Below are 95,094 nucleotides of genomic sequence, written 5' to 3' on the forward strand. Positions count from 1 at the left end.
CTGGTAGAGAGTTTACTCACTTAGTCGCGTGTCCACTAATGCTGGGTAAGATCAATGATCCCTAAAACGCGGGATAAAAATCATGCCCGCAGACTGACAGCCATGCTGATGCTTCATCGGGGGGAACTGGTCAGCGATGTTGTCAGAACACTCTGTTGTGCTCGTTCATCCGTTGGTCGCTGGATTAACTGGTTTACGCACTCAGGTATTGATGATCTTCCCCGCAGAATGCTCCCGACGCTGGCCTTTTGAGCATATCTGCACCCTGTTACGTGAACTAATAAAACATTCTCCCGGTGATTTTGGTTATCAACGTTAACGCTGGAACAGCGAATTAGTGGTAATAAAAATCAATGAGGTAACCGGGTGCTAGTTGCATGCCGGGACTGTGCATCGCTGGCTGCCCTCTGCCGGACTGGTATGGCGCAGGGCAGCACTAACCCTGCGTATCCGCGATCCTCATGAGGATGAAAAAATGGCTACAATCCATAAAGCACTGGGCGAATGCAGCGCAGAACACCTGGTCTTTTATGAGGATGAAGTGGATATCCATCCCAACCTCAAAATCGGCGCAGACTGGCAACTACGCGGACAGCAAAAACGAGTGGTCACACCGAGTCAGAATGAGAAATACTATCTTGCCGGAGCCTTACACAGCGACACAGGAAAGGTCAGTTACGTTGGTGGCAACAGCAAAAGTTCGGCGCTGTTCATCAGGCTGCAGAAACACCTTAAAGCCACATATCGACGGGCAAAAACCATCACGCTCATCGTAGATAACTACATTATCCATAAAAGCCGTGAAACACAGCGCTGGTTGAAAGCAAATCCCAAGTTCAGGGTAATTTACCAGTCAGTTTACTCGCTGTGGCAGTTGTTGAAAAAGGTCCGCCATTTTATGGAAGCCGCCAGCCCATTCCCCGGAGGAAAACATGGTCAGGAAAAAGTGTAGCGGTATTAGGCGCAGCTATTTAGGAAAAGGAGAATAGGCTGTGTCCCGTAATTATTTTTTGTACAGTCCAGCATATATTGGAGCGGAAGAAGGCTTTTGCGTGGTCCGTTACGATTTCCTCGATGATGCATGGACGCTGGTTTATCCTCTGCTACCGCCTGAACGAGAAGCTTCCAGAACAGGCCGCCCCTATCTTGAGCACCGGCAGGTGATGAATGGTATTTTCTGGGGGGCTGTGTTCAGGTGCTCCCTAGCGGGATCTGTCCGCGCGCTATGGTAACTGGAAAACGATTTACAACCAGTTTAATCGATGGTCTAAAGCTGGGGTCATAAACTGTATTTTCAACAAATTACTTCAGATGTTGGATGAAAAGGAACTCCTTGACTGGGATGCCATCGCGCTGGATGGCAGTAATGTCCGTGCACTGAAAGCCGCTGCGGGGGCTAAAAAGAGTACCACGATGAACTCTACTGTCGTGGGTTGGGGCGCTCTAGAGGCGGCTTTGGCACCAAAATCCATCTGGCGACGGATCGCACAGCATTACCGCTGAGTTTTTGTCTGAGCGGTGGACTGGCCCACGAGAGCCGATATGCGGAAACCTTGCTTAACCGGATTGGGATTATCAGAAAAAGCGGGTACTTGAAATAGCGTCCGAGCGCGGTGCTGGATGATAAAGGGTACAAAAGCCATTCACTACGTTATTATTTGAAAATAAAAGGAATAAAAGCTGTAATTCCATTCAAGTCGAATGAAAAGGCCAGCCGGGAGAAGTGCCGAAAACTTGATATCAGAGGTACGAAAAACGTAATGTAGTTGAACGCTGTTTTGCTCGGCTGAAGGAACATCGCCGAATTGCAATCCGCTCGGGAAAAACAGCCAGAAACTACCTGAGTATGCTTAAGCTGGGCGCTATCCGTTTATTTTTAACGCGGTTTTAAAATTAATGGACACACCCTAGATGCAGGGCTGAAGATTGCCCTCAGCGGCGCATTCGTCATTGGTGGCGTACTGCTTGAAGAGTACCTCAGCAAAACTCTCGGCGCGATGTTTACCGTTCTTCCCGGTGGGCTGATCACTACCCTAGTGGCTGCGCTGACGGGGTGCGTCACCGGCCTTGGTTCTGTATTAACAGTCTATATGCTCGATCGATTAGATCTGTTTGGTGCACAGCTCCAGCAGGAAGACAATGCAGTATTAACGATGTTACAGGACGGCAGGGCGCAGGCCGATGCGCGTTTACAGGCTTTGTTGGGGGCGGACCCGGAACCTATCTAAATACATCAAAGGCACCGAGGAGATATACGCAGAGAATTGGTGTTTGAAACATACACTACAAAAGAGTTCCATTTGTACCAAATTGAATTTTTTTCGAAAATATGGCGGAATATTATATATGGATTTACATGGTCATTTGCTTTATGTAGATATTACCCAGATCTGTGGCATCGGCTGTGCGTTCTGCATGTATGCGGATAAGCACGTAACGGGTAAGAGTATGGTACTGTCAACGCAGGCACGTGACAACCTGTCGGCGCTCATTAATGATCCATCTGTAAAGCGTATTTCCGTGAGTGGCGAAGGTGAACCGCTCAATAACATTCATACCTTTTATGAGTTACTGGCGTTGTCCCGAGGGGGCAACAGCTTTGAGTTTATTACCAGCGGTTTTTTTCGCCATGAGAAGATGGAAAAGATCTTTGATGAGATCAATCGTCTTGTCTCCGCCAATGGTGATACCTGTAATATTCGCTTGAGTTCAGATAGCCACCATATTGAAAAAGTAAAATGGCGTGCACATGGATTTAGCCTGGATTATGTTCAGCGCAAAAAACCGTCATCGCTCAGTTTTTCATTTCGCTCAATTGATACCGATCGGGCCTTCACTCGCGAATATCTGGTGAGTGAACTGGCCTCATGGGGAATTAACGCCAGCATAAAGCCAGTCAGCGTACTGGAAGACAAATTATTAATAGGTGTGGACACGTTTAACATCGACTACAAAAATCTGGTTCATCCTGCAAGAGATACGCCGAAGGGGTATCTGGACTTGCAGGGATATATTGCCGCGATTGAGTCGAAAGTGGATAAACCTTTTACCTTTGGTAGCCTGAACCGTGCACCCCAGCCCAATGGCATGGACGTGACAATTAAACCCAACGGCGATGTGTTTCTGTACGGTATTGAGACCGAGCGTGTTGCAAATATCCATTCTGATGCGATCGACTGGCATCATCTGGCGAGTCATGTGCGGGATAATCCCTTGTCGCGCGCATTATATACCCAGCCGTTAACCGAATTGCTGGCGCGGCTGGAAGACACCCCGCAGCTTCGCGCGATCATCGCGACCGCCAATAATCCTTACTGGCTGGTCAAAGAGATGGGGAAGCATTCCGGGTTGCTTGAACAATGGAAGGCCGCATGATTGATTCGCACTGCCACTCGTTCTACTCGAAACATGCTGTAGGTACCATCGACGAACTTGTTTGTGCCTCGATTGCTGCGGGGGTGACGGTACTCACCATCACTGATCATGCTCCGTTCCCGGTGGATGCGCAGAACCGTTTGCTGGAATCGGAACTGGAGAGCTATTTCGCCGATATTGATAAGGCGCAGCAGACTTATAAAGGCGAGATCACGTTGCTACGCGGTCTGGAACTTGATTATATGCCAGGTACTGAGCGTTATAATCGGCGATTACTTGCACACTATCCGATGGATTTTGTCATCGGTTCAATTCACTACGTCACTGTTGCCGAAGAGCCGATGGTGAAGGTCTGGGAACTGCCCCGATTAGCGGCAGCCTCCTTTCTGGACAAGTACTTTGCTCAGCTTGAAGCATTGCTGGAAAGCCAGTTGTTTGATGCGGTTGGGCATGCTGACACGCTACTGCGCGCAATCCCAGAGGATGTGTTTTTGCGTCGCTTTGAACCGCTGATTGCGTCGCTCGTACGCAGCGGTATCGCATATGAGCTGAATGCTTCGGGCCTACGTAAATCCAGCCTTGATCCTACGACGGGTAAAGAAATAACAGGAAGATGGTCCTATCCTTCCCGTGCTTTGCTTGAGAAATTACTGGGGAACAATGTGCCGTTGACCATCGGCTCCGATGCGCATGATCCGCGCGATGCCGGAGCGGGGATCGCCGAGTTGGTGGAGGCACTGAAGCCATTAGGGCTTCAATCCCTCAGCTATTATCAGCAGCGTAAACGCATTGATGTTCTGCTGGATGACCTTCAATTTCACACTGTGCCAGCGTCTCGCTAAGGATCTTCACCATGAATGGACTAAAAACCCTGCATTCACTTGAGTGGAACACGTTGCACAACGAACCGCTCGCAACCCAGTTGGCAATGTTTCGCCGGGCCAGTGCACAGATCAATGCGCAGGATGTTAAATCCGGTTTTCGCGCGTTCGCGACCGACTTGCTGGCACGCGGTTTGATCGACATGTCCGATTACGTCGCTATTTTTGGTGGTAAGGCGCTGCATTATCTGACGCCGAATGTGACTGGATCATTTTGCGATATGCGTACCGGTGCTGATGCGACAACATTGGCGGGCATTTATAGCCGTGCGAAATATGGTGGAGTGAGCGAGATACGCTATCTGGCGCGGTGCGTTATCGACTATCTTGCCGCAGAACTGGATGACACCTCCTCCTCATGGTCAGGGTTGTTTTACCAGGCCAAAGAGGAGAGGGAGAGTGTTGTGATGATGACCACGGGTTGGCGTAATGTGCCTTCCACGGCCAATGTGCTCTACGATATCGTAGTTGAGGAAATTAATCTCACGTTGGCGCATAAAGGATTGCCCACCATTATCAACGTTAAACTTCCCAGGATTGCGCCTCCATGTGAAAATTACGCCAGCCTTAGCCAGGCCGAGCGCGATCGGGTCAATCTCGTGCAGGATCATGTGATCCCAGCGGAGAATTTTTACCGCTGGAGCGGCGTGCATGTCATTTTCGGAGATGACGTGCTGGTGACTGGGGCAACGGCGGACAAAGTGTTGTATGAATCGCTGTGTAACGGTGCCCGGTCATTTCGTGCCATTTACCCTGTGGCGCTAGATCCCCGGGTGGCATTAACTGATGCGTCGGTGGAGGATCGGCTGAACAGTGTGAGCGTAAAGCAGCATTTGGATGAAAACGTCGCGCAACTGTTTTCTGCTCCGGGCTATCAGCCCATTTTGCGTGCGTTGCGTCTGTTATTTGGCGAAGACAACCGGGATAGTTTACCGGCTTTCCTGCCAAATGTGCCGGTGCTGACCTGGCTTAATCTGTACAAGTCTGCATTAAATAATGAGTTTTTGGCTCAGCCCGCATGCGCGCCATCACTGGTGATGCTCAGAACATATCTGATGCAAAATGGGCTGTTGTGTGAGAAAGGTAAGGTGCTGGTGAAATGACGTCCGACACTATCCATTACGTCAGTTACTGGGAAAACGCACCGGGTCAGATCATGCCGGCTTATGTTGCCCTAGCACTGGTTTCTATGCGCAGAGCTCTGGGCGATCGTTTTCTTCTGCTTACGCCGCGAACGGTAAGCGAGCACATCAATGCTGACATCATGAATAAAGCTTGGGCTTTTGAACCGCTGAGCTTTACGCTGGCGAACGGCATTGAAGCTATTGTGGCGAAGAGCGATTTCATTCGCATGGCGTTTGTGCATCGCTGGGGCGGGGCATGGTTGGATGCGGATACGTTGCTGTTTAGAGATCCGAGTATTGAGTTATTTCCGACAGGGCTGAGCCATAAATTGCACTGGCATAGCGAGTGTATTTTCGCGTCCCTGCCGGGGAACCCCATACTTGCGCAAGCCTTAGCTATAGGGCTTGAGAGCGAGAATCACGCTTGGGGTAATCCTGGGAGAATCAAAAATATCATTGCCCAGGCTGCCGATGCTGCCATCCCGATTGGCGGGGAGGTCATCGATCCCGGATACTGTCCTCTTTACAACTTTGCTGGTTGCGAGGTGATGCGTCGCACCGATATTGCCGTCGGGGCGTTTTTGATTAACGACGTGGCCATTCTCAAACTTTACAACACCTATTTCCGGCGTACCGAAGCCCGGAGAGAAACCGTGGCTGAATTCCTAGCTGGTGGTTCGCTGCTGGCAAAACTGTTTTTGCATATTGAGGCTAATGCGGATTACTGGGTTGATGAAAGTGACAAATTGATAGCTTCCGTTGCCTGAGTACCGCTTTCGCCCAGTACGATAGCCTCAGCGGGTAAGTGGAGTCGACAGTGCGTGGCGCCATTGAGGTTAATGCGTGGCGCGATTGCTTCGTGAATGGTCGGCGTCCGGCGGTGTGGCGAGCTATGGGCAATATACAGCCATGCGGGGATGCGTTCAGTTAAATGGCTGAATTCAAGTTCAATGCGCAGTAGATCGAATATCTCGGTAGTGCGTCCACTGGGAGTCCAGGCCAGCGGCGCGGTACGGTGATCAGGGCGCACGACTGCGACAGGAACGCTGAATTCAAGGTTGATCGTGCCGGCATAACAGCCTGAAACTTCAGGAAATTTTTCACAGATTAAGGGCAGTTGTCGCGCCAGCGTACCCGTTGCTACCCCTAGCCCGGGGATGACTCTGGCGTTAAGCGACATGCTGTTTTTCGCTTCTGCTGGCAGCGTTAAGAGAGTCTGCAACGCGTTTATTAATGACGTTAGCGAAAAAGCATCCATATTTTTTTTGCCCGTACGACGGAGTGTGTCTGGCTGTTGCTCGCTGTAGATCACTTGTGTAAAAGGTGAGCGAGGCGGCAACCATGGGTTGTGTTGACCTGCAATCAACGGGTAGATCGCCACCAGCTTCGCTTTCAGGCCAACAGCCATATGCACAATGGCAGTATCCACACTAACAACTGCCTGCGCGCGGCGAATATATCCTGCAACCTTTTCGGGCGTTAGCCCATCGCACAACAATGCTACATTATCGCGTGCAACTGCGTTTTCCAGATGCTGTGCGCTGTGCAGCGTTGAAGGGCTGCAAAGAATGCCCACGGAATGGCTGGGAAATTCGTTGGCGATAGCTTGTAGAGCTGCGGTTGCCCGGGAAGGGGATAGCCCCTTGTCTCTTCGGCTGGCATAAGGATTAAAAAGTATTTGGGGGGAAAGTGCCGCAGGCGGGAGCTCGGCAGGCAACGGCACAATGTACTGGGTGTCGATCACTTTCGCGCCCAGATCCTGCAGAATATATTTGTACTGCTCCACGATATTGAGCGTGTTTGCAGCAAAACCCATTTTACGATTCACACAGCGCAGTGAATCATCAAGGGAATAGATACTCGCCGGGCGGAGTAACCGCATAAAAACGATTTCGGCAGGTTGCAGTCGTCCAACCAGATGAACAACGACATCGACATTACTTAGTTGGTTCACCAATCTGCGTAGTTCACCAAGCCCTGGATGCGGATTCGTAACGATGACGTCATCCACACCGAAGGTGTTGGTATGCATTTCAGCTAACTCGTTAACCGTAAGTACAGTCAATCGGGCATTGAGCTTACGTGATTCGCGAAAAAAGAAAGAAGATACGATGGAGTCGCCCAATTTTGCGTCCCAGCGAAGCAGAAGAATATGCAGTTTTTCGCCGGGGCTTTTCGTGGGCAGAGGCTTGTCCGCCAGCAGGCGAAATATCAACCTGGAAACCGCTTTGCGTAAAATCTGAAAACTTATCAATATGCTCACCAGTCTTTTGCTCAGGGGGCCGATCCCGGCCACACGGTTTTTTCAGGGTGATGCGGCGTATTCTAATTAGCCTCAAACTCCATCTTGCTGCCAATTGGGAAGCGCAATAGCAAGCGAGGTGAGCTAAGATTCGGTCAAAGCCATTATTAACAGGACGGTAAGCAACTAACGGTTTATACCGACCAAGGAACACAAATGCACCTAAATCAATGCTGTTCAATGCCGAGCGCGCGCCTGATGAACGACTGATCCACATACCCAATCGATCGACTCCAAACGTCCTGAGCATCCCGAAGATACTGGCACAACTCATCTACATCAGCCTGGTCGGAAAATTCCAGCAAGTCTACCAGTCGGTGTAACGTCTGAATGGGAATGCCGATTTCTTCCAAGGCATTGACACCTGGTGGTAGATGGAAACTCTCGAATGCCAATTTGACATGCGTATAATCGACTTTGCTGCGAATACCTCGCTTCAACGCGTGGTATTTGACTACATCCTCCATCAAGCTGAGCACCTTAGGTAGGGTGTAACCGAAAGTATTGGTGATGAGCTTCAAATCATTGTTGAGGGCGATGGAAAGAGTGCGCTTCTCCCCTTCAGACACCCACTGTCGTGCGTGAACGATCTGATTTTTCAGATATTCCGAATAGCTTTCAGCGTTTAAATAGCCAGCAAGTTTGGCGACCACGACATCCGTAGGCTTAACAGGGACTCCATTGCGACTGAACGTATGGGGAACCAGTCTGGCAATGATATTTGCAAAGGTCTTGAGGAAGTTTGTCGCGGGGGTCCAGTGAAACACCAGCGAGGAAAATTCGGTGTCATCCATCATCTCGAACATGCTTTGCAGAACTTCGAGCTGCTCGACACGGAAGTATGAGTGCTTTTTCACAAGGTCGATAGAAACACGATCGCTTATAAAGATCTCATTAAAACGATCCTGTGAAAATTCAGACAAGTGGTCTGGTTGAACACTGGCCAAGAGGTTGATTGGGGTATCATTGTCCTGAATTCCGAGTGGAATATCTACCTCTTGATTGAGGTTGTCTTCCGGGATTTCCTCCAGGCAAAAGATTTTGCCGACAAAGTGAACGCCCATGCGCCCGGCGCGCCCCTTAATGTTCCCATGGGTGAATTTGTCAATGCTGCGTGTTCCATCGCGATTGTCGTAGATCACGACGTTCTTAGCGATAGTGTTGACACCTTCAATGATCGTGGAGGTGCAGAGTAAGAAACGTAGTTTTCCAGCATTGAATTGGTCAGCGGTGTATTGCTGCAGCGCTCTAGGTAGCGCGCCAAAATGCAAGCCGATACCGTTTCTTAGTGCGACCGCATAATCCCAGTCGGCATCGAACTCTTCGCTGACCCAGTCGATATGAGGACTCTTAGTTAGAGTGCCATGCCCAATCCTGATCAGCTCGCGCGCCACCTGGCCGGCAACAGTTGGTGACTTGCAATAAATGATCGTAGCGTCGACGCATGCGTGTGCGATCTCCCCCAGGGCTTTGAGCTTGGCTTCGTCGTCATTCGCTTTAATGCCGAACGTCTGAACATCTAGCGCGACCGTATTGAAGTCGGTGGAAACGAAAGTATGCGGATATCCAAGTCTTTCGAGACCGCGAATACTGTTAACGAACGGTCCAGTCAGGTAAAACTGCTTGGAGACCTTAAGCAGTTTGCTCAACGCAATGTTGAGCTCGATGACTCGCTCGTCTTGATGATCAATGGCCCCGCTTTTCAGTTGCCGGAACGCCAACTTGTAAAACTCGTCAATGACGAAGAGGTCAATGTCGACGATGTCGTCACGCTCGTTCACTCGCTCCTGTGTTAATACATAGACAGCCTGATCGGAATGGCACACTTGGGAACTGTGGTGGATAATCTGATATCGGTCACCGAATCGCTCTTTCAGTCGGCGACGGGTTTCGTCGGCAAGAGCCACGGTTGGAACAACCAGAACGAGCCGCTTCAACGTTCCCATGCCTAGCAACGAATCGACGATTGCGCTTTTGCCCATGCTTGTAGGAGCACTCAGTACCACGTTTTGACCGGACTTGAGCAGATCGAATATGTGGAACTGCATTGAGTGGAAAACGTAACCATCCGAGAATGGCGTCCGGTATAGCTCAAGTACCCTCAGGTCGTCCGGTGTCAGGCCAGTGAACTCTTTTTTGAGGTACGGGAACAAACCTGATTTTCTCACCATATTTTTCAAAATTGTGGTGTGTTCGGAAAACCGCTCGCGCGAATCGAGAGCACGTACGATTAAGTCCCTTCCCAAGTCATACGAAACAGGATTGGACAACAGCTTGTTAACCACAAACAGGTAATCGAAAGATGAGAAGTCCTCACCCTGCAGACTATTTTTCGCCTGTTCATAGAGCTCTGTCATACGACCTCTCTCACCTTCTCATCAACCAATTGGGTTAACCGCTCAAGACTCGGAGCTGGATAAATGAACACGTGGATGCAAAGATTCGCGAACGGCGAATCCTCGATAAGGTCAGCCGCGAATTTTTCGAATAGCACCGTCGTTTCCTTCTCCAGGTCATCCTCGAACCCGGGCGTTTCAGGCTCGGTTAGCAGGTTCGAGTTGTAGCCCACGAACAGAACAAACGTGAAACGATCTAGGTGAGCATCGAAAGGTTGGCTTCCATCAAGAATTTCGTCAATGTCGTGGCGAAGCAAGTAGTTATCGTCTTTAATGTCGAGGATCTTTCTCCGCGCTGTATCGATGCAATCCGAAATGTCCTCGTACAACCGATCCCGTATCTCCGGCAATCTGACTGCAATGTCAATATCAGTCACCAACTCGCTGAAGCCAATCCAAAGCTGATCACCTTCTGGATCGCGGCGAACGATATGCACGTTTTCAAGAATTTTTTCGGCTCCTGCTTTTTCCACGTATAGCATGCAAGGGATAGGCTGGCTTTCGTGGTGCTGCCGGATCGTTGCATGCAACAACACTCGTCCCAAGAATTCGCTGACGTCATGAAGCGATTTGAAGACGGAATTCTTTAGTCGTTCTCGCTTTTCAATGAGTGTCAGTTTATGAATATCAGACATTTCTTTTGGTCGGAGAAAGACCTCATCCAACCATTGGCAGACGTTATCCGCGATGTGCTTGTAGCGGTATTTCTTAAGCGAGTATTGTTGATGTAGAACTTGGCCTTTACGCTTAGCGCAGACCGAAGCCATAGGCGCTCTAAATGGAATGAGGATGTGGGGCAAGTCCCGTTTTACGTAGATTTTGCGGCCTGACCGAGACTGGTCATCTTCGACACGTTGTTTGAACCACTTAAGTAAGTCTGGTCGTAAGTAGGACTTGTCATCCGCACTGTGAATGCGTCGAGAATGCTCGCCCTTGCGCGTCACAGTATCAAGGATGCGGCACCAAATGTCTTCGGCGACGGTCTCGGAGCTGAGAATGACCCCATGTAGATCATGGGAGGCCAGCCGTATGTTCTTGATCCCTAGAAGTTCAAGTTCTCGCAGGGATGAAAACACTTCCCATGTAGCCGCATCGATCCAATCTGGAACGCTTATACCTGAGTCTGTTAAAAAATTGTCTGTGCGTTTGTTGAGATCATCGATGAGTTCCTGTCGACCTGGCTTATCTAGTCGGGCGTTTGGGTTGATCGTCAAGTACTCCAGGGTTTTGTTGACCTTTTCCTCTGTGACGATGGAGTACCTACGTCCAAGGGACAGGTCAGACTCACACTGCATTGATTTGTGCAAAATTGAACTGCAGGGGATCGTCTTTTTATCAGCACCTTTTGAATTCTGAACGATGTCCGAAATGTTCCAACGTGTTTTGCCGGTGCTTTTTACCTGAACGAAGTCGATGTATCCATCAGATACAATGTCGATATCGTCTGTGACCTCGCAGCGCACACTGCGGATAGTCTTGTCACGAAGCATTCGGGTGACATGGTAAGCGGCTACGCAGTCCTGAAATAAGAAACCGTGCTTGGCGGCTACTCCGCCTGAATCGTTCGACTCCATTTAGACATCCGTGACAATTTTGCGAAAATTAAGGAGATGTTATGACACAGTCCAATCGGATCACTGTATCATCACCAGTGATCTAAATACTTCACAGCCATTCTCGGTCGCAGGTATCAAGCTTTTCAGGATTCCACAAATATTGGAACCCTGACGTCTAATTTGGTTATATAACATACTGTCCCAACTAACGTAAGGTAGGCACAGCCTTAATCAAGGTTTTGGTTTTCAAATAGTTCAGAGCTGAGACCGCCAACGGCACTATGGCATCGCCAGCGATTGTAATCACACTTGATATTATAAAACACAGTTGCACACATTATTTCCTGGTTGGTAGGGTCATATCTCGATGCTCTTTGAGCAATGTCAGCATCGCGTATTCATGGCTTGCTATGTTTTTAAAGCCTTGTCCCTCCGGTCCCCATTCCTCATAGCTCATCATGATTGCTTGTTTTAGGCTCTCTGCTCGTTCTGTTTCGACGTAGAATTTTTTCTTGTCTGCTGGCGAATAATTACTAAGTCTCGAGTTGCTGCTTGGTGAGATCAGGCAGAGGTTACCGAAACGATGGACATCATCCCCCATTTTGTTTGCGCCAGAGGGATCGGTTTGAGGAAAGTAGTGCTCAACCGATGTTCGGCTCGGCGAAAACTGGAAGCCATCAAAGTGTTTCTTAATATCTGGATTATTAAGCCCTTTACCATCGAATGATTGGCCCGTAGTAAGATCACGCCACAAACGATAGTCGAGCAGATTAAACACAAAGTTCTGTACGCTGGTACCGCGGTGCAGAGCCTCTGCATCGAATTGCTCCTTTTCACCACAAATCTCAGCCAAAAACTCATGGCTGAGTTGCTCAAGCTCTCTGAGGTAAGCCGCTCCGTCAACGTTCAGTTGACCCAAAGCCAGAGTATTCAAAATGGCCAGTGAGCGATTGAGCCATCGCTTATAAACATAGGCAGGGTGGGAGACATGGAACATCGACAAGATCATCGCTAGTTGTTTATTTACACCAGACAGTTCATCTTGATCGAAAGAGTTGTTATAGCTAAAGCTCGAATTCCTGTCTCTGGCATAGTACTCAAGCGTCAGCAGGCTCCACTTCTCAGCCTGATCGCGCTTAATGATATAGCGATCAAATAAGACTCTAAACTTCAGCAAGTTAAAAGCAAACTGGGTGATTTTTTTTCGGTCATTTTTTATGATTTCAAATGCCTGAAGTAGCTTTTTATCGTCCAATGACACGTCATTATCCACTGTCACTTTTAGCACATGCAGTAGGAAGTTGGAGAAATCGATAATCGAATCAAAACGCTGCTCTTTTGCTTTTTCATCGTTGTCATCAGTGTGATGAAAGCGTCGTCTTTCGATAATATCCCGTATAGTCAGCTTTTCGTCTGTATCACGATTAGTTTCTATCGCGCATTTTATCTCTTCAAAACTCGCCGGGAATCCTAACCACTGCTCACCAAATAATGCTTTGCGAGCCTCTGAGCTAAAGCCCAATTGCACATAGCGATTCATATCAGCGCAGGCATCCCATATGGCAGAAAAGCCGTTTCTTGCGGCAGTTTCACCGTTGTAAACTGACATCAAATTCGCTTTCAACACTTCGTGTTTTTCTAGCTGTTCACCTCGGTTATTCATGATCTCAAAGTAGTGGTTGAGATCAGTCTCTGTTGGCACAGGAACCCGTAAAATAGTGACGTGTTTGAGTAGATATCGGCAAAAGTTGTTGGTGTCTATGTCCTCTTTCTCAAAGTAGCGTTCAATAATAGTAAACGCCGCTCGGATTGAGGGTTCTTCAGGATCATTGCTCTGATCCTGTTGAAACAGCTTATGTAGCGTTCGGGCTGATTTAGGACGGCTGTCAAAGTCGAGATTAAGGTGAAGCGGGGATAAATCTTGTTCGCTGCAACAAGCAACTTTTTTTAAGTATGCGAGCAAAATCGACAGCGTTGTGTACCTTTGCTGTCCATCAATCGTTTCATAGACTATTACGCCTTGGTGTGCGCTATCAGCGCCATCTCTGACATATACCACCAAGCTGCCCAGATAGTATTTCGGGTCTTCCTGTTGCTCTGCATTTTTAAGGGCTTCAGCAGCATCTGCAATGTCCCGAATAAGCTGTTCAATCTCCTGCGCGCCCCAGGCGTAGTTACGCTGATAAATAGGGATAACATAATGGCTATTAGCGCTGAATAACTGTTCGATGGTCAGCAAGGCTAAATCATTACTCGTCGGCATCTACATCTCCCAGCATCTGAGCGATTGAATCTTCTACGGGTTTGGCATTTTGAAAACGAATGTTTATACAACGCTTTGGCTGAAAGCGTAGGACTTGTTGTGGGTGGATCGCTTTATCGAGCACTCTCAATAGTCCTCGGGGCTCACGCGCATGGCCATCAACACTGTCCATGCCGATTTTTTGATATTGCAAGCGCAAGTAGTAACTCCAACAAAAACAGATTGTTGCGGCTTGAATTAATTCTTTGTCGCCAAACTTATCGTAATAGGCCATCACTGCACACATAAAGAGATTTTTAATATACATATCCCCTTTACGTGAACTGCCAGCGTAACGGGTATGTTTTTTTAAGAAATTGCCAAGCAGCGCGTTGTCACCTTCAAATAGGGTGTGATGCAGGGATTTGTAGTGCTGGATATACTCAAAAAAGCGCTTTCCGTTAATTATTAACTGATTAACTTGAAACGGATAAGGTTTATTCTGCTTGTCCCACTTCCTGATAGGGTCGTTATTGTAATGCTCAACTGCAAAATCCAGGGCGAGCAGAGACTGCAGATAGTGGTAATCAGAGGTTGAGAGGTTGACACCTTTGAACACCTCAAGATTGTGGCGGCTGAACTGCACGCCATAATCGCCATCCAGCCATCGGCGCAGGCGGAACAAATACTCGCCCATAATGAGGTGAAGGTTAGCGGATTCATCATCCGGACTGACACCCTGCTCCCACAGGCTAACGTGATGTAGTCGTTCCGCTTGCTCTGTGGCATCCATCATTTCGCGCAAATGGTATGCCTTTAGCAAGTCATGGGGCGCGAGGGCCTTGCCCCTGGCATTTTGTGAGTCGAAAAACTGAAAGGCTTCGCTCAAATCATCGAGCGTCACTTCGATCAGTTCACACTTGTTACACACGAAGTGAAGTAGTGATTTGCGCTCGTTATCATTTAGTCCCACAAGGCGGTTCTCAATGACTTTGGCATTGTGCTCAAGGTTATTGATGCTAGTCCTTGAAGCAAAAGATTGTTCCAACAGAGGCGTTGAAAACTCACCACTCTGATCGAGCACTGAGCAAAGCAAGGTTAAGGTCAGAAGGCGCTGCTGACCATCAACGATATCGAGCTCACCTTCATAAGCGGGATTTAACTTATCCCGATGCAACACCACAGTCCCAAGGCGATAGCTCTGTTTATTTTGGTGGGTTAACACATCATCAATTAGTTGATTGACGTGTTTTTGTTGCCATTTGTAGGGGCGCTGGTATGACGGAATAGTGAGGCGCTGCTCTAGCAGCATCCTCGTTTTTTTTACCTGATAGGATACAGTTCCCATGGCTAAATTGCCTGCTCAACAATCGCATCTGCCGGTTGGAGTTGGATATTCTGGCTGGTTCCCTGACGAGTTTTTCGCATATCCCTGAGGATCATTAGCTCATTTCCTTTTTGTTGTAGTCGGATACAAGTCCGAAGATAAACGTTAAGCCGCCCTTTATCGTCATGCGAATATTGCCGATGACTACATGTTCCTCAGACACTGGTTCGGTCTGCTGCATCACGCGCACAGATAAGTTAATCGCAGCTAAAGTATCTTACTTCAAAGCATTGCTCGGCCGTTTTCAGATGGGAACTAACGCCGTAATACAAACGCAAACAAGAGATGCCGGACGAAAGCTCAGATGCGGCCATGTGCATAGGTGGCAATTTGTGTGCGCCATAATCTCACCACCACATGGCCAATCCTTTGTATCTTACTTGACCACTTCCATCAGCTTACCGAAGCTATCCACTACGTCATACTTCACGTTTTCTGGAGCAAACTTCTTGTTGATCTCATCGAAGAACTTACGGGCACATTTAATCTTGGTAGCTTCAATAGGCCGTAAATCCAGTGACGACATCGAGCCCTTGGTCTCAGCAACGAAATACACATGCTTGACCGAGCCTTCTTTGAAGGAAATGGCCCAGTCGGGGTTGTAATCGCCGACAGGGGTTGGGATCAGAAAACCACGTGGCAACTTGGCATATACCACCACATCCTTGCTAGTATCCAACTCTTCGACGAACTTGCGCTCAATCGCGGAGTCGGTAAGCACGTAATCATAGATGTGATTTTGCAATTTATTCCCGGCCTTACTGAGATCCTGTTTGCTCTGTCCCGTGGTAAAGATGTCCAAATCAAACTTATCTTCTAGCGTGTCATAGGCCAGATGCTCGATGATGACATTGGCCTTTTGTTCGTTGACCAAGCGAATGGCCTCGGCAATGAAGCTTTCTGGGTTACTCTTAAATTGTGCGAAGATATCAGCATTAAGGCCTTTTAGAATTTCGGCAACGGTGCGTCTTGTAAGCAAAGTCCCCTCTGATAACTTGCCAATCAGATCGTACTGCACAGAGGAGTGGATTGAGGCGTTGTCCGATTCTGTTTCGGTAACTTTCAGTTCGAAGGCATTACCCTTTTTGAGACCATCGTAAGTTGCCGTATCGGTCTGCTCACCACGGTGAATGGTGTATTGTAACGGCGTTACTCGCAACCCAGCATTCTTATCATTGAGCACCTTGATCGCATTGTTCACCAGCTCAACATCATCAAACAGTACGCTGTAGGTAGCTTTGCGATTAATTCGCCCCCACAGCGCCTTGAACTCCTGCTTTTCAAAGTTGGCATTGGGCTGCAGTCTTTTGGGCTTGCGACCATCTTCTACCCGCATGAGTTGGCTTTCGCTGAATACGCTATCAATCAGCTGGAATATCTGCTCTGCATAGGACAGCAGTTCATCCGGCAATGCCTCAAGCGTGCCGTCTTTCTTGTCTTGATGGTACTTCTCTGTGATATTGCGTTTTTTATCGACGTAGCCGTTCTGGATCAAATAAAACTCAATGTCCGTGGCCTGGTCGTCCGAAACCGTAACCGGGCCTTCGTTCGTGTTCAGCATCTTGCCCGTGAAGTAGGCCTTGTCCGCCACACGCGGACGAGCTGACAAGGACTCGCTAATGTCCTTCTGCAAGGCTGTTACGAAGTCCTTGTAACTTTCGCTGGCCACAACTGTCAGTACGTTAATGTCATGAACAATGGACGGGTGATCCATGCGATCACCATTCTGATTGACGGACAAACGCAGGCCACGCCCGACCTCCTGGCGACGTGAAATGGTGTTATCACTATGCTTGAGCGTGCAGATAACAAACACGTTCGGGTTATCCCAGCCCTCACGCAAGGCCGAGTGTGAGAAGATAAAACGTACCGGCTCAGCGAGTGATAATAACCGTTCCTTGTCTTTGAGGATCAGATCATAAGCATCTACATCATCCGACAAGCCAGCATTTTCACCGCGCGCAGCGACCTTGGGATCGGTGAGGCGCTTGCTCTTCTTGTCGATGGAAAAGTAGCCGCTGTGCGTCTTATCGGCCGCAATGCGGCGTAGATATTTAGCATAAGGGGCATCCCCCTCCATAAACCCATTATCAAAGGCCTCTTGAAGGTGCTTAGCGTACTCCTCTTCAAAGATTTTTGCGTACTCGCCTTTTTCATCGGCAGCAGAGTAGTCCCGGTATCTGGCTACTTCGTCGATAAAGAACAACGAGAGAACCTTCACCCCTTTATTGAAGAGCTCCATCTCCTTATCAAAGTGCGCCCTGATCGTCTCACGGATCTGAATGCGGCGCAGCGCTATCTCGGAAATATCACCAGTCGCATCACCCACCGTCAGCTCTACGCCATTGGTAAAGCTCAAGGTGTCCGTATTGGCATTTATGTCCGATACCACAAACCCATCGCGGTATTGATCCAGCTCGTTCGATAGCACAAACAGATTGTCACCTTTGCCCAGCTTGCGGGTGACGCGCTTGATGTTGCCACCGCTGAGTTTCTGTTCGAACTCCACAACCGCGACTGGTGGTTTTTTGTTTGAGATTTCGATGGCTTGTAAATAGAGATAGGCATTGGTTCCCGCCAGTCCCTTCACCGAGATCCCGCGCACCTCAATCTTCTTCACCAGCTTCTGGTTGTAGGCATCAAGCGCATCCAGGCGGTGGATCTTGTTGTGTGTGGTCTTGTGGGTAGCGGAATAGCGCAACACCATCAGAGGTTTGAAATTTGCGAGGGAATCCAGCGTCTTGCTCCCCTCCATCCGCTGCGGCTCATCGAGGATCAAGATGGGCCGGTTTGCGCTGATCACATCGATCGGGCGACGTGACTGAAAATCATCGAGCGCTTCGTAGATGCGGCGATTATCTTTGCCGGTGGCGTTAAACGCTTGTACGTTGATCACCATGACATTGATACCGGCATCGGAAGAAAAACTCTCAAGATGGTGTAGCTGCTTAGAGTTGTAAATAAAGAAGCGCGCCTTCTTGTGGTAGGTCTCCTGAAAGTGCTCGGCCGTGATTTCCAACGACTTCGCCACACCCTCGCGGATTGCAATGCTCGGTACCACTATGACAAACTTGCTCCAGCCGTACTGTTTGTTGAGCTCGAAGATCGCCTTAATGTAGCAATAGGTCTTGCCAGTACCCGTTTCCATCTCGATATCAAGATTTAGCCTGGCGACCTTGGTCTTGACCAGGCTCTCCGACAACGGCAGGTTTTGCTGGCGCTGCGCCTGTTGGATGTTATCAAGCAAGGTAACCTCACTGAGGGTTAGCTCAGCATTTTTAAAACCGGTATCTACCGCAAACAGATCATCAATGCCGTTTTTGGTATTACCAGGGTCAAGGCGATAGCTAATGGCCGAATCAGAGGCCGATGGCTGCCCCTGAAAAATATCTACGACCGCCTGCACGGCGGCAGCCTGATAGGGCTGATGTTTGAATTTAAGCTTCATCGTGCGCGCCCTCAGATACATTTCACTTCGGTGATGGGCGACAAGAGCTTGAAAATCTGCTCAACGTTGATCTTGACCGCGCTGTTCTTGTAGCCCGCATCGCGGAACACCACGCGCAGCGGCTGATGCTTGGCCAGTTCTTTCACAAACATTTCGTCGATGCTGCCGCTGGCGTCGAAGCAGGCGGCCAGCGCATTGCCATCGACAAAGAACACATCTTTACCTTGAATAGACTGTATGTTGATGGGCAGGGCTAGGTCGACACCCCAATCCAGCATCACTTGGAACAGCAGGTCTTCGGGCGTGCGGTCGGGTTTGATATTTCCGATCAATAGGTCAATTTGGCCTTTATTGAGTGAATCCGGTGTGTAGTAGACATCTGCCATGTTGGACGTATCAATCTTCAGTGAACGGAATCCAACGTCCACTTGCTGATTGGCTTCGCTTACCTTCTTTCCCGCGCGTCGAATACGATCCTTGCTCATGTCGGAAATGGTTTTGTAGCCTGCTTTAAACGCTTCAGAATCTTCATTACACGACTCGGGCAACTGTACCATTATGAACCGGCGACGTCCTTGATCTTCTGCGTTTAACTGCATAACCGCATCTGCTGTTGCGGATGAGCCGGAGAAGAAGTCTAAAACGATCCCTTCATCATCCCCATGCAAGGAAAGAAACCATTTGATGAGTTGAGTTGGTTTTGGCGTATCAAATACCTTAGAGCCGAATAGTTCTTTCAATTCCCTTGTTCCGTCTGCATTGGAACCAAATTTGTCTAGCCAAGTACTCCAGCCAACGGATTTCTTTACGTCCCGGATTTTTTCATACGGAACCCATCTCTCGTCTGCCCCGTTAACCAATATTCCGTTGTCGAATGGACGCTTTTCCCAATGGAAAAAATCGGGGTCTGTCTGTGCAAGCAAGATGTTGGGATTATCTTTCCCCCAACGCCAGTGTCCCTCTTTCCCATCATTTCTATACGGATCAACGTATTCACCAGTTGGGCACCGAAGTCCATAGAACTGATTTGGTCTATCTGAACGCAGAGATGTTCCGCCCCATTTCATTAATTCTCGGCCCTTTCTGTACGGGCCGTTTTTGTCACTCAGATTGAGTGCTCCAGTAGATCTCTCGTCCTGGGAAACACTTTCAGATGTTGTTCTGAAATAGATAAGCAAGTATTCGTGACCAGTCCGCAATCCGGTTTTTTCTTTTCCACCACTTGCTTCAGAAAGCCACGGTGCGCAAGCAAGTCTATTCGAATAGCCAAAGATTTCGTCCAGCAATTTACCAATCTGGAAGACCTCCTTGTCATTGATAGACACCGCAAGCAATCCATCATCCGCAAGAAGATTCGCCATGACCCTCAGTCTTGGATACATCATGCTTAACCAGTCGGAATGGTATCGTCCATTGGTTGCAGGGTTTGCAACTAGACGATTGCCTTCTGCGTCAACTTGATTGGAACGAAGCAAATACTCGCCTGCATTTGAAGAAAAGTTATCCTCGTAGATAAAATCATTCCCCGTGTTGTACGGCGGGTCGATGAAGATCATCTTGACCTTGCCAAGATAGGTTTCCTGCAAAAGCTTCAGAGCATCAAGATTATCGCCTTCGATAAAAAGGTTCTTCGTCGTATCGAAGTCCACGCTTTCTTCGCGGCAAGGCCGCAAGGTCTTGGCAATCGGCGCGTTGGCCGTAAGCAAGGCTTCACGCTTGCCCGGCCAGTTCAGGTGGTAGCGTTCCTGTGGACCTTCCACAATTGACTCGGCCAACTCTTGCCGCAACTGGTCGAAATCCACTGCCAACTTCACGCTGCCGTCCTCGCCCTTGGCTTCGGTGATGCAGCCAGGAAACAGATCGCGAATGCGGGCGATGTTGTCCTGCGTGAGATTGGGTGAATGCATTTTTAGCTTTTCCATGTTCTTTTCCTCTTGTCGTCATGCTTTTTATGGAAAAAGCATGGCGGCTCACAATTCAAATTCGTATTGGTATGTTCAGTCGCCTTGTTGCCAGTCCTGGCAAAAGTGCGGGCGCAGACTTTCGATGGCGGATGGCAAGCTGCCCTGGCAGGTCACGCCCAAGTAGGTGGCCGCGCGGGTGGTGCCGACGTACAGGTATTTGTCGAACAGCGCCGGGTGCAGCCTGGCGAGCTGGTCAATGCTGACAAAGAATACCGCCTCGAACTCAAGGCCTTTGATGTGCTGGATGTCGAACACGCGCACGTTGCTTTCCTGCCCCACTGCCTGGCCCTCTCGGCAGGCGATGACCTGGATGTTGTGATCGGCCAGAGTGGCGTTCAATGCGTCGGCCACCGGAGCGACATCGTCCTCGGTGTTCACAAAAATGGCGGTGGATGGGAACTGACCGACAAAGCGCTCAATCTCGCGAATGCGATCTGCCAGCCAACCGACAATGGTTTCTGCGTTGGTCGCGTGCTCCAACAAGGCTGGCGCAACGCCCATGCTGTCCATATGCGCAGGCAAGCTGGTGTTTTGCTCGGTACCACCGACGGCGTGGATCATGTCGCGTGCCAGATCGTTCAGTTGCTTGCTCTGTCGGTAGGAGACCGTGATCTCCTTGATGTCGAAATCTTCAAAGACCCACTTCAAGTCGTCGACAGTGCGTGCACCCCAGGTGGTCAAGCGCTGATTAAAGTCACCACAGGCAAAGAATGAGCGCAGTCGTGGATGCGCCAGCGCCGCCATGCTCGCGAGCTGGATAGGTGAGAAGTCTGTGGCTTCATCCACCAGGATCTGGTTGCAGTAATGCCCCAGTATGGGCTGGAGCGATGACCAGGCGGGGCTATTAATGTCGCGCTGAACGTTGGGCCGACTGAGCAAGTCGCCTGCGGCGCGCAAGATCGCGAGCAGTACGATGTCCAACTCCAAGGGATGGATGTCGCGCGCCTCAAAGTCTTCGTGACGATACCAGATGTTTGCCGGTTGGCGTTCGCGCCTGAATGCACGGTAGCGCTTCGGGATGCCGTCGAGGTAGCGCTTCACCGGATTAACGAAGCGGCGTGCACCAGCCTGCACCAGAAGGCTGGCTCCCACCTCAACGCGATCCGCTTCTGTCAAGCCACGATCCCCCAACCACTCGATGATCTTGCCGTTGCGAGAGGCTTTGCTGACTGTGCGTTTGGATGCTGCCGCCCGAGCTTGGGCGCGTACCGCTTGCATGTAGGCATTGAGTGCGGCGACATAGCGTGTGCGAGATGATACCGTGGAGTCTTCGTCTTCATCGGCATCTGGGTCATCCTGGTCGTCCGTTTCAGTCGCTTGCGCTTGTTGCAGGCTGTCGATCACGCTGGCCAACTCATCCAGAAAAGCTCGGTTGCGGTTGAGCTGCAGGTTGAGTGCACCTTTGATCTTGGCGTCCGAGCCTTCCTTCAGGCTACTGACGAGTGTCTGCACCTTGACAATCTCTACCGCCAGCGAGCCAAACATCGCCACCATTGCACCATCGGCCGCCTGCGACAAGATGTCTTGCAGTCGTGCACCAAGACTTAGGGCTTCGGGAGCTTTGGCATCGTGGAGCTGTGCTGCGGCTTCACGCAGCTCCTGCACGTAGGCCTTGCGCTGCCATGCATCGAAATCTTCAAACCATTGAATGGGGAGCTCTAGTGCGGCATTGGTCAGGTTGGTCAGTCCGTCTTTCAGGACGAAGGTACCTCCACCTGAAGCCGTTCTGAGGACGCCGAATGCGTTTCGGGCCAGCTCGCGTCGATAGTCTTGCCACGTTCTGATGCGCTGATCCGAGGCGGGAACACCTTCACGCGCAAAAGCCTCCTTGAGGTACTGCTTGAGCAATTCCGTGGGCGTAAACATCAGCCAGCTGTTGGCGTGCGCAATGCCTTGGGTTGAAGCGATTGTTTCAACCAGACGTTGTTCACCTTCATCCAGGTAGGCGGTGTCGAGTTTTTGGCCGAGACGGCGGATCAGGGTGGTCGTCTTGCCTGTACCTGGCGGGCCCAGGATCAAAAGACGATTGTCGATAGGGCGACGGAAAATCTCATCTTGATATTGATCGAGGATAGGCTGATCACGCAGTCCCATCTTGGTGATGACGCTGCGGCGAACGCCGTCGATGATGTTGGCCTTGACTGACTCCTCGGCCAGCAATTGGGCAAGAATGTCTTCGGTGACTTCTTCTCCCGCGACCTCGGTCAGCAGCGCACGCAGCGACTCGATGGTGAACGGCCCAAAATGCTCGGCTTCAACGACGGTGTCACGAGAGTCCCACCCATCGGCAAGCGCATTGGGGCGGAGATGTGCTCGCTCAATGACGGTTAAATAACTGCCATCTTTGAGCTCCAGCTCTGCTCCAACAGGTAGGGATGCAAGTCGTCCTTTTTCTGTTCGATAACTAGTGTGATTGATAAATCCTGTTAAAGGAATTGCCCGACAGATATAGAACGTCTGTCGATTTCCTGTGTCGTCCTCAGCAACGACACGAGCAATAGCTGGCTCAGATGCCAAGGTCTGATAGCTCTCTCTATTCACTTGGCTAATCTGACCTAGATTCTGAATAGCCGAGCTAGACGTCATCGTATTGATACTTGCCAACGCTTCTGAGCCCAATGTCCGCCCATCGTGCAGTTTGCCCCTAGCGGTTTCAGCGATGCTTTCGAGTTGCGCCAACGCTTCACCAGCGATCTGCTCGATGTGTATCCTTGACTCATCATTCAAGCTCTGTGTCATGCACTCTCACTCCCGGTCAATTCTTCAAGTTCTTTTTTAAGCTGCCGCAAATGCGCGTTGATCTCTACTTTGCGGTTGAATTGCTTTTCTTTGGCAAGTCTACTGGCAGCTTTCTCAACCTCACGCTGCTTGGCTGCAACAAGTTCGACACGTGCGACCAAGTCCGCGAGACTTTCTCGTGGGCGCGCAGGCATGGGGATTAGGCGGTGAAGCGTCTGCTCATACAAGCCGCCCAGGTCGAGAGCTAAAGGCATGGCGGCGCGCTCACAGTCACTCGGCAACCAGGCTGTCGTAAAGTAGTCACTCATGACCCAACGGCTGGCGTCTGACTCATTCGGTCTTTTGTATGCAGCGATCACCTTTGTTCGGCCATTAAAGCTCAGCTCGAAGATGATGGGAAACTGCACCGCGCCATCGATGCAACGCAAAACGTCCAGATTCAGCTCCGATGTCTTGAGCTGGATTGAGAAAATCTGAAGCTCTGGTACTCCCGGCCTGGCGGGCAGGTTGATCGTTTCTGGAGCCAACTTGTATTGCCAGACGATCTGCTCCACCTGCTCGACGAACAAGTCCTTCAGCCTTGTATTGGCGCCGCTGTGTTCGTAGATCTTATTCTTTGGCAGGGTACGAGCAAAGACAGCCTGCTTCGGATAGTTGATGAACGCGGTATTCGACTCAAATCGCGCAGACTGACTCATCCGGCCTCCTGAATCACGAGGAAGGTAATCAGTTCGAAGTCGTCCAGTCCGACGATAGTATTGACCAACGCGGTGGTCTTTCCGCTGCAGAAGAGGCTGTCCAAATCCTTCTCTTCCTTCACCTCGATCATTGAGCGGATGGCCTTACCAAGCAGGTCCGAATACATCTGCATCTTGCGGCCATCGGCCGTTTCCTTATTGAACAGGAGACAGGCATCTGTAATAGGCTGGGTTTGTCCCTTGGAGCAGGTGCGAACCAGATCCAGCAAACGTTTGACTTCGGTGTGATCGTGAATGACTTCCCCCTCGCGATTAATGTAGACGAGGTAATAAGGGTGCAGGCGATTGTGCTGACTGACGTTGACACTTGGATTCCGGTTGCGTAGCGTGAAGATCACACCCGGGCGTAGGCCCATCTCCGGCTTGGCAGGCACTACGGCGTGCATCCCGCTTGGCACGTTGCTCAATTCGCCATTGACCTTCACATAGTTGAGCAAGTCCATTCGGAAGTCATTGAGCCCTAGATCAGTAATTGACACTCCGGTTTTCAGGTCTTCCAGCTCAATCACTTCCTCTTGCAGACGTCGCAATTGCTCTTTGCGATAAGACACATCGTTGGCTTGGGCGCTCAGCACATTGTCGTCACCGGTGGCTGTGACATCGGCAATCATCATTCGGCTCTCAACCCGTTCCTTCAGGTTGATGTATTCGTCGAGCGAGATGTCTGGCCAGTAGTTAACCAGTTGGATGCTGCTGTTGGGTGAGCCGATGCGATCCACACGGCCGAAGCGCTGGATGATGCGCACGGGATTCCAGTGGATGTCGTAGTTGATGAGGTAGTCGCAGTCCTGCAGGTTCTGGCCTTCAGAGATACAATCGGTGCCGATCAACAAATCTATCTCTGCCGCCTCATTTGGCAGCACGATCGCTTTCTCCTTCGAGTGTGGCGAGAAGAGGGTGAGCAGTTCCTGGAAGTCATAGTTATTCTTGAGCGTGCTCTTCGGCGCCCCTTTGCCGGTGACTTTCGCACTGTGCAAGGTCTGTGTGGCAAGCAATTCCGGAGCCAAATTGGCATACAGATAGTCAGCGGTGTCGGCGAAGGCGGTGAAGATCAGCACCTTCTTGTTGCCAGGATTCAGCGGTGCTGCGATCTTCTTCAGAACCAGTGTCTTGAGATGCTGCAGTTTGGCATCATCGGCAGCCGTGATCTTGTTCATCGACGTCAGCAAGGCATCAATGATTTCCAGATCGACCTTCAGCTCGTGCTCCCAAGAAGGCAAGTCCATATCGGCGAGGCTGATTTTGACCTTGCCGCCAATCTCGCTGTCGCCAATGTTATGCAAGTCATCGTCCGCTTCGAGGTTTTCTAACTGGTCGGTCAGGTCATTGATTCTGCTGTCAATGCCACCGAGGTCGCCAGTCTGATTGAAAGTGCTGATCTTGGCTAACGTATTCGTGTGGTTCGCGCGCAGGGACTGGAGCGTCAAGCGGAAGGACTCAATTGAGCTTTCCAGGCGCTTGAGCAGGTTGGTCGTCATCAATGCCTGCAGGCTCTTTTCGCGGTCGACTTGCTTAAGCTTGCCTTTCCCTGCGATCTGAGTGTCATACATCTCCTCGTACTTCTTGAGTCGACTGGGCAGGATGTAGCTGATCGGGGCATAAACGGCGAGCTTGAGCAAAGACAGTTGCTCGAAGATCTCGTTGAAGCTCATCACATCTGTTCGCTGCGTGAGCGGACAGTGGAACGACAAGGGTTTGCGGCGCTCGGGGAATTGGCCTATTTCCTTGGTGTCGTAGAAAGTCTGGATATGCTTGCGCGAGCGTGCGATGGTGACGCTGTCGAGCAATTCGAAGAAGTCGAAGTCCAACGAGTCCAGGATGGCTCGCGCTGTGCGCTCTTCCGGTGGAAGCTTTGCCCATGCATTGAAGCTGGCCTGCGCACCACGGAAAATGTCCTCTACCGTCTTGCCGGTACGCAGCTTCTTGTTGAGGTTTTCGGAATCACCTTCGTAGGCCAGTGCCAGTTGGTTGCGCAGGTCATTGAAGCGGTTGTTCACCGGGGTAGCCGAAAGCATCAGCACCTTGGTTTTCACGCCCTCCTTGATGACCTTGTTCATCAGCTTCTGGTAGCGGGTCTCCTTGTCCTTATAGGCGTCATTGTTGCGGAAGTTGTGCGACTCGTCGATGACGACGAGGTCGTAGTTGCCCCAGTTGATGCGATTCAGCGGTGTGCCGAACGACTCACCGCTCGTACGGCTGAGGTCGGTATGACAAAGCACGTCGTAGTTGAACCGGTCGCGAGCAAATATGTTGGTCTTGAGGTTACGGCTGTAGTTCAGCCAGTTGTCCGCCAGCTTCTTGGGGCATAACACCAGAACTGACTTGTTGCGCAGTTCGTAATACTTAATCACGGCCAGCGCGGTGAAAGTCTTGCCCAAGCCTACGCTGTCGGCCAAGATGCAGCCGCTGTAGTTCTCAAGTTTGTTGATGATCCCGGTGGCAGCATCTTTCTGGTAATTGAAGAGTTTGTTCCAGATGAGCGTATCTTGATAGCCCGTGCGGTCGTTCGGCAGGACATCCTCGTTGATGTCGTCCAGAAACTCATTGAAGATATTGTAGAGCATCAGGAAGTAGATGCTCTCGGGCGAGTTTTCCTGGTAGACGGACGCAATGTGGTCGCAGATCTGCGCCGTTACATCCTCCAGCTTCTCGGGGTCTTGCCAGATCTGGTTAAACAGACTGAGGTAGGTCGCCGTAAACGTCGGCTCGTCCATCTTGTTGACAAAGTTGGAGACAGCGTTGCCCTGCTGGTAGCCGAGATCGACGGCGGTAAAGCCGTGCAGTGGCATGTAGGCAGTATCTGCGGCAGCAGCCTGAATGCAAGTAAACTGCTGCATCGGTGCCTTGCTGCGATTGGACTTGAATGTTGCCTTGCGCCGCATCCAGTCCGCGCACTCTTTTGCAATTGCGCGCTGGGTCAGTTTGTTACGCAGATGAATTTCGAACTCACTCCCGTACAAGCTCCGTTCGCGGTCAGCCTTCGGTATGTGGAATTCTCTGCGTTCCTTGCGAATCTTGTCGGTAACCTCGTTAGCGGTAAACGTCGGCGAGGTAAAGATGAATTGCAGCTCGTCGATTTTTTCCAGCTCTGCTTTGAGCGCTTCGAACGCGTACATCGAAAAGCAGGAGGCGGCGATCTTCAGGCTAGCACCAGGTTTGAGCGTCTGCTTTAGGTCGTCTCCGAGCAGACGGTTGATATTGTCGATCAGTTCCATTAATAGTCAGCCTTCTTAGTGGCGCTATAGCCTGGTGCCAGTAAGGCATTTTTTACGCCGTAAATTGCGAGATGATCTTTGAGCCATAACCGGTACTCCGGTCCGCGAAGGCAATGATCGGGTGAGCAGTCTACCCGCCAGCGCTGCAACATATAGCCCACCACCGCAGCGCGAACGCGCATTCTGATCGAACCGTCTGTCATCCCGTAGTCCATCTTGATAATATCGGGCCGCTCAACGCTTGGGTGCGGCACGAAATCCAGCTCGACGATGCGCGTCCACTGGATGTCGTTATCCTGTCGTTCGTTGTCCTGTGGCTCTTCGTCGAGCAATGTTGGTGCTTCGATGCGGGTAACGACGAAATCCCGAAACTCTCTACTCTTGCGATCAAAGGACCGGACGTGCCAGCGTAGGCCGGTATCAACCAAGGCAAAGGGCACAATTACCCGCTCGGACTCGCCGCCGCTCATCGAGTGGTAGCGGATGGCGACAGGTCGCTTGGCGTGGATGGCTCGGCAAATCGCTGCTAACACATCCATCTTGGGGATGCACAGGGCTGCGGGGGATTCACATGGTAGCAGCGCCTGCATTGAGCCGTTCACGCCATCGCCAAAGCCTAGAGCCAGCGCCGACAGAATGCGCTGCGATGCGTGCTTGAACAACGGGGAGAACTCATGCCCGATGCGATAGATCTTGTTGCTACCATCGAAGGTGATGTTATGCGGCGCGATTTCCCGGTACAAAGCCAAATCGCGTGTCGCCCCTGCCGGAGCTACACCGAAGCGTTCAATCAGATCTGGGCGACCGATCTCACCGAAGAAGTAGAGCCGAAAATCGATGTAGGCCAGCCGCTCGCGCTGGACCAGACTCAAGTCCTCAAGCCGCTTAGAAGGGAAACTAGGCATGAATCATCACTATATGGGAAAATGAAAATTGAATACGGTAATCCATAAAGTGCCATGGTTGTAATCAAATTGATGATAATCATGCAATAATACTTATGTAACAGCAAGAAATGATGTCTCAAACATAGACAGTCATCATATTGGCTGATGTTTCTATATCGTTAGATTGATGCTAGCCAACTATAAAACCTTGCTGCCCAATGCCCAATGCCCAATGCCCAATGCCCCTCGGGCAATTTGCTCTTATCCACTGATCTGGTTTGCGGAGGAGGGGGCCAAGATAACCTAACTACTCAGGGAGCGGGATCAAAGGCGCAGTGACTTAACGCTTACCTTAATTCAAATTATTTTCAGATATATATCATTCTTCTGAACATACCTGATCAACGGCAGAATCTCACGATTCTGCCGTTTTTGTATTATTTTTCAGAGGAGTAGCAATGAACAATTCTGAAGGTTTGAAGTCGTTTCGGCAATCGCTTTCTGGCCTGCCACAGTGGGCATCAGAGCGGATTCTGCAGCAAATAAACCAGTTAACCGACTACGAACCTGTGATCGGTATTATGGGTAAAACCGGGGCGGGAAAGAGTAGCCTTTGCAACGCTTTGTTTGTCGGCGAAGTATCGCCAGTCAGCGATGTCGCGGCCTGCACCCGTGAACCTTTGCGCTTTCGCCTGCAAGTTGGTGATCGCTTTATGACAATTGTGGATCTGCCTGGTGTTGGGGAAAGCGGAAGCCGTGATGCGGAATATGCCACGCTGTACCGTCAGGAGATTCCCCGTCTCGACCTGGTGCTATGGCTAATTAAGGCTGATGACCGGGCTTTGGCCGTGGATGAACATTTTTACCGTCAGGTGATAGGTGAGGATTATCGGCATAAGGTGCTATTTGTTATTAGCCAGTCAGATAAAGCTGAGCCCACATGCGGCGGCAATACACTGTCCACGGAGCAGAAGCAGAATATCAGCCGCAAAATCTGCCTGTTAGATGAGCTGTTTCAGCCAGTGCATCCAGTGTGTGCCGTATCAGCTCGTTTGCATTGGGGGCTGCGGGTGATGGCTGAGCGGATGATTCGTTGCCTGCCGCGCGAGGCGAGCAGCCCGGTGGTGGTACAGCTCAGTGCTCAGCTTCGTACCGATGCCGTTAATAAAAAAGCCTGTGACGATTTTGGTGAAATGGTCGGTTCGGTACTGGATACAGTAAGTTCCATGCCGCTGATACCGAGCCCAGTTCGGACAATTATTCAGGCTGTACGTGACACCGTGGTATCGGTCGCACGTGCCATCTGGAATTTCTTCTTCTGAATACTTAGCTCTTTATCCGTTGTTCCCTTGGTCCTGTCGCTTTTGCGCCAGGGCTTTTGTTTATTCTTTTTCTGAGGACATTCCTATGGTTCGTTTAGCTTCCCGCTTTGGTGCTGCCAATGTTATCCGCCGTGACCGACCGTTAACACGCGATGAACTGTTCCGCGTGGTCCCCAGTGTGTTTAGTGAGGACAAGCATGCGTCGCGCAGTGAACGCTACACCTGTATCCCGACCATTACCCTGCTGGATAGTCTTCAGCGTGAAGGGTTCCAGCCCTTCTTTGCCTGCCAGACCCGCGTCAGGGATATCGGTAAACGCGAGCACACCAAACATATGCTACGTCTGCGCCGGGAGGGACAAATCACCGGCCGACAGGTGCCGGAAATTATTCTACTGAACAGCCATGACGGCTCAAGCTCGTATCAGATGCTGCCCGGGCTGTTTCGCAGTGTGTGTCAGAACGGGCTGATTTGTGGTGAATCGTTGGGTGAGGTTCGTGTGCCACACAAAGGCGATGTGGTTGGGCGAGTGATTGAAGGGGCTTATGACGTGCTGGACACCTTTAAACGTATCGATGAGAAGCGGGATGCCATGCAGTCACTGTTGTTGCCGCCACCGGCTCAGGTAGCGCTGGCGAAGGCGGCACTGACCTACCGCTTTGGCGAAGACCACCAGCCGGTCACAGCAGCGCAGATACTGGCTCCACGCCGCTGGCAGGATGAATCCAACGACCTGTGGACCACCTATCAACGGGTACAGGAGAACCTGATAAAAGGCGGGTTGACCGGTCGCTCCGTGCAGGGAAAGCAGGCCCGGACACGAGCCGTCAAGGGGATTGATGGCGATATCAAACTCAATCGTGCTCTGTGGGTGATGGCAGAAACCATGCTGGCGACATGCCAGTGAGTGATGGGCCATGTGTTATCACTCTGTAACCACCTGGACAGGGTATGTCCAACCGTTAGCATTTGCCCCCATAGCCTGTTTACCTCAATCGCCCCTCAGGCCGCATCCCACCGGCTTTCTTACTGAAAATAAAAATATTTTTCACAGTGTCCATACCCTGACCACGCCCCTCTTTAAAGTAATCACAGGACTTTCATTCCGTTAACTGCCTCAGGAGGCTGCACCATGACACAGGCTGACCGCCGATATGACCGGCTGGCCGTCAGGCTGTCATTGATAATCAGCCGATTACTGGCGGGCGAAACGCTGAGCGTCAGAAAACTGGCGGCAGAGTTCGGCGTCTCTACCCGTACCTTGCGACGGGACTTTCGTGAACGGCTGATGTATCTCGACCTGGAATACCGTAACGGCCTTTGCCGTTTGCCGGAGCACCACAACCCGGCACGGCATGAGCAGGATGTGTTGATGTTTGTCCGGCAGACCGGGATGGGCAGTGTGTTTCCCGGTCTGGATAACCGACTGGTTAATACCCTGTTGGACAGCGGCGAGGACGCGCCCTGTCTGGTCTGGCATCCACCCTTGCGTGGTACACCGACACTGCCGGGGCATTTTTACCGTCTGACCCGGGCAATTGGTGAACAGCTACGTGTCACGGTTCTGGCCGATGGTCAGCGCTATGACGGGTTATCGCCTTACCGGCTTATCTGCCTGTACGGCGAATGGTATCTGGTGGCCGAATCGCTGGGGCATCTTCTGGTCCTGCCGCTGCATGAGATTCACGGCGTGACGGTGTCCACCGAGTCATTCCAGCGCCGCGATGATATCTGCCACCTGACCACGCAATCCAGCTTCATCACGGCATTGCCGCATTTTCGCTTTATTCACAACGTACTGACCACTTTCGGTACGTCTCCGACCACATAAGTCAGGGACGCGATGCCAACACCAGAGAAAACCAGAAAGACAGATAAAGAAAGACAGATAAAGAAAGACAGATAAAGAAGGACAGTACCGGTAGCGGCACACAGAGGCCATTACCGGACAGTTCAGTGAAGGACCACACGAGACGTCACGGGCAGACACCGTTCAGCCTGGACGATTTTCATAATGACTTCAACATAAAGGATACGATGATGTTTACATACCTTCCGGGCAAACGGGGATGGCTGATAATCGGGCTGTTGACCACTTTCTCCGCGCACTCAGCAACCGAGTTCCCCACTCAGGTTAACTGGTTCTCCTTAAAAGCACTTGGCTGGACCAACACGGATGGGATAAGTGACGACGAGCTAGGCCGCCGAATATACAAAGGCAGAGCGATTTTTAACTACCCCTGGACTGAGCAGTTTTTTGTCAGAGATGGCTCCGGTCCTCTGTTTCTGGCGAATAAAAAGGCCAAAACCCTTTCCCTGGTGAAAGTAAATACGCGGTCACAATCACCCGGTGACCTGGAGGTCACCTATCGTGGTAACAAAACCAGCAACTGTACCTATGAAATTACCGACAAAAAGACTTACTTCAACGCTAATTTTGCCGACGGTAAGCCCGAGCAGCCGACGTTATTGCTGAGCATTCCAGAAAAGTGTATCGACCAGAAAAAGATGGCGGAAATTAAGGCACAGAAACGTGAACAGGAGCAGAAACTGGGTAAATGGCTGGCAGATGGCTTCAACAAAGAGCACCACCGCCGTTACGGCTACTAACCCTGAGACGTGTCCATCCATACAGAGGAACCCGCATGAAACACATTCCTTCACTTCTGCTTGCAGGCGCACTGTTGTTGCCGTTATCTGCACAGGCTGTACCGAACCTGTGGAGCGCCGATTCTGGTCAGGGTGTCACCGAATATCGGATAGCCAATACTGCAGGCAGTGTCTTTACCGTTAACTGTACCGGCAACCCTGACGAGGACAACACGCTACAACACAGCGTGGCGCTGTCGCCCGTGAATGGTCAAGGTGTTGATTCCCATTTTTCCACTGAGGCGTATATCGTCGTCGTTATCGATGACCAGCAGTACGGTATTCCGTCCTCGCTGGGGTGGCGCAATGCGGATAATGCCTGGTTCGCGTTTATTGAAGCAATTGGCCGCGCAACGCAGTTCGACGTTTATCTCAATGACCGGCATGTGGGTGCCTGGGAGCCCAGGCAAAAGAACGTGCAGAAGGTGCTGGCTGATATCTCGTCGTGTGCCACGACACACCGGGAATAATCGGGAGAGATAACGCCATGCCCATTATTGCCATCATCGTTATTGTCGTGGTTGTCATTGTCTTAAGTAAAACCGGCATTTCGGACAGTCTTATTGGGCTGGTTATCGCCACCGTTGCAGGGTTGCTAACTGGCAGCGGAACCGCAGGCGTCGCCAGCGTGGCGCTGACACCGTTTCTGGGTATCCCGATAGGGCTGTTTATCGGTGTAACGGTGTTTGCCAAAGTACTGCGCTGGTTTTCCCGACGTTAGTCATAGCGTTAACTACTCAACGTTAGTCCATTCCTGCCCCTGTTGCTTATGCAGCGGGGGCGTTTTATTTATTAAGGAATCAATATCATGTCATCCCTTTTATCTTCCCCACCCATGCAGACCCGAGAACAACGCATCATCCAGATGGCGCTGTGCCTGCTGGAAAAGCGCGTGCGTAAAAATGCGCGACAGTTCAAAACCTCTGAGGACACCAAAAGCTGGTTAATGTTGGAACTCAGCAACTTGGAGCGTGAGGTGTTTATGGTGCTGTATCTGGACAACCAACATCGCCTGATAGAAAAGGAAGTTATCGCGCTGGGCGGCATCAATAGCACTGAAGTGCATCCGCGTGAAATCCTCAAAGCCTCACTGCGTCATAACGCCGCCGCCGTGATACTGGCACACAATCATCCTTCCTGCTGTGCCGAGCCCAGTCAGGCTGACCGCCATATCACCGACAAGCTGAAGGAATCACTGTCACAACTCGACGTCAGAGTCCTCGATCATCTGGTTATCGGCGGCGCTGACGTGGTGTCGTTTGCTGAACGTGGCTGGTTGTGATGACCGCATTTATTACCGCATTTTTATAAGGAAACCATCATGCCATCATCGGATACCCCGGAATGGGGACTAAAACGTGCCGTTACTCCACAGTTCGGAGCCAGGCTGGTTCAGGAAGGTCACTATCTTCATTATCTGTCAGATCGGGCCAGCATTGTCGGTACGTTTAGCAAAACAGAAGCCCAAAGTCTGGAATGTTGCTTCCCTGAGCTGATTAAGCTGTTGGAGCAGAAGCTACGCACGGGTGAACTGAATCCCCGCCAGCAGGGTTGCATCACGCTGCATTGCAACAAGTGGACCTGTGAAGCCGATACGCTGGGCAGTTTTGGCTACGTGTATATTGCTATTTATCCCTCTTCAGCGGCAACACAATAATCCGCTGCTTCTCTCCCCATTCTGAATGTTTCCCTGATTTTATCGACTTAATCTGAAGAGAATATTCTCATGCAAACAACACCTGCAATCCCGTTACGGGAGGATCAATCCTGCCCGCACCCCATAGCCGTCTGGCAGCAACTTCTGACCTATCTACTGGAAAAGCACTATGGACTCACGCTGAATGACACACCGTTCTGCGAGGAAAATGTGATTCAGGAGCATATCGATGCTGGCATCACGTTGGTCAATGCGGTGAATTTTCTGGTAGAGCGTTACGAACTGGTACGCATCGATCGCAACGGCTTTAACTGGCAGGAGCAATCACCGTTTCTCACGACTGTCGATATCCTTCGCGCCAGACGTGCAACGGGCTTACTTAAGGCATAAAGATCCCGAGCTGTTTTCCAGTAACACCACACCAAACCTATTTATCTCTCTCCCCGATGCATAATGCGCCAGCCCTTACCGGCTGGCGCATTTGCTTTTATGTATGGACCACAAACTATGCAAACTGAACCCGAGGTTTTGACCGAACACACCGAGCTGATTTGCTCGACCAATATCGAACGTATCGTCACTGGACGTGATACCGCGCTGCAACAGATAGAACAGATCCTCAACCAGCTAGGGGCGATCTCAACGTTAACGGCGACTATTGGCGGCGGCACCGCTGAGGACTGGGGGCTGAAGCAAGGGCATCGCTACGACTGCTGGTTAACGGAAATGCCTGACAAGGCGATGCCCGCCATCACCCGCACGTTGGATCGCAATATTTGGCGCGACCTGATGCTGAAATCCGGCATGCTGTCGCTGATGGATGCCGAAGCACGTAGCCAGTGGCATAAAAATCTCGATGAGGGGGAGCTACCAATCATCAGCGAAGCCAATATCCTCAGCACCTTTGAGCTACTTCATCAGAGTAAACAAGAGGTCTTCGAGCGCGGGGTGATCAATGTATTCAAAGGTCTGTCGTGGGATTACAAAACCAATCATCCTTGTTACTTTGGCAAGAAAATTATTATCAGCAATCTGGTGACATACAACCGTTGGGGCTTTGGTCTGAACTGGGGCTGGAGACGCGATCAACTGGCCGATCTAGAGCGTATGTTCTATCTGCTGGATGGTAAACCGATCCCCGATAACCGGGGCGATGTCACCATTCGTCTGATGGACCATATCCGCGATAATCCACATCAGCAGGAATACGAGGATGAGTTCTTCAGCGTTCGTTACTTTCAGAAAGGTACTGGGCATCTCACTTTTAAACGCCCTGATTTGATCGATCAGATGAATGACATTATTGCCAAACATTATCCGGGGATGTTGGCCGAACGGTAGTCACTTCCTTCCTGGTAAGCGTGGTATTCATGCCTATTTCCTCCCCCAAAATTTGTTATTATTGCGACAGATTAGCATTGGATTGCTAAAAGGAGCTGGTTTGTATGCCGATCCCTGAACGTCCCAAGATTTACCACATCCTTCACATTGATCGACTCCATTCGATCATTGCCGAAGGGTTGTTGTCTGACGAGCAAATCTCGGTTCGTCATGGTGCCGGTACAATGATAGGCATGAGTAGCATTAAACAGCGTCGGCTCCATGAGTTGACGCTCACAAACCATCCCAATCTGTATGTGGGACAATGCGTACCTTTTTATTTTTGTCCCCGCTCTGTCATGCTATACCTGATATACAGGTCCAATCATCCAGAGTTGGCATACCGTGGTGGTCAGGAGCCTATTTTGCATCTTGAAGCTGATCTCTATGCAACCATGGCATGGGCAGAGCAACATCACCAACGTTGGGCGTTTACGTTATCCAATGCCGGTTCACTTTATTTCGAAGATCGTTGTCAACAATCCCAGCTTGGAGAGCTGAACTGGGACGCGATACAAAGTAATCAGTGGAGCGGTGGTAATGGAACTAAAGAGGCGAAACAGGCTGAGTTTTTGATTGAGCGCTGTTTCCCTTGGCATTTAATTGAGCGCATCGGTGTTCATTCACCTTTGATTTATCAGCAGGTTGCTAACATTATCCCGCTTGGCGGGCATCGTCCTCCTGTTGAGGTGAAACGAGAATGGTACTACTGATGAGGATTTCATAATGATTGAATACAGACAGGGCGACATCCTCCAGGCCGAGACTGAGGCCATCATCAATACCGTCAATTGCGTCGGCGTAATGGGCCGGGGCATTGCATTGCAATTTAAAAATGCCTACCCGGATAACTTCAAAGCTTATGCGGCCTCTTGCAAAGCAGAACAAGTGGTGCCTGGCAAAATGTTCGTCTTTGAGACCGGACAGTTAACCAACCCGCGTTATATCATTAATTTTCCGACCAAACGCCACTGGAAAGGAAAAAGTCGCCTTGAAGATATCGTTGCCGGGTTGGACGATCTGGTTGCTGTGATCCGACAATATGATATTCGTTCTATTGCCATCCCCCCATTGGGGAGTGGCTTAGGCGGTCTGGACTGGCAAGATGTTAAGCCCCTGATTGAGTCTGCCGTTCAACCGCTTGAGTCCGTACAAATTGCGATTTACGATCCCAACGGTGCACCGTCATCGGAACGTATGGTACATAAAACAGAAGTGCCAAAGATGACGGCAGGGCGAGCCGCGCTGGTTGAACTGATGCAGCGTTATCTTAATGGATTGTTAGATCCGTTCATCTCTTTGCTCGAATTACATAAACTGATGTATTTCATGCAAGAATCTGGAGAACCGTTACGCCTTAAATACCAGAAAGCGCATTATGGGCCTTATGCGGAAAACCTTCGGCATGTGCTTAACGCGATTGAAGGGCACATGATCTCTGGGTATTCAGATGGCGGCGATATGCCTGATAAGCAGCTCTCGCTGGTTCCCGGCGTGGCAGAAGAGGCAAAAACGTTTCTTGAGCAGCAGGAAGAGACTTACCGCCGTTTTCAGAAAGTCTCGGATTTGGTGGAGGGTTTTGAGTCGCCTTTTGGTCTGGAACTACTTTCAACGGTTCACTGGACAATGCAATATGAATCGCTGACGTCCCCTGAAGATGTTACTGATTTTATCTATGCCTGGAATGAGAGAAAGCGGCAGTTCACACCGCGTCAGATATCTTTAGCGGTAGATACATTGCATCGCAAAGGGTGGTTAACTTCAAGCGTTGCTTAGGTTTAGTTTTTGCTTAAATACTTGCATGGCTCTTGCTGTTCTGGAGACTAAGAGCCATGCGTCATTATTTGTTACTTGCCGCCAAACTGAACTTTAACGACATTATCTGGCATCGATACCGATGGGTTAATGATTTCCTGTTGAATAAAATCACCCCAGCGTAGAAATAGCTTTTTCAGTTTGTCCGCTTGTTGCCCAACTTGATAAGTCCGAATTAATCGATCTTTAGGAACGTGGTTCAGCAGAAGCTCAATCAGGCGTTCTGGTGCGTCCAAATATTCCGCACAGCCCGTGGCCACGCTGCGACGTAAGTCATGAGGAGAGAAGGGCGCAAGTTCCGCAAGATATTTAGATCTCACACGCTCCAGAGCACGTGTGAGGGCATCACCGGTTATAGGAAATCCAGGCTTGCTGGTGGAGCCGAAAACATACGCGCCTTCAGTGATGACGCGCTGTTCTTGAATGAGGGATAGGGCGTGGGGATGTAGTGTGACAATATGGCTTTTGCCATTTTTTGTAGCAGGAATAGCCCAACGGTCGCCGTTAATTTGATCCCAACGCATTTCTGCTGCTTCTGACCGACGAACACCCGTGAATATGATCAGGCGAAGTGCATTCGCAACGGATAATGACATCACCACGCTGGATGCGATCCCGCGACCACCCGCAGCAACAGAACCTCCGCCAATAGAGGCTTCATTCAGCACTTGCCAAAGCATGTGAAGCTCATCTTGCGGTAACCAACGTTCACGCGGTTTACCCATTGATGCACCAAACATGGCAGGTTTGAGCAAACGAGCGGGGTTGTGCTCAATGAGCCCTTGCAACGTGGCATGATCAAGGGTCAGATTCAGGATGATTAACCCTTTGCGAACCCCTTCTGCACTGTCCTTTCTCACGCGACTGAGATGCTCGAAAATGACTGAACGTGAAAGATCGTTAACGCGCATATTACCCAAAGCCTTTTCGAGATGGCGGCGATAGGTGCCTTCATAGTCGGCAATGGTACGAGTGCTGATGGGTTTGCTCTCTGTTCTGAATGCCAACCAGTTTTGCCACAAGTCAGCGAATATTGGCATTTGCTCGTTTTGCTGTTTCTCATTTTTTCTGGCGTAACGAGGGTCAATGCCTTTTTTTACTAACTCAGCGGCTTCAGCATGGGCTTGGCGAGCCTGAGCCAGCCCCATAGCCGGGTAGCTACCCAATGTCAGCTTGATTTGCTTTTGTGCGATCCTGTAACGATAAATCCAGCTTTTACTTTCGCTGCCATGGCGAACACGAATGTAGAGGCCCCCGCCCGCTTTTGATTTAACTGAGACAACATTTTCTTTTTCTTCTTCAGTGACTGAAAGGGAAGCTAACTGCCGATCCTGAGTGATGATGATTGCCATAATGGGTCCTTTTCGGGGTACACTCTCGGGTACACAGTTAGCATGATATCAGGGGAAACGGCAGCGAACGAGTGGAAACCTAACTATTGATTAATTATTTGATTTTAAAAAATAAAACATCAATATTTTAGAGGGGGAAACAGAGGGAAACATCAGTTTATTGAGTTCGTAATGCGAAGGTCGTAGGTTCGACTCCTATTATCGCACCATCCTACCTATTTTAACGTCTCCCTAAGTCTACTCAAACACCGTACAAACCCTTATAATACGCGGTTTCACGGCCCTTGTTGTCTCTGCTCGTCTACTCACGTTCACGGAAATCTACGCTGAGTTGGGGGCATCGGTGGGGGCATATCGTGTTCGGTCTAAAGGAGATGCCCCCAAATGAAGCTCAATGCCAGACAGGTAGAGACTGCCAAGCCCAAAGATAAACCCTACAAGATGGCTGATGGTGGGGGCATGTATCTGGAGGTGTTCCCGAACGGCACCAAAAGCTGGCGCATGAAATACCGTATCGCCGGTAAAGAAAAACGTGTGGTGTTTGGTGTCTACCTGAAGCGTTCAACAAAGATGTCTTCCCGTTTATTGGTCAACGTCCTGTTACAGACATTAAGCCGCTAGAATTGCTAAACGTGCTGAAAAAGATGGAAGACCGAGAAAGAGAAAAAAGTGCGTCAACGCTGCGGCGAAGTGTTTTGCTACGCCTATAATCCCGAGTCTTATTTCACCAGCGCCATGTAGGGGCATGAATCTATGCATTACCCGTTCCTGACCTACCGGATTTTTACCATGGCGATAAACCATAGCAGAATCACAATGGGGACGATGAACAGTAATGCTGGTCATAAACCATCTCGAAAGATTGTGTTGTACATCTATTTCAATGAATTGGATGCATTACCATCTATTTATATCCGTGCCACTCGAATGGTATGGGGGACGGTGTTTGACCTGCTCTAGGGTTTGAACCTGTAGTTGGTAGGACACATTCGTTTTTGATGCGTTTTTTCTACATCTTCTTCATAGGATATAATGATTATAATTATTTTAAATCAATAAGATAAATCATGTCTGAAGCAAGATTGATGTATAAATGTTAATTAATAATTACTAAATCCCTTCATAAGAAAAATTTCATTAGTGACATATTTCGTATTTTTCCTGAGCCCATCCATTTAAGTTATTTCTCAAGGCCTGGTGCCTGATTGATGCTTGAACACTAACGGATAAGGGCAAAATATGAAGGTAAAATATTTTCTTGACAGTATCTGTCAATATTGCCCTTTCTGTATTGCAGATTAGAAAGGAGCAATAGGCATGTCGAATAACATTCGTATAGAAGAAGATCTGTTAGGTAACCGAGAAGTCTCCAATGACGCGTATTATGGTATTCATACGTTGCGTGCCATCGAAAATTTTTATATCAGCGATAGAAAAATCAGTGATATCCCCGAATTTGTTCGCGCCATGGTCATGGTGAAAAAAGCAGCGGCATTGGCGAACAGAGAATTAAAAACCATTCCTAAAAAGATTGCTGATGTTATTATTCAGGCATGTGATGAAGTTCTGAATAATGGGAAATGCATGGATCAATTCCCCGTTGATGTTTATCAGGGGGGCGCAGGTACATCCGTCAACATGAATACTAATGAGGTATTGGCGAATATTGGCCTGGAATTGATGGGGCATAATAAGGGCGAATACCAATATCTGAATCCTAACGATCATCTGAACAAGTGCCAATCAACTAATGACGCTTATCCAACAGGATTCCGCCTTGCCGTTTATCGCTCTATCCTTAAGTTGATTGATGCGATCAATCTGTTGAGTGATGGTTTTGAACATAAAGCTAAAGAATTTGAAAATATCCTGAAAATGGGACGTACCCAGCTACAGGATGCTGTGCCAATGACTCTTGGCCAGGAATTTCATGCTTTTAATGTGTTGTTACAAGAAGAAAAAGGAAATCTGTTACGTACCGCTGAATTATTATTAGAAGTGAACCTTGGTGCAACGGCTATTGGTACTCGTCTTAATACGCCAGATGAATACCAAAAATTAGCGGTACAGTATTTGGCTGAAGTGAGCGGCCTGCCGTGTGTCCCTTCCGAAGATCTCATTGAAGCGACATCGGACTGTGGCGCTTATGTTATGGTACATAGCGCACTGAAACGTACAGCAGTAAAATTATCCAAAATTTGTAATGACTTGCGTTTACTTTCTTCAGGCCCACGCACGGGGCTTAATGAAATCAATTTACCTGAATTGCAGGCCGGTTCGTCAATCATGCCAGCAAAAGTAAACCCAGTTGTCCCTGAAGTTGTCAACCAGGTATGTTTTAAAGTCATTGGTAACGATACGTGTGTGACAATGGCTGCGGAAGCCGGTCAGTTGCAATTGAACGTGATGGAGCCGGTGATCGGGCAAGCGATGTTCGAGTCAATTCAGATTCTTTCCAATGCCTGCCATAATTTGCTTGAAAAATGTGTGACGGGTATTACGGCGAATAAGTCTGTTTGTGAAGGGTATGTTTTCAATTCTATCGGTATCGTCACTTACCTGAATCCGTTTATTGGGCATCACAACGGTGATATTGTTGGGAAGATATGTGCAGAAACGGGTAAGAGCGTGCGTGAAGTTGTGTTGGAGCGCGGTTTACTCACCGAAGCAGAACTGGATGATATTTTCTCTATTCAGAATTTGATGCATCCGGCTTATAAAGCTAAGCGCTTTACTGATGAAAACGCCTAATAGTTGATAAAGATATTTAAGCGTTTTATCCATTTGTCTTCCACCTTCAATAATCGTGTCCAATGTTTCGGACACGATTATGAATGACCCTGTAGATATACGTTTCCCATTATTCCAATAAATAACTGGATTAGGGGGAGATATTTCACTTGTTATTGGTATATACCCAAAATAATTCGAGTTGCATGAAGGCGGCAAGTGAGGGAATCCCGATGAGCTTACTTGAGTAAGTGATTCGGGTGAGTGAACGCAGCCAACGCACAGGCAACTTGAAGTATGACGGGTATAAACAGAACGATGTCAATATTTAGCCTGTCTTATTTTCATTATGAAATGAGATAGGGGAAGTGTTGGAAAAAGAGTGATGCGCTAATAATAAGTTTTGTATCAAATACAGACAATACCACGACAAAAAAACAGAGTAGACCGTAGGTTGCTTAAGGCTGTGCTTCAGATGGTTGATTTTCAATAACAATGTTTATTGTCTGAATCTATTTATCACCATGAGGTTATCATGAAAAAGAATAAATTATTATTTTTTATAGCCTTAGCTATCATCCTCGGCATTATTGTCGGTGGTGCTTGCCATTCTTTATTGACTGAGCAGGAAGCCAAAGAGGTCGTATCTTACTTTAATTTAGTGACAGATGTTTTTCTCCGCCTGATAAAAATGATCATTGCGCCATTGGTGTTTGCTACCTTGGTTTCTGGTCTTGCCAGTATGGGGAATTCTTCTTCTGTTGGCCGCATTGGTCTGAAGGCCATGGTTTGGTTCATTTGTTCTTCCGTTGTCTCTCTTTTTATCGGCATGATGTTAGCAAATGTTTTCGAGCCAGGTGTCGGAATGAATCTCGCCATTCCAAGCACGCCAATACAGGTCGATACCGGTGTGAGTACTGGTGGATTTACCCTGAAAAGCTTTATTACTCATATATTTCCACGCAGCATCGTCGAAGCGATGGCTAATAATGAAATATTGCAGATTCTGGTGTTCTCCATGTTTTTTGGTTCGGCTTTAGCTTTTGTGAAAAGTCAGAACAAACATGCTGTTACGATGGAGAATATGATCGAAGAACTGGCGAAAGTGATGTTTCGGGTGACAGATTATGTTATGCGATTAGCACCTTTGGCGGTCTTTTCCTCGCTGGCTTCTTCTATTACAACTGAGGGGTTGGGGCTGCTCTTCGATTTTGGCAAGGTTATTGGTGAGTTCTACCTTGGGTTGGCGTTGTTATGGGGGTTAATGTTCGGCGCTGGTGCGATGTTCCTCGGTAAGAAAGCGACTTGGGGCCTGATCAAATTACTCCGTGAACCCAGTATGCTGGCGTTCGCTACGGCAAGTAGCGAAGCGGCTTATCCCAAAACGATGGCAGCGCTTAGTGAATTTGGTGTGCCTAAAAAAATCACCAGCTTTGTTCTTCCGTTGGGGTATTCCTTTAACCTTGTCGGTTCCATGATATATCAAGCTTTTGCCATTCTGTTTATCGCACAGGCGTACAATATTCACCTGAGCCTGACCCAACAGACATTGATTCTTTTAACATTGATGATCACGAGTAAAGGTATGGCTGGCGTCGCACGAGCAGCGGTTGTGGTGGTTGCTGCCACATTACCTATGTTTAATCTGCCAGAGGCCGGGATCTTACTGATTATTGGTATTGATCAGTTCCTTGATATGGGCCGGACCGCCACTAATGTCATTGGTAACGGTATGGCTACGGCAGTGGTGTCTAAATTGGAACAAAATTATGACCATGCTGACGATGAAATACCCATGATGGCAACAAAAAGTATATAGCTGATTTATTTTTAGACACAAGCAGTTATCAGACTGCTTGTGTCGCTGTGTACGACCCATGCCTGTCATAAGGCTAATTAAATGAAATCTATTTTTCGGGGCGTAATGCCGTTTTTATCTACTGCCCAAGGCTGTTGAATGATGATTAATGTACTTATTGTTGATCCTGATACTAAAGTTGCTGCGTTAAATCGCACTTATCTGAATCAGATTTCTGGTTTTAACTGTTATGCGACGGTATCAACGCTGCAACAAGCGAGAAACTTACTAATACGGCACGCTTCAGATATTGATTTGGTGTTATTAGATATTTGTACGCAACGTAATAGCGATCTTGCTTTGTTACGTGTCATTCGCGAACTTAGTAAGCGAACGGATGTTATTATCGTCTCTTCAACTCACGATCTTTATACGATAAAAAAAGGGTTACGTTATGGTGCGGTAGGCTATTTGGTTAAACCTTTCCAATTTTCTCGTTTTGAGTACAAATTAACGGCATACCGTGAAGAGGTTAATTTGCTCAAGCATCAGGAAGTTATCGTACAGAACGACATTGATTATCTGATTCAAGGCATTAGCAATAAGAATGTCAGTAAACATAAAAGGTTGCCTAAAGGGCTGACCTCTCATACATTGCGCATTATTTGTGAATGGGTTAAAAAAAATCAGGATGTTGAGTTTTCAACAAAAATGATGTCAGATGCCATTGGTATATCAAGTGTTTCCTGCCGTAAATATCTGAGCTATCTTGAAGATACGCATATATTGGCAACCGATCTCCTCTATCAAACAAAAGGACGGCCTGTGCATCTTTATCGTTTATTAGCGGAGCAACGAGGTATCCATCGTCAGGTCAATAGTATGAGTAGTATTCCACTTAAAAACTTTAAGTACTGTACCCGATATGAAAAAATAAGTGCCCACGCGTTATTTGAATAGCGATTATCTAGGCTAATATCACTGTGTTTGTTACTCAACCCATCCATGGGTTTGCCTTGAAAGGCTAACACTGCGCGTTGTTCAAAATGATAACGTACTTTCCTGCAACACGCGTGCGGTGGGGCATTGCATGAATGCGTTGTTTCTTAAGCAAAACCACCGTTTACACGGATAACCTGTGCGTTCACCCAGTTGCCATCCTCACCCACTAGCATTGCAACGACACCAGCAATTTCATCCGGTGTACCAATCCGTTCCAATGGTGCCAGTCGGGCAATGGTAGCGATTTGTTCTTCGCTTTTACCGTTGAAAAACAGTTCGGTTCCTGTTGGCCCTGGTGCAATAGCGTTTACCGTGATATTTCGACCACGTAGTTCATTGGCTAACACATGTACTAAACCTTCAACGCCCGCTTTGGACGCGATGTAGGGACCATAAGCCGGGAACGATTTTGCGATAACGCTGGTGGATAAGGCGATGATTCTTCCTCCTTCACCAACAGATTCTGCTGCGTTAGCCAATACCAGAAAGGCTCCTCTCAGGTTGGTTCGGATCACTTTATCGAAATCAGTTAGGCCTGCTGGCGTAATTTTCACCATGGGCATAATGCCCGCAGAATGTACTACGACATCCAACCGACCATTGATTGCTTTCGCATCGGCAAACAGGCGGCTGACATCAGCTTCATTGGCAACGTCAGCCTGAATGGCAACCGCTTGACCGCCTTGCGCCAGGATTGTCCGCACCGTTTCTTCAGCGCTAACGACATCACCAGCATAATTGACGATGACCGTGAAGCCCTCTTTTGCCAGACGCTCTGCAATGGCTCGGCCAATGCCTCGGGATGCTCCAGTAACTAAAGCCGTTTTTGTTTGTGTGGTCATCATTCTCTCCTGGTTCATTGTTGGAGGGAGATCAATAGGGTTTCGGCATGGATAGTAACTTTCATCCCAAGGAGATAAAGATCGTTAATTTGATATTATAATTCCATCAGGATTAACAATGCCGATAGATTTAAGAGAAGTGCGGGGAAAACTTGATATACGGCAATAGGTTATCTCTCCTGTTGAATCAGATGAATTGATCTGTCAGCTGAGTCTCAACGACTTGGAACACGACGTCACTTGTGTGTCAGTCAGGCAAGGACGTCGGTATTCTGTTACGAGTATTTACCGAGTGTGACTAACTCAGCATGGCGTTGATGACCAGCATTGTGATCATTCCGCCGATCGCTGGGATAAACGTTCGTCTCACAATCATAAAGGGTGAGCACTCACCTGCTTTACTGACGGCGATAATAACCCCTGCAACTGGCGAAATAGATCTTCCCATCCCAGCCATTAATTGCATGGGAAGAATCATGTTTACCGCATTTTCGCCGAATTTTGTCGCGATCCCCGGAGCCAATCCTGAAAACGAAAAGAATGCCGCAACGCCAGAGCCTGTTAAGGCGGCGGTTACGCAGACTAACAGCGCCATCACGATAGTCATGCTATTAAAGCCAAAGCCGATGGTTTGCACCGTATGTATGATGAAGTCCACTGCGCCGATAATCTGTAACCCTTGTGCAAATACATCGGCACAAACCAGGAGTGAGACAATGCTGGTAAACATGGTGCCCATTCCTTTGAAAAAGACCTGAATACCCTTACACGCACTCTTGAAGTCTCGTTTTACCATTAATTCACAAAAGAAGGCGAATAAGGTGCCGATGACCATTGCGGTTACTACGTCGATTTTTATTGTACTGACCACCAGTGGACTAAAAACAATCACTAGCACAACCGGAAATATGGGAAGAAATGCGTACAACGCAGGTATATGGGTACCGTTATCATTGTGGGACAAGCTGTCGTCTTGAGCGATCACCATCGTATGTCCGTCTTTGGCATCGAAATAACGTGCGGTAAAAAAGATCAATATTGCTACGGTCAGCATTACACCAATCGCTACAGGTAATTGGTAGTGCGCAAAATAGATTGCTGTTTCCATTCCTGCATGTTTGGCCGCGAGGTTCGCCGTCCCGACCGCGGGGCCCAGATCCATAAAAGCAGACATGCCAATCATCGATGCCGCCGCAGCCTTACTCACACCTAAACGAACCAGTACGGGGAAAAAAGTAACCAACAGCAGCATTGCCAGACCCGCCGCACTGGAAATGGCGATATGAAGTAATTGGGATAAGATGTATCCGATTGCCAGAATAAGGTAAGGCGCTTTTATTATCCGCAATGGCTTAATGCACAAATTTACCATGGCATTAGAGGCTTTAATATGGTCCATATAGTCAGCAAATCCACCTGCTGCCATAATGATTAAACCGATACCAGCTACCTGTGTTGAGAGCGATTCTTTGACAAAGGCAAAGATATCGCCTCCTGCCCATCCGATAGATTTTGCTTTCCCATAGAGTATCGAATTATCAGGAAACAGGATGGTGGAAATAAGCAGCATACTCAACCCTGCTAGCAATAAAATAGTCTGAGGTTGATAGTTTTTTATAATAAATCTTGCGGCAATAATGGTAATCACCATGCCGATTAAGAATCCAGTCATGATATTCCCCTGAATAGTATTCTTTAATAGTGAGAGATAAAATCATGGATGAGGGCATTATAATATTCTGGTGCCTGGAAATAGGGGGCATGCCCTAACCCCGGCATCTCGATATGTTTTGTAAATGGTACTCGGGTTAGTAGATCTGATTTCAGTTGAGGGCTGACCACCTTATCTTTTTCACCCGTTAGAACGAGTGTTGGAACACGGATTTGTGATAAAAGAGAGCGATTATCGGCCAATTGCAACATGCGTGATGCCCGACGTAGCCCGTCAGGTCGCGTTTCTGCTGCAATTGTTGCGGCATAGGCGAGCACGGCCTGTGGAATATCAGGGAAGGGCAACAGGTCATGTGCACGGTTCCAGCCGTAGGCTTCGCTGCCAATTTCAGCTAACTCCTGCATACGTTTCTCCAGCTTTTCTGATACTGGCGCTGTTTCTGGATCACCGTAACCGGGGTGGGTGCAGGATAGAATCAGGCATTTTACATTTTCTGGATGTTTTGCCACGTAGCGACTGGCAACGGTACCGCCCATGGAGTGTCCGACGATAGAGACTTGGTCGTTGCCGCTAGCTTGAATCAGTTCATGCAATGCCTGTACATAGTTATCAATTTCCGCATTAACCAGATCGGATAGCGCATAACCGGGGGCATCCCAGGCAATAACGTTATAGGCTGGAGACAGCGCGAAAAATTGAAATGCCCAAGCTTTAGCACTTCCTAGTAGGCCGTGCAGAAAAATGATTTTTTCACCTTTCCCCCCGGAACGATAAGATAATTTCCCCTGTGAAGTAGCGATTATTTTCTGTACCGGGCACACGGGAACGACATTCATTTCAGTAATTATATTTGTTTCATTAATCATTATATTAATCTCTTTAAATAATAGAATACATAGGTACAATATGCCATGTGCGACAAGATGCTCTTGCAATATTAAAGCAATTGACAATGTATTTTTTACATTGATCTAACTTATTTAATGATGCTGGATATCCGAATTTCAGGTGGTGTTATACGGATAAATGTGCGTTTTTAGCGTAAGTGATGGCGCTTTATTTATTGAAGACATTAAACTCTTCAAAAAGAGCTTCCATTACATTAAAGTTATCATTTAATTCTTTCCCTGTTATTTCTCCCATATAGTTAACCATCGCTTCAATGAGCACAAAGCCAGAACTACGGCTATTAAATAACCCCCTATTTTGGCTATCCATTAGTAAAAGTGCGGTGGCGAAGTGGCTAAAAGGGTTGGTTGGACGATCGGTAATAACGACAGTCTCTCCCCGGTTTTGGTGAAACCATTTCACCAGACGAGTCGTTACGCTGGAGAATCGGTAATAGGATATGGCCAGCAGAACATCGCCGTTTCGCGCATCCACCAGTTTATGAGGTAAATTAGCGATGTTGGCATCCAGCAGTACAATGTCTTTTTTGATATATCGACCAAGAAGGTAAAAATACTCTGCTAGCGCGTGAGCACTGGCACTACCAATGACATACAGTTTTTTATCAGGATCACAAATTAGTTCAATCGCTTTTTCCAAATCATGCTTACTAATATTTTTTAGTGTGTCACGGATGATGTTGGTGGTATGGGCAACGTAATTTTCTATGTATGTGCTGCCATTTTTAATATTGTTTTCTTTATTAAAACGGGTAATGGGAGAGACATTTCGAAATGGTTCTGTACCCATCACCGCTTTTTTAAAATCATGAAAACCTTCAAACCCTATTTTTACCATAAAACGCCCTAGTGTGGATTTGGCAATCCCCACTTCTTTGCAAATATCGACAACTTTGCTATAGGGGATCGATAAAAAATGTTTGGTAAGATAATCAGCGATGCATCGATCGGTTTCCGTCAAATTGCTTATCTGATTAATACGCTGAGAGAACTCGGTTTTGTTCATCGTAATATGCTCTCTTAATGTCTCTGTGGTATTAAGAACCAGTCTTGTGTAATAGAAAAGGGAATGGGAAATTCCCAGGAAAGAAATGTGCAGTATCTCTCATAATTAAAAAATGACTGAGATTTTCATTCTGAATCATGGACGATAAATAAAACTAAAGTTATTTAATATCAGTTTGTTATGGGATTAACTTTACGCTGTGAATTTTAATGAAAGGTGAAGATGATGAAAATATCAATCGTCATACTGGTATCACTGGCTCTTTTGTCTCATGTTGTGTTTGCTGAACAACTGCCTATTGAACGTGGGCGTTTTACCATGACATTACCGAAAAATGGTAAAGAGATCTCCGTGTCGAGTTATCGTCCACAAGAGGCGACCTCTCGCTCTCCGATTATCTTTGTATTAACAGGGCTAAACCGAAATGCAGATGATTATACCCGTCATACTTCAAGTTGCCTGTGCGTTGGCTACGTTCAGTCACCCGAATCACTTACTCAAGTAAGCTCATCGGGATTCCTTCTCTTGCCGCCTTCCTGAAACTTGAATTATTTTGGGTATATCGAGATGCCTGGATAGAACATGCCAAAAAAATCATTTTATTGTCCTGGTTCCTGAGTTTTCTAAAAAAGATTATCCCGGCGTGGATGGTTATAACCTTGGTTATCTGGTCAATAATGATTTGCGACGAGTGAACCCACCGGAGGACTGGGCATTTACTGTAATAGATGCCATTTTTGAGTCTCTTCGGCAGTCTAAAATAACGGAGCAGCCCCGTTATTATCTTTTTGGGAACAGTGCGGGCTGCCAGTTTGTTCACCGTATGCTGACGTTTGTTCCTACCGCAAAAGTAAAGGCTGCTATCTGTGCGGCAGCCGGGTGGTGGACGTTACCGGATGACGAAACGACATGGCCCTATGGTTTTGCGAATGCCCCGGTTGTGTTAAAAACCACCGAGCTAGAACGTTACTTTGCTATGCCTTTATTGATTACGGTTGGGCAACGGGATAACGATCCTTATCATCCGTTACTGCGCCGTTCCTATGAAGCGATGGCCCAAGGCAACAATCGCTTGCAGCGTGCTGAAAATTATTTTTTGACGGGCAAACAGAAAGCAAGTCGCTACAAGTTTCCCTTCAATTGGCAATTTACAACGGTTCCCGATGTTGCACATAGCGGCAGTAAGATGTCAGCATGGGCGGCAACACAGTTTGTGCAGTTTGAAAAATCAGGGGCTTTCCCTTATCAATATTGAATCCGATAGATTTGCAACGGTACCAACGGACGTGATCTATAGAAGTGATGAGCCAGCTCATCGGGATGAAAGACTTGAATGGGGTAGGGGATATATTCTTTAATGGAATAATTAAATATATCATTATTTCATAATACGTAATTTTGACATTGTGATATCGATTAGCTCTGATTTATGACACAGTATGAGACTTGCCTTATCAATGATAATCGATGTGTAATCGATATTATTTTTTACTTTTTGTGATTGTCACATAAGGTTATTCATGGCTAAGGGGATAGTTTATTTATTAACCCCTTTCGCTGCGGAGTTTGTGTATTAATTGATTTATAAATGGATAAAAGACATGAAAGTGTTAACTTTTGGGGAAATGATGTTGCGATTAAAGCCACTCGGTAACAATCGCATTATTCAGTCTGATGTTCTTGAAGCCGCATATGGTGGCGCAGAGGCTAATGTTGCCGTGTCTCTTGCATTGCTTGGTAATGACGCTGCTTATCTAACCAAATTGCCAAATAATTTGTTGGGAGAAACTGCGCTTTCTACGCTGAGAAAATATGGTGTTGATACAGCGAGAGTATTGCGTGGCGGTAATCGTTTGGGGATCTACTTTTTTGAGAAAGGTGCCAGCGTACGTTCAACGAATGTTGTTTACGATCGTGCAGGTAGTGCCTTTGCGGAAACGAAGCAGACGGAATTCGACTGGGAAGCCATTTTCAACGATGTTGATTACTTCTATTTTTCTGGTATCACACCTGCTATTTCTAGCGAGCTTGAACAGGCGGTAACGGCAGCTTGCGTTTTTTGTCAGAAACACAATATTCCCGTTGTTTGCGATATGAATTACCGTGGCAAGATGTGGTCGCCGGAAAAAGCGCAGGTTGTGATGTCCAAGCTGATGAATTATGTGACAATCTGCATCGCTAATGATGAAGATTTTGAAGCGACGCTGGGTATCAAAGCTTTTGATGGTGACATGTCTCGCGGAATTGATCAGATTGATGCCTTTAAAGAAGGGATGCTGGAGGTCACTCGTCGCTATCCTGGCTGTAAGGTCGTTGCCAGCGTGTTACGTAATATTCGGTCTGTTGAAGACAGCCAGTGGATGGGATTGCTGCTTAACGAAGGCAAATTCCATGAAACTAATCGCTACAACGTGCATGTTATGGAAGGGGTTGCAGCGGGAGACGCTTTTGGTGCTGGTTTGATGCACGGTGTTCTGCATGGCTTTGGCGATCAGGAAAAGATCGACTTTGCTATTGCCGCGAGTGTGTTAAAGCTGACAATTAGTGGTGACCTGAACCTTGTTCAGGAATCTGAAATTCGTTCTGTCATGAAAAAGGGTGGTGGGGCGAGCCTTAGCCGTTAACCATCGTATTAAATCGACACAACCTTCATTGTTTAGATTAATGGAGGTTGTATACCCGTCATACTTCAAGTTGCTTGTGCGTTGGCTGCCCTTACTCACCCCAGTCACTTACCTAAGTAAGCTCTTGGGGATTCGTGCGGTTGCCGCCTTCACGCAACTCGAATTATTTTGGGTATATCAATAAAAGTTAAGCGACAATTGTTGAATGAGTGACGTTGAAATACCGCGTCGCCTATGTTGTTTTACAACCATTCGCCTAACCTTACCTGATGATGACAATACTATACATTTTCCCTGTTATATTTCTTTCATCCCTTGTCATATATCACATCCTTGTGAATGTTGTGTTAACCATCCCTGTCATTAGAATGACCTTTCCCGCTTCGTGCGGGATTTTTTTTATCGTTAGTAGCGCGGTGGTCTATGAATTGTCAATAAGTGTTTATGTGAGTCATATATTGAAATATATCCGTCATACTTCAAGTTGACTACGCGCTGGCTGTACTCACTCTATTGTAATAGGAAATAAATATTAACCTGACTGTCGTGCTATTCGGGTAGTGTCGCTATTAAAAACAACTCAAAATTTGTTAGTTATTGGGCTGATAATAAATAATGGATGTCACCCTTAATGATAAGTTTTCACTATCTCTAACGTGCCATTGATGACAAATTGAACGCCCATGCACACCAGCAGAAAGCCCATAAGGCGAGAAATTGCTTCGATGCCTCCCTTGCCGACCAGTTTAATGATCAGGTGAGAGCTTTTTAGCGTTAACCACAAGATAAAACTCACTGCGATAAACGTAAGGACGGGGGCAACGGCGACGACCCATGGCGTAACATCGACACCACTTTTGATTTGTGACGCGGTACTGATGATAAGCGCAATGGTGCCGGGGCCTGCGGTACTGGGCATCGCCAGAGGGACGAAAGCGATATTCACATTGTTGGTGACACGGCTATTGTTGATTTCATCAGTTTTGCTTTTCACTTCGGGTATATGTTCAGGTTTTTGTTGCGGGAAAAGCATCCGGAAACCAATAAATGCTACGATTAAGCCGCCAGCGATCCGTAAACCGGGGATGGATATGCCAAAGGTATTCATAACTAGCTGACCGCCGTAAAAGGCGACGGTCATAATGATGAAAACGTATAACGAGGTCTGAAATATTTGTCGATTTTTCTCGCCCTGACTCATGTCTCCACTTAATCCCAGAAACACGGCAATGGTTGTGAGGGGGTTCGCTAGCGGCAGAATAAGAACGATGCCAACGCCAATAGCTTGAATCAATTCCAGCATTTAACCTCCAGTGAACGATCATGTGAAAAATAGTGCTATATCCTGCCTTTTTGCTCAGAAAAGGCAGTATTTCCGTTAACTGTTTACGTCATTTTCAGCCAGATTTTTAAACCGTTGCAGCGTTTTTGTCAGCATGTCTTTCGATAGAACATCGAACATCTGGCTAATTTTTCTCCCCAGTAATCCCCCTGGCGGATCAAAACGGATTGTCAAGGTCACTTCAGTACCATGACCTGTAGGCGAAGCTCTAAATGATAGCCGACCTTCATTGGGAATTCGCGCACCTTCAAGAGAACGCCAGTGTATATACACACCTTTTTTCTCATCAACGATGCGAGCTCGCCATTCGATAAGCGCACCGAAGGGCGTGTTCACCCGCCACAGTGAATCGGTATAATTAAGGATGTCGATAGTTGCAAAATGGTTCATCAGGACTGGCAATGTTTCTGGTTTTCTCCACAGATCAAACAGCGTTTCAGCAGGACGATGAATTGTGATGCAACTGCGAAGTTCATCTGAGTCTTTTTCGCTTTTAATACCAATGTTTTTTAGAAAAGAGGGGCGCACCAGACATTCTCCCTATAAATTCTTGGCCCAAACGGGCGTCTCGGGGACATTCTGACTGATATTGATGATGAAGCAAAGTAAGAATATGCGTCGTTTTAGGTAACGGAATGACCGATGCCAACTCATCTGACTTTTTAATTAGGTGATATGGGGTACTATCGGTTATTGCGTTTGATTGTTAGTGCGATAAAATATTATTTATGATTTTAATATTGAATTATATAAATATATATCCTAAATAAATTTATCTCAAAGGACCTGGGTATTGAATGGTGTTTGATTTAGTAAAAACGCACCCTACCCATAAAGTATGCTGGCAATTTATACATATTATCTCTTGATTTAATTACGATAAATGCTTTTATTCCCAGTGTTGTTGTTTACGCATTTGGTGTTTCATGATATTTTTTATTCAACATTGTTGTCCTGGTGACCTATCAATATGAATAATCCGTTTCACGCTAGGTGGAGTCGCAATGGGAATTTGCTTTGTCACGGTCATTGGCTTATTTCCTATAAAGAACAAGACTTCACGCTTCCTGAAAAATATCAAGAAAATCATATGGGAACGATGGGGATTTATTCAGTTATTGATCCCGAAGATGAATTATATCGTGATGGACTTGATGAAGATGATTGGATTTTAGCCAATATAGAATGGCTTGCCGATTGTTTTGAGTTGAATCAGATTCCGATAGAAGAGTGCTATTTTCGCTACTTTTATCAGGCTGTGAATCAACAAGATTGGCGTTGTACCAGTTGTGCTGGCTGTATGTGACCTTTCATTATTTGAGATCCTCTAACTCATCCACTCTTGCGTTTCTGGCTGCATGTGCGTTTATCTGAAGCGGCATTCAGAGACGCTATTTATTTTATGTAACATAGCGCCTTTTTTTGTAATGTGTTTCGCACATCAGTGCATAAAACCGCTTTTATAAAGAAAAGTGGTACCCTTGTCCTTTCCCCACTGATTAAGATGATACGGCAATGACGGAAACTGATATTTCACGGTTAAGTAGTCTGGTCGGCGAGCGGCTCAAAGCGAGTGGTGCAAAGGTCACCTGTGCGGAGTCTTGTACTGGTGGATGGCTAGCAAAGGCGATCACTGATATTTCAGGAAGTTCGAGCTGGTTTGATTATGGTTTCGTGACTTATAGCAATCAGGCCAAGCAAAATCTGGTACGTGTCAATGAAGATACGCTTTCTCTTTATGGTGCGGTGAGTGCCGAGGTCGTTGAGGAAATGGCTGTAGGAGCCTTAAACGCTGCCGGAGCGGATTTTGCTGTTTCGATCAGTGGTATCGCTGGGCCTGATGGTGGCTCCGATGAAAAGCCGGTCGGAACGGTCTGGTTTGGTTTTACCGATAAACAGGGATCTACCGTTACTCGTAAAATGTTATTTCGCGGTGGTAGGAATGATGTACGGTTGCAATCGGTACATTTTGCCTTACAAACATTGTTAGATGATTTTTTGAAAAAATAATCTTGATGCTGTATGCACATACAGTATAATGTCAGTAATTATTCGGCAATCCATGATTAAGCGACTGCGTAGAGAACGCTTTACGCTGCATGACAGGAGTAGAAATGGCTATTGATGAGAACAAACAAAAGGCTCTGGCGGCAGCTCTGGGTCAGATCGAAAAGCAGTTTGGTAAAGGTTCTATCATGCGTTTGGGCGAAGACCGCTCAATGGATGTTGAAACAATTTCTACCGGTTCCCTGTCTTTGGATATCGCATTGGGGGCAGGCGGCTTGCCGATGGGCCGTATTGTTGAAATTTATGGTCCAGAATCCTCTGGTAAAACGACACTGACTTTACAGGTTATCGCGGCAGCTCAGCGTGAAGGTAAAACATGTGCATTTATCGATGCAGAGCACGCATTGGACCCCATTTACGCTAAGAAACTTGGTGTAGATATTGATAATTTGCTGTGTTCTCAGCCTGATACCGGTGAGCAGGCGTTGGAAATCTGTGATGCGCTGACCCGTTCCGGCGCGGTCGATGTCATTATTGTCGACTCCGTTGCGGCCTTGACGCCGAAAGCTGAAATAGAAGGCGAAATCGGCGACTCACACATGGGGCTCGCTGCTCGCATGATGAGTCAGGCAATGCGTAAATTGGCGGGGAATCTGAAACAAGCTAATACGCTACTGATTTTTATTAACCAGATTCGCATGAAGATCGGGGTTATGTTTGGTAATCCTGAAACCACAACTGGCGGTAACGCATTGAAATTCTATGCATCCGTGCGCTTGGATATTCGCCGTATCGGTGCAATTAAAGAGGGCGAGGAAGTTGTGGGTAGTGAGACTCGTGTCAAGGTGGTTAAAAACAAAGTGGCCGCCCCGTTTAAACAGGCTGAGTTCCAAATCCTGTATGGTGAGGGGATCAATATTCATGGTGAGTTGGTTGATCTCGGGGTTAAGCATAAGCTGATTGAAAAAGCTGGTGCCTGGTACAGTTACAATGGCGATAAAATTGGGCAAGGGAAGGCGAATGCCTGTAATTACCTGAAAGAAAATCCAGCTATTGCAAATGAGTTGGATAAAAAACTGCGTGAGATGTTATTGCATAAAGGTAGCGATCTTTCGCCTGTCGCGACGGGTGAGAGCTACGATGAAAGCGTAGCAGAGGAAGGTCGTGAAGAGTTTTGATGTTCAGGGTATAGCATAAATTTTTGCCAGGTTTGTGAATGAGTAAACCGCTACGTTATGCTATGAATGTGCTTGCTGTTCGCGATCACAGTGAATTCGAGATACGCCGCAAACTTGCGGCGTATCTTTATCAACCGGAAAGAACTGATGGCGCGCTCAACGATGTAAAGAAAAACGTTTCCGCTGAGGAAATTGAGTCTGTCATTCTCTACTGTACGGAACATGGCTGGTTGGACGATGGGCGTTTTGCTTGTCGTTATATCCGAAGTCGTAGCCGTAAAGGGTATGGTTCACAGCGTATCCGAGCAGAATTGAGCCAAAAGGGTATCGATAAGGAAACGATCTCTACCGCTTTTGATGAAAGTGATATTGACTGGTGTGAACTGGCTAAGTCGATCGCAGAGCGAAAATTCGGGTATCCTCTACCCGTTGAGTGGAAAGAAAAGGTAAAACTACAGCGATATTTGCTATATCGTGGTTTTTTCCATGAAGAAATCCAATCTGTTTATGCGAATTTTTCAGATTGATGCATACGGGATTTTACTTCCCATCGAAGAAAATTTATCTTATTCCCACTTTTTTTGTTCGTGAGTTGCACGGTAGCGTCAGCATGCTGCACTAACCTTGCCCGCGATCTGTTCTTCTAGCTTGATTCCAGGACAATTATGAGCAAGAGCACCGCTGAGATCCGTCAGGCGTTTCTCGATTTTTTCCACGGTAAGGGTCATCAGGTTGTTGAAAGTAGCTCCCTGGTGCCGAATAACGATCCAACTTTGCTATTCACCAACGCAGGTATGAACCAGTTCAAGGATGTATTTTTGGGACTGGATAAACGCAACTACCTGAGAGCAACGACGTCACAGCGTTGTGTGCGTGCAGGTGGTAAGCATAACGATTTGGAAAACGTTGGCTACACTGCGCGTCATCATACCTTCTTTGAGATGTTAGGAAATTTCAGTTTTGGCGATTATTTCAAGCAGAATGCCATTCATTACGCATGGGAGCTGTTGACATCACCAGAATGGTTTAGCCTGCCAAAAGAGAAATTGTGGGTAACGGTTTATGCGACCGATGACGAAGCTTATGGTATCTGGGCTAATGAAATTGGTGTTCCACCAGAGCGTATTATTCGCATTGGCGACAACAAAGGTGGCGCCTATGAGTCAGATAATTTCTGGCAGATGGGCGAAACCGGTCCTTGTGGCCCATGTAGCGAGATTTTTTACGATCACGGCGCACATATAGCGGGGGGGCCTCCGGGCAGTCCTGATGAAGATGGCGATCGCTATATTGAGATCTGGAATCTGGTTTTCATGCAGTTCAATCGCCAGGCTGATGGTTCAATGGTGCCATTACCTAAACCCTCTGTTGATACCGGTATGGGCTTAGAACGTGTATCTGCCGTGTTGCAGCACGTCAATTCAAACTATGAAATTGATTTATTTAAGACGTTGATTGCTGCTGCCGCAAAAGCGGTAGGGACGACGGACTTGGATAATAAGTCGCTACGTGTTATCGCTGACCACATCCGCTCTTGTGCTTTCCTGATTGCTGATGGCGTGACGCCTTCCAATGAAAACCGTGGCTATGTTCTGCGCCGTATCATTCGTCGTGCAGTGCGTCATGGCAATATGCTGGGAGCGACAGAGACATTCTTTTACAAATTGGTTGCGCCGTTGATTGAGGTTATGGGCTCAGCGGCGACTGAGTTGAAAAAGCAGCAGTCGATGGTTGAACAAGCGCTCAAAACGGAAGAAGAGCAATTCGCTCGTACACTGGAGCGTGGACTGTCATTGCTGGATGATGAAATCAGCAAGTTGTCTGGCGATACGCTGGATGGTGAAACGGCATTTAAACTCTATGACACTTATGGTTTCCCTATCGATTTAACCGCTGATGTATGCCGTGAGCGTGGTCTGAAGGTCGATGAGAATGGATTTGAGCAAGCGATGGAAGCTCAGCGCCAGCGCGCGCGCGAGGCGAGTGGATTTGGTGTCGATTACAACAGTCTTGTCCGTGTTGATGCAATAACACCTTTTCGGGGTTATGAACAAACTCGCCAGCAATCCACGGTTATCGCGCTGTACCATGATGGCAAAGCTGTCGAACAGATTGAGGCGGGTGAAGACGCTGTCGTTATTTTGAATGAGACACCGTTTTATAGTGAGTCTGGTGGGCAAGTTGGTGATAAAGGGGAATTAATTGGCACCACTAATGCTCGCTTCGATGTGCAGGATACCCAGAAGTATGGTCAGGCTATCGGCCATATCGGTAAGCTGGTTCAAGGATCGTTGCGTGTTAACGACAGTATTGATGCCATTGTTGATGAGGCGCGTCGTGATCGTATCCGTTTGAATCATTCTGCAACACATTTGTTGCATGCGGCGTTACGTCAGGTTTTGGGTGAACATGTCGCACAGAAAGGTTCGTTGGTTAATGACAGCTATCTGCGTTTTGATTTCTCTCACACTGAAGCAATGAAACCTGAACAAATTCGTCAGGTGGAAGATATTGTCAATGCTCAAATTCGTCGTAACCATGCGGTGCAAACGAATGTGATGGCGATTGCGGATGCGAAAGCTAAGGGGGCGATGGCTCTGTTTGGCGAAAAATATGACGAGCAGGTTCGTGTATTGACAATGGGCGATTTCTCGATCGAGTTGTGTGGTGGTACTCACGCTCGCCATACGGGCGATATCGGTTTGTTTCAGATCAGTTCTGAATCGGGAACTGCCGCTGGCGTGCGCCGAATCGAAGCTGTAACAGGTGAAAACGCGTTGTCCGTGTTGCATCATCAAAGTGACGTTTTGCAGGATATTGCGCACCTTCTGAAAGGTGATAGCAATAATCTGAGTGACAAAGTCCGCTCTGTACTTGACCGTACTCGGGCTTTGGAAAAGGAACTTCAACAATTGAAAGCCCAGCAGGCTGCGCAAGAAAGTTCTTCTCTCTCTGGCAAGGCAAAAGATATTAATGGCACTAAACTGCTAGTTACTCAATTGGATAATGTAGAAGCTAAGTTACTACGAACCATGGTGGATGATCTGAAGAATCAACTAGGGTCAGCCATTATTGTTTTGGCCACCACGGCTGAGGGGAAAGTTAGCTTGATTTCTGGTGTCACAAAGGATTTAACTGATCGAGTGAAAGCTGGTGAGTTAATTGGATTTGTTGCCCAGCAGGTTGGCGGCAAGGGCGGCGGTCGCCCGGATATGGCTCAGGCTGGTGGTTCTGATGTGGTTGCATTGCCTGCCGCTTTAGCCAGTATTGAATCCTGGGTTGCTGGCAAACTGTAAGTTAATATTCGCGTTGTCCAACAAAACGCCATAGCTGAATATGGGTTATGGCGTTTTTGTCTTGCAGGAAGGATATCTGTCAAGCAAGATGAACGGTATGTCGCTTTGGAGATCCTGAAGCTGAATATGCTCAAGTGTCTTGTTGCGATAACAAAGGCACAAGCTACTTATATCGACTAAACTAACAAGTAGCGACAACTAGGAGTGCGATGATGGAGTTATACCATCGTCTAGGTTTACGTTTTCACGGCACATGATGGATAATGACGGGGAGACAGAGAGACCCGACTCTTTATAATCTTTCAAGGAGCAAAGAATGCTTATTTTGACTCGTCGAGTTGGCGAAACCCTCATGATTGGCGATGAGGTAACGGTTACTGTACTAGGGGTAAAAGGCAATCAGGTGCGCATTGGTGTTAATGCGCCTAAAGAGGTTTCTGTCCACCGAGAAGAGATCTATCAACGAATTCAGGCAGAGAAATCTCAGCCGTCCTCGTATTGATTGGCAATGCGTCTCGCAGAAACGAGACGCTATTGTTTTCCTCGCATTTTCTTTTTCTTCCTCTGATTAATATCTTTTTCCTTTTTGAGCATTGTCCTGATTGTAGGATAACCATCTGTTTTCCTGCTGATAAAATGCACTTTTTGTCGTGAATTCGCCCGTCTTGGATGCGAATTGCACAAACAAACTTAACTTGGGAAAAATTGTTTGACTTATAAGTCCGGGAAAGTAATATGTGCGCCACGCAGTACCGGTGAACACAAGTAGAAAATTTTCGATGTGATTACAGGTAATGCATGGTGAGGTGGCCGAGAGGCTGAAGGCGCTCCCCTGCTAAGGGAGTATGCGGTCAAAAGCTGCATCGAGGGTTCGAATCCCTCCCTCACCGCCATTTAATGCATCCGTAGCTCAGCTGGATAGAGTACTCGGCTACGAACCGAGCGGTCGGAGGTTCGAATCCTCCCGGATGCACCATTTAAATGGCGACTATGTTGGTAATTGCTGTTTGTGTTGAAGTAGAAAATATTATGCATCCGTAGCTCAGCTGGATAGAGTACTCGGCTACGAACCGAGCGGTCGGAGGTTCGAATCCTCCCGGATGCACCATTGTTAGCATTTCTATTGATCTCATAGCAGATTTTCTTTTATACCAATCAAAAGCTTCTCCTTTCTATATGCATCCGTAGCTCAGCTGGATAGAGTACTCGGCTACGAACCGAGCGGTCGGAGGTTCGAATCCTCCCGGATGCACCATATCTCGTACGGATAATCGTCATTGCCTTGAACCGGCGTATAGCCATTTGTTCCGTTTGCTTTCTTCTTCCGTAGTACATTACTGTTTGTGCATATTGTCGTCTGCTTTTCGTTCATGTGGCCTGGCCGTCCTGCCTATTGTTCTTAGTATTACGCTTCGTAAAGTCACATCACTCTATTTTGATTGAAATAATGGCCTGATTATTATGTGGTTATTGAGTGAGCGACAACGTTTTTACTTTGCGATAAAGTAAGCCTCTTTTTTCTGTAAGCATGGAGTACATGATGTACGATCGTTATCAAGGCTTGATCTTTGATATGGACGGCACCTTACTCGATACCGAACCGACACACCATAAAGCATGGCATCAGGTGCTGGCTAAATATGGTATGAAATATGAAGCGGCTGTCATGACTGCGTTGAATGGTTCTCCGACCTGGCGTACCGCCCAGTTTATTATTGAGCGTCACCAGGTGGATATGGATCCGCATAAATTAGCCGATGAAAAAACGGCGATTGTGCAGGAAATGCTGTTGGACACGGTGACCGCGCTACCGTTAATTGATGTGGTCAAGCATTATCACGGGCGTCGTCCTATGGCTATCGGGACTGGTAGCACTCATGGTATGGCTGACATGCTGTTACAGCATCTTGGGTTACATGGTTATTTTGATGCGATTGTTGGTGCTGACGATGTTATCAATCATAAGCCGTTCCCCGACACGTTTTTACGTTGCGCTGAGCTTATCTCGGTAGCACCAGAACATTGTGTTGTGTTTGAAGATGCTGATTATGGTATTGAGGCTGCTAAGCGTGCAAACATGGCTGTAGTCGATGTCCGTAAACGGTGACTGAGTTCTGGGCTGTATTCACTCTTTTCTGGAGCAGCTTACTGAGTGCGACATTGCTACCAGGAAGTTCAGAAGTGTTGCTGGTTACACTCTTGCTTTCTGGCAATGTCAGCCCCATCTTGCTAATTATTGTTGCAACGGTGGGAAATACCCTGGGAGGGGTAACAAACATTATTATAGGGCGCTTACTGCCTCAACTAAAACAGCAGACAGGACACGCGATAGCGGTACGTTGGTTACAGCGCTATGGCCTCGCTGCGTTATTATTTAGTTGGGTTCCGGTAGTTGGCGATTTATTGTGTGTATTGGCGGGTTGGTTACGTATGCCTTGGGTTCGTGCGGCCGTTTTCATCGGTATTGGGAAAGCGCTGCGCTATATCATCCTGACAGGGGTAACTTTACAAGGTATTGCATGGTGGCATTAGTCGCGGGTCGTGGCTGGTGAGTGTCACCTCGTTTCAATTATGCTTATAAACATTACATTTTAACAACGGGAGGTCGATTTGATCCCGGACATATCAACTGCGCTTTCTTGGCTGGAAAAGCATCCACATGCTGTGAACGGTATCCAGCGTGGAATTGAGCGCGAAACGTTGCGCGTATTGGCGAATGGACACCTTGCTACGACAGGTCATCCCGAGCAGTTAGGCTCGGCGTTAACACATCCATGGATTACGACGGACTTTGCAGAGTCACTACTGGAATTCATTACACCGGTTGATCAAGATGTTGACCATTTGCTGAGTTTTTTGCGAGACATTCATCGCCATGTATCCCGAAATCTGGATGATGAGCGCATGTGGCCATTAAGTATGCCGTGCTTTATTGCCGCTGAGCAGGATATTGAATTAGCGCAATATGGTACTTCTAACATTGGTCGATTTAAGACACTGTATCGTGAGGGGTTGAAAAATCGTTACGGTGCACTGATGCAAACCATCTCCGGTGTGCATTACAATTTTTCGCTACCGCTTGCGTTTTGGCAGGCTAAGTCTGGTGTCAAAGATGCTGATAGTGGAAAAATTGAGATATCAGCGGGGTATTTTCGCCTAATCCGTAATTACTATCGATTTGGCTGGATTATTCCTTATCTGTTTGGGGCTTCGCCCGCTATTTGTTCGTCTTTCCTGCAAGGTCGTGAAACCGCACTTCCTTTTGAACGCACGGATAAGGGAATGTGTTACCTACCGTATGCAACCTCGCTTCGGTTGAGCGATTTAGGTTATACCAATAAATCACAAAGTAATCTTGGTATTACGTTTAATCATTTGGATACCTATGTCGCTGCGTTGAAACGCGCAATAAAAACGCCTTCTGAAGAGTATGCTCAAATTGGTGTGAAAAAAGAGGGGCGATATCTACAACTGAACACCAATGTATTGCAGATTGAAAATGAACTCTATGCCCCTATCAGGCCAAAAAGGGTGACTCGGGCTGGGGAATCGCCCTCCGATGCGCTTCTGCGTGGCGGCATTGAGTATATTGAAGTGAGGTCGCTGGATATTAATCCATTCTCGCCAACTGGTGTCAGTGGTAGCCAGGTTCGATTCCTTGATTTGTTCCTGATCTGGTGTGCGCTGGCTGATGCACCAGAAATGAGCGCTGATGAATTAGCGTGTACGCGCAAAAATTGGAATCGAGTGATACTGGAAGGGCGTAAGCCGGGACAGACTGTTGGTATGGGATGTGATACGGCACAACAACCTATTGCTGATGTAGGCAAATCATTGTTTGCTGATTTGCGTCGTGTTGCTGAGGTGTTGGATGAGGGGCGCGAACAACCTTATTATCAGCAAGTTTGCGATGAGTTAGTTACTGGTTTTGAAGATCCAGAAAGTACATTCTCTGGACGATTGCTTGCTATGATGAAGCAAGAAGGCAGTAGTAGTGTTGGTCTTCATCTCGCAGATGAATATCGCAAAATGTTACGTGATGAACCATTGCAAGTGTTGACGGAAGAACAACTGAGTGCGGAGTGTGAACGCTCATGGCTTCGTCAGCGGCAGATTGAAGCGGAAGATACACTGAGTTTTGAAGCCTATCTTGCTGCGCAGTAAAAAGAAAAGGCCACAGAAACTGTGGCCAAATAAACATCTCTAATAAGGGATGATGATAATAAATGCGCGTCTTTCAGTAACTCAGACTCGCACGAAGAAGAAAAGTTTCCCAGAAATGAGAAAAAATAAAATTTTTCTATGAGGAGGTGGCGTTATGCCGTTACTAGATAGCTTTACTGTAGATCATACCCGTATGGCAGCGCCTGCTGTTCGGGTTGCGAAAACCATGAAAACCCCTCATGGCGATAATATCACTGTTTTTGACCTACGTTTTTGTCGCCCTAACCTTGAGGTGATGCCTGAGCGGGGTATTCACACGCTGGAACACCTGTTTGCGGGGTTCATGCGTAATCATCTGAATGGCGACGGTGTCGAAATCATTGATATTTCTCCGATGGGATGTCGTACTGGTTTCTATATGAGTTTAATTGGTACGCCAGAGGAACAGCGTGTGGCCGATGCCTGGAAGGCGGCAATGGCGGATGTCCTGAAAGTGACTGACCAGCGGAAAATTCCTGAACTGAATGAATATCAATGCGGAACTTATGAGATGCATTCTCTGACTGAAGCTCAGGAAATTGCGCAGCACATTCTGGATCATGATATTGGTATCAACCAGAATGACGATTTGGCTCTGCCAAAGGATAAGCTGGCAGAATTACATATTTAGTAAAGACTTATTGCACTAGTCATCCAAAGTAAAAGAGAGCCTCATGTTGGCTCTCTTTTTTGTATGTCTATTTTGTGAATGTGTTTTCTGTGGGATTAGGTCGCGACAAAATTCTGGATGACTCGGCTGCCGAAATAGGACAACGTCAATAGTAGCGCACCTAGCAGGCTAAACCAGACAACCCGACGCCCGCGCCAGCCTTCATGATAATGTCCCCAGAGCAACAGAATATAGATGAACCAGGCAAACAGAGAAAATACGGCTTTATGCAGGTTCTCTTTGTTACCGATCAGATCATCCATGTAATATAGCCCGGTACAAAGCGTCAGGGTTAACAGAATGACGCCTACCTGAGTGATGTGAAACATTTTTCGTTCTATGCCCATTAATGGCGGCATATCTGCAGCAAACCCAAGTTTTTTATTTTTTAGCAGATAATCGAGCCAGGCAAGCTGTAGCGCATAAAGCGCAGCGATGAGCAATGTTGCATAAGAAAACAGCGCCAGACCAATATGAATCATCAATCCTGGCGTTGCTTCCAGATGAGTGATGGATTCACCGGGCATAAAACTGGCAAACGCCAGATTGATTAAGGCAAAGGTATAAACGATAGGGAGCAAGAACCAGCCGCGGTTACGCGAGGCAACAATCGTCATCACAGTACAAATGATGAGGCTGACGAGCGAACCGATATTTAACAGGCTCAGATTTTGGCCCGTTTGAACGTCAAAAATCCGCTGATAAAGCGCGATTGCATGACAGGCAAGCGCAACGCTGGCCGAGAGTATTGCCAGCCGACGATATGCACTGTTCTTGCGTAGCAGACTGGGGATAATCAGTCCAAGGCTAAGTGTGTAGGCGCCCAGCGCCACAAGAGCGAAAACAGACATACAAATAGGTTATTAAATATCAGCGAAGTAAAATGAAAGGTCAGTATAGCGTTAGTCTCACTGGGGACCAACTGTTCTCCATCTGAGTCACAGAGATCGCTGGCACTTTCATGTTATAATCGAGCTATTCGCGTCGCACTGGCGGCTTGTCACACGTTGAGCATAAGACATGTTTGAAAATTTAACCGATCGACTATCGCGCACATTGCGCAATATCAGTGGCCGTGGGCGGTTGACTGAAGACAATATTAAAGAAACGTTACGTGAAGTCCGCATGGCGTTGTTGGAAGCTGATGTTGCCTTACCGGTGGTTCGCGATTTTATTAATCGTGTCAAAGAACGTGCCGTAGGTCATGAAGTTAATAAGAGCCTGACGCCAGGCCAAGAATTCGTCAAAATTGTCAAAAATGAACTCATCAGTGCGATGGGAGAGAGTAATGCGGAGTTAAATCTGGCCGCGCAACCGCCAGCGGTAGTTCTGATGGCTGGTTTACAAGGTGCGGGTAAAACCACCAGCGTTGGTAAACTAGGGAAGTTCCTTAAAGAAAAACAGAAAAAAAAGGTATTGGTTGTTTCTGCGGACGTTTATCGCCCTGCGGCGATTAAACAGCTGGAAACGTTGGCCGAAGGGATTGGGGTTGATTTCTTTGCGTCGACCGTGCAGGAAAAGCCGCTCGACATTGTTAGTCGGGCGCTACAGCACGCCAAACTTAAATTCTATGATGTGTTATTAGTCGATACTGCTGGTCGCCTTCATGTCGATGACGCCATGATGGATGAGATTAAGCAGATTCATGCGGCGATCAATCCGGTGGAAACCCTGTTTGTCGTTGATGCTATGACGGGTCAGGATGCGGCAAATACGGCAAAAGCGTTTAATGAAGCACTGCCGTTAACGGGGGTGGTGCTGACTAAAATTGACGGTGATGCGCGTGGCGGTGCTGCGTTGTCTATCCGTCATATTACGGGTAAACCGATTAAATTCCTCGGCGTTGGTGAAAAAACCGAAGCGCTGGAACCTTTCTATCCTGAACGCGTTGCCTCTCGTATCCTCGGAATGGGTGATGTTCTCTCCTTGATTGAGGATATTGAAAGTAAGGTCGATCGTACTCAGGCTGAAAAGCTGGCAAATAAGCTCAAGAAAGGTGATGGGTTTGATTTGACGGATTTCCTGGATCAGCTCAAGCAGATGCGGAACATGGGCGGCATGGCCAGCATGATGAGTAAAATGCCGGGCATGGGGCAATTGCCTGACAATGTAAAATCTCAGATGGACGATAAAGTATTGGTTCGTATGGAGGCGATCATCAATTCGATGACGCATCAGGAACGAGCAAAACCTGAGATTATTAAAGGTTCCCGGAAACGGCGTATTGCGACCGGATCGGGCATGCAGGTTCAGGATGTTAACCGCCTTTTAAAACAGTTTGATGATATGCAGCGCATGATGAAAAAGATGAAGAGTGGTGGTTTGGCGAAGATGATGCGCAGTATGAAAGGGATGATGCCACCCGGATTCCCGGGACGTTAAGCGTGATAATCTGGTCACGACTAATAAAGTCTCACGCTCGTTTTACGCTTTAGATTGCTTTTGGCGTCAAAATGAGTAAAATTTTGGGGCTTTTTATATGACATACTGGGCCCCGTTCCTCGATGGGGCCCGGTTGTTTTATTCACTAAAGAGGATGTTATGGTAACAATTCGTTTGGCACGTGGCGGCGCTAAAAAACGCCCGTTTTATCAAGTTGTCGTGACCGATAGCCGCAATGCGCGTGATGGTCGCTTCATTGAACGCGTAGGCTTCTTTAACCCGATCGCAGCTGGTCAGGCCGAAGCACTGCGTCTGGATCTGGACCGCATTGAACATTGGGTCGGTTTGGGTGCAACAGTTTCTGATCGCGTATCTGCGCTGATCAAAGACGCTAAAAAAGCAGCATAATCTGTGGTGATGGTGGTCATGAGCAAACAACTTGGTCCGAAAGCGCCTGTTAACCCTATTGTATTGGGGAAAATGGGATCGACTTATGGCATTCGTGGTTGGCTCAGAGTGTTTTCATCCACCGAAGATGCCGAAAGCATTTTTGATTATCAACCTTGGTTTATCCAGACAAAAGGTGGCTGGCAGTTTGTCGAAATTGAGAGCTGGAAGCACCATAATCAGGATCTGATCATCAAAGTTAAAGACGTTGACGATCGGGATGCGGCTAATTTACTGACTAATTGCGAAATTATCGTAGATTCGGCGCAACTGCCTGAACTGGATGAAGGTGATTATTATTGGAAAGACCTTATCGGCTGTCAGGTCGTGACCTCAACGGGTTATCAACTGGGCAAAGTCATCGACATGATGGAAACCGGTTCAAACGATGTGATGGTGATAAAGGCTAACCTGAAAGATGCATTTGGGGTCAAGGAGCGGTTGGTTCCGTTCCTTACTGAACAGGTTGTCAAGCATGTTGACCTTTCTGCTCAACTGATTGAAGTAGATTGGGATCCTGGTTTTTGAACTCTGATCTGACCAGTAGTACTAAGTGGAACGAAAAGATGTGGATTGGGGTGATTAGCCTGTTTCCAGAGATGTTCCGCGCAATTACTGATTACGGAGTCACTGGCCGGGCAGTTAAAAATGGCCTGCTGAGCGTACAGTATTGGAGTCCTCGTGATTTCACTTACGATCGGCATCGCACCGTGGACGATCGCCCGTATGGCGGCGGCCCCGGAATGCTGATGATGGTGCAACCCTTACGGGATGCTATCCACGCAGCAAAAGAAGCGGCAGGCGAAGGCGCGAGAGTGATTTATTTATCACCTCAGGGCCGTAAATTAGATCAGCAAGGCGTACGTCAACTCGCCACCAATCAGAAGATGATTCTGGTTTGTGGGCGGTATGAGGGGATTGATGAGCGCGTAATTAAAACCGAAATCGATGAAGAATGGTCGATAGGGGATTACGTACTCAGCGGTGGGGAACTGCCAGCGATGACCCTGATTGACTCCGTTGCCCGTTTTATACCGGGTGTACTGGGACATCAGGCTTCAGCAGAAGAAGATTCTTTTGCTGATGGGTTGTTGGATTGTCCACATTTTACTCGTCCCGAGGTGTTGGCAGGCATGGATGTCCCGGCAGTTTTGCTGTCAGGAAATCATGCTGAGATTCGTCGCTGGCGTTTGAAGCAGTCGCTGGGCCGAACCTGGCTTAGAAGACCTGAACTTCTGAAAAGCCTAGCTCTGACTGACGAGCAAGCAAGGTTGCTGACTGAGTTCCAACGAGAATATCAGTCTGAGCAACGAGAGTATTAGGGGGGAGTTTTGGTGCGCCGAACAATCCCAAATATCAGTTTACCTAGGGTAAGAGACATATTATGAGCAACATTATTAAGCAAATTGAACAAGAGCAGATGAAGCAGGACGTACCTGCATTTCGTCCGGGTGATACCGTAGAAGTGAAGGTATGGGTTGTTGAAGGTACTAAGAAACGTCTGCAGGCATTCGAGGGCGTGGTTATTGCTATTCGTAACCGCGGTCTGCATTCTGCATTCACTGTTCGCAAAATTTCTAACGGCGAAGGCGTAGAACGTGTTTTCCAAACGCATTCTCCTGTTGTTGACAGTATCACTGTTAAACGTCGTGGTGCCGTACGTAAAGCCAAATTGTACTACCTGCGTGAACGCACTGGTAAGTCTGCCCGTATCAAAGAGCGTCTTAACTAATAGCGCGCTTTCGCAACATCCGAAAGTGTTTAGTTATCAAAGGTCTAGCCAAGCGCTAGACCTTTTTTTGTCTCTAGCTCACAACCTAGCTAGGGGGCCAGAGACAAAAATGCCGGACACATGAGTGACCGGCAGTAAGTAACACATTCCTTTGCTGTCTTTATTCCTAGCAACGAACGGTACGTTTTAATCCCATATCCGCAACGTTACTCGCTGGCTTTGTCATCCGTTTTGTTAGCTGGCTGGCGTCGTTTACCAATATTTTTACTATCACGGTGACGCACTTTCACCCTTATTTTCGCTTTTTCTTTCTCCTGCTCTTTTTTCTCTTGCCGTTTAGCGAGCACTTTCTTGGAGGGTTTTCCCGTTGCTTTGGCGTTTGGTGCTTTTGTAACCGGGCGCAACTCATCAATAACTCGGGGTTTGAGCGGCTCATTTAAATAACGGAATATCTTACCCAGTAATAGATGATCGTGCGCTTCGACGAACGATATTGCGCAGCCTTTACGCCCCGCACGACCGGTCCGTCCGATACGGTGCAGGTAGGTATCAGCCGTGCGTGGCAAATCAAAGTTAAAAACATGGCTAATATCGTTTATGTCGATACCACGTGCAGCCACATCAGTTGCAACCAACACGTTTACCCGACCATCACTCATCCGTTTGATGGCCTCGTTACGCTTAGCTTGTACCATTTCACCTTCGAGGTAACAGGACTGAATACCGGCTTCTCGTAACCAGGCAACAAGTTCGTGAACACGTTCGCGTTTACGTACAAAGACGATTGAACGTGTTACATCTGGCTGCTTTAGCTGATGGCAAAGTAGGGCTGTTTTGTGTTTGATATCATCAGCTCGATAATACCATTGCAGAATTTTTTTACGTTCACGGCGTGAAGGATCGGCTTCAACTTCAACAGGATCGTTTAACAGGCGTTCGGCAAAATCTTTAATCGCATCGCCTTCCAGCGTGGCGGAAAATAATAACGTCTGTTTACGCCAACGCGTTTCGCCTGCAATGTGTTCGATATCCTGTGCGAACCCCATATCCAGCATTCTGTCAGCTTCATCCAGAATCAGGGTCTCAACTGCACGGCAATCAAAGTTTTCTTCTTTTATGTATTGCAGTAAACGTCCTGTTGTTGCGACAACCACATCCTGGTTTTCACTGAAAACTTCAGCGTGATTCATGTATGCAACGCCACCGGTAATCGTGGCAATATCGAGGTGCGTATGCGCCGCCATGATCCGTGCTTGTTCAGCAACCTGCATGGCAAGCTCACGTGTTGGCGTCAAGATTAAAACGCGAGGCGGCCCTGATTTTTTACGAGGGAAATCTAAAAGATGCTGCAAAACCGGCAATAGGTAGGCTGCCGTTTTACCCGTCCCTGTTGGTGCGGAACCCAGCACATCACGCCCATCCATTGCGGGGGGAATGGCGGCTAATTGGATCGCGGTGGGGCGTTCGTAGCCCATATCGCGCAGTGCGTCTAGCAGGCTGTCATCAAGATCAAGCTCGGAAAAAGTGGTTGCAGTCATGGTCTACCTCTGTTTGGGGCGCCGATTATAGACGTATTAGCCGGGTTCTTCACCTGTTTAAACAGACAACAGTGCTTTTCCTGTATTGAGGATTCACTTATGCTACCGCTGTTTATGTCTGGAAGCGTCATTAATGAGTTACCAATCTGATAGTAAACTGACATTACGTCGGGATGGGTTTACCTTTAAACAGTTTTTTGTTGCTCACGATCGCTGTGCAATGAAAGTTGGAACCGACGGCATCTTGCTAGGGGCATGGGCGACGATATCTAATGTGCGTCGGATCCTGGATATTGGCAGTGGTTCAGGCTTGATTGCTCTGATGCTGGCTCAGCGTACCGATCGGGATACCAATATTGACGCGGTTGAATTCGATGTGGTAGCAAGCCAACAGGCCTTAGATAACATCGCGGCATCTCCCTGGGCTGGACGTATGCGCGTTTATGCTGATGATATTGCTCGTTTTACGGTGACCACAGAAAATCGCTATTCACTGATAGTCAGTAATCCGCCTTATTTTTCTCCTGGGGTCGCTTGTGGGAGCCTATCTCGTAGCCAGGCTCGCTATACCACAACGCTGACGCATGACGTGTTGCTCCATTGTGCACAACAACTGATGACACCAGATGGGACATTTTGCGTTGTGTTGCCTGCGCAAGTTGCCAGTGAGTTTATACCGTTAGCGCATGAGCTAGGTTGGTTTGTTCATCAATATTGTGCAGTTACTGAATCTGAGTCACGACCCGTGAATCGTGTATTGCTGGCGTTATCTCGGCAATCAGGGGCATGTTTGACACAACGCTTAGTGATCCGTGATAAGGACAACCGTTACTCGTTTGATTTTCAAAAACTGACGAAAGATTTTTATCTCTTTATGTAATGAAATCGGGTTAATAAGATGAGTTGGCGAGAGCACACGGCGTTAGGTGCGTTGAAAAACCTTAGCGCCGTGTTCAGGTTGGTACCCGTTTATGTGACGATTTTAGCGGTACCTATGGGTGTAGGATAGTTGGTTGTGGTGTATCGAATTGTTCTGGGTAATCCAGCGTGTAATGTAATCCACGGCTTTCTTTCCTGGCTAGTGCGCAACGAACAATGAGTTCAGCCACCTGAACCAGATTACGTAACTCCAACAAGTTATTTGATATACGGAAATGTGCGTAGTACTCATCGATTTCCTGTTGCAGCATGACGATGCGCCTTAATGCACGTTCTAACCGTTTCGTTGTGCGAACAATTCCAACGTAATCCCACATGAACAGACGTAATTCATGCCAGTTATGCTGAATGACAACCTGTTCATCCGAGTTATCCACCTGGCTTTCATCCCATTCAGGGAGTTTTTTTACGGGGGTTATCTGCGGCAACCTTTGCAGAATATCCTCTGCTGCTGACCAGCCATAAACCAAGCATTCCAATAATGAATTTGATGCCATCCGGTTGGCTCCGTGCAGCCCGGTATAGCTAACTTCGCCGATAGCATACAGGCCATCAAGATCAGTCCGACCATGTTGATCAACCATCACGCCGCCACAGGTATAGTGCGCGGCCGGAACAATGGGAATAGCTTCGCGGGTCAAATCAATACCGAGTGAGAGCAATTTCTCATAAATAGTCGGAAAGTGTTGTTTAATGAACTCAGCCGGTTTGTGACTGATATCCAGATACATACAGTCTGCACCAAGACGCTTCATTTCATGGTCGATCGCCCTTGCAACGACGTCACGAGGTGCCAGTTCTCCTCTGGAGTCGAAATCCGGCATAAAGCGTGTACCGTCAGGACGTTTCAGATAAGCACCTTCGCCACGTAACGCTTCTGTCAGCAAAAAATTACGTGCCTGAGGGTGGAATAAACAGGTCGGGTGAAATTGGTTGAACTCGAGATTAGCCACTCGGCATCCGGCACGCCAGGCCATTGCAATACCGTCGCCAGATGAAATATCTGGGTTTGTGGTGTACTGATAGACTTTGGAAGCCCCACCAGTTGCTAAAACCACGGTTTTTGCCCGGCAGGATTCTACCATTTCCCGCTCACGGTTCCATATGTAGGCACCGACGATACGTCGTGTTCCTGACAGACCCAATTTATTGGAAGTGATCAGGTCAACGGCGTTACAACGTTCCATAATGCGAATATTGGGATGTGCTAATGCCTGGCTTACTAATGTATTTTCAACTTCTTTTCCGGTTGCATCGGCAGCGTGCAGTATCCGGCGGTGGCTGTGTCCACCTTCGCGGGTAAGGTGATAACGTTCTTCCCCACTGGTGCTGGTTTCTGTATCAAACAATACGCCCTGTTCGATGAGCCACTGTACGCAGTGTTTAGCATTGCTGGCGATGAATTCGACGGCTTCACGTTCGCATAAGCCATCACCCGCGATGAGCGTGTCTTCAATGTGGGAGTCAATACTGTCGGTTTCATCAAAAACCGCCGCAATTCCACCCTGAGCATAAAACGTTGCTCCCTCGTTCAGCGGACCTTTACTGATAACGGTAACGTTTGCCTGAGCAGCAAGACGCAAGGCAAGAGAAAGCCCGGCAGCGCCGCTGCCGACGATTAATACATCACAGGAATGTTCTATAGTCGGGTGCATGTGAGAGCCATTGCTACAAAAAGAAGTGGAAAATGGATGTTAGCACCCAATTATTTATTCATGTATTGATTTTTCTCGCCTGTAAAGATGTATAAATACGGGGCTGTAGCGTGTCAGCCATCGTGCGAATGCCAGTAAATTATCGTATGATCACCGATATCTGCCCCTGATAACCGCAGAAAATAGGGTGTTTCGGTCTTGATATGAGACAGGTGTAGAAGAAAAAACAAAAAAGATTACAGGAACTTTATGTCGGGCTCTCGCTCTAAGCTAGAGCTTGCTCTGGTATAACTTAATATGGCTGGCAGTATTATTTTACGTGTGGAGAACAGTTTGAGGAGATATTACCTCGGATGAGTGAGCAGCTGGCAGATCAGGTACTGGTCGAACGGGTCCAGAAAGGCGATCAAAAATCGTTTAATTTGTTGGTCGTTCGTTACCAGCATAAAGTGGCGAGTTTGGTGTCGCGTTATGTGCCTCAAGGGGATGTCCCTGATGTGGTTCAGGAGGCGTTTATCAAAGCTTATCGTGCGTTGGAATCTTTCCGTGGCGATAGTGCTTTCTATACATGGCTGTATCGTATTGCCGTTAATACGGCGAAAAACTATCTGGTCGCTCAAGGGCGGCGCCCCCCATCCAGTGACATTGATGCCAATGATGCTGAAAATTATGAAAATGCGGGGGCATTGAAAGAAATTTCGAACCCTGAGAATTTAATGTTGTCAGAGGAATTACGCAGCATTGTTTTTCGCACGATTGAATCTTTACCGGAAGACTTACGATTGGCTATTACGCTTCGTGAATTAGATGGATTGAGCTACGAAGAGATCGCGGTGATTATGGATTGTCCCGTTGGTACTGTTCGTTCTCGGATCTTTCGGGCAAGGGAAGCAATTGATAATAAAGTACAACCGCTTATTCAGCGCTAGCGCTTTTTCAGCTCTTCGCATGATTAATGATGGATTTGACAAGGTAAGGGTGTCGGTATGCAGAAAGAGAAGCTTTCCGCTTTAATGGATGGTGAGACAGTCGATTCTGAACTGCTTAATGTCTTGTCTCGCGATGACAAACTGCAGCAAAGTTGGCAAAGTTATCATCTGATTCGCGATACGTTGCGAGGTGATATTGATGAAAACGTGATTCATCTTGATATCGCTTCTCGTGTTGCTGCTGCGATTGAAAAGGAACCTGTCCGTTTGGTTCCTCAGGCGCAACCCGAATCTCAGCCACACCCTGCGCTTTGGCCTCAAATGCCGTTTTGGCATAAAGTTCGTCCTTGGGCGAGCCAATTAACTCAGGTCGGCGTTGCTGCCTGTGTGTCGCTGGCTGTCATTGTCGGTGTGCAGAATTATAACCGCCCGGATGTGTCTGATGGTATGAACGAATCTGGCTTATTCCGCACATTGCCAGCGTTGGGAACGGCCTCTCCGGTTAGTTTGGGAACGCCATCGGATAGCGTGTCTGCTCATAACGGGCAGCAAAAATCTGATGCACAGCGCAATCGCCTCAATGCTATTTTGCAGGACTATGAACTGCAACGCCGCTTGCATGCCGATCAGGTACAGCAACACGACGATCAGCAGGCTGCTGTTCAAGTCCCTGGAACTCAATCATTAGGAACTCAGCCTCGGTAATGAAGCGTGTTTTGTTTGCCGCCTGTTTGCTGATTGGCAGTCTGTTTTATTCCACCATCGCCCCGGCTCATACAGAGTCCGGGGCGTTGTTGCAACAGATGAATGGTGCCAGTCGAGCATTAAACTACGAACTCTCTTTTATTAATATCACTCAACAGGGGTTCGAGTCTGTCAGATATCGGCATGCCGTGTTTAACAATCATTCTCTGGCCCAATTGGTGTTTATGGACGGGCCAAGACGTGAGATCGTCCAACGTGGCAACGAAATCAGCTATTTTGATTCCGGTCTGGAATCTTTTACGTTAGCGGGCGATCACATTGTGGATTCTTTGCCTGCTCTGGTTTACGCCGATTTTAAAAAACTTGCGATGTACTACGATTTTGTTCCTGCGGACGGGCGAGTGCGTATTGCCGATCGTTTAGCTGTGGGGATTCGAATTATTTCCAGAGATGCGACGCGTTATAGCTATGCTGTCTGGATTGATGCTGAATCCAAACTGCCCCTACGGATTGATTTACAGGATCGTAATGGTGAACGTCTGGAGCAGTTTCTGGTAACGTCATTGATTATTGATAATGATATTGCTAATGCATTGAAACCATTAGAGAACATTGATCTCCCTCCGTTGTTGTCCGCCTCTACCCCAGAAGATGTTAATTTCACTTGGCGTGCTGAATGGCTACCGATAGGCATGAAGGAAGTTTCACATAGCCGTAGAATATCGCCAGGTACGAATCTGCCAGTAGAGACGCGTTTATACAGTGACGGGCTATTTAGCTTTTCGATCAATGTTAACCTTTCGCAGGATGTTCGTCCTGAACAGGCTATACGCATAGGGAGACGTTCAATACATACGGAAGTGCGTAATGATTACGAGATTACGGTTGTCGGCGAAATACCGCCGGCGACGGCTAAACGCATTGCAGATAACGTTATCCAGAAGGCACAGTAATGATTAAAGAGTGGGCCACGGTGGTGTCATGGCATAATGGAATGGCTGTTCTGCGGTGTGAGCAGCGTTCAGGGTGCAGTGGCTGTCAGTCTCGTTCGAGCTGTGGAACGGGATTGCTGAATCAGCTTGGTGCGCCTGCCGAACATCTTTTGACCGTGCCCTGTGAGCAACCTCTTGAAGTTGGGCAACGTATTGAGTTAGGGATTACTGAGGCGAGTTTGTTGCGTTCGGCGGTGATGGTTTATTTGCTGCCTTTGTTGGGGGTATTCACCGGCTCGGCATTATTTCAGGCACTTCTGGGAACGGAGTTATCCGCGATTATCGGTGCGTTTGCGGGCGGTGGTCTGTTTTTCTTTCTGGTGAAGTATTGGTCGGTCCGGCTGGGAAGATCACATCGCTATGAGCCTGTCATCCTGCAAATCGCGCTACCCGGTGAAGTTTTACACATTCAAACAGCGACTCAGTCATAGGCCGTATTTTATTTAGGGCAGGTATGATCAATTGACTTGGGTTAGCCGCCGTTATTTTCAATAACTATCATCTGTTAATTTCCCTCTTTTTTGCGCTGTCGTCATTCTGAATAAATCCCTCATAATTGAGGGTAATGAGCGGGACATGACTAGGTTTTCGCTCTTTTGGCATGTAGAATGCTGCGTTCGGGTGAAATAACATCGCGGCTGTTTTTACCCAATGCGCATGCCCATCGGCAAGAATTTCAGGAATATCAAGGTAGAAAAATTTTTATAATGAAGCATATACGAAATTTCTCCATTATTGCCCATATCGACCACGGTAAGTCGACATTATCCGATCGTATTATTCAGATTTGCGGTGGTTTAACGGAACGTGAAATGGCTGCGCAGGTTCTTGATTCCATGGATCTGGAACGCGAGCGCGGTATTACGATCAAAGCGCAGAGCGTTACGCTGGATTATAAGGCACAGGATGGCCAAACCTATCAGTTAAACTTCATTGACACCCCAGGACACGTTGACTTCTCTTACGAGGTTTCTCGCTCGCTGGCGGCCTGTGAAGGCGCGTTGCTGGTGGTTGATGCGGGGCAGGGGGTTGAAGCGCAAACATTGGCGAATTGTTATACCGCGTTGGACATGGATCTGGAAGTCGTCCCCGTTCTGAATAAAATTGATTTGCCTGCGGCCGATCCCGATCGTGCTGCCCAGGAAATTGAAGATATCGTTGGCATTGATGCAACGGATGCTGTGCGCTGCTCTGCCAAAACGGGTGTGGGCGTGCCTGATGTACTGGAACGTTTAGTCCGTGATGTTCCTCCTCCGACGGGAGATGCTGATGCGCCGTTGCAGGCGCTGATTATTGACTCTTGGTTTGATAATTACCTTGGCGTTGTATCGTTAGTACGGATTAAAAATGGTGCGATGCGAAAAGGTGACAAAATTAAGGTAATGAGTACCGGCCAAGTTTATAACGCTGAACGTTTGGGCATTTTTACCCCCAAGCAGATCGATCGTGATGTATTGAACTGTGGTGAAGTTGGCTGGTTGGTTTGCGCTATCAAAGATATTTTGGGTGCGCCCGTTGGCGATACGTTGACCTTGGCCCGTCAACCTGCGGAAAAAGCGTTACCGGGTTTTAAAAAGGTAAAACCTCAGGTTTATGCCGGGCTTTTTCCCATTAGCTCCGATGATTATGAAGCTTTCCGCGATGCGTTGGGGAAACTGAGTCTGAACGATGCTTCCTTGTTTTATGAGCCAGAAAGTTCCACTGCTCTTGGTTTCGGTTTCCGTTGTGGTTTCCTGGGCTTATTGCATATGGAGATCATTCAGGAACGTCTTGAACGTGAATACGATCTCGATCTGATTACTACGGCACCGACGGTTGTCTATGAAGTAGAAACGACAGCAAAGGAGGTTATCCATGTTGATAGCCCCTCCAAACTACCGCCGCTTAATAATATCCAGGAATTGCGTGAGCCGATCGCTGAATGTCACATGCTGCTACCTCAGGAATATTTGGGTAATGTCATTACGTTGTGTATTGAGAAGCGCGGCGTCCAGACGAACATGGTCTATCACGGCAATCAGGTGGCGTTGACCTATGAAATTCCTATGGCTGAGGTCGTATTGGATTTCTTTGATCGTTTGAAATCGACTTCCCGTGGGTATGCATCGCTCGATTATAGTTTCAAACGTTTTCAGACCTCTGACATGGTTCGTGTTGATGTGTTAATTAATAACGAACGAGTCGATGCATTGGCACTGATTACGCACAGAGACAATTCTCAGTATCGTGGGCGCGATCTGGTGGAAAAAATGAAAGATCTTATTCCACGTCAGCAGTTTGACATTGCGATTCAAGCGGCAATTGGTAACCACATTATTGCTCGTTCGACCGTTAAGCAGTTACGTAAGAACGTGTTGGCGAAATGCTACGGCGGGGACGTTAGCCGTAAGAAGAAACTGTTGCAGAAACAGAAAGATGGTAAGAAACGTATGAAGCAAGTGGGTAACGTAGAGTTACCGCAGGAAGCGTTTTTGGCCATTTTGCACGTTGGCAAAGACAACAAATAAATCCTGAGGAGTTGGCATGGCCAATATGTTTGCCGTGATTTTGGCATTGGTGACGCTTGTCACCGGTATTGTCTGGTGTTTGGAGCGTTTTGTATGGGCACCTGCGCGCCGGAAAAAGTTGGTGACATCGAATGAATTGGCTGCTTTGCCAAAAGCGGCCCAGCAACCAGGATGGATTGAAACTGTTGCATCAATATTTCCAGTTGTCGCACTGGTCTTGGTTGTGCGTTCATTTATTTATGAACCCTTTCAAATTCCCTCTGGCTCAATGATGCCGACGTTGCTGATTGGCGATTTTATACTGGTAGAGAAATTCGCTTACGGTATTAAAGAGCCCTTTACTCAACGTACGTTAATTGAAACTGGGCATCCAAAGCGTGGCGACGTGGCGGTATTTAAATATCCATCCGACCCAAAAGTAGACTTTATTAAGCGAGTTGTCGGTGTGCCTGGCGATCGGGTCAGTTATAACCCGATGACCAAGCAAGTGACAATTAGTCCTGACTGTAGTGCACAGCAATCGTGCGATAAAGCATTGGCCGTAACGTATAGCAATGTGCAGCCGAGTGATTTTGTGCAGACATTTAATCAGCCGGGTCTGGCGTCACGCAGCGGTTTTTATCAGATCCCTGCGAGCGAAGATTATTCTGATGGCATACGTATGGGCGCTCGCAAAGAATCGCTGGGCAATGTTACGCATAATATTCTGGTTGTTCCGGGAGTACAGGATCAGTTGGGTGGATATTACCAACAGGCGCAGCAGCAACTGGCTACGTGGGTGGTGCCAGCAGGGCATTATTTCATGATGGGCGACAACCGTGATAATAGTCTCGATAGCCGCTATTGGGGATTTGTACCTGAAAGAAACCTTGTTGGTAAAGCAACGGCTATCTGGATGAGCTTTGAGAAGCAGGAAGGTGAATGGCCTACTGGCGTTCGATTAAGCCGTATTGGTGGTATTCATTAATCAAAGCGATATACTAAATAACCCGAGTTGCGGGAAGCCAATACGCAACTTGAAGTATGATGAGTATAAACGGGCAGCTTTATTGTGCTGCCCGTTGTAGAATATTTCTCGTGACATTATTTTCGAAATGCTCTTTTTGAAAGAATAAACGCAGGTTCCCTGTCGGGAGCCGATGCAAACGAAACAGTTTTGGCTGATTAAATCATGCAGGGCTGTTCCGTATGCTGCTGTTTTTGACGCATCGTTGATCTATTGGTAACACATGAATCCCATCCTGATAAATCGTTTACAAAGAAAGCTAGGCTATACTTTCCAGCAATATGAACTCTTGCTACAGGCTCTGACACACCGTAGTGCCAGTAGTAAGCACAATGAGCGGCTCGAGTTTCTGGGTGATTCCATTCTCAGTTTTGTTATCGCGAACGCGCTGTACCACCAGTTCCCTAAGGTTGACGAAGGGGATATGAGCCGAATGCGAGCAACGCTGGTGCGGGGGAACACGCTGGCAGAAATTGCGCGTGAATTTGAATTGGGTGAGTGCTTGCGCCTTGGCCCTGGTGAATTAAAAAGCGGGGGATTTCGTCGGGAGTCCATTCTTGCCGATACGGTGGAAGCATTGATTGGCGGCATTTTTCTCGACAGCGATATTCAAACTATCGAACGTTTGATTCTTAACTGGTATCAAAGTCGGTTGGATGAAATTAGCCCCGGTGATAAGCAAAAAGATCCCAAAACGCGGTTGCAGGAGTTTTTGCAGGGGCGTCATCTACCGCTACCAACTTATCTGGTGGTCCAGGTTCGTGGTGAGGCGCACGATCAGGAGTTTACGATCCACTGTCAGGTTAGTGGTTTTGATGAATCGGTAATTGGTACCGGTTCTAGCCGCCGAAAGGCCGAACAGGCTGCGGCAGAACAAGCGTTGAAAAAACTGGAGCTTGAATGAGCGAAGAACAGACACACTGCGGTTTTATCGCGATTGTTGGTCGGCCTAACGTTGGTAAATCAACCTTATTGAATCAGTTGTTGGGGCAGAAAATTTCGATTACATCACGCAAGCCTCAGACAACGCGTCATCGTATTATGGGGATTCATACGGAAGGGCCTTATCAGGCAATTTACGTGGATACCCCAGGGTTACACATTGAAGAAAAACGTGCAATTAACCGTTTAATGAACCGTGCAGCAAGCAGTTCTATCGGCGATGTTGAGCTGATTATTTTCGTTGTGGAAGGGACAAATTGGAACGCCGACGATGAAATGGTATTGAATAAGCTGAAGGATCAGAAACATCCTGTCCTTTTAGCCATCAATAAAGTCGATAACGTTACCGATAAAACGAAGTTGCTACCCCATATTCAATTCATTAGTCAGCAGATGAATTTTCTGGATGTTGTCCCGATTTCTGCGGAAAAGGGGACGAATGTTGATACGGTCGCAAGTATTGTGCGTAAGCATTTACCGCAGGCTGAGCACCACTTTCCGGAAGATTATATTACTGACCGTTCACAGCGTTTTATGGCTTCGGAAATCATTCGCGAAAAACTGATGCGTTTTCTGGGTGAAGAGTTGCCCTATTCCGTCACAGTAGAGATTGAGCGCTTTGTCACTAATGAGCGTGGCGGATATGATATTAATGGCTTAATTCTTGTTGAGCGTGAAGGCCAGAAAAAGATGGTCATTGGGAATAAGGGCTCTAAAATCAAAACGATTGGTACAGAAGCCCGCCATGATATGGAAGAGATGTTTGAAGCGAAAGTTCATCTCGAACTGTGGGTGAAAGTGAAATCAGGGTGGGCCGATGATGAACGGGCTTTGAGAAGCCTGGGCTACAGTGAAGACTTGTAAGGTCCACGCCGATGGAAGGCTGGCAACGCGCATTTGTTTTGCATGGGCGACCTTATAGCGAAACGAGTCTATTGTTGGATTTGTTCTGTGAAAGTGATGGTCGGGTTCGGGTACTGGCAAAAGGGGCTCGGGCTCGGCGTTCCAATCTTAAAGGGTGTTTACAACCTTTCACGCCACTGTTGGTTCGCTGGAGTGGCAAAGGTGAAGTGAAAACGCTGCGTAATGCGGAACCTGTCTCATTAGCTCTTCCTCTTTCTGGTTCCCTGCTCTACAGCGGTCTATACGTCAATGAGTTATTAGCACGAGTGTTGGAGCATGAAACCAATTACTCTGCACTCTTTTTTGACTATCTACAATGTTTACAACAGCTTGCTTCTCTTGATTCTTCTCCTGAGCCTGCTCTGCGTCGTTTTGAATTGGCATTATTGGGATATCTTGGATATGGCGTCGATTTTCTTCATTGCGCAGGGAGTGGTGAGCCTGTATCCGATACCATGACGTATCGATATCGAGAGGAAAAAGGGTTTATCGCTAGCCTGATTGTTGATCATCATAGTTTTACGGGCTATGAATTACGTGCACTCGCATCGCGTGAGTTTCCTGACGTAGTAACACTACGAGCGGCTAAACGTTTTACCCGTATGGCATTAAAACCCTACCTTGGCGGTCGTCCGCTGAAAAGTCGGGAGCTATTTCGCCAATTTGTTCCTGGGCTTCATGCATCCAAGACCATGTCTTCTGATAAATAATACGATTCCTCTTGTACCCAGAAACCAACACATCAGTGTAAACTGCCGAGCAAGACTTTTTTTGAGGATTGGTTATGGCTGAATTATTGCTGGGCGTTAATATCGATCATATCGCCACCCTGCGTAATGCCCGAGGAACGGCATACCCGGATCCGGTTCAGGCTGCGTTTGTGTCCGAGCAGGCTGGTGCTGATGGTATTACTGTCCACCTACGTGAAGATCGCCGTCATATTACCGATCGCGACGTACGTCTTTTGCGAGAAACTATTCAAACCCGCATGAATCTGGAAATGGCGGTAACAGAAGAAATGCTGCAAATTGCTTGTGAGCTTAAACCGCATTTTTGTTGCCTGGTACCAGAGAAACGCCAGGAAGTCACCACTGAAGGTGGCCTTGATGTTGCAGGCCAGCAAGAGAAAATGAATGATGCTGTCGCCAGATTAACACAGGCTGGTATTTTCGTTTCTCTGTTTATCGATGCCGATGTACGCCAGATTGATGCCGCTGTGGCAAGCGGTGCACCTTACATTGAAATTCATACCGGTGCCTATGCGGATGCGGAGAGTGACAGTACTCGCCAGCAGGAGTTTGAGCGTATCCGTGATGCGGCTAAGTATGCGGCGAGCCGAGGGCTGAAGGTGAATGCTGGTCATGGGTTAACCTACCATAATGTGCAACTCATCGCGGCGTTACCGGAAATGCATGAGTTAAATATTGGCCATGCCATTATCGGTCGTGCAGTGATGAGCGGCTTAAGTGAAGCGGTTGCGGAAATGAAGCGTTTAATGAAGGATGCACGTCGCTAATGTCGATTCTTGGGTTAGGCACGGATATTGTAGAGGTTGAACGCATTGAATCGATAGTCGAGAGAAGCGGGGAGCGTTTAGCTCGCCGAATCTTAACGGATATGGAATGGTTGCAATATCAGCAGCATCAGCAACCGATTCGTTTTCTCGCTAAGCGTTTTGCGGCCAAAGAAGCTGCGGCAAAGGCGTTTGGTACGGGAATTCGTAACGGGTTGGCGTTTGCACAGTTTGAAGTATTCAATGATGAACTAGGTAAGCCTTGTCTACGTTTTTTTGCGAATGCACAGCAGCTGGCCGAGCGCATGGGGGTAAAAGGTGTTCACCTTACTCTGGCCGATGAACGTCGTTACGCCTGTGCGACGGTCATTCTTGAAGGTTAGTGACACTTATAGGCTGTCAGCATGGTGCATTAAGACAAATTTCTCCCATAACCGCTCGCTATTCTCTAGATGGGCAGGATCTTTCACAATCGTATTATCAATAGGGCAGACTTTTTGACAGGTGGGTGTGTCATAGTGTCCTACGCATTCTGTGCACCGATCCACATCAATTTCATAAGTTTCCATACCCATTGAGATGGCCTGATTAGGACACTCTGGTTCACACATATCACAGTTGATACATTTATGGGTGATGAGCAATGCCATGGTCGTCTTTTTTGTCTCATAAGCGGGGCGCAAATTATACCTGTTGACGCGTGTTTAAACACGCATAATAAAAAGAGAAATAGCAATTACATGCGGAATAAATAATATCAGCAGTGAAATAAATTTCTGACATAAACTGTCACTTGCTGTGAGTAAATAGGAACAAGTTCGTCACCAAAAATAACATTTTTACAACCTTGAACAGATTGATGATAAATGGACAAGTTACAGGGCAAAATTACTATTTGTTCATTACATTGACGTCGACGCAATCCTTTAGACTGAAAGCGCTCAGTTGGTTTTTTTTATTATGGTGATGATAGTTTATTGATTAGTAAGGTAAATTAATTTGGTTGTGATAGAGATCTTCTTATTTTGATTCATTAATCAGTATGGATTTAATGATTATCACCAATAAAGTTTGTCTCTGAGACGTCGATAACGATATACATGCGTATGATATAATTCTCATAACTAATAAGTGTCAGTCCAATGGCGGAACTCATAGTGCGGCAGGAAGGTGATCTGGATCAGTTTGGGCCCTTGTTTTCCCATCAAGGGAGCTCTGATTCGTTACACGTTGATTATTGGCGGGAATGCCAGCGACGGTATACTTTTCAGCCAATTTATCGAACGTCAGGCAAACTGATGGCAATTGAGTTGCTTACCTCTGTTTCTTCTCTTACCTTACCGCAAAAACTTATCTCACCTGAAAAATACTTCGCCAATATTGATGTTGAGGCGCGTTTACAGATTATTGTGGAACAATTACAACTATTATCCCGTTGGCATTTACGTTTTCTTCGCGAAGAACTGCTTGCGTCAGTCAATATTGATGGGATGACATTACTGGCTTTGCAACAAAGCCGTGAAGCAAAACGACTGATTTCCTCCATGCCCTGGATTCGTTTTGAAATGGTGGAAAATCAGGGAGGGCTACCAAAGGAAACGTTGACTATACTTCCCGAGGCTCAGTCTCTTTGGTTAGACGATTTCGGGTGCGGTATGGCGAATTTTTCGTCATTAATGCTGGCTCAATATGACTGTATTAAAGTAGCACGGGAGCTCTTTACTTTGTTACAGCAGAGCGGAGAAGGGCGTGAAGTGTTCCCCGCATTAATCGCGTTACTTACCCGGTTTTGCAATTTTGTCGTGATTGAAGGAATTGAAACAAAAGAAGAGTGGGCGATCGTCAAAGCTTCTCATGCCGATGCTGCCCAAGGATACTACCTTTCTCGCCCTCAACCGTTTGACAATTTTGAAACATTAGCGTTAGAACTTTAGGAATGGGTGCGAGACTAGCGTATCATTTTGATATAACCGATTCCTCGTTAACTTTTCGTTTTTCGCTGCTTTCTGAATTAAATACCTCTCTATAACTTTTTTTATCTTACAAAGCACGTTCTGCAAAATAATTGATATTTATAGCTGAAAAACAAGGTAATTTCCGATGGAATTCATTATTCTGTTGTTTTATTCCTGCTAACGTCATGAGTTTAGTTTTTTGTGTTGATTTAAATTAAAATAGTGGAATTTGTACCCGTTTTGGACGGTGTATCTGTATTTTCAGTATATAAATGGTTAAAGAGAATGGCGATATTTTTAACATTATGATTTTTAATGATAAAAATTCGTAGCGTTCGCTACTAACGATCGAAAATCATTTTGTGATAGATTTTATTGATTAAAAGAATGATACTTATTGGTATAATTGATTTGCTTACAAAAAATTGATGTTCAGAATATATCACCATATGTTTAGTGAAATATTTTTTATGCTATTAACAATACTTATAATGTAAACAATTACTCATATTCAATTAAGACACTCTTTGATCTCGTTCTTTTTAATTACGCACAGTCACATGCGGGGGCTTTATGTTGACGTTCCTATGTATCTGAACACTCCAGCTATGTGGAGCATTTTTTCTTTCATCCTTTCTGCTCTCCGGAAATGTGTCAATCCTGCAAATCAACGGGATAGGGATTTATTACCGGGATTTTTCGTCATCAATGCCATGATTTGTACGATCAGGACCACTCGGGCCTGAGGAGAGTGTTATTGTGTATGAAATTATAATAACCTTGTTATTATTGCTACTACTACTTTCTACTATAAAAAATAGAAAAATTAAACAAAAGTTTACTAGTGAGCAAAAAAAGCAAGATTTTTTAAACATGATTTTCTTTGCGGCAGAATACAGCCCTGCATCAATTATGATTGCCGACGAAAATTGCGAGATTATCTATGTGAACCGACAGTTTATTACCATGTCTGGCTATGCACTAGATGAAGTGATTGGTAAAAAAACGAATATATTGAACTCCGGGATGACTAATGCGAGTGTCTATGAAGAACTGTGGACGACGATAAACAAGGGGGAAATCTGGAGTGGGGAGTTTGTTAACCGTCGCAAGGACGGACAACTCTATTGGGAAAAAGCCAATATTGTAAAAATATATAATAAAGCGAGCAATTCAACTCAATATGTTGGGGTGAAACTGGATATTACGGAGAGGAAATCAAAAGAGCATCATGATAATTCCTATAACCGGGCATTAGAATTGCTGTCGAGCGGGGCGCCACTGAAAGATATTCTTGATGCCATTATATTTAGCGTCGAAGAGAAAAATCCTGGTCGTATTGTTTGCTCTGTATTGTTGGTCGATAAAGATAAAAAATGTCTGACATTAGGATCGGCACCGAGTTTGCCTGGGTTCTATAAAAATGCTATCCATAATGTCAAGATCGCCGATGGCGTTGCATCATTCGGAACGGCCGCATATACAGGAAAGCGTGTCATCGCAGATGATATTTCGGTTCACCCAGACTGGTCTCTCCATAAAGGTTTAGCATTATATGCAGGTTTACGTTCATGTTGGTCTGAGCCGATTTATGGTCAGAATAAGGAAATACTGGGCGTACTCAGTGTGTATCACAGAAAAGTCTATGTTCCGACAGAAGATGAGATTTTTTCTATTGAAAAATCAGCACAACTTATTTCTGTCGCCATCGAACGCTATCGGGCGATCGATATGTTGCGCCGAAGTGAGGAGCACTACCGTCAATTGGCGCATTATGACTCACTCACCTCATTGGCAAATGGGTTAACCTTTGCTGAACAAATGGAACAAGCGATCCTATTGTCTAAACAGACAGGAAGGAAAATTGCTCTTATGTTTCTTGATTTGGATAAATTTAAACAAATCAATGATTCTTTTGGTCATGCCGTCGGCGATTTACTTTTAAAAGAAGCAGCGGCACGTATGCGTGGTGCCGTGAGAGATTCCGATACCGTATATCGCCGCAGTGGCGACGAGTTTATTATTCTCTTGCAGGGGATTAAAGAAATCGATAATACATTATACGTTGCGGATAAAATACATAACGCTTTAAATAAGCCATTCGAAATTGAAGGGAAAAAACTGGATATATCTTGCAGTATTGGTATCGCACTTTACCCAGAACATGGCACCGATTCTTTGACATTAGCCATTAATGCTGATTCAGCGATGTATCAGGCAAAAGCGATTGGTCGTAGCCAGACTCAAATTTATCATGACATCGATAATCATTAATATATCGTCATGCTTCAAATGGCGTGTGCGTAACGGTGTTCGTTACTCAGTTCACCTGGAATTTCTGCCATGGCGGACTAATTATTGTGTTGTTTAAAACGTTAACGTTGTGTACTGAAACTTGAATTATTAAGAATATATATTGAATGTGCGTTGACGATACAATTCAGTCTGCTTTTCTTCTGCATTATTTCGGCAATAAGATTTCTGGCGTCGAATATCATCCTGACTGTTTTTTCAGTCACCCGAATCATCGCTTATTTAAGTGAATCATCGGGATTGACTTTATCTTTCCCGCAATGCTTCTGCTCTTGCTCGAATGATTGGTTTTAAAAGATAACTGAGAATCGTTTTCTTTCCGGTAATAATATCGACTGATGCCACCATGCCGGGAATAATAAGGAGCGGTTTTTCGGCTGTCCCTAGATAGTTTTTATCAGTACGTAATCGGATGACGTAAAAACTATTCCCTTCTTTGTCTGTAACGGTATCGGGGCTAATTTGTTCCAGTTGCCCTTTTAATCCACCATAAATAGTGTAGTCGTATGCGGTTAATTTAATGATGGCTTCCTGGCCGGGGTGTAAAAAAGCAATATCTTGTGGGCGAATTTTGGCTTCAACTAAAAGCTTGTCATCCAATGGCACAATTTCGACCAAATCACTGCCTGGTTGAATAACGCCGCCAATGGTGTTAACCAAAATTTGCTGGACAACCCCGCGTACAGGAGAGACAACTAAAGTACGATTTACCCGATCTTCTAACGCCTTTCCGGTCGCCGTAATTTTGTTCAGATTAGTTTGCGCTTCGTTCAACTGTGATAACGCTTCGCTTTTATAGCGCCCACGGGTTTCCTCTATCTTATTTTCGATTTCTTTTACTGCCGATTCTGCCCGTGGTATCGACAATATGATTGAATCAAGCTGCCCTTTGGTTTCAACTTCAGCTCGTCTCAGACGCAACACTTCGACTTTAGAAATAGCGCCTTCGGCAATCAGCGGTTCCGACATCCTGATTTCTTGTTGTAGCAAATTCAGGCTATTACGAAACTGAACTTGCTTGGCGGAAAAATCCCGTAATTCCTGGCGGCGTTGAACTAACTGCTCTTCAAGACCGGATATTTCGTTATGAAATTGTTGGCGGCGGCTGTTATAAAGTTCACGCTCACCATTTGCGACTTCAGGTGCTTGTTTCGTCACTAATTCTGACAAGGTTAATTCACGATCGTTAACCTCGGCATTCAGGCGTTCAATTCTTGATATGAGTGCCAGTCGATCAGCCTCTGTCTCCCCGACGTTTGAAGCAAAACGGGTATCGTCCAAACGTAGTAGCGGGTCGCCAGCCTTGACGACTTGTCCCTCATGAATAAAGAGTTCTGTAACAATGCCGCCTTCCAGGTTTTGAATTTTTTGTAATCTTGATGAGGGAATAGCTTTTCCATCGCCTCTGGTGACTTCATCAATATCAGCAAATGCCGCCCATAGAATGAAAAACAGAAAGAAAGCACCAATAGCCCACAGTGTAATACGGGCAATTCTGGGGGAGTCTTCAATCATGGCACGGCTAACTTCCGGCATAGTCTGGAGATTCTCCTGATTATCATCGCCGGAAAAATAGTGTTTGATGCGTTTAATATATTTAGCGAGACGCATTGATTTGTCCTTTCTTCAAGGCGTCCATTACGATAGCTTTTGGACCATCTGCAATAATGCGGCCTTTATCAACGATGACCAAACGATCGACCAACGCCAGCATCGATACCCGATGTGTCACCAGAAGCAGTGTTTTATTTGCCAATACGGGAACCAGAACATGTTTCAAGTGATCTTCACTGGTGTTGTCCATTGAACTGGTGGGTTCATCAAACACTAAAATGGGGGGATCGAGTAAGAGTGCTCTGGCCAATGCCACGGCTTGGCGCTGACCACCAGAAAGTTGCTGACCACGTTCACCAACCTGGAGGTTATAACCATCGGGATGCAGACGGGCGAATTCATTCACGCCAGCAATTTCTGCCGCCAACAGCATTGCCTCGTCTTCAACATAGCGCGCCCCGCTGATTAAATTATCTCTCAGTGTGCCGCTAAATAACTGGATATCCTGTGGGACGTAACCGATGTTATGTCTTAAATCACTGACATCTAATTGACGTATATCAACGCCATCGATCAGGAGATTACCCGTCGAAGGCTGGTAAAGGTTAACGATCAATTTTTGCAGTGAACTTTTGCCCGAACCGCTTCGACCGATAATCCCAACCTTTTCACCGGGGCTAATACTAAGGTTGATGCCTTGCAACGAGCTATTCCGCTGGTCGGGATAATTAAAGGTCACATCACGAAATTCGATACCGCCACGGATACTCTCGCGTTTGAGTGGGCGTTCGTTATCGCTGCGTTCCTGCGGTAATTGCATCATGTGTTCTGTTGTCGTCATCGTCAAACGAGCTTGCTGATAGCGACTGACTAACCCGGAAAGCTGGCCTAACGGCATCAATGCCCGACCATTCAACATATAACAGGCTATCAGCCCACCCATACTGAGCTTGCCGTTAATTAACAAATAAACGCCGACGACGATCATGGCTACACCGGCAAACTGCTGAAACCATAATGTCAGGTTAACGGCTAGCGATGACAGTGCTTTTGCCCGCAGTTCCAATTTACTGAGACTGCCAATGGTTTGTTCCCATTGGTGCTGCCGCTCGCTTTCGGCATTATTGACCTTTATGGCATCCAAACCGCTTAAGGTTTCAATCAACGTAGCCTGGCGTTCGCTGGCGAGATGCATTGTCTTTTCAATTGTGGCGGATAGAGGTTTTTGCAGCGCCCAACTGGTTAGTAGAGCAATGGGGTAGGCGAGTATGGAGACCCAAACGAGTGGGCCGCCGATGATTCCGATCACCAACAGAAGTAATAGCGTAAAAGGGAAATCAATCAGAGTGGTCAGTGTCAATGAAGAGAGAAAATCTCTGAGAGACTGAAATTCATGAATATTTTGTGCAAAACTACCGACGCGCGCTGGCCTGGACTTCATCGACATACCGGTAATGCGTTCAAATAATGTCGCAGATATGATCAGGTCGGTTTTTTTCCCCGCCATGTCCAGACAGAGTCCACGCAGGGTTTTCAATATCAAATCAAAAATAAATGCGCCAGTAATACCAATGGCCAGTACCCATAGTGTAGACGTAGCCTGATTGGGGACGACCCGGTCATAAACATTCATAACGAATAATGGCGTCGCCAGCGCAATGATATTAATCAGCAAGCTGGCGAGCACAGCATCCAGATACAGGAAACGCGAAAGCTTAAGCGTATCTTTGAACCAGGATTTCGTCCGTGGAATTAATGAGTTATGTTGGATATCAAATCGATGGCGAGGTTGGGCGAACATGACCAACCCAAGGTAGTTTTGTTGCAAGGTATTGTGATCGACAGCAATTTCACCGCCTTCCGTTTCACTCGGCATAATACGAGCGCTGCCATCGTCATTCCAGCCTAGCAGAATCGCGGCTCTTCCCTCGCGTAGTAGCAACATGGCTGGTAGTGACATCGCGGGAATTTTATTCAACGGACGCTTAAGCACCCGACCTTGTAAACCGGCTCGGGCAGCTGCTCTGGGTAGCAATTTCGCAGGAAGACGCTGGTTGGCAAGTGGAAGCCCGGCTGTTAGCGTCGTGCGACTGGCGGATTTTCCTTGTAGAGCACAAAGAATCAGGAGGCCATCCAATAATGGGTCATCATGGCGACTGCGAGGATCGCTGTTTTCATGGATGATAGATTCATGGACAACCGTTTCGTCAGGGTTGCTACTTTCATCTTGTACCGAATGCAACTTCATTTAACGGAACTTTTCCTTACTTCATATTGTTGCTGCAGTCATCCTTAATAACACGAAGAGATGACAGCAGACTTCAAGATAAAACGTCCCAATAAGCAAACGAGTTATCGGTTTTTTCATGCTTAATGTTAGTTTAACGACGGCAATTCTGCTTTTGCCGTGACGTTATCCAAACTTTGTGCTGCTGTTGGGCTGGTGATGGAAAGGCTACGGAGCAAGTCTCCCATTCTGGCTTTGATGCGATATGCCGTAAAACGTTCGATAAACTGTACTTCTACCAAACGACGCTGTGCTGTTAACAATTCATTCTCGCTATCTAATAAATCTAGCAAGGTTCTCTCACCGATACTGAATTGTTTCTGATAAGCGGTGCGAACTTTCATGCTGCGGTCCGCATACTCGGCAGCAATGGGGATCTGCTTACGCGCATTATCCAACGCCGACCAAGCTAAGCGTAGCTCTTCATTCAACTGCCGTAATGTATTGTTCCGGATATCTTGCGCTTCTTTGATCTGGTAGGCTTTTGCTTCAGCATTCGCTTTGTTGCTTCCACCTTCATAAAGGTTATAGCGCATTTTCACCATAGCCTGCCATTCGTTGCTATGTCCGCGAGTACCATCCAGATTATTATCCATACTGCGTGCTAATTCTACGTCTACTCTGGGGTAGAAGCTGGATTTCGCCGCCTGATATTGTTGTTCGGTGGCTGAAATATCCGATTCGGCAGATTTCAGTATAGGGTTGTTTGCCAGCATAATCCGGCGAGCCTCTTCTTGTGAGGCGGGGAGCGTCAATATGGATGCATTGGGTAAAGATAAATTATCAGGTTCGGTACCTGTCACACTGTAGTAATTCGTTTTAGCGTCATCAAGATTAGTCTGCTCGGTTAGCAGGTTATTCCGGGCTTGAGCCAGACGGGCTTCAGCCTGCTCCATATCGGCAAGGCGACCAACCCCTTGCAAACTACGAAGTTTGATTTGATCGTAAATACGTTCATGGTTGGCGAGATTATTTTCGGCCAGCTTAACAAACTCTTGTCGTTGCAATACATCCAGGTAAACCTGAACGGTATTTAACGCTACGCTTTCCGCCGTGTTAAGCACTCTGAATGCGCGGGAGTTGACGGTTGCCCGTTGTCTGCCAACTTCACTGGAGGTGGCGAAACCGTCAAAAATCATCTGTTGCATATTAATGCTGGATTCACTTCGATGTAAGCCAACTTTGTGGTTGCCGCTGGCTCGCGTTGATGCGCTGTCCGTTTCTTCATGCCCGGTCCCCGCATTTAATGTCACGGAAGGTAAATAACCACCTTGAGCCGCTCGTAGATCGTGATCGGCAGACAAACGACTGTTCACCGCTGCATTCACTTCCGGGTGGGCACTAATAGAATGCTTTATTGTTTCTTCTAATGTTGCAGCAATAGAAGGTTGTGCGATGAAAATCCCTAAAGGTATAAGGATGGAACGATATGCCGGAGTCATAATGTTATTTTCCTTTATGATATGTCTATTGTTCTGTGATTATTCTTAATCTACAAACTTAGTTTTGTGATTATTCTTAATTATAAATATTTCATGGCTAATTAAACCAATAAATATTAATTTCTTTAAATATCAATAGGATGTGTAATTATCTACTCATCGAGCAATCTAGGTGAGGCATCTGTTTCTTTTTTGTAATAAAGTTTGTAGAAAGAATATTCCGAATTCTTTATGATAATGCTCAGCGAGTCAAGTGATTGACGTTTAGGCTCGGAGATTTTTGACTGTATTTATCCCATTCATATCAAGGACTACATCGCGATTTTATTCATCAGGATGATGAAGGCTTCCCCGTTATTAAAATCTGTATTGAAGAAAAAATAACTATATATCAAAGGTAAACTCTATGAATAACGTGATCGGTATCATTAAGTTTGTTATCGGACAAGTCTTTGTTATCTCTTTGGATGGCACACAGCGTTTATTAGTCGCAGGCGATAAAATTTATCGTGGAGAAGAAGTTATTACCGGCGGAGATGGCTCGGTATCGATTACATTGCCTGATGGTCGTTCACTGGATGTGGGGAGAAACAGTCAGTGGAGTGATAGTGGGGATGTGACCTCTGAAAATAGTTCTCAGACGGTTGATGAGGTTGCGGCACTACAGGATGCAATTGCTCAAGGTGCTGACCCGACGCAAGTATTAGAAGCGACCGCTGCGGGTAACGCCGATGTAGGTGAAGCGGGAGATGGCGGTGGGAGCCATACGGCAGTTGTTCTTGATTTAACCGGACAGATTGTTGATCCGACGGCAGGTTACCCGACCGCAGGAATTGATTTTGCGACAAATGGAATAGTGGAGACGGATGGGATTGACTCTCAATCGTTACTGGTCACTCAACCTCAGTCTCCTACGGAAAATAATGATGTAATCACACTGAGTTCTGATGGGCGGGTTGTTGAGGGTGGGAAAATTACCGTCACTGCGACGGTGAACAACCCGGTCACGGGAAGCCCGTTGGTGATTACGCTGACAGACGGGTCAGTGATAACCATTCCTGTTGGTGGAACCAATGGTTCCGTGGTGATTGATACCCGCGATGATGACGCTTATCGCCAAGGCGATGAACCCGTAAATATTGGTATTGATACCACTACGGGGGGGAATTACACCAATCTGGATTCAAGTAGTACGACAACAACCATCGTAGTAGACGACGGGGATGTGACCAAAATCACCCTGAGCTCTGAGCCGACGGTGAACGAAGGCGGGCAGTTTACCGTGACCGCCACGGTGGGAGCCCCGGTAACCGGCAGCCCGCTGCTGATCACCCTGAGCAACGGCGCACAGATCACCATCCCGGTGGGCGAAAGCAGTGGCACAGTGGCGATCGACACGCGCAGCGATGACGCCTATACGCAGGGCGACGAGCCGATCACGCTCAGCATTGACGGCACGAGCGGCGGTAATTATGAAGGGCTGGATACGTCCGGTACGACCACCACCACGGTAGTGGACGACGGGGATGTGACCAAAATCACCCTGAGCTCTGAGCCGACGGTGAACGAAGGCGGGCAGTTTACCGTGACCGCCACGGTGGGAGCCCCGGTAACCGGCAGCCCGCTGCTGATCACCCTGAGCAACGGCGCACAGATCACCATCCCGGTGGGCGAAAGCAGTGGCACAGTGGCGATCGACACGCGCAGCGATGACGCCTATACGCAGGGCGACGAGCCGATCACGCTCAGCATTGACGGCACGAGCGGCGGTAATTATGAAGGGCTGGATACATCCGGCACGACCACCACCACGGTAGTGGACGACGGGGATATCACCAAAATCACTCTGAAAGGCCCCGATAGCGTTACTGAAGGTGAAAATATCACCATTACTGCACAGGTGGAGCACCCGCCTCAAGATACCGATCTCATCATCAAATTAACCAATGGTCAGACCATCACAATTCCTGTTGGACAAACGGAAGGTTCTGTTACGTATCCTGTGCGGGGCGATGATGCACTGGTACAGGGCGATATTGCACAAAGCGTGGGGATTGATAGCAGTTCCGGTGGTAATTATGAAAATCTGACACATGGCGATCCTGTTACGACAACGGTTTTAGATAACGATGTACCTGAAATCCAGGTCAGCAACGTAGTCATTAATGAAGGGGATACCGGCGCATTCAACGTGACGTTTGGCAAACCTGTCGATAACACGACGACAATTACGTTGAAACTTGAGCATGGTGATACAAACGATGCTGATATCGATGTGCCACCTGTGGTGGAGATCGGTGGTATTCAGGTTCAGGTTACGGTCAATGGTGATGGCTCATTCAGCTTTGAACTTCCTGCTAATACAGTCGATGGTGTGGTTGTTCTCGTGCCGACCAAAGATGATGGTGTTTTTGAGGGCAAAGAGCATTTCAAATTAGTAGTGACACAGGAAGGTGAAACGGCTAACGGAACTAAATTACCAGAAGGAATTAAAGGGGAAGGGACTGCGATCATCACCGATCTGGACAGCACCGATCCGACCCAGCCGAACCCGGGCGCGGACGTGCCGGTGCTGACGGTGGGCGACGCGGGCGAGGTGAATGAAGGCGGCACGGCGAGCTTTGAGATTGCGCTGAGCCAGCCGGTCAATAACGCCACCACGCTGAGCTTTACCCTGGGCGGGCAGATTGACGCCGCCGATATCGGCACCCCGACGGCCACCCTGAATGGTCAGCCGGTGGAAGTGACGGCCCATGCAGACGGCAGCTACAGCCTGACGGTACCGGCCGGGACCACCGGTGGCATCGTGGTGAGCGTCCCAACCGTGGATGACGGGGTGTTCGAGGGCCGGGAAAACTTTAGCCTGAATGCCACCCTGAGTGGCAATACCGCCAGCGGCACCCCGCTGCCGGCGGGCATTACCGACAGCGGCAGCGCGACCATTGTCGATCTGGACAGCACCGATCCGACTAACCCAAATCCGGGTGCCGATGTGCCGGTGCTGACGGTGGGCGACGCGGGTGAGGTCAACGAAGGCGGCACGGCGAGCTTTGAGATTGCGCTGAGCCAGCCGGTGAATAACGCCACCACGCTGAGCTTTACCCTGGGCGGGCAGATTGATGCGGGGGATATCGGTACCCCGACGGCGACCCTGAATGGGCAGCCGCTGCCAGTCACCGTGCATGCGGACGGCAGCTACAGCCTGACGGTGCCGGCGGGCACCACCGGTGGCATCGTGGTGAGTGTGCCGACGGTGGATGACGGCGTGTTCGAGGGCCGGGAAAACTTTAGCCTGAACGCCACCCTGAGTGGCAGTACCGCCAGCGGCACCCCGCTGCCGGCGGGCATTACCGACAGCGGCTCGGCGACCATTGTCGATCTGGACAGCACCGATCCGACTAACCCAAATCCGGGTGCCGATGTGCCGGTGCTGACGGTGGGCGACGCGGGTGAGGTCAACGAAGGCGGCACGGCGAGCTTTGAGATTGCGCTGAGCCAGCCGGTGAACAACGCCACCACGCTGAGCTTTACCCTCGGTGGGCAGATTGATGCCGCCGATATCGGTACCCCGACGGCGACCCTGAACGGGCAGCCTGTTCAGGTCACCGTGCATGCGGACGGCAGCT

General features: G+C 47.6%; 78 protein-coding genes, 4 tRNA genes and 4 pseudogenes. 60 read left to right on the forward strand and 26 right to left on the reverse strand.

Annotated features, from left to right (window positions below; all coding sequences use genetic code 11):
• Window positions 1-54: 54 nt before the first annotated feature.
• The 7 genes and pseudogenes from ACKPVM_RS17510 to ACKPVM_RS17540 all read left to right on the forward strand — a co-directional run bounded on the left by ACKPVM_RS17510 (window position 55) and on the right by ACKPVM_RS17540 (window position 6,147).
• Window positions 55-952, forward strand: a pseudogene (locus tag ACKPVM_RS17510) (IS630 family transposase).
• A gap of 100 nt (window positions 953-1,052) precedes the next feature.
• Window positions 1,053-1,891, forward strand: a pseudogene (locus tag ACKPVM_RS17515) (IS5 family transposase).
• 106 nt (window positions 1,892-1,997) lie between these two features.
• A complete protein-coding gene (locus tag ACKPVM_RS17520) occupies window positions 1,998-2,228 on the forward strand; it encodes a hypothetical protein (RefSeq protein WP_409311097.1) in 231 nt (76 codons plus the stop codon).
• Between the two features lie 118 nt (window positions 2,229-2,346).
• Window positions 2,347-3,375 carry a radical SAM family protein gene (locus ACKPVM_RS17525; protein ID WP_409311098.1) on the forward strand — a complete coding sequence of 343 codons (1,029 nt, stop codon included), beginning with the start codon at window positions 2,347-2,349 and terminating at the stop codon, window positions 3,373-3,375.
• Window positions 3,372-4,217, forward strand: coding sequence for a histidinol-phosphatase (locus tag ACKPVM_RS17530; RefSeq protein ID WP_409311099.1), 846 nt, complete (start codon window positions 3,372-3,374; stop codon window positions 4,215-4,217). The genes ACKPVM_RS17525 and ACKPVM_RS17530 overlap by 4 nt, the downstream gene beginning before the upstream one ends.
• Window positions 4,218-4,228: 11 nt before the next feature.
• Window positions 4,229-5,359 carry a hypothetical protein gene (locus tag ACKPVM_RS17535; RefSeq protein ID WP_409311100.1) on the forward strand — a complete coding sequence of 377 codons (1,131 nt, stop codon included), beginning with the start codon at window positions 4,229-4,231 and terminating at the stop codon, window positions 5,357-5,359.
• Window positions 5,356-6,147: a glycosyltransferase family 32 protein gene (locus ACKPVM_RS17540; protein WP_409311101.1), complete on the forward strand. Its 792-nt coding sequence runs from the start codon at window positions 5,356-5,358 to the stop codon at window positions 6,145-6,147. The genes ACKPVM_RS17535 and ACKPVM_RS17540 overlap by 4 nt, the downstream gene beginning before the upstream one ends.
• On the opposite strand, the gene ACKPVM_RS17545 is transcribed toward ACKPVM_RS17540, so the two are convergent.
• The 11 genes from ACKPVM_RS17545 to ACKPVM_RS17595 all read right to left on the reverse strand — a co-directional run bounded on the left by ACKPVM_RS17545 (window position 6,102) and on the right by ACKPVM_RS17595 (window position 28,259).
• Complete coding sequence (locus ACKPVM_RS17545) at window positions 6,102-7,643, reverse strand: glycosyltransferase family 9 protein (protein ID WP_409311102.1); 1,542 nt, start codon at window positions 7,641-7,643, stop codon at window positions 6,102-6,104. The two genes, ACKPVM_RS17540 and ACKPVM_RS17545, sit on opposite strands and share 46 nt — an antisense overlap.
• 206 nt (window positions 7,644-7,849) lie before the next feature.
• Window positions 7,850-10,039 carry a DEAD/DEAH box helicase gene (locus ACKPVM_RS17550; protein ID WP_409311103.1) on the reverse strand — a complete coding sequence of 730 codons (2,190 nt, stop codon included), beginning with the start codon at window positions 10,037-10,039 and terminating at the stop codon, window positions 7,850-7,852.
• Entirely contained in the window at window positions 10,036-11,652 is a 1,617-nt protein-coding gene (gene abpA / locus ACKPVM_RS17555) for an anti-bacteriophage protein AbpA (protein ID WP_409311104.1), read from the reverse strand. The genes ACKPVM_RS17550 and abpA overlap by 4 nt, the downstream gene beginning before the upstream one ends.
• A gap of 319 nt (window positions 11,653-11,971) precedes the next feature.
• Complete coding sequence (locus ACKPVM_RS17560) at window positions 11,972-13,897, reverse strand: GmrSD restriction endonuclease domain-containing protein (protein ID WP_409311105.1); 1,926 nt, start codon at window positions 13,895-13,897, stop codon at window positions 11,972-11,974.
• Window positions 13,884-15,224, reverse strand: coding sequence for a DUF262 domain-containing protein (locus tag ACKPVM_RS17565; RefSeq protein ID WP_070552926.1), 1,341 nt, complete (start codon window positions 15,222-15,224; stop codon window positions 13,884-13,886). Before ACKPVM_RS17565 ends, ACKPVM_RS17560 begins: the two co-directional genes overlap by 14 nt.
• 415 nt (window positions 15,225-15,639) lie before the next feature.
• Window positions 15,640-18,711, reverse strand: a complete 3,072-nt coding sequence (locus ACKPVM_RS17570) for a type III restriction-modification system endonuclease (RefSeq protein ID WP_409311106.1) — start codon at window positions 18,709-18,711, stop codon at window positions 15,640-15,642.
• 11 nt (window positions 18,712-18,722) lie between these two features.
• On the reverse strand, window positions 18,723-20,633 hold the full coding sequence (locus ACKPVM_RS17575) for a site-specific DNA-methyltransferase (RefSeq protein WP_130997205.1): 1,911 nt from the start codon (window positions 20,631-20,633) through the stop codon (window positions 18,723-18,725).
• 75 nt (window positions 20,634-20,708) lie between these two features.
• Complete coding sequence (locus tag ACKPVM_RS17580; RefSeq protein WP_409311107.1) at window positions 20,709-23,414, reverse strand: ATP-binding domain-containing protein; 2,706 nt, start codon at window positions 23,412-23,414, stop codon at window positions 20,709-20,711.
• Complete coding sequence (locus tag ACKPVM_RS17585; RefSeq protein WP_409311108.1) at window positions 23,411-24,112, reverse strand: DUF4391 domain-containing protein; 702 nt, start codon at window positions 24,110-24,112, stop codon at window positions 23,411-23,413. Before ACKPVM_RS17585 ends, ACKPVM_RS17580 begins: the two co-directional genes overlap by 4 nt.
• On the reverse strand, window positions 24,109-27,387 hold the full coding sequence (locus ACKPVM_RS17590) for a helicase-related protein (RefSeq protein ID WP_409311109.1): 3,279 nt from the start codon (window positions 27,385-27,387) through the stop codon (window positions 24,109-24,111). The genes ACKPVM_RS17585 and ACKPVM_RS17590 overlap by 4 nt, the downstream gene beginning before the upstream one ends.
• Complete coding sequence (locus ACKPVM_RS17595; RefSeq protein WP_498044285.1) at window positions 27,387-28,259, reverse strand: helix-turn-helix transcriptional regulator; 873 nt, start codon at window positions 28,257-28,259, stop codon at window positions 27,387-27,389. Before ACKPVM_RS17595 ends, ACKPVM_RS17590 begins: the two co-directional genes overlap by 1 nt.
• A 473-nt stretch (window positions 28,260-28,732) precedes the next feature.
• On the opposite strand from ACKPVM_RS17595, the gene ACKPVM_RS17600 reads away from it, so the two are divergent.
• From ACKPVM_RS17600 to darG, 12 genes are all read left to right on the forward strand, one after another.
• Complete coding sequence (locus tag ACKPVM_RS17600; RefSeq protein WP_409311111.1) at window positions 28,733-29,596, forward strand: GTPase family protein; 864 nt, start codon at window positions 28,733-28,735, stop codon at window positions 29,594-29,596.
• Window positions 29,597-29,681: 85 nt separating this feature from the next.
• Window positions 29,682-30,503: a DUF932 domain-containing protein gene (locus ACKPVM_RS17605; RefSeq protein WP_409311112.1), complete on the forward strand. Its 822-nt coding sequence runs from the start codon at window positions 29,682-29,684 to the stop codon at window positions 30,501-30,503.
• Window positions 30,504-30,728: 225 nt separating this feature from the next.
• A complete protein-coding gene (locus tag ACKPVM_RS17610; RefSeq protein ID WP_409311113.1) occupies window positions 30,729-31,427 on the forward strand; it encodes a DeoR family transcriptional regulator in 699 nt (232 codons plus the stop codon).
• 206 nt (window positions 31,428-31,633) lie between these two features.
• Window positions 31,634-32,206, forward strand: coding sequence for a hypothetical protein (locus tag ACKPVM_RS17615; protein ID WP_409311114.1), 573 nt, complete (start codon window positions 31,634-31,636; stop codon window positions 32,204-32,206).
• A 35-nt stretch (window positions 32,207-32,241) separates the two neighbouring features.
• Complete coding sequence (locus ACKPVM_RS17620; RefSeq protein ID WP_409311115.1) at window positions 32,242-32,715, forward strand: YfjT/YkfB family phage-associated protein; 474 nt, start codon at window positions 32,242-32,244, stop codon at window positions 32,713-32,715.
• A 17-nt stretch (window positions 32,716-32,732) separates the two neighbouring features.
• Window positions 32,733-32,966, forward strand: coding sequence for a membrane protein (locus tag ACKPVM_RS17625; protein ID WP_039308199.1), 234 nt, complete (start codon window positions 32,733-32,735; stop codon window positions 32,964-32,966).
• Between the two features lie 87 nt (window positions 32,967-33,053).
• Complete coding sequence (radC, locus tag ACKPVM_RS17630) at window positions 33,054-33,527, forward strand: RadC family protein (protein WP_409311116.1); 474 nt, start codon at window positions 33,054-33,056, stop codon at window positions 33,525-33,527.
• Window positions 33,528-33,566: 39 nt separating this feature from the next.
• Window positions 33,567-33,902 (forward strand): type IV toxin-antitoxin system YeeU family antitoxin, encoded by a 336-nt coding sequence (locus ACKPVM_RS17635; protein ID WP_409311117.1) that lies wholly within the window; start codon window positions 33,567-33,569, stop codon window positions 33,900-33,902.
• Between the two features lie 69 nt (window positions 33,903-33,971).
• A complete protein-coding gene (locus tag ACKPVM_RS17640) occupies window positions 33,972-34,292 on the forward strand; it encodes a TA system toxin CbtA family protein (RefSeq protein ID WP_409311118.1) in 321 nt (106 codons plus the stop codon).
• Between the two features lie 117 nt (window positions 34,293-34,409).
• Window positions 34,410-35,243 (forward strand): DUF4942 domain-containing protein, encoded by an 834-nt coding sequence (locus ACKPVM_RS17645; protein WP_409311119.1) that lies wholly within the window; start codon window positions 34,410-34,412, stop codon window positions 35,241-35,243.
• Window positions 35,244-35,347: 104 nt separating this feature from the next.
• Window positions 35,348-35,995, forward strand: coding sequence for a type II toxin-antitoxin system toxin DNA ADP-ribosyl transferase DarT (darT, locus tag ACKPVM_RS17650; RefSeq protein WP_039308186.1), 648 nt, complete (start codon window positions 35,348-35,350; stop codon window positions 35,993-35,995).
• A 13-nt stretch (window positions 35,996-36,008) separates the two neighbouring features.
• The gene (gene darG / locus ACKPVM_RS17655) at window positions 36,009-37,058 is read left to right on the forward strand and encodes a type II toxin-antitoxin system antitoxin DNA ADP-ribosyl glycohydrolase DarG (RefSeq protein ID WP_233991321.1); all 1,050 of its coding nucleotides are present in this window, start codon (window positions 36,009-36,011) and stop codon (window positions 37,056-37,058) included.
• Window positions 37,059-37,129: 71 nt separating this feature from the next.
• Here the strand turns inward: darG and ACKPVM_RS17660 are convergent, their stop codons facing one another.
• Complete coding sequence (locus tag ACKPVM_RS17660; RefSeq protein WP_409311120.1) at window positions 37,130-38,449, reverse strand: tyrosine-type recombinase/integrase; 1,320 nt, start codon at window positions 38,447-38,449, stop codon at window positions 37,130-37,132.
• A 384-nt stretch (window positions 38,450-38,833) separates the two neighbouring features.
• On the opposite strand from ACKPVM_RS17660, the pseudogene ACKPVM_RS17665 reads away from it, so the two are divergent.
• Window positions 38,834-39,187, forward strand: a pseudogene (locus ACKPVM_RS17665) (Arm DNA-binding domain-containing protein); the annotation flags it as partial.
• Between the two features lie 63 nt (window positions 39,188-39,250).
• Here ACKPVM_RS17665 and ACKPVM_RS17670 read toward each other — a convergent pair.
• Window positions 39,251-39,295 (reverse strand): annotated as a pseudogene (locus ACKPVM_RS17670) (hypothetical protein); the annotation flags it as partial.
• Window positions 39,296-39,766: 471 nt separating this feature from the next.
• Here ACKPVM_RS17670 and aspA point away from each other — a divergent pair.
• The 3 genes from aspA to dcuR all read left to right on the forward strand — a co-directional run bounded on the left by aspA (window position 39,767) and on the right by dcuR (window position 43,937).
• Window positions 39,767-41,200, forward strand: a complete 1,434-nt coding sequence (aspA, locus tag ACKPVM_RS17675) for an aspartate ammonia-lyase (protein WP_409311121.1) — start codon at window positions 39,767-39,769, stop codon at window positions 41,198-41,200.
• A 514-nt stretch (window positions 41,201-41,714) separates the two neighbouring features.
• A complete protein-coding gene (locus ACKPVM_RS17680; RefSeq protein WP_409311122.1) occupies window positions 41,715-42,998 on the forward strand; it encodes a dicarboxylate/amino acid:cation symporter in 1,284 nt (427 codons plus the stop codon).
• 141 nt (window positions 42,999-43,139) lie between these two features.
• Window positions 43,140-43,937, forward strand: coding sequence for a two-component system response regulator DcuR (gene dcuR, locus ACKPVM_RS17685; protein WP_409311164.1), 798 nt, complete (start codon window positions 43,140-43,142; stop codon window positions 43,935-43,937).
• Window positions 43,938-44,083: 146 nt separating this feature from the next.
• Here dcuR and ACKPVM_RS17690 read toward each other — a convergent pair whose 3' ends face one another.
• The 4 genes from ACKPVM_RS17690 to ACKPVM_RS17705 all read right to left on the reverse strand — a co-directional run bounded on the left by ACKPVM_RS17690 (window position 44,084) and on the right by ACKPVM_RS17705 (window position 48,407).
• Window positions 44,084-44,821 (reverse strand): SDR family oxidoreductase, encoded by a 738-nt coding sequence (locus ACKPVM_RS17690; RefSeq protein ID WP_409311165.1) that lies wholly within the window; start codon window positions 44,819-44,821, stop codon window positions 44,084-44,086.
• 298 nt (window positions 44,822-45,119) lie between these two features.
• Window positions 45,120-46,493, reverse strand: a complete 1,374-nt coding sequence (dcuC, locus tag ACKPVM_RS17695) for a C4-dicarboxylate transporter DcuC (protein WP_409311123.1) — start codon at window positions 46,491-46,493, stop codon at window positions 45,120-45,122.
• Window positions 46,494-46,516: 23 nt separating this feature from the next.
• On the reverse strand, window positions 46,517-47,359 hold the full coding sequence (locus tag ACKPVM_RS17700; RefSeq protein ID WP_409311124.1) for an alpha/beta fold hydrolase: 843 nt from the start codon (window positions 47,357-47,359) through the stop codon (window positions 46,517-46,519).
• A gap of 190 nt (window positions 47,360-47,549) precedes the next feature.
• Window positions 47,550-48,407, reverse strand: a complete 858-nt coding sequence (locus ACKPVM_RS17705) for a MurR/RpiR family transcriptional regulator (protein WP_409311125.1) — start codon at window positions 48,405-48,407, stop codon at window positions 47,550-47,552.
• A 222-nt stretch (window positions 48,408-48,629) separates the two neighbouring features.
• On the opposite strand from ACKPVM_RS17705, the gene ACKPVM_RS17710 reads away from it, so the two are divergent.
• The 3 genes from ACKPVM_RS17710 (at window position 48,630) to ACKPVM_RS17720 (ending at window position 51,031) form a co-directional block, all read left to right on the forward strand.
• Window positions 48,630-48,947, forward strand: a complete 318-nt coding sequence (locus ACKPVM_RS17710; protein ID WP_409311126.1) for a hypothetical protein — start codon at window positions 48,630-48,632, stop codon at window positions 48,945-48,947.
• Between the two features lie 103 nt (window positions 48,948-49,050).
• Window positions 49,051-49,662, forward strand: coding sequence for a hypothetical protein (locus tag ACKPVM_RS17715; protein WP_409311127.1), 612 nt, complete (start codon window positions 49,051-49,053; stop codon window positions 49,660-49,662).
• 346 nt (window positions 49,663-50,008) lie between these two features.
• Entirely contained in the window at window positions 50,009-51,031 is a 1,023-nt protein-coding gene (locus tag ACKPVM_RS17720; RefSeq protein WP_409311128.1) for a PfkB family carbohydrate kinase, read from the forward strand.
• 628 nt (window positions 51,032-51,659) lie between these two features.
• Here the strand turns inward: ACKPVM_RS17720 and ACKPVM_RS17725 are convergent.
• Together ACKPVM_RS17725 and ACKPVM_RS17730 are read right to left on the reverse strand one after the other, a co-directional pair.
• On the reverse strand, window positions 51,660-52,334 hold the full coding sequence (locus ACKPVM_RS17725) for a MarC family NAAT transporter (protein WP_409311129.1): 675 nt from the start codon (window positions 52,332-52,334) through the stop codon (window positions 51,660-51,662).
• 75 nt (window positions 52,335-52,409) lie between these two features.
• Window positions 52,410-52,901 carry an SRPBCC family protein gene (locus tag ACKPVM_RS17730; protein WP_409311130.1) on the reverse strand — a complete coding sequence of 164 codons (492 nt, stop codon included), beginning with the start codon at window positions 52,899-52,901 and terminating at the stop codon, window positions 52,410-52,412.
• A 442-nt stretch (window positions 52,902-53,343) separates the two neighbouring features.
• On the opposite strand from ACKPVM_RS17730, the gene ACKPVM_RS17735 reads away from it, so the two are divergent.
• The 14 genes from ACKPVM_RS17735 to luxS all read left to right on the forward strand — a co-directional run bounded on the left by ACKPVM_RS17735 (window position 53,344) and on the right by luxS (window position 63,688).
• Window positions 53,344-53,679, forward strand: coding sequence for a PM0253 family protein (locus ACKPVM_RS17735; protein ID WP_409311131.1), 336 nt, complete (start codon window positions 53,344-53,346; stop codon window positions 53,677-53,679).
• A 209-nt stretch (window positions 53,680-53,888) separates the two neighbouring features.
• Entirely contained in the window at window positions 53,889-54,383 is a 495-nt protein-coding gene (gene pncC / locus ACKPVM_RS17740) for a nicotinamide-nucleotide amidase (protein ID WP_409311132.1), read from the forward strand.
• A 104-nt stretch (window positions 54,384-54,487) separates the two neighbouring features.
• Window positions 54,488-55,558, forward strand: a complete 1,071-nt coding sequence (gene recA, locus ACKPVM_RS17745; protein ID WP_409311133.1) for a recombinase RecA — start codon at window positions 54,488-54,490, stop codon at window positions 55,556-55,558.
• A 38-nt stretch (window positions 55,559-55,596) separates the two neighbouring features.
• Window positions 55,597-56,085, forward strand: a complete 489-nt coding sequence (recX, locus tag ACKPVM_RS17750) for a recombination regulator RecX (RefSeq protein ID WP_409311134.1) — start codon at window positions 55,597-55,599, stop codon at window positions 56,083-56,085.
• Between the two features lie 138 nt (window positions 56,086-56,223).
• Window positions 56,224-58,854 carry an alanine--tRNA ligase gene (alaS, locus tag ACKPVM_RS17755; RefSeq protein WP_409311135.1) on the forward strand — a complete coding sequence of 877 codons (2,631 nt, stop codon included), beginning with the start codon at window positions 56,224-56,226 and terminating at the stop codon, window positions 58,852-58,854.
• Between the two features lie 316 nt (window positions 58,855-59,170).
• Entirely contained in the window at window positions 59,171-59,356 is a 186-nt protein-coding gene (gene csrA / locus ACKPVM_RS17760) for a carbon storage regulator CsrA (protein WP_113868615.1), read from the forward strand.
• A 298-nt stretch (window positions 59,357-59,654) separates the two neighbouring features.
• Window positions 59,655-59,747 (forward strand) — tRNA-Ser (locus ACKPVM_RS17765).
• A 6-nt stretch (window positions 59,748-59,753) separates the two neighbouring features.
• A tRNA-Arg gene (locus tag ACKPVM_RS17770) sits at window positions 59,754-59,830 on the forward strand.
• A 55-nt stretch (window positions 59,831-59,885) separates the two neighbouring features.
• Window positions 59,886-59,962 (forward strand) — tRNA-Arg (locus tag ACKPVM_RS17775).
• A 70-nt stretch (window positions 59,963-60,032) separates the two neighbouring features.
• Window positions 60,033-60,109 (forward strand) — tRNA-Arg (locus ACKPVM_RS17780).
• Between the two features lie 285 nt (window positions 60,110-60,394).
• Window positions 60,395-60,961 carry a fructose-1-phosphate/6-phosphogluconate phosphatase gene (gene yqaB, locus ACKPVM_RS17785; protein ID WP_409311166.1) on the forward strand — a complete coding sequence of 189 codons (567 nt, stop codon included), beginning with the start codon at window positions 60,395-60,397 and terminating at the stop codon, window positions 60,959-60,961.
• Window positions 60,958-61,386, forward strand: coding sequence for a YqaA family protein (locus ACKPVM_RS17790; RefSeq protein WP_409311136.1), 429 nt, complete (start codon window positions 60,958-60,960; stop codon window positions 61,384-61,386). The genes yqaB and ACKPVM_RS17790 overlap by 4 nt, the downstream gene beginning before the upstream one ends.
• Window positions 61,387-61,464: 78 nt before the next feature.
• A complete protein-coding gene (gene gshA / locus ACKPVM_RS17795; protein ID WP_409311137.1) occupies window positions 61,465-63,018 on the forward strand; it encodes a glutamate--cysteine ligase in 1,554 nt (517 codons plus the stop codon).
• 154 nt (window positions 63,019-63,172) lie between these two features.
• Complete coding sequence (gene luxS / locus ACKPVM_RS17800) at window positions 63,173-63,688, forward strand: S-ribosylhomocysteine lyase (RefSeq protein ID WP_409311138.1); 516 nt, start codon at window positions 63,173-63,175, stop codon at window positions 63,686-63,688.
• A gap of 95 nt (window positions 63,689-63,783) precedes the next feature.
• Here the strand turns inward: luxS and ACKPVM_RS17805 are convergent, their stop codons facing one another.
• Window positions 63,784-64,578 (reverse strand): cytochrome C assembly family protein, encoded by a 795-nt coding sequence (locus tag ACKPVM_RS17805; protein WP_409311139.1) that lies wholly within the window; start codon window positions 64,576-64,578, stop codon window positions 63,784-63,786.
• Between the two features lie 169 nt (window positions 64,579-64,747).
• Between ACKPVM_RS17805 and ffh the strand changes: the two genes are divergently transcribed.
• The 5 genes from ffh to rplS all read left to right on the forward strand — a co-directional run bounded on the left by ffh (window position 64,748) and on the right by rplS (window position 68,288).
• Complete coding sequence (gene ffh, locus ACKPVM_RS17810; protein WP_409311140.1) at window positions 64,748-66,109, forward strand: signal recognition particle protein; 1,362 nt, start codon at window positions 64,748-64,750, stop codon at window positions 66,107-66,109.
• A 159-nt stretch (window positions 66,110-66,268) separates the two neighbouring features.
• Window positions 66,269-66,517 (forward strand): 30S ribosomal protein S16, encoded by a 249-nt coding sequence (rpsP, locus tag ACKPVM_RS17815; protein ID WP_005182026.1) that lies wholly within the window; start codon window positions 66,269-66,271, stop codon window positions 66,515-66,517.
• An 18-nt stretch (window positions 66,518-66,535) separates the two neighbouring features.
• A complete protein-coding gene (gene rimM, locus ACKPVM_RS17820; RefSeq protein ID WP_409311141.1) occupies window positions 66,536-67,084 on the forward strand; it encodes a ribosome maturation factor RimM in 549 nt (182 codons plus the stop codon).
• 38 nt (window positions 67,085-67,122) lie between these two features.
• Complete coding sequence (gene trmD, locus ACKPVM_RS17825; RefSeq protein ID WP_409311167.1) at window positions 67,123-67,878, forward strand: tRNA (guanosine(37)-N1)-methyltransferase TrmD; 756 nt, start codon at window positions 67,123-67,125, stop codon at window positions 67,876-67,878.
• A gap of 62 nt (window positions 67,879-67,940) precedes the next feature.
• Entirely contained in the window at window positions 67,941-68,288 is a 348-nt protein-coding gene (rplS, locus tag ACKPVM_RS17830; RefSeq protein ID WP_409311142.1) for a 50S ribosomal protein L19, read from the forward strand.
• 206 nt (window positions 68,289-68,494) lie between these two features.
• Here the strand turns inward: rplS and srmB are convergent, their stop codons facing one another.
• Window positions 68,495-69,826: an ATP-dependent RNA helicase SrmB gene (srmB, locus tag ACKPVM_RS17835; protein WP_409311143.1), complete on the reverse strand. Its 1,332-nt coding sequence runs from the start codon at window positions 69,824-69,826 to the stop codon at window positions 68,495-68,497.
• A gap of 133 nt (window positions 69,827-69,959) precedes the next feature.
• Between srmB and trmN the strand changes: the two genes are divergently transcribed.
• Window positions 69,960-70,706: a tRNA(1)(Val) (adenine(37)-N(6))-methyltransferase TrmN gene (trmN, locus tag ACKPVM_RS17840; protein WP_409311144.1), complete on the forward strand. Its 747-nt coding sequence runs from the start codon at window positions 69,960-69,962 to the stop codon at window positions 70,704-70,706.
• A 112-nt stretch (window positions 70,707-70,818) separates the two neighbouring features.
• Here trmN and nadB read toward each other — a convergent pair whose 3' ends face one another.
• Entirely contained in the window at window positions 70,819-72,420 is a 1,602-nt protein-coding gene (gene nadB, locus ACKPVM_RS17845) for an L-aspartate oxidase (RefSeq protein WP_409311145.1), read from the reverse strand.
• A gap of 353 nt (window positions 72,421-72,773) precedes the next feature.
• Here nadB and rpoE point away from each other — a divergent pair, with 353 nt between their 5' ends.
• The 11 genes from rpoE (at window position 72,774) to acpS (ending at window position 82,300) form a co-directional block, all read left to right on the forward strand.
• Entirely contained in the window at window positions 72,774-73,349 is a 576-nt protein-coding gene (gene rpoE / locus ACKPVM_RS17850) for an RNA polymerase sigma factor RpoE (RefSeq protein WP_409311146.1), read from the forward strand.
• Between the two features lie 57 nt (window positions 73,350-73,406).
• Window positions 73,407-74,054: an anti-sigma-E factor RseA gene (gene rseA, locus ACKPVM_RS17855; RefSeq protein WP_409311147.1), complete on the forward strand. Its 648-nt coding sequence runs from the start codon at window positions 73,407-73,409 to the stop codon at window positions 74,052-74,054.
• On the forward strand, window positions 74,054-75,007 hold the full coding sequence (gene rseB, locus ACKPVM_RS17860) for a sigma-E factor regulatory protein RseB (RefSeq protein ID WP_409311148.1): 954 nt from the start codon (window positions 74,054-74,056) through the stop codon (window positions 75,005-75,007). The genes rseA and rseB overlap by 1 nt, the downstream gene beginning before the upstream one ends.
• A complete protein-coding gene (gene rseC, locus ACKPVM_RS17865; RefSeq protein WP_409311149.1) occupies window positions 75,007-75,477 on the forward strand; it encodes a SoxR-reducing system protein RseC in 471 nt (156 codons plus the stop codon). The genes rseB and rseC overlap by 1 nt, the downstream gene beginning before the upstream one ends.
• A gap of 276 nt (window positions 75,478-75,753) precedes the next feature.
• Window positions 75,754-77,553 (forward strand): translation elongation factor 4, encoded by a 1,800-nt coding sequence (lepA, locus tag ACKPVM_RS17870; RefSeq protein WP_409311150.1) that lies wholly within the window; start codon window positions 75,754-75,756, stop codon window positions 77,551-77,553.
• Window positions 77,554-77,569: 16 nt separating this feature from the next.
• The gene (lepB, locus tag ACKPVM_RS17875; RefSeq protein WP_409311151.1) at window positions 77,570-78,520 is read left to right on the forward strand and encodes a signal peptidase I; all 951 of its coding nucleotides are present in this window, start codon (window positions 77,570-77,572) and stop codon (window positions 78,518-78,520) included.
• Window positions 78,521-78,782: 262 nt separating this feature from the next.
• Complete coding sequence (gene rnc / locus ACKPVM_RS17880) at window positions 78,783-79,463, forward strand: ribonuclease III (RefSeq protein WP_409311152.1); 681 nt, start codon at window positions 78,783-78,785, stop codon at window positions 79,461-79,463.
• Entirely contained in the window at window positions 79,460-80,365 is a 906-nt protein-coding gene (gene era / locus ACKPVM_RS17885; RefSeq protein ID WP_409311153.1) for a GTPase Era, read from the forward strand. The genes rnc and era overlap by 4 nt, the downstream gene beginning before the upstream one ends.
• 11 nt (window positions 80,366-80,376) lie before the next feature.
• A complete protein-coding gene (gene recO, locus ACKPVM_RS17890) occupies window positions 80,377-81,114 on the forward strand; it encodes a DNA repair protein RecO (protein WP_409311154.1) in 738 nt (245 codons plus the stop codon).
• A 74-nt stretch (window positions 81,115-81,188) separates the two neighbouring features.
• Window positions 81,189-81,920: a pyridoxine 5'-phosphate synthase gene (pdxJ, locus tag ACKPVM_RS17895; protein ID WP_409311155.1), complete on the forward strand. Its 732-nt coding sequence runs from the start codon at window positions 81,189-81,191 to the stop codon at window positions 81,918-81,920.
• The gene (acpS, locus tag ACKPVM_RS17900) at window positions 81,920-82,300 is read left to right on the forward strand and encodes a holo-ACP synthase (RefSeq protein ID WP_409311156.1); all 381 of its coding nucleotides are present in this window, start codon (window positions 81,920-81,922) and stop codon (window positions 82,298-82,300) included. Before pdxJ ends, acpS begins: the two co-directional genes overlap by 1 nt.
• 6 nt (window positions 82,301-82,306) lie before the next feature.
• On the opposite strand, the gene ACKPVM_RS17905 is transcribed toward acpS, so the two are convergent.
• On the reverse strand, window positions 82,307-82,567 hold the full coding sequence (locus ACKPVM_RS17905; RefSeq protein ID WP_409311157.1) for a YfhL family 4Fe-4S dicluster ferredoxin: 261 nt from the start codon (window positions 82,565-82,567) through the stop codon (window positions 82,307-82,309).
• Between the two features lie 492 nt (window positions 82,568-83,059).
• Between ACKPVM_RS17905 and pdeH the strand changes: the two genes are divergently transcribed.
• Both pdeH and ACKPVM_RS17915 read left to right on the forward strand, forming a co-directional pair.
• Window positions 83,060-83,851: a cyclic-guanylate-specific phosphodiesterase gene (pdeH, locus tag ACKPVM_RS17910; protein WP_409311158.1), complete on the forward strand. Its 792-nt coding sequence runs from the start codon at window positions 83,060-83,062 to the stop codon at window positions 83,849-83,851.
• 780 nt (window positions 83,852-84,631) lie between these two features.
• Window positions 84,632-86,146: a sensor domain-containing protein gene (locus tag ACKPVM_RS17915; protein WP_409311159.1), complete on the forward strand. Its 1,515-nt coding sequence runs from the start codon at window positions 84,632-84,634 to the stop codon at window positions 86,144-86,146.
• A 285-nt stretch (window positions 86,147-86,431) separates the two neighbouring features.
• Here the strand turns inward: ACKPVM_RS17915 and ACKPVM_RS17920 are convergent, their stop codons facing one another.
• The 3 genes from ACKPVM_RS17920 to ACKPVM_RS17930 all read right to left on the reverse strand — a co-directional run bounded on the left by ACKPVM_RS17920 (window position 86,432) and on the right by ACKPVM_RS17930 (window position 91,468).
• Window positions 86,432-87,796 (reverse strand): HlyD family type I secretion periplasmic adaptor subunit, encoded by a 1,365-nt coding sequence (locus ACKPVM_RS17920; protein ID WP_409311160.1) that lies wholly within the window; start codon window positions 87,794-87,796, stop codon window positions 86,432-86,434.
• Window positions 87,783-89,987 carry a type I secretion system permease/ATPase gene (locus ACKPVM_RS17925; protein ID WP_409311161.1) on the reverse strand — a complete coding sequence of 735 codons (2,205 nt, stop codon included), beginning with the start codon at window positions 89,985-89,987 and terminating at the stop codon, window positions 87,783-87,785. The genes ACKPVM_RS17920 and ACKPVM_RS17925 overlap by 14 nt, the downstream gene beginning before the upstream one ends.
• Before the next feature lie 128 nt (window positions 89,988-90,115).
• Window positions 90,116-91,468: a TolC family outer membrane protein gene (locus ACKPVM_RS17930; protein ID WP_409311162.1), complete on the reverse strand. Its 1,353-nt coding sequence runs from the start codon at window positions 91,466-91,468 to the stop codon at window positions 90,116-90,118.
• Between the two features lie 406 nt (window positions 91,469-91,874).
• Here ACKPVM_RS17930 and ACKPVM_RS17935 point away from each other — a divergent pair.
• Window positions 91,875-95,094 (forward strand): retention module-containing protein (locus tag ACKPVM_RS17935; protein ID WP_409311163.1); only part of this gene is annotated, 3,220 nt, incomplete at its 3' end.

It is taken from the genome of Pectobacterium hainanensis, from assembly GCF_046237015.1.
Classification (GTDB): Bacteria; Pseudomonadota; Gammaproteobacteria; order Enterobacterales; family Enterobacteriaceae; genus JBJYIN01.

Coding starts and splice junctions, on each gene's coding strand:
- ACKPVM_RS17525 (WP_409311098.1), top strand. CDS start 2,347: ATGGATTTACATGGTCATTTGCTTTATGTAGATATTACCCAGATCTGT.
- ACKPVM_RS17605 (WP_409311112.1), top strand. CDS start 29,682: ATGGTTCGTTTAGCTTCCCGCTTTGGTGCTGCCAATGTTATCCGCCGT.
- ACKPVM_RS17585 (WP_409311108.1), bottom strand. CDS start 24,112: ATGAGTCAGTCTGCGCGATTTGAGTCGAATACCGCGTTCATCAACTAT.
- darG (WP_233991321.1), top strand. CDS start 36,009: ATGATTGAATACAGACAGGGCGACATCCTCCAGGCCGAGACTGAGGCC.
- ACKPVM_RS17565 (WP_070552926.1), bottom strand. CDS start 15,224: ATGGGAACTGTATCCTATCAGGTAAAAAAAACGAGGATGCTGCTAGAG.
- ACKPVM_RS17610 (WP_409311113.1), top strand. CDS start 30,729: ATGACACAGGCTGACCGCCGATATGACCGGCTGGCCGTCAGGCTGTCA.
- pdeH (WP_409311158.1), top strand. CDS start 83,060: ATGGCGGAACTCATAGTGCGGCAGGAAGGTGATCTGGATCAGTTTGGG.
- pncC (WP_409311132.1), top strand. CDS start 53,889: ATGACGGAAACTGATATTTCACGGTTAAGTAGTCTGGTCGGCGAGCGG.
- ACKPVM_RS17520 (WP_409311097.1), top strand. CDS start 1,998: ATGTTTACCGTTCTTCCCGGTGGGCTGATCACTACCCTAGTGGCTGCG.
- ACKPVM_RS17615 (WP_409311114.1), top strand. CDS start 31,634: ATGATGTTTACATACCTTCCGGGCAAACGGGGATGGCTGATAATCGGG.
- ACKPVM_RS17600 (WP_409311111.1), top strand. CDS start 28,733: ATGAACAATTCTGAAGGTTTGAAGTCGTTTCGGCAATCGCTTTCTGGC.
- ACKPVM_RS17640 (WP_409311118.1), top strand. CDS start 33,972: ATGCAAACAACACCTGCAATCCCGTTACGGGAGGATCAATCCTGCCCG.
- rseB (WP_409311148.1), top strand. CDS start 74,054: ATGAAGCGTGTTTTGTTTGCCGCCTGTTTGCTGATTGGCAGTCTGTTT.
- recX (WP_409311134.1), top strand. CDS start 55,597: ATGAGTAAACCGCTACGTTATGCTATGAATGTGCTTGCTGTTCGCGAT.
- dcuC (WP_409311123.1), bottom strand. CDS start 46,493: ATGACTGGATTCTTAATCGGCATGGTGATTACCATTATTGCCGCAAGA.
- ACKPVM_RS17635 (WP_409311117.1), top strand. CDS start 33,567: ATGCCATCATCGGATACCCCGGAATGGGGACTAAAACGTGCCGTTACT.
- rnc (WP_409311152.1), top strand. CDS start 78,783: ATGAATCCCATCCTGATAAATCGTTTACAAAGAAAGCTAGGCTATACT.
- era (WP_409311153.1), top strand. CDS start 79,460: ATGAGCGAAGAACAGACACACTGCGGTTTTATCGCGATTGTTGGTCGG.
- ACKPVM_RS17620 (WP_409311115.1), top strand. CDS start 32,242: ATGAAACACATTCCTTCACTTCTGCTTGCAGGCGCACTGTTGTTGCCG.
- ACKPVM_RS17705 (WP_409311125.1), bottom strand. CDS start 48,407: ATGAACAAAACCGAGTTCTCTCAGCGTATTAATCAGATAAGCAATTTG.
- aspA (WP_409311121.1), top strand. CDS start 39,767: ATGTCGAATAACATTCGTATAGAAGAAGATCTGTTAGGTAACCGAGAA.
- rseC (WP_409311149.1), top strand. CDS start 75,007: ATGATTAAAGAGTGGGCCACGGTGGTGTCATGGCATAATGGAATGGCT.
- lepA (WP_409311150.1), top strand. CDS start 75,754: ATGAAGCATATACGAAATTTCTCCATTATTGCCCATATCGACCACGGT.
- ACKPVM_RS17645 (WP_409311119.1), top strand. CDS start 34,410: ATGCAAACTGAACCCGAGGTTTTGACCGAACACACCGAGCTGATTTGC.
- recO (WP_409311154.1), top strand. CDS start 80,377: ATGGAAGGCTGGCAACGCGCATTTGTTTTGCATGGGCGACCTTATAGC.
- ACKPVM_RS17805 (WP_409311139.1), bottom strand. CDS start 64,578: ATGTCTGTTTTCGCTCTTGTGGCGCTGGGCGCCTACACACTTAGCCTT.
- acpS (WP_409311156.1), top strand. CDS start 81,920: ATGTCGATTCTTGGGTTAGGCACGGATATTGTAGAGGTTGAACGCATT.
- ACKPVM_RS17930 (WP_409311162.1), bottom strand. CDS start 91,468: ATGACTCCGGCATATCGTTCCATCCTTATACCTTTAGGGATTTTCATC.
- darT (WP_039308186.1), top strand. CDS start 35,348: ATGCCGATCCCTGAACGTCCCAAGATTTACCACATCCTTCACATTGAT.
- rimM (WP_409311141.1), top strand. CDS start 66,536: ATGAGCAAACAACTTGGTCCGAAAGCGCCTGTTAACCCTATTGTATTG.
- ACKPVM_RS17570 (WP_409311106.1), bottom strand. CDS start 18,711: ATGAAGCTTAAATTCAAACATCAGCCCTATCAGGCTGCCGCCGTGCAG.
- ACKPVM_RS17575 (WP_130997205.1), bottom strand. CDS start 20,633: ATGGAAAAGCTAAAAATGCATTCACCCAATCTCACGCAGGACAACATC.
- ACKPVM_RS17690 (WP_409311165.1), bottom strand. CDS start 44,821: ATGACCACACAAACAAAAACGGCTTTAGTTACTGGAGCATCCCGAGGC.
- ACKPVM_RS17625 (WP_039308199.1), top strand. CDS start 32,733: ATGCCCATTATTGCCATCATCGTTATTGTCGTGGTTGTCATTGTCTTA.
- ACKPVM_RS17680 (WP_409311122.1), top strand. CDS start 41,715: ATGAAAAAGAATAAATTATTATTTTTTATAGCCTTAGCTATCATCCTC.
- ACKPVM_RS17580 (WP_409311107.1), bottom strand. CDS start 23,414: ATGACACAGAGCTTGAATGATGAGTCAAGGATACACATCGAGCAGATC.
- ACKPVM_RS17530 (WP_409311099.1), top strand. CDS start 3,372: ATGATTGATTCGCACTGCCACTCGTTCTACTCGAAACATGCTGTAGGT.
- ACKPVM_RS17925 (WP_409311161.1), bottom strand. CDS start 89,987: ATGAAGTTGCATTCGGTACAAGATGAAAGTAGCAACCCTGACGAAACG.
- recA (WP_409311133.1), top strand. CDS start 54,488: ATGGCTATTGATGAGAACAAACAAAAGGCTCTGGCGGCAGCTCTGGGT.
- ACKPVM_RS17725 (WP_409311129.1), bottom strand. CDS start 52,334: ATGCTGGAATTGATTCAAGCTATTGGCGTTGGCATCGTTCTTATTCTG.
- rpoE (WP_409311146.1), top strand. CDS start 72,774: ATGAGTGAGCAGCTGGCAGATCAGGTACTGGTCGAACGGGTCCAGAAA.
- ACKPVM_RS17560 (WP_409311105.1), bottom strand. CDS start 13,897: ATGCCGACGAGTAATGATTTAGCCTTGCTGACCATCGAACAGTTATTC.
- srmB (WP_409311143.1), bottom strand. CDS start 69,826: ATGACTGCAACCACTTTTTCCGAGCTTGATCTTGATGACAGCCTGCTA.
- dcuR (WP_409311164.1), top strand. CDS start 43,140: ATGATTAATGTACTTATTGTTGATCCTGATACTAAAGTTGCTGCGTTA.
- abpA (WP_409311104.1), bottom strand. CDS start 11,652: ATGGAGTCGAACGATTCAGGCGGAGTAGCCGCCAAGCACGGTTTCTTA.
- lepB (WP_409311151.1), top strand. CDS start 77,570: ATGGCCAATATGTTTGCCGTGATTTTGGCATTGGTGACGCTTGTCACC.
- ACKPVM_RS17710 (WP_409311126.1), top strand. CDS start 48,630: ATGATGAAAATATCAATCGTCATACTGGTATCACTGGCTCTTTTGTCT.
- rplS (WP_409311142.1), top strand. CDS start 67,941: ATGAGCAACATTATTAAGCAAATTGAACAAGAGCAGATGAAGCAGGAC.
- trmN (WP_409311144.1), top strand. CDS start 69,960: ATGAGTTACCAATCTGATAGTAAACTGACATTACGTCGGGATGGGTTT.
- yqaB (WP_409311166.1), top strand. CDS start 60,395: ATGTACGATCGTTATCAAGGCTTGATCTTTGATATGGACGGCACCTTA.
- ACKPVM_RS17550 (WP_409311103.1), bottom strand. CDS start 10,039: ATGACAGAGCTCTATGAACAGGCGAAAAATAGTCTGCAGGGTGAGGAC.
- alaS (WP_409311135.1), top strand. CDS start 56,224: ATGAGCAAGAGCACCGCTGAGATCCGTCAGGCGTTTCTCGATTTTTTC.
- ACKPVM_RS17700 (WP_409311124.1), bottom strand. CDS start 47,359: ATGATTAATGAAACAAATATAATTACTGAAATGAATGTCGTTCCCGTG.
- ACKPVM_RS17920 (WP_409311160.1), bottom strand. CDS start 87,796: ATGCGTCTCGCTAAATATATTAAACGCATCAAACACTATTTTTCCGGC.
- rpsP (WP_005182026.1), top strand. CDS start 66,269: ATGGTAACAATTCGTTTGGCACGTGGCGGCGCTAAAAAACGCCCGTTT.
- rseA (WP_409311147.1), top strand. CDS start 73,407: ATGCAGAAAGAGAAGCTTTCCGCTTTAATGGATGGTGAGACAGTCGAT.
- csrA (WP_113868615.1), top strand. CDS start 59,171: ATGCTTATTTTGACTCGTCGAGTTGGCGAAACCCTCATGATTGGCGAT.
- pdxJ (WP_409311155.1), top strand. CDS start 81,189: ATGGCTGAATTATTGCTGGGCGTTAATATCGATCATATCGCCACCCTG.
- ACKPVM_RS17590 (WP_409311109.1), bottom strand. CDS start 27,387: ATGGAACTGATCGACAATATCAACCGTCTGCTCGGAGACGACCTAAAG.
- nadB (WP_409311145.1), bottom strand. CDS start 72,420: ATGCACCCGACTATAGAACATTCCTGTGATGTATTAATCGTCGGCAGC.
- luxS (WP_409311138.1), top strand. CDS start 63,173: ATGCCGTTACTAGATAGCTTTACTGTAGATCATACCCGTATGGCAGCG.
- ACKPVM_RS17540 (WP_409311101.1), top strand. CDS start 5,356: ATGACGTCCGACACTATCCATTACGTCAGTTACTGGGAAAACGCACCG.
- ACKPVM_RS17660 (WP_409311120.1), bottom strand. CDS start 38,449: ATGGCAATCATCATCACTCAGGATCGGCAGTTAGCTTCCCTTTCAGTC.
- radC (WP_409311116.1), top strand. CDS start 33,054: ATGTCATCCCTTTTATCTTCCCCACCCATGCAGACCCGAGAACAACGC.
- ACKPVM_RS17735 (WP_409311131.1), top strand. CDS start 53,344: ATGAATAATCCGTTTCACGCTAGGTGGAGTCGCAATGGGAATTTGCTT.
- trmD (WP_409311167.1), top strand. CDS start 67,123: ATGTGGATTGGGGTGATTAGCCTGTTTCCAGAGATGTTCCGCGCAATT.
- ACKPVM_RS17535 (WP_409311100.1), top strand. CDS start 4,229: ATGAATGGACTAAAAACCCTGCATTCACTTGAGTGGAACACGTTGCAC.
- ffh (WP_409311140.1), top strand. CDS start 64,748: ATGTTTGAAAATTTAACCGATCGACTATCGCGCACATTGCGCAATATC.
- ACKPVM_RS17905 (WP_409311157.1), bottom strand. CDS start 82,567: ATGGCATTGCTCATCACCCATAAATGTATCAACTGTGATATGTGTGAA.
- ACKPVM_RS17720 (WP_409311128.1), top strand. CDS start 50,009: ATGAAAGTGTTAACTTTTGGGGAAATGATGTTGCGATTAAAGCCACTC.